Raw genomic sequence first — 107,519 nt, 5'->3', positions numbered from 1 at the left:
TACCTTAAAACAATGGCATCTGGAAGATATGGATAAGATTTCTAGAGATAAAAGTGTTGTGTTGCTGGATGTGAGAACTGTAGGTGAATTTAACAGGGGGCATATGGATGGATTCAAAAACATTCCTATAGATGAACTAAGGGAACGTATCAATGAAATTGAGAAGGGAAAGCCTGTTTACCTGATATGCCAGAGTGGGCTGCGAAGTTATATTGCCAGTCGTATTCTGGAAGGAAATGGATATGAAACATACAACTTCTCCGGCGGATTCCGCTTCTATGATGCAGTTGTCAATGACCGTGCGCTGATTGAAAAGGCATATGCATGTGGTATGGATTATTAAAAATAATCATAATATTTTTATAATTTTCTCGTAATATAAAAAGATCCCCCATTTATTAGAATGACTTTCATAATTCTGATAAATGGCGGATTCTTCTTTATATGTTACAGAAAAACAATTTTATGACCTTTGGAGTGTTTCCAGTCTTTTTGAATCAAGGATTGTGATTTTGCCGCGGGAGAGTTTGACGAGACCCTCGCCTTGAAAGTATCGAAGCATTCGAGTGATAACTTCCCTGTGGGAACCAAGATGATTAGCAATCGTCTCATGAGTGATTTTCAGCTCGTTTGTTCCTTCGATAGAGGTCTCTTCTAAAAGAAATGAAGCAACACGCTTATCCAAACTCTTCCACAGGATTTGTTCAATCAGCCACATGACATCAGAAAAACGGGTGGCTATTAACTCATTGGTATAGTTTGCGACGGGAGCAGATTCCTTCATAATGCCCTTATAGATTTCAGCAGGGATGATCCAAAGATCAGTATCTTTTTCTGCTTCAATGGTTACTTCAAATTGAATGGAGCGTATGATACATGAGGCGGATAAAAGACACATATCCATATCGAACAGACGGTAAAGTGTAATCTCTCGTCCTTCATCTGAAAGTATGTAGGTTCGAAGCTGCCCGGATTTAACCAGTAATAATCCAGTGCAATCCAGGTTTCCATTGTGAATGATTGTCCCTTTTTTTACATACTGTGTGATTAAATTGTCTGAAATTATTTTTTTCTGTGTTGTGTTTAAGTCATTCCATAGTGGAAAACAATTTTCGAAGTTCATAACCGTTATCTCCTTTACGAACATAGTATACTTGCTTTTTTTAGATGCGTCAATTATGTAACTGGCATATGCCATAAATAGAAATAAAAAGAAGTGTAATAAAGTAAATTATCTTTTCTGTGATATCATCACAGAAGTAAGATCTTTTATGCGATATATTAAGTTCAAACAGGAGAAGGAGTTGAAAAATATGACATCAATAAATATAAATAAAGAAAAGTTTGGACAATTAATTCATAAAGAAAAACCGGTTTTGGTTGATTTCTGGGCACCTTGGTGTGGTTATTGCCGTAGAATTGGAGCGGCTTATGAAAAAATAAGTGAAGAATACAGCGATATTCTTATTGCTGGAAAAGTAAATATTGATGAAGAACCACAGATTGCAGAAGCTGAAAAGATTGAGATAATTCCTACGCTGGTTTTATATCGGGATGGAAAGGCAATAGATTCTATTGTTGCACCTGAATCAAAAATAATGATAGAGAATTTTATTAATGAAGCATTGGAAAAATAAAAGGAGGACTGCTGTATGAATGAAAATCATATTTACGATATGATTATCGTGGGGGGAGGACCTGGAGGGTATACTTCAGCATTATACGCAGCCAGAGCAGGATTTGATACAATTGTTTTAGAAAAATTATCTGCAGGTGGTCAGATGTCACTGACATGGCAGATTGATAACTATCCTGGTTTTGAAAATGGAATTGACGGATTTTCATTGGCAGAGAAAATGCAAAAACAGGCGGAAAAATATGGTGCTAAAAGTGAATATGCAGAAGTTTTTAATATGGATTTAGCAGGAAAGCTTAAGAGAGTAGAAACCAGTTCGGGAATTTATATTGGGAAAACAGTAGTGATAGCTACAGGAGCAAATCCAAGAGAACTTGGTCTTGATAAAGAGAAAGAATTGATAGGTCATGGAGTTGCTTATTGTGCCGCCTGTGATGGTATGTTTTATAAAGATAAGATTGTGGTTGTTGTTGGTGGTGGAAATTCTGCTATATCAGATGCTACTCTTTTAAGTCGAATTGCTAAGAAAGTTATCATTGTTCATCGAAGAGATACATTACGTGCAACAAAAATTTACAATGACCAGCTGATGAAAACTGAAAATATAGAGTTTCGATGGAATAGTACAGTAAAAGAACTGCTTTATGGAGAACGATTGACTGGTGTGCGGTTGAAAGATACAGTTACAGGAGAAGAAAACATTATAGAATGTGACGGCTTGTTTGTGAGTATAGGAAGAAAACCGACAATAGATTTTTTAGATAATCAGATAGAACTGGATAATAAAGGATATATTGTGGCAGGTGAAAATACTGAAACGAGTATTCCGGGTGTTTATGCTGTAGGAGATGTCAGAACAAAGTTACTTCGTCAGATAGTAACAGCTGTTGCAGATGGGGCTGTGGCAGTACATATGGCAGAAAAATATATGGGGAAAATGTAAAGTGAATTACGCCTTTTTGCATAGGAATTGTTTTGTTAAGTTAAACAAGAAAATAGTCATTTTGATAGACCATATTTACTATAAATAATCAGAATTTGAATAGTGAATTTTTTATACTGAAATATGTACGATTTCAATAATAACATGAACTTATGGGAACGTATTGCGGATACTTTGTGAACTTTATCCTGATACAATGATTATGCTGATGAAAATAGCCCACACAAAGGGGCTGGGGATGAAGTGTAGAAGACACTTTTTTAAAAGAATTTCAGGAAAAAATGAATATTTCTGAAGGTATACTGGTTCTTGAAAAATTTGTAGGAATATAAAAATATAGATGTATAAGAGAAAATCAAATCTTGTACACCTATTTTTATACAAGAAATTCGTAAAGTAAGGGGTCATTATTATGAGTAAAAAATTAGTGGCATTTTTCAGTGCAAGCGGAACAACAAAAAAAGTAGCAGAAATGATTGCAGAGGAAGTAAAAGCAGATTTCTTATGCAAGGCAGGGGAAATTAGAGATACCGGCGATCCAAGAGGGTGCGGATGCCAGAAAAATTGATGAGAAATTTTAGAATGGACAGACACAATCAGCGTCATGGAAAGTGATGGAAAACCAGATCATAAAAAGACAAAATGCACTGCTGAAGAAAATACAGATTTGTAAGTCTGCTTCAAGAGTTTGTGACAGATGCAGATTCTTTCGGACAATTAAGCAATAGAATCTCAAATAGTATCATGATGGCGATAATGAGTACAGCTATTGCAATCTACTTCGGAAAATGGATAAAATCAATCATTCCGATGAACCTTATTCTACTATTACTTCTTGTGCACGTGGTCTATATCGGAATCCGATGTTATGTGAAAGACTGGCGGGAGGAACGAGGCTATTACTAAAACAAAAAGAGAACAGGAAGATTTTGTAAAGTATCTTTCTTTTTTTTCTAAAGCAGACTATTGATTGTATTTATATTAAGTTTCCAACAACAATGTAACCATTGAAATTACAGCTGTTTTTTGATATGATTACTGTCAAAGAGAGGTGTTTATAATGCAGATTTCAAGCAGATTTACAATGGCAATCCATATGTTTGCCTGTATAGATACATTTTCGGATCAGAAGATGACTAGTGATTTTATGGCAGCAAGCATTGGAACTAATCCGGTGATTGTTCGTAAAATATTGCAACAATTAAAGGCTGCTGGTCTTATTGAAGTTGCAAGAGGGACAGGCGGTGTGACAATTACCAGACCATTGGAGCAGATTACATTCCTTGATGTGTATAAAGCAGTGGAATGTGCGCCAGATGAAGAACTGTTTCATTTTCATGAGAATCCCAATCAGAAATGTCCGGTAGGAAAGAATATTCACCATGTTCTTGATAAGAGACTGTTAGAAGTACAGAAGGCAATGGAGGAAAAACTTTCAGAAATGACACTTGCTGATGTGAAAAAAGATATTGCAGTGTATACAGAGGAAGAGTAGCCTACAGAAGGCTTCGGATGAGTGATTATATCATCACAATTTCCGGAGCCTTTTCGTTTTTCATAATTAATGTAAAATCTTCAAAAGGAGTTGTAACAAAAAAAGTTACAAAAAGTTTGATGTAACTATTGACATTACATTAAACGGATGATATTGTATAGTTACAAGATGTAATAATCATTGTTACAACATAGCGAGGAGGTAATTTAAAATGCAGAAAGTAGTAGAATTTTTACAGAAAAACCCGGTTCAGTATTTAGCAACCGTCGGAAGAGATGGAAAGGCAAAATGCCGTCCATTCATGTTCTGTTTTGAGCAGGACGGAAAGCTTTGGTTCTGTACTAACAACACAAAGGATGTTTACAAGGATATGTTAGCAAATCCTGAAGTAGAAGTATCAGTATCTTCCCCTGAATACGCATGGATTCGCCTTCATGGCAAAGCAGTATTTGAGGACAACAAGAGTGTAAAGGAAGGATGCATGAACAATCCTATCGTTAAGGGACAGTACCAGACAGCAGATAATCCTATTTTTGAGGTATTCTATCTTGAAAATCCGCATGGTTTAATCGCAGATTTCTCTGGAAATCCACCTTATGAATTTTAAAGATAATTAACAGAAAAAATTACAGTCTTCGGGGCAAGGTGTAATTCCTGACCGGCAGTATAGTCTGCGAGCAAAAGCTGATATGGTGCAATTCCATAACCGACGGTAAAGTCCGGATGAGAGAAGATATGATAAAACAAGTCCCGCAGGGAATCCCGTCCTGCGGGCTGTTTTAATTGCCATGATGACATATAAAAAACTTACACCGATACTGAAAGGAGAGACTTTGAAATGACAAAAATGGATTATCTTAAACTTCTGGTGGATGAAATTCATTCAACAATAGTTGCAACGATAGGTTCAGATGGACATCCTCAGACAAGAATCATAGATATGATGTACTATGATGAAGAAGGTGTGTATTTCCTTACAGCAAAGGGAAAAGCATTTTATGACCAGTTAATGGAGCAGCAGTATGTGGCAATATCCGCAACAAAAGACAAAATTGCGGTGTCTCTGCGTGGAAAAATAAAGAACATCGGAAAAAAGAATCTTGATATTATGTTTGAAAAAAATCCATATATGAAGAAAATCTATCCGGGAGATACGAAAGATGCAATCGAAGTGTTTCGGCTGTATGAGGCACAGGGAGAGTATTTTGATATCAGCAATCCATCAAATATTGTGAGGGATACTATAACAATTGGAAAAACCGAGGCAGTTCAGACAGGGTATTTTATTGGAAAAGAATGTATTGGATGCAAACTGTGTTACTCTGTATGTCCGCAAAAATGCATTGATATATCTTCAGTTCCGGTTACTATCAACCAGAATCATTGTCTGCATTGCGGAAGATGTGCAGAAATTTGTCCGAAGCAGTGTATTGAGAAAAGAGGTTCATTATGATTTTTAAGAAAATCAGAAAAGGGCATGCTGACTGGAGAAACTTTTTATGTAGTACTCCGGCAAGGGATTATGTATTCCAAAAGGATGCATATGAAGACCAGATTGACAGGGCAGCAAAGAATATAAGAAATACAGACTGTGTTATAATCGGGGCAGGAGCCGGGGTATCGACAGCTGCGGGAATCCAATATGGTGGTAAAAGGTTTACAGACAATTTTGAAGAATTTATAAAAAAATACGGTGAGTACTACATGACAGATATGTATGCAGCCGGATTTTATCCATATCCGTCTGAGGAGGCAAAGTGGGGATATTGGTCAAAACATGCATTGATGAACCGCTTTGATCCTCCGGCATTGCCGCTTTATACAGAGCTTTATGATATTGTAAAGAACAAAGAATATTTTGTACTTACAACCAATGTGGATCATCAGTTTTATAAAGCGGGATTCGATGAAAAAAGAATATTTGCAACACAGGGAGATTATGGGAAAATCCAGTGCCAGAAAGCCTGTCATCTAAAGACTTACGATGCAAAAGACCTGTTTCGTAAAATGGATAAAGCAAGAAGAGACTGCCTGATTCCATCAGAACTTGTACCAAAATGTCCGGTGTGTGGCGGCAATATGGCAATGAATCTCCGTTGTGATAATTATTTTGTGGAAGATGAAGCGTGGCATGAGGCAGCCGACAGGTATGCGGGTTTTCTGGAACAGAATAAAGATAAAAAGGTTGTTCTTTTGGAACTTGGAGTTGGATTTAATACGCCGATTATTATACGTTTCCCTTTTGAAAAGATGGTGAGGGAGAACTCGTCTTATAGTTTGATACGCCTGAATATGGATGAAGCGGTAGTTCCGGAAAGCTTCGGGGAACGTGCAATCGGTATTGGCGGTGATATGGCAAAGGCAATTACTGATATAAGGGGGCTGGTATTATGACACAGGATGAGCGAAGAGAATATCTAATTCAGTATCTTTTAAAAGAAGAAATACCGTTTGGCAGACAGAACATTCCTACGGATAAGCAGGGGCAGGAAAATCTGCTCCGCTCACTTATGAATGTCAGACCGCCAAGACCAATCAGTAATGATTTTTTGAAAATACAGGATGAGTATCTTACAGAAAGAAATATAGAGCGTGGAATCACAGATGTTGACACGCTTGCACCTGTAAAATCTGATTCGAGATTATATATCTGGCAGGGGGATATTACCACTTTGAAATGTGATGCGATCGTGAATGCGTGTAACTCACAGATGCTTGGTTGTTTTTCGCCGATGCATGCCTGTATTGATAACTTTATTCATACTTATGCTGGAATGGAACTTCGTCTGAAAATGCATGAAATTATGGCAAAGCAGGGGCATGAAGAAGAGACCGGCAAAGCAAAGATAACATCGGGATACAATCTTCCGACAAAATATATTCTTCATACGGTAGGACCTATTATACAATGGAAAGTCACAAAAGAAGATGAAGACCTGTTGGCAAGCTGCTACACAGAGTGCCTAAAGCTTGCAGCTGATACGGGTGTGGAATCTATTACATTCTGTTGTTTGTCTACAGGTGTATTCCGCTTTCCACAGCAACGAGCTGCCGAGATTGCAACGAATACTGTAAAGCAGTATCTTAACAAAGACAGCAGAATAAAAAAGGTAATCTTTAATGTGTTTAAGGATGAAGATTTAAAAATATACAGTGGATTGTTATAAGCGTCTGTTGAAATATCCGATAAATCTTATTGTACTGTTACTGCCTGAGAATGTGATTTATATTGGAATCCGATGTTAAGTGAACGACTGGTGGGAAGAACGAGAATATTATTAAAAAAAGTGGACAGTTCATATGTATCGGCTGTTCTTTTTTTTGTTTTCGGGCGTTAAAATGGTAATGTTTTTCTTGTGTACAGTAGAGAACTATAGTATAATGAAACCAGTTTTTTGCATAAGTTTAAAAGCTATAATAAGGAAATCGGCAAACCAGACGAAAGTCTGGGACGCAAAGCTACAGGGCCTGTAAAATGGCAGCCAGCTGCATAAAATGAGGTGCACTGTCTGTCTGACGGTGCTTTTTTACGGTGTTATTTCACAGACGTAACAATAATGATTTTATCAGGAAAGAATGAGGAAAATAAAAGTATGAAAAAGGCAAAACGTTGTTTGATTGCAGTGGTGTCAGGTGTACTTGTAGCAACTGCTGTCTTGTCTGGATGTGGACAGTCAAAGAAAGAAGTATCTAAAAACGATGATCATCTTACAGTTTATCTGTGGGAAAATCGTTTGATGAAAAATATTGCACCCTATATCCATGAACAGTTTCCTGATCAGGATATTGAATTTATTATTGGTAACAATGATACCGATTTATACAGTTATTTTAAAGAACATGATGAATTACCGGATATCATAACAGTACGTCGATTTTCTGAAACAGATGCACAGGACTTACAGCCTTATCTTATGGATTTTGCTTCTTATGATGTTGTTTCCAAGTACTATTCCTATGCGGTGCAATATTATAAGAATGCGGAGAATGAAATCCAGTGGCTGCCAATCTGTGGTATTCCGCAGACGATCATTGCCAACAAAACACTGTTTGATCAGTATGGAATTAAGATTCCAAAAAATTATGAGGAATATGTACAGGCCTGTCAGCAGTTTTATGATAATGGCATAAAACCGTATTCCATGGATCTTGGTGAAGACTGGTCTAATAATGAAATCATCCAGGCTGCGGCAATCGGTGAGTTTACAAGCCTGGATGGTATTGAATGGCGAAACGGTGCAGAGACTGCAGCGGATGAAGTAAAGTTTGATGATACATTATGGAAACGTATTTTTTCAGAAACCAGTCAGTTTCTTAAGGACTCGCACTTTGGTAAAGAAGATATCAATATTGACATCGATACAGGAACCCAGATGTTTGTCGAGGGAAAATCGGCAATGTTTCATGGACATCCGACGGTTATGCAGCAGCTACAGAAACAGATGGATGCGGAGCTGATCCGTATTCCTTACTTTTCACAGACATCGGATGAATCCTACGTGTACATGACTCCATCCTTAAACATTGCATTTAACAAAAACCTGGAAAAAGACCGGGAGAAACTGGATACTGCACTGGATGTGCTGGATTGTATGATTTCAGAAGAGGGGCAAAAGCTGATTGCGGATGGAAGCGGTGTTATTTCATTGAATACAGATGTTCCAACCATGATGCAGGATGTGCCTGGACTGGAAGTGGAAATTAATAATAATGCTGTTTATATCCGATATTCCGCTCAAAAATCATTTGATGCAAGTCTTGAGGCTGTTCACGGATTACTGTCAGGGGAAATGGATGAAACACAGGCTTATGATACTTTGCGCAGTATAATGAATCGTAAAGATCCAGAAGAAAAATCAACGGTGAATTTTGAAAATGAATATTCCATTTCACTGAACGATAGAAATGGCCGTGATGCAGCATCTTCCATTTTAACTACGATCAGAGAAGAAAATGATGCACAGCTGGCTCTGGCACCATATTATTATTTCACTTCTTCTATGTACAAAGGAGAATGCAGCAGTAGCCGGGTTGGCATGATGACAGCGAAGAGTTCAGATACAGCATTATATTTTGCAAAAATTAATGGTAAACAGGTTTATGAACTCGTGGAAAATTATCTCGACGATGCTGATGAGAATTTTTATGTAACCAATAAATACGAATTACCAATTGCATCCGGTATGAAAATGATCGTCAATCAAGCGGAAAGTGGATTTTCATTAAAGGACTTGACAGTTAATGATAAGAAAATAGACAAAGAAAAGGAATACTCTATTCTTCTTACAGACACCACAATGTCTGTTTTGAAAAAAATAAATCCACAATGTGAGATTGAGCAGCTTAAAGATACAACATTATCAAGTGCATGGATCGAAGCAATGTCAAAAGGACAGCAGCCGTCAGCACCGGAAGACTATATAGAGGTTGAACAGTAAAAGTGGAGATAGAACAAACGATAAATAAAAGAAAAAAAATAACAAGGCTGTTGCTTATACTACTTATTATTCTTTTAAGCTTAGTTTGTATAAAGTATCTTATAAGTAAGTCTAGTAAGTATATCAGCGAAAATGGAAAAAGCAGTATGAGAGCTGTTGTTGAACAGATACAGCAGACCTATGATCTTCAGGTGAGTGGGTACTACAGCCAGCTGCAGTTGGTTGAGGAATTTTTACTTCATGAGAGGGAGCTGTCTCTTGAAACGGATACGAACAAAAGTTTCTTTGAAGCATGGGAAAAAGAATCGGAAAGTACACTTATATTCCTTCAGGAAAATGGTCAGGCAATATCAGCAGGTGGAACAAAAATGCGGATTGATATGCCAAGTAAATTTCTGCTGGACTTAAAGAATGGATACAATATTGGAAAACTGGTGCGTCTTGATTATGATCAGGAGAAAAAAGACGGTTATCTGGTTGCAATCCCATGTCAGGAATACACTATCAATGGGGAAACTTATACGGCAATTGGAACTGTGTATGATCATTCGAAACTGGATTCCATGTTAAAACTGAAAGGTTATGATGGGAAAGCATATTTGTTCATGCTGGATTATGACGGAAATATTACATATACGAACCTGAGTGGTGATAAATACCAGCGTAATTATTCTTTGTTAAAACATTTAAAAGGGGAACAGGCTATTACAGAAGAAGAGGCTGATTTGTTCAAAAAGAAGTTTGATAACAGAGAATCCGGAGTTGCACTTTTGGGAAAACAGAATCCCTATTATCTGGGGTATTGCCCGATAGAAAGCAACAACACCATTTTGGTATGCATTGTGGAAAAGGGAGTTGTTGACAATGTGCTGATGGATTACCAGAAGACGGTGTTGTTTACAACAATACTTATGGCAGGTTTTATACTTTTACTTTTTGCCGGATTATTCTACAGTATTTCCAGACTTAGTCTTGCAGATCAAAAAGCAGAGTATGAAAAAAGAAATAATGACCTTCATTTACAAACAATGAAGGAAATGGAAGTAGTCAATCAAAAACTGAAAAAGGCAAAGAACGCTGCAACAGAGGCTTTGCAGACAGCTGAAAATGCAAATAAGGCGAAAACGGATTTCCTGTCTAATATGTCACATGATATTCGTACACCTATGAATGCAATCATTGGTATCACGTCTTTGATCAGACATGATGCAGGTGATAAAGCAAAAGTTATAGAGTATGCAGATAAAATAGATATTTCATCACAGCATCTGTTAGGAATTATTAATGATGTTTTGGATATGAGTAAGATTGAGGCAGGAAAAACAGTCTTCAAGTATTCTGACTTTTCTATTTTGGATTTTATGCAGGAACTTGACACTATATTTCATTCTCAAATATATGAAAAGCAGCAGACCTTTACAATCATAAAAGAAAATATTCAGCATGAGTGGGTGAATGGGGATCAGGTTCATTTGATGCAGATTTTCAGCAACCTGCTGTCTAATGCCATAAAATATACGCAGGAAGGTGGAAAAATTCAGCTTCTGGTAGAAGAATGTGAGACAAAGTCATCTGTCTATGCAAAGTACCGTTTCTTAGTTAGCGATAATGGTTTGGGAATATCGGCAGATTTCAAAAAAACAATCTTTGATCCGTTTACTCGCGCTGAAAGTTCTGTGACTAATAAGATACAGGGAACCGGACTTGGAATGGCTATTACCAGGAACCTGGTTGAGGCAATGGGAGGCACCATTGACGTGGAGAGTGAACTGGGACAGGGAAGCTGTTTTGAGGTTCTCATGGATCTGAAAATTGCAGAGGATAGAACGGTTGCTCTGGCGGCACAAGAAGAAACAGATGAGCAGGATGGTAATATCCTTCAGGGAATGAGATTCCTGTGTGCAGAGGATAATGAGCTGAACGCAGAGATCCTGACGGAACTGTTAAAGATTGAAGGTGCGGAATGTACCATCTGTGAAAATGGAGAAGAGATTTTGAAAGCATTTGAGCAGTCTGCTCCAGGTGATTATGACATGATCCTGATGGATGTGCAGATGCCTATTATGAATGGTTATGAGGCAACGAAAGCAATCCGCAGAAGTTCCCATGAGCTGGCAAAGAAGATTCCGATCATTGCCATGACCGCCAATGCATTTTCAGAAGACATTCAGCATTCTCTTGCGGCTGGCATGAATGCACATGTTTCAAAACCGGTTGAGATGAAGGTACTGGAAAAGACGATCAGAAGCATAAAATCTGGTGGGGGGGGGTACCGAACCGCAGGTTATTGAACAGTGACAAATGGATTTGATGCGGCAGTGCAATTTTATCTCAGTCGAGAAGACTCCCACTTCTGCAAGTGGTGAGTAATAACAAGTCTTTCTCAGTGGGAGTACAATCTCCGACTGAGATAAACGCTCCGCGGGGATGTGCAGTGATTCTGAGAAGAATATGTCAGCTTTCGCTGACCAGAATCACGCACCAAGTCTCACGTGCGTTCGACTTGAATAAAACAGGAGGTTGACAAGGAGATGTATAGAGAAATATATTTGACAGACAGACAGGAGATTTTATATGATTTCGAGAGCAAAGAAATATGTGGCAGTGTTACTGGTTTTTGTATGCGTGTGTATGATATTTTCTCCCCAGACTGTATATGCAGCCGAGGACAGTTCGCAGCATGAAACTGTCAAAGTCGGTTTCTTTGCCATGGATGGTTATCATGTGATGGATGAAGAAGGCAACCGCAGTGGGTATGGCTATGATTTTCTTCGGCTGATGGCCCGTTATTGGGATGTAGATTACGAGTATGTCGGATATGATAAGAGCTGGGATGATATGCAGCAGATGCTTGAAGATGGCGAGATTGACATGGTAACATCTGCCCGCAAAACACCGGACAGAGAAGAAAAGTTTGATTTTTCACGTCCGATCGGAACCAATTATGGGATGCTGACCGTCCGCAGTGACAACAGCACGATTGTGGACGGCAATTACAGCACTTACAACGGTATGCGTGTGGCGCTTTTGAATGGAAACACCCGGAATGAAGAGTTTGCGGATTTTGCAGACGACAAAGAATTTACATATGTTCCATCTTATTTTGATACGACCACAGAAATGGATGAAGCCCTTCAGAGCGAAAAAGTTGATGCGATTGTTACCAGTTCTCTGAGAAAAACAAACAATGAGCGAATCGTGGAGAAATTTGGCAGCAGCGATTTCTATGTCATTGTTAAAAAGGGCAATACAGAATTGCTGAATGAGATCAATTATGCAATCGATCAGATGAATGCAGTTGAGGGTGACTGGAAAACGACGCTTTACAATAAAAATTATGAAAGCATAGAAACTAAGAATCTGGAATATACGGAGAAAGAAAAAAGTATTATTTCACAGTATTCCAAGGACAACCCGCTTCATGTTCTGTGTGATCCGACCCGTTATCCATATTCTTATAATGAAAATGGTGAGATGAAGGGTATTATCCCGGATTACTTCCGGAAAATTGCAGACTATGCCGGGATTTCCTATGAGTTTCTTACACCTGCCACCAGAGATGAGTATATTGCTTATCAGAAAAATAAGGAAACCACAGATATGAGCATCGATGCGCGCCTGGAAACAGATAACTATGCTGAGACGAAAAAATGGGGGATTACTGCACCTTTCATTACGATGCAGCTGGCAAGGGTGACACGGCGTGACTTTGATGGAAAAATTAATGTTGTTACTACTGTTGACCAGACAGCATCAAATTCAATTGAAGATGCAATGGCACCCGGTGCAGAAAAACTGATGTGCAGTACCCGACAGGAAATGATGGAAGCTGTCCGTGAGGGTAAAGCAGATGCCGCCTTCGTCTACTATTACATGGCACAGGCGTTTGTGAACAGTGACACTACGGGCACCATGACATATACTATGCTGGAACAGCCTATATTCACCTACCGCATGGTAATTTCATCAACTGAGAACCATGCGCTGGCTGGTATTCTGACGAAAGCAATGTATGCCATGCCCCAAAATCTTGTTGAAAATCTTGCAGCACAGTATACCACATACAAAGCAACAGAGCTGACATTTGTTGACTGGATACGTCTGCATCCTGTTGTTACTGTTTGGGTTCTTCTTATTTTTGGATGGCTGCTGACTACTATGGCTGTGATAATGGTGCGTCTCAGTGCAAGAAAAAAAGCTCAGAAGGCGGCCCAGGAGAAAGCTGAGGAAATGGCGGAACTGGCAGAGCATGCACAGGCTGCAAACAAGGCAAAAACAGCATTTCTGTCACATATGTCCCATGATATGAGGACACCGATGAATGCAATCATAGGATTTACCGGTATTGCAATGAAAAACAATCCGTCAGACGAAGTGAAAAATTGTCTGGAAAAGATTGACGAAAGCTCAGAGCATTTACTGTCGCTGATCAATGATATATTAGATCTGACCCGCATCGAAAGTGGAAAAGTGAATTACAATCCGGTACCGGCGGATGTGAAAAACATTACAGATTCTGCATTGGATATTACAAAAGGTTTTCTTATGAACAGGGATATCAACTTTAAAATTCAGCGTGAAGAAGCAAAGATTCCAAATGTACTTGCGGATCCTGCACGCCTGCGCGATGTGCTGGTCAATATTCTGAGCAATGCCGTGAAATTCACTCCGGATGGAGGGACGATTACATTTGAAGCCCGGTGTCAGGAAAAGGGCGGGGATGGATATATAAATATGCGTTACCGCATTTCGGATACTGGTATTGGCATGAGTGAGGAATTTACAAAAGAAGTTTTTGAGGAATTTGCACAGGAAGATTCCGGTGTGAGAACGCAGTACCATGGAGTTGGACTGGGGATGGCTATCGTAAAGAAGTATGTAGATATGATGGGTGGAACCATTTCCGTGCAGAGTAAAAAGCATGAGGGAACCACATTTACTGTGGATATTCCTTTGGAAATTACAGATAAGGAATGTAATAAGTCAGAAACAGGTTTTTCTGAAAAGGTAAATCTTACAGGTGTGAATGTCCTTCTTGCAGAGGATAATGAACTGAATGCAGAGATTGCTGCCGTGCAGTTGGAAGAGTTCGGGATGAATGTAGAAAGAGCTGTGGATGGAAAGAATGCTGTTGAGATTTTCAGAAATCATCCGGAAGGCACATTTGATGTAATCCTGATGGATATCATGATGCCTGAAATGAATGGTTATGAAGCAACAAAAGCAATCAGGGCAATGAATGACAGACCGGATGGAAAAAACATTCCTATTATAGCAATGACAGCTAATTCATTTGCAGAAGATGTTCAGGCATCACTGGATGCAGGGATGAACGCACATTTGTCAAAGCCGATTGTGATTGATGAAGTTATAAAAACGATTTTAAGGTATGTATATAAATGATTAGCAGAGGTTCATGAATTAGTGGAATACAATTGACAGGAGGAACTTATAAGAAGAAATACCAATCTGTGCACAGGTGGTATCGATTGTTGATGTTTATGATGCACTTACAAGTGAAAGATGTTATAAGAAAGCATTTAATCATGACACAGCGATTCAAATGATTCTGGATGGGCAATGCGGACAATTTAACCCCATCCTTCTAAAATGTTTGAAAGAACTGAGTCTTCAATTTTCAAATATGTTTGATAAGGAAATGGATGAAAATAGCTATCACCATGAAGTACAGAGACTTTCTAATGAAATACTCAGCGATAGATCTTTACCGAATCAAAATTATTCACAGAGTGTTGTCAAGGTCATGCAGGAAAAGATCGATTTCTTCAAATCAAACAGTGGAATGTACTCAATTGATTACAATGCAATTTCAGGCCAATTAACTATCTTAAACGGAGAACATCAGATATTATGTCAGAGAGATAATCCGAAATTCAATTTGTTCAAAGAATTTGGAGTAAATGAAGAAGAGGTTCAATGTATTCGTGTTTTATTACATCAGACATCTGTACAAAATAAAGAAATATCTGCCACGATAAAAGCGACGGCGGATAATAACAGTCAGATGTATAGAATGAAATTGCATACATTGTGGTCGCCTTTAAAGAAGGATGGATACATTGGAATCATTGGATATTTTGACACTGTAAAATAAATATGAAGATTACAATCATAGAGTGTACGGAATCAAATCCATATGCTCTTTTTCTTGAAATAAGTATGCTTCAATTAGCTGAGTGGATATGTTTGAAGATGAAAGAGAAAGAATACTAAGGTGGTCAGCTTTTACAGATGAACAAGAAGTTTAGGTTACTGTTCACACGCTACTATCCCGCGAGGCGTTTTGGCATGAATATGCCAAAATCCCGAAACATTGTACAACCTTTACAAATTCGTCCATTATCATTGCTATTTTTTGGTAAAAAGAGTATACTTTAAAGCACTAAACACCAGGAGTATAAAATTATGAACACACACTCATCCGGATATTACAGCATAGACAAAGACTATAATATCCTAAGCTATAACGACACTGCCAAACAACTGTACCCCAATCTCCAGCCGGGAGTGAAATGCTATAAGGCACTTATGGGGCTTGATTCCCCATGCCCGCCCTGCCCTGTAGCACTGGGGATACAGGGGCCAAAGACCTACCTGGATCCGATCCGTCATATTTATGAGACAGTTGATGCAGTAGAGACTGTACAGCCCGACGGTAGCAGAGGACATGCACTTGTATTCAGCACAGTAGCCGAAGGAGAAAGCCTGTCAAAGTCTATTCCCACAGGTGAGAACTCTCTCCGTCTGCTGGGTGCCATCAACCTGCTTGCTTCTGACTACATGTCTGTTTATGGCGTAAACCGGGAAACCGGGAAAATCTCCGTATATCGTTCCAGATTTACTGATGCTTTTGCGGATATTAAAGATAATGCGGACTATAAGCTGTCATTTAATTTTCTCATCCAGAAATATATTCATCCGGATGAGCGTTCCTATGTGTCCAGACACCTGAATTATGAAACCCTGCTGGAAAGACTTTCTCAGGAAGCCTCTTTCAAAATCCATTTCAGGGTTGTCACAGATACTGTCCATTACTATTATCTGCTCATTGCCAGAAACGGAAACGCCGATGACTATCGGGATTTCGTAATTGCAGTGGCCTGTGAAGACAATGATGTGACAGCACGCAAAATCTATGAAAATCAGCTCCACTCTCTTCTGGCATCCATTACCCATGCTGCCGGCTACTTTCATCTCGACCTTACAGATGATAAGATTCTGAAGATCGGAGGCACTTCTGCCCTGGCCTATAAGATAGATGCTGACGCTTCCATTGACCATTTTATTGCAGAGACTGCTGTTTTTATACCGGTATTAAAGGACAGAAACGATTTCATCAACGCATTTTGCCGCAGTTCCCTGCTGAAAAGCTACGAGGACGGTCAGGTAGAGGTCACCAGAGTTTCCCGCTGTCTCTACGATGACAATATAACCAGGCTTTCCAAATATGTGACAAGACTGCTGCTCAATCCTTCCAATAACCATCTGGAAGCAATCCTCTACGGTGAGGATGTCACCAGAACACAGGAAGCCTATGAGACACAGGTAAGTATTGTCCAGACACTGAGCAGCAACTACCTGAACGTATACCTGATCAATCCCAGAGAAAAAACTCTCTCTGTGATCAAGCAGGAAGACCGCGATGTCCCTGCTCCGGACAAAAAACACAACAATACATACCCCTATGATCTTTTCCTCTCAGACTATATCCGGCAGCGTGTATATCCGGATGACCGTACAATGCTGGAAGAATCACTGGAACTGGATAATGTAATGAGTGTTTTGTCCGGTCAGTCCGAATACAAGGGGAATTACCGGATAAATGACAGGGATGGTATCCATTACTATCAGTTCCGCTTTATCAAAAACGAAGACTCCGGTATCATTGTTCTGGGATTTTTGAATGTGGACGATGTGGTGGAATCAGAAATCAGACACCAGAAGCTTCTCAAAGAAGCTCTTGATACTGCCGAACGTGCCAATGCAGAGAAATCCAATTTTCTTTCCCGTATGTCCCACGATATGCGTACGCCGTTGAATGGTATCATTGGTCTGCTGGAAATTGATAAAAAGCACGAAAATGATATCGGATTCCTGAAAAGTAATCGTGAAAAAGCATTCATTTCAGCCAGTCATCTGCTCTCTCTTATCAATGATGTACTGGATATGTCCAAGATCGAGGAGGGCGGACTTGTACTCAACCATGAACCTTTTGATCTGATCAGATATGAAAAAGAGACACAGATGCTGATTGATATGCAGGCACAGAAAAACGGCATTGATTTCACCGTTCATATCGCACCGGAGATATACGAACATCCCTTTGTATACGGCAGCCCTCTGCACCTCCGTCGTGCCATGATGAATATTTACAGTAACTGTATCAAATACAACAGAGAAAATGGGGCAATCCATACGGAGATCCATGCTCTCCCTTCCCATGATCATAAGCTGGTCTGCAGATGGACGATCTCTGATACGGGAATCGGCATCAATAAAGAATATCTGGAGAAGATCTTTGAACCCTTTACTCAGGAGAATATGGATGCCCGAAGTGTATATCATGGCACCGGACTGGGTATGAGCATTGCCAAAGCGCTATTTGAACAGATGGGTGGTACCATTGAGATTTCCAGTACTCCGGGTATCGGAAGTACTTTTGTGATCACTTTGCCATTTGAAGAGGCAGAAGAAACGGATATCTCTTCTGAGCCAGAATCTGAGCAAAACTCCATTCAGGGCATAAAGATCCTGCTGGCAGAGGATAATGAAATAAACAGAGAAGTGGCACAGGTACTCCTTGAAGAGGAAGGTGCTGTGGTAACTGCAGTATCCAATGGCAGGGAAGCTGTAAAACTTTTCTCCCGTCACCCCGAGGGGACATTTGATGTGATACTTATGGATATTATGATGCCTCTGATGGACGGATACGAGGCCACACGCCAGATTCGGAAGCTTGACAGGACGGATGCTTCTTCCATTCCCATCATCGCACTGACCGCTAATGCTTTTGCAGAGGATGTACGCCATGCACTGGACTGTGGTATGAACGCACATCTGGCCAAACCACTGGATGTAAAAAAAATGATCCATACGATTGCCTGTTACTGTTCAAGGGTATGCATAAGTCATTGTAAAAAGTGACGAATTTTTATTTTTTTATATTGTGGATAATCATGTTCAGCAGAAAAAACTGTGTTTATAGTTTTTTCTGCTGTTCCTTTTCTGAAAGCTTATACACAAAAGATTATCTTTCAAGCATATTTTTTAACGGATATCATCTGATTATGTCTGCTTTTTTATTGTAAAACTGGTACCTTATCCACAGTCAGATTGACGAAAGTATTGTTGATCAGGACAGGGCATCCGTTGTTATATGCAATCTTAAGCATGAGATTATTTACATGAATCCGGCAGCTGTTATCAGTTATGCGAAGCGAGGTGGCGATAAACTTGTTGGAAGAAGTCTGTTGGATTGTCATAATCCGGAATCAAGAGATAAAATACAGCAGATAGTGGACTGGTTTGCAGTAAATGAAAGTCATAATATCGTTTATACTTTTCATAACGAGAAACAGAATAAAGATGTTTATATGGTGGCACTCAGAGATGATGGGAAGTTGATAGGATATTATGAGAAGCATGAATATCGAAATACAGAGACTATGAAACAATACGATTTGTGTTGATGACATGACGAAGGATGAATGGTACAAGCAGTTATTTGAACGACTGGATAATTCCAAGTTTCGAAGCAGTTTCCATCTGAAGCAGAAGGATATTGATTACATAAACGAAAAAGGTTGCGGTCGTCCAGTGGACGACCCTGCGTAGCAGGAGCAACGACCGAGCCGGGAGGCGAGACATGGATACAATCAGACAACATGCAAAGGAGTTTATCGCAAAGAGAGAAGCTCCGGCGTATATAACAAATGATGGCAAGCAGATACCAATGCGTGGGCATCCGGTATTTATTGCCCAGCATGCAACGGCAACGTGTTGCAGAGATTGCATTCGGAAGTGGCATAAAATGCAACCGGGAAAGAAACTAAGCCAAGTGCAGCAGGAATATCTTGTAGATATAAGTATGACATGGATTCAAAAAGAAATGGAGAGGAACTAGTGCAAATATTTGTTGATGCAGATGCCTGCCCTGTAGTTGCAATCATTGAAAAAATTGCAAAAGAAAATAGTGTTCCGGTAACGTTGTTGTGTGATACGAATCATGTTCTGTCATCAGCTTATAGCGAAGTTGTTGTTGTCGGTGCAGGAGCAGATGCAGTAGATTATAAACTGATCAGTATTTGCCATAAAGGAGATATTGTCGTATCACAGGACTACGGTGTAGCTGCAATGGCATTGGGAAAAGGTGCTTATGCTATTCATCAATCAGGTAAATGGTACACGAATGATAATATTGATCAGATGCTAATGGAACGCCACCTGAATAAAAAAGCCAGAAGAAGTTTCCGTAAATGTCATATAAAGGGACCGAAGAAGCGGACGGAGGAAGATGATGAAAGATTCGCTCAATCTTTTGAAAAAATGCTTTTAATGGTACGGGTGAAAGAAGGCAGATGAGGAATATAGATGCAGAGGAACGACAGAAGCTATAAAGACTTAAAACAAAAATAGAAGAGTGCAATATCAGATAAAACATACAAAATGTACTTGAAGTTTTATCTTGAGAATCAGCGAATGCCGGATGCTACTGAAATGAATGATATATGCAAAAGGTTGTTTACGGTAGTTCAATCGCTTGCTCCTAAAACGGAATATGAAGAATTTTATAATTAAGAAAAGTTTGTGATTTTATAATGTTCTATAGATCAAGTTTTTAATGATGCACATCCTTATCAGTAGTCTGCATCCCCTAAACTGACTACTACACTGGGAAGTGATTTACTCCGTTTTGCAGTATTTTGCAAAAAGTGTAGTCTATACGATGAAAATGAATGCTCCTGCCGAACAGGGCATTTCTTAGCATTTTGAGAGGAGAAAATATTATGATTAGAGTTTTATTCATCTGCCACGGCAGGACTGTGGAAAGCCTTATAAATCAAGAGATAACGGGGCAAAACGGGGCATAGTCTGGTAGTCAGAGCGTTTGGGGACTACGGTAATACTACGAATGAGGGAATGCAAATGAGCCGATGTAGAAGTGCAGATTTTAACGGTAGTAGCAATCGTTAAATTGTAAGGGCTATCGTTATATAGTGTGCAATCGTTGAATAGTCTAGCAGTATCGTGTAAAATGAATATCTAATTGGATACGGACATATAATATTAATGCAGCCGCAAGCTGTGATTTGAACTTATATTTGACCTTGACAGGCGGCACATTTGAATGTATATTTTAAGTACAGTAAGAGATTACTGTAAATGTTTGTTGCTACTCGATATGCAACTCAAATAAGGTCGAGTTCAAATGTTTTGAGGTTCTGTTCGAGAGGACGGAGCCTCTTTTTGACGATAGGAGAAGAAATGGAAATAGGACATTTTTATTATATTGATGATCAATACTTTAAGGATTTTCCAGATTCTTATTTGATGCAGAATAAGGAAAAGGTAAATGGACAGTTACATGATAGACCATGCTTTTATGCATTCCAGGATAGTAATAAGCAGCTGTTTTGGATGATATGATTTTCATCACAGACTTCTAAATTTAAAGTAATCTATAATAAGAAAATGCAAAAGTATCATAGGTGCGATACAATTGCTTTTGGAGAAGTGATTGGTCATGAGAAGGCATTTTTGATTCAAAATATGTGCCCGATTACAGAAAAATATATGAAAAATGAGTATCTGGACTCTGTTGCCAATATACTAGTTCGTGTTGATGGTAGACTGGAAAAGGAGTTAAAGGATAAAGCAGGAAAAGTTTTAGCATTGCAGAGAAAGGGAGCGAAGTTGATTTTTCCGGATGTCCTTAGTATAGAACAGGAATTATTAAAATATATGTAAATATCTATGTTGGATAAAGAGAGGTGTCTTTCCTAGTGGCAGGCATCTTTTTTTATTTAAAACCGTGTGGTGTATCATGGTTGGAGGCGAGATATAAGTCCAGGAATCTGAATCTTACAGCGAAAACAATTGAACTTTACAAAGAGGTAGAGTGAGAGGAATTGGTTATATGAAAGTAATATGTCCAAAATGCAAATCAGAACATACAGCACCGATTATGTATGGGTATCCCACACCAGAGGCTTGGGAGGCTTCGGAGCGCGGAGAGATTATCCTTGATGGTTGTATGGTATTCCCTCACCAAGAGGACTATGGCTGTTTGGATTGTAATCATAGGTGGTCATTGGATTCTCTGCCGGCTAAAGCTATTAAGAAAATGCGTATCAGAGTGTTTGAGCAAGACCTATGTACGATTGATATGGCACATGCATGGGTGTACGAGATCTATGCAGATGGAACTGCAAGAAAATAGTGTTAGCACCACTTAACGATTGTGGGTGTCAAAACATCTGTTTAGTGATATAATGAACTTTACATATTCGTTTAAATGGAGGTGCTTATTATGGCAGTCCCAAAAGTTGACGGACAATTTATAGTAGAGGCTATTAAATATATTGATGAGAATGGAGTTCCTTGGCATAATACGAGTACCAAGTATGAGCTTGTATGGGAAAACGGTAATACCTATCCACCAAAGTATGTCATCGCAGTAGCAAATCATTTGCAGAATGGTGTAGAGATAGATGTATCCGGATATAATGCTGCCGAAGCAAAAAACTATCTTACTACAAAAGGATATGAGATTCAGATTAAGCAGACAAAATACGAGATTACTATAACATCAGATTCTGTTACTTCTACTGATGATTCATTCACTATGGATAATATTAGTGCAGGAGATGTGTTCAAGCCTTTGGATGCATCATTTGTTGCTGCCGATGGAACTGTTATCAAAAGAAATTATGGGAAAGGTGAGAGACGGAATACAAATCAAACTTTACCACGTATTGCGTTTCAAATTTATGAAAAACAGATTGCAGCCTTGCCAGTAGAAGAAAAAGAACAGTTTCCAATTTGTCAATACGCTCCAGATAAGGAAATGATTCGTGGAATTTATTACAGCAAGGACGAAGCAAAAGCACACAATATAAATCCGTTCAATACAATGTCGTATGATTATGATGATGGCAGACAGTTTATAATTTATTCATGGAATATCTTTACAACTCTTAGATTTGTTCAGGAGTGTTTGACACGTTTCGGTAATCCGGGAGATTCCTTCAAATTGGTTTATCGTGAGAAGTACGATAAGGAAAATGCAGAGGAAGAGGCAGCAGTTGTAGAGAAAGTAAAATCAGCAGAATTTAATGGCTATCTGAATCCATATTCTACTATGCTTGTGGAATCTAAGAACATTATATTCCGAGGTGCTCCAGGAACTGGAAAGACTTATCTTGCAAAAGAAATTGCTACTGACATTATTAGCAATGGCTATTTTGATGATTATACGATGCTCACAGATGAGCAAAAGCAACAGGTAGAGTTTGTCCAATTTCATCCAAGTTATGACTATTCGGATTTCGTAGAAGGACTCCGTCCAAAGACGAATGAAGATGGTTCTATGGGTTTTGAATTGCAGGATGGCGTGTTTAAGAAATTCGTGGATAAGGCTAGAAGAAACTATGAGAATTCTAAAAAGTCCACAGAGGTCATTGCAAATGAATTATCTGTTCAAGAAGCAATGAAAGAGTTCTTTGATGATGTGGACACAGGAAATAACACATTCAAGACCAAAACGGGTACAGAATTTACAATCACAGATGTCGATGATGAGCATATTTATCTTTCAATACCACAAAATGCATCCATCAACAGTATCCGATTGAATATTTCTGAAATTAGACAGATGTTAGAGTCTGGAAGAGAATTTAACAAATTAAAAGATATTACGGAATTTTTCGATATCAATTTTACACAGCAGAGATATTCCTACAATCTTGTTATTTTTAACGAGATTCAGAAAAAGAAAAAGGCTGCAAAGATTATAAGACAGGAAGAGTTGAAGAAATATGTATTCATCATTGATGAGATAAATCGTGGTGAGATATCTAAGATTTTCGGAGAGTTGTTCTTTGCTGTTGATCCAGGATACAGAGGTGTGGCAGGAGAGGTTTCCACCCAGTATGCAAACCTTCATGCTGATAGTAATGAAAAATTCTATATCCCAGACAATGTTTATATCATTGGTACGATGAATGATATTGACAGATCTGTAGACAGCTTTGATTTCGCTATGAGACGAAGATTCCGTTTTGTGGAGCTTCGTGCAGATGAGCGCCTTGAGATGCTTGCTAACTTGAACAACGAAGAGAAAGAGGCTGAGGCAATTGCCAGAATGTCAGCTTTGAATGTAGAAATTGCAGCAACAGAAGGTCTGAATGAAAACTATCAGATTGGTGCATCCTATTTTTTGAAGCTGAAGAATATTGACTTTGACCAGTTATGGTCAGATTACCTACATCCGTTGTTACAGGAATACATAAATGGTATGTATGATGAAGAAGGCATTATGGAGCGATTTAAGAAAGCATATAACCAAGGGAAGTCGGATGGAGTTGATGTAGATGAGTCGAATTAAAATAAAAGATAATTCGAGAATACCTAAGGCGTCATTGTCTGGCATATCACTTCTGACAAGCAAAATTGCAGATAAAACTTTGGAGCAGTTGGAGAATGAAGGGATATTTGTATTCCCGGAAATTCTTAGAGATGCAGATGATATCACAAAAGACCAGATGATTTTACAGAGTGTAAACAATTATTATTTGTCGAGCAATGTCATGGGCTTCATGGGACTTGGAGATGAGAAGCTCATAATTGAATCAAGATTTAGTGGTAACGGGCAGGACTTCCTGTTTCAATATTTGCTTGAGAGAGTATTTGATGTCCCGAATATTGTTGATTTGGAAACAGATGCGAACAATGATGATCGGGTTTTCAATCTGCTTGTTTTTATCTTCCCACATTACTTGAAGAGTGCCATGCGTAAGGGCGTCTTTAAGACTTATGTGAGAAAAACATACAATGACAGCAATGTTAAGGGAACGATAGATATAGCGAGACACATTGTTAAGAATACACCATTTGTTGGTAATGTAGCATATTCGCAGAGGGAGTATTCCTTTGATAATGATTTGATGGAATTAATCCGTCATACGGTGGAGTTTATCAAACATAAGCCATACGGACATAAACTGCTTGTACAGGCTAAGGATGAGGTCAAGGATGTTGTAGCGGCCACTCCTAACTACGAGATGTGTAACCGACAGAAGATTATCGATGCAAATAAGACCAATACCATTAGACACGCATATTACCGAGAATATTGTGAACTGCAGAGCTTATGTCTACTTATCTTACAGCATCAGAAACATCAGATTGGAATGGGAAGCAAGAAGGTATATGGATTGCTCTTTGATGGCGCATGGCTCTGGGAAGAGTATATGAATTCGATTGTGGACGAGATTTTCTATCATCCGATGAACAAAGCTATAAAAGGTTCTCAGCGTTTGTTTGACCATAATCGCGGATTTATCTACCCAGACTTCATCAGCAGAGACTCAGGGGCACGAGTGATTGCAGATGCGAAGTACAAACCGATTGATAATATTGGAAACAAGGACTATCTGCAGGTATTGGCATATATGTTCCGATTTGATGCCAAGAAGGGATTTTATTTTTATCCTGAAATTGGAGAGGAAGAAGATGCTGTTATGTGGCTCAATCGTGGTTCGACTTATGAGAAGAATGTAGAGGTACGAGAGGATATTTGTCTCATCAAGCACGGATTTCAGATTCCGACCGGGATAGATGTATATAGTGTTTTCACAGAGCAGATGCGATGTAATGAAATCAAATTCCTTGATGGAATTTTAACGTCCGTGAAATAGGAAAAATATACCTTTTAACGATGCACCCCCTCAGTTTAGAAATACTCCAAAGGGGGTGCAAAATCCAGAGTAGTAATCCTGAAAATTTTGACTACGATTTTACTACGAATGAGGGGTGTGAATTGCACCGTTTTGCCGTATTTTGCAAAATCGGCACTTAAAATGTAACTTTTATAATAGAAGAAACAAGTCGGAAAAACGCCCCAAAACAGGGCATTTCTTAGCATTTTGAGAGGAGAAAATATTATGATTAGAGTTTTATTCATCTGCCACGGCAACATCTGCATATAATCTCAAAAAACCTTATTTTTCAAGCGTTTTCAAGGATTTTTAGCTTATGTTGTGCCAAGTTCGTGCCAATTGCTGTGATATAGTGTTGAGATTAAAATGTGATACTAACATGCAAATATACTGATTGAACATATTGACAAATTCGGAAAAACTGATAAGATAAACATAATTAAAAACAAACACAACAATTGTATTTTCAGTGCCTTGTCAGAAGGCACTTACAGCAACTAACTAATTGAAAATACATATACGGAGGTATCCCTAGGTGGGAGTCTGTGTATGTGCTTCAGTTAGTTTTTTTTATTGCAAAAAAAGGAGAAAAGGAAGGAAAAGACATGAGTAAAACTGAATATTGTTATCCGAATCAAAGAAAAATTAGTATTCACAAAGGAAGTTGCGACAATGGGGAGCTGTATACAAAAATTGGTATTCAATCTATGAATCATGCAATGAAAGACTTAAATGGAAATGCATACAAAATGTGGTGTTATTTGGCACAAAATCAAAATAAATATTCGTTTTGGCTATCGCCAGTAGATGTTTGTAATGTGACAAAAATGAGTGAATCAACATATCATCGAGCATTTAAAGAACTTGTAGATAAGTTGTATTTGAGTCGAAATACAGAAAAAAGGAATCAATATGATTTCTATGAAAATCCGCATATGCATTGAAAAATGCTGATATGGATACATAAAGTAGTCAATTTGAATGTGTTATAGTAACAAAAATGAATAGACAAATATAATAATATATTACATATATAATTATACGAAAAATGGCATTTGCAGATATTAAAGAATGAACGTATATTGAAATTTATTGATTGAATTCGTAGTTTTGATAGTTAAAGTACGGAAAGGAAACGGTATAGAAGGATGGAAAAAATAGTATATAGGTCAGGTGTAAATACATTTTACGAGCTGGACAATGCATATAAATTAGTGGATCGGAAGGGGAAGTTTGCTATATTGGATAAAGATGAAAAACTGCTTATGAAAATTATAGAATTATTACAGGGCGAACGGTCGTTTTATTTTAACGAAGGAAATGGTGCATTCTATCTCAATATTTATGAGAATGGAAGGGGAAAGTACTACTGTTCTCTTAGGCAGTTGGTTGTTGCGTTCAATATGGATGGGGATTTTGAACAGAATCTTAATACAGTGAAAAATAATACTGTCCTATTAGTTAATGATAAGGAAGATTGGAACTTAAAAAGATCTAATCTTGAATTTACAGGAATAGACAATAATGTAAACACATTTTACTCGGATGGAAAAAATTTTTTTATTCGACATAATAAAACTGGATATGTTGTGAAAACTGATTTAGATAAAGACCTTAATGAGTTAATAAGGCAATATCGTTGGAGCTATAGTGAAGGATGCAAAACGTTAGGAACATTCCTGTCGGAAAGAAAAAATCAGTTTATTTCAATTCACAGATTTGTTCGTGAATATTTTGATCGGTGTAATGATAACATGGATATGGAATCGTGGAACAGAGTGATGAAAAATTTATCACATAAAGCAGAAATAAATGTGGATCATTTAGATTCTGATAAAACTAATAGTTGTAAAAATAATTTGGTCTGGATGAAAGCATGTGATAATATAAGAAAAGGAAATTTAACTAAAAAATTGAATCAAGATCCGTTTCATTGCAAAGTACTTGCTACTAAATACGGAATACGGATGGAAGCAGGATATGTTGCCGATGGAAATTATTTTAAAGTCATATCAAATTATGAGAATCCAGCTGATTTTGTAGAGGCACTTCGTCAGTTTTGGAAGTGTGGAGTTTTGTGTGATGATGCTGGAAAAGAATATAAATTGCCAAATATCCCATATGATTATTTTCGAGAAGTAAAAAGAATGTAAAAAACCTAGGAAATATCAAGTTATATGAAGAAATATATGTTCGAACATTATTGAAGCAAATATGAAAAAACGCTGGAGCTGAAACTGGCTATATAAGCTGATTTCAAAAAATTATATTAGAAAAGATGATAGTTCGAGAACTCTCGAACTAAAAATTGTTTTGATTTTGAATGTTAATAAGTATACTATCTATACGGGAGGAATATTAAATGGAAAAAGACTTGAAACAATTAGAAGATGAATTAAATGTAAAATTATATATTACAGAAGAGGGATGTGAATTACTTAATAATGTACAGCTTAAAATTACCAGAGAACGTGTTGCTATACGTGATGAAAAAGAAATATTGATTCCGGGATGTAATATATATTTTGTAAAAAATAAAACAATAGATGCTTTTGTAACAAAATTGGATGATGAGTATTATATTTTTGTGAACAGTGGAGTTATAGAAGAACAGAAAAAATATTTGGAGAAGCTAAATTGGAGTTTCATTTCGAATGAAACCCAACGAACAGAGTGGATTAACGATATTATAGAATATGGATTTTATTTCATTGTCTTCCATGAATATGCACATATTTTTTGTGGACATGTAGATGCTTGTCTTGATGATCCAACCGATAAGAAAGCACAAGAATGTGAAGCAGATATGTTTGCTATGGAGTATTTGGTTAAATATATTATGAATACGCAGTCGGAACAAGAATATATATTGGAAATGGAAAAGATGTTTTTGGCAATTTATTTCCAGTTTGAGAATATGCAACGAGAAAGATGGCAGGAATGGTATAATGACAAGATATTAGAAAATTATTATGATCCAGAAAAAGAAGCAAAGAGAAATCATCCATTATCAGCACAGAGAATGTTGTATTTATATGAAATGCTGAATATAGTGGTTGTTACCGATAAAATTGAATTGTTACCGATTAAAGAAAAAATTTTGGAAAAGATAAAGGTATTAAAAAGAATAGAAGGGAAAGAAATACCAAATCGAGAACTTGAATATGGAGTTGCAAAAGAATCTGTTCAAAAATTAAAAGAGTCTGTAAAAGAAATTCGGAAGAAAATTCCAAGGTTATCAGATGTTTCTGAATAAGAAATGATAATGTAATGAATAAAATACAACAAAAAATAACGTACAGCAAAAAACATAAAAAGAATTTTTGGAATCCTTGATTTTTTAAATTTCTTGAGATATACTTTTACCATAAAAAACAACGAACGTATTTATTTGTGGTAAAGGAGAAAAAGAATGTGTAAAGTCTATGGGTACTGTCGTATCAGTACGGCAAAACAATCAATAGAAAGACAGATAAGAAATATTTTGGCGATTTATCCAGAGGCAGATATTCGTAAAGAAATTTACACTGGAACAAAGTATCAGGGGAGAGCAGAACTTCAAAAAATATTAAAGACTGTAAGAAAAGGAGATACAATAGTATTTGATTCGGTAAGTCGTATGGCACGTAATGCAGCCGATGGGACAGCACTATACTTTGATTTGTATGATAGAGGTATCAGTCTAGTCTTTATCAAAGAGCGACACATAGATACTGAATCATATAAAAAAGCATTAGAAAGTGCTGGAATACAAATTGAATCAGACGGAACAGCAGAGGGCGAATTGGTTAATGATATATCAAAAGCAATAACTAAATTCATGAAAGCGAAAGCTAGTGCAGATATTTATAAAGCATTTGAACAGGCACAAAAAGAAGTTGATGATTTACATGAAAGAACTAAGGAAGGCATTGAGACAGCACGAAGGAACGGGAAAGTGATTGGTGGTTCGGCTACTAAAGGAAAGAAAAAAGTAACAAAAAAATCTATTGAAGCCAAAGAAGTTATAAAAAAACATTCTAAATCTTTCGGCGGTACATTGGGAAATTCAGATGTTATGAAACTCGCTGGAATTACCGAACCAACCTTGTTAAAGTATAAAAAAGAAATTAGAGAGGAATTGATCTCTAATGGGATGATGGAATAAAGTTTAAGCCCAGGCAACTTGCCAGGGCTTTTATTGTGCGAAAATTATTTTGAAATTGAGACAGGGGTGTATTTACATTTTTATAGTAATTCGATGTGAATTTATTCTGGTTCGAGGGCTATCTCAGTCTGTAAGACTGTAATAGAATCATCGAGCATTTATCCTTTGGGTTTCCATTTATGACCGCAACTTCCGCAGATGTTTACAACTTTACCACTTCCGATAAATCCTAGCAAGACGGAATATCCACGGGTTATCGTGGTCACGCACGTAGAGCCACATTTCGGGCATTTAATGACATTTTTGTTTATTGGCGGCTGTATAGAATCTATGCGTCCATTTCCAACCCTTTTATATGATCCGTCAAATTCTTTTGGCACAGCATGAGTTTCTAACATAATATTTAGAATTTCTTCTGCTCCATATATAGAGATAGTTTGGCATTGACCAAAAATCCAACCTTTTAATTTTTTCTGTTCATCAGGAGTCATTGTTGGGAAATCGTCAATCTTATTTAACGCTTCACGAAGATCACGGGGTACACCGTCAATCAGACAGAACCCGTCTGGTACGTCTTCGACTGTTGGTAATGGGAAACCGCAATGTGTACATTGTTTCGATTTATCAGATATTTCCTTGCTGCATTCAGGACATTTTATAAGTGCCATAATTCAACCTCCGTGTTATATATTTTACTTTGCGGGATTCCATTTGTAACCACAATTTTGACATACATTGCGTGGACGGCCAGAACCTAAAAATCCAGTAAGCAAGGAATATCCTCTATTTATGGTTGTGATTGCAGTTGATTTGCATTTCGGGCACACAATTTGGTCTTTTGATTTTGGTTGTATATTATTTTTCATTGATAACAATAATTTATATGCGTTGATTTCTTCTTCTGTGTAAGAATTTATTTGATATATTTCTGGTACTGTACCTGGATTATTTTTTATTAAGTCTATGATATTGAGGCAATTTTTTATGCTTAACCCGGTTGCGCCTTTCAGTTTTAGGAATGCATCTTTATATTTGCCATTATCTACAAATTCTATTGTTGATGATAAATCGTATTCTTTTTCGGAAATGATACATTTTTTGTTTATGTCTATTGTCTCCAATGGAAAACCGCAGTGTATACATTGTTTTGATTTGTCGGATATTTCTTTTCTACATTCTGGGCATTTAATAAGTGCCATGATAATTCCCCCTCCTATTAGTTGCGTATATTAGAATAATAGTGCTCATGATGATACTATTTTCATTCTACTGCCATGTTACACTTAAGTCAACGTGTTGGTTCAAAGATTTTGAACAAAATAAAAGGTGTTGGACTTTACTTGGAAGGAGATGACAAAATGACCTTTAATGAATGTGGATTTCAAGAACGAATAAAAGCATTGAGGAAACAAAAGGGTTATACGCAGCAACAGTTAGCGGATATTTTTTGCGTCTCCAAATCAAACGTAAATTACTATGAAAAAACGACAAGAGCACCTTCGCCGGATATCTTTTTGAAGTATGCAGATGAGTTTAATGTATCAATAGATTTCTTATTTGGTAGAGAAAAGCCGTCAGGGAATGCGTTGGATGTATCTGGTTTATCAGAAGAAGAAATTGCGATGATTCAAAATATGATTGATACATTGAGAAAAAAGAATAAGTAATTTAGAGTCTGTTTTATTCAGGCTCTTTTTTTGTGTGTGGGGGGGGGAATATGATAATTAGGCACGATTATGAGATGATATTAAAAAAAATTATTTTATTGTAAAGACGGAAGAAAAGAATATATGCCCCGATTGTAGTCAGACAATGAAGATAATCGGCAGCAGGAAGCGAGCAGTTAAAAATATATTGGGCGAACGGTATATACTTAGTCTTCGCCGGATGCGATGTGAAACGTGTAATGTGATACACACAGAGATCCCGGATTGTATTATTCCATATAAGCAATATTCAAAGGATGCAATCAATACGGTTATAAAAGGGCAGTGTGACTATTACCTGATGGAAAATAGCACAGTTTTTCGCTGGAAGAAGCAAAACATACCTGAGTTGCAATGACAAAGGTATATCCGACTGATAGGATATAAAGCCGGAGGTGCATGATGAAACGAAAAAAATGTTTTCTTATCATATGTTGTTTATTGTTACTTTTGCTGTGTAGCTTTATCATAGTATTCTTTTTTAAAGGGACAGGAAATAAAATACTGTTACCCAAAGATAATAGTGCCGAGGAATGGAATGGCGATCAAAAATTACCGTCCGGGGAAAAGTCGGATGAAAAAACTATCAAAATTCCTGGCATATCCTCTCTTGTTTTTATAGCAAATCAGAAGGAGCAGAAAGTTAATTTTTACAATCCTAAAGAGAATACATGCCTTTTTCGTATGACACTATATATAGAAGAAAACCCATATTGGCAATCTGGATATATTGATCCGGGGAAAGGGTATTATAGTATAGCACTTGATAATGTATTGAAATCCGGTGATTATAATGGGTATTTACTGATTGAGTGTTTTAAAGATAATGGTACAGCTTTAAATAATGCAAAAGTAGAATTTCAGTTAAAGGTGGTAGACGAATGAAAAAGAGATTAATAGGAATGATGATGGCTTTTTCGCTGTTGGCTGGTTCTGCAATATCGGTATCGGCAGCAGAATTAACGCAGGATGGAGCAACGGCAGATGTACAGGTTGAATATGATAATCCGAGTACGTTTTGTGTGAATATCCCGGAAAGCATCAATTTGAATAATTTGGACGGGTATAGATTCACAGCTAGTATGATGAACATCACAGAGTCAGAAAAAGTGTGTATTTATGCGCCGGAAGAAGCTGTTCAAATGACAAATGAGATGGGGGCAGTAGGTACGGCTCATTTATATAGTAATGATAGTAATGCAGTTGCTACATTTATGTCTGGACAAGTTGAGTCAAGTAATGTGATGTACAACATGTTTGATGGGCTTTCCGCAGGTCATTACACAGGTACAGCGACATTCACAATAAGACTTGAATCAACTAAATAACAAAGCGAAACAAGAGAGGGAAAGGCGTGCCAATGTGTGCGCCTTTTTGAATATTACTTGAAATATGCACAAAAAACAACATAAAATTTCATTTTTATTTGTTGAGTGTGACATTGTTGACTTTTTCAGAAAACGTGATAATATAACAGCAAATAAGAAGATATATGTTGCTTTGAACCTTTGAATTGAGTGGAAAAGCAATTTCAGCAATCTATTAAAAAAAACGAAGTTCACACAACTTTTTTGAGTTGAGAGTTTCGGATTTAATAGGTTGCTTTTTTATTGCGAAAAGACAGCCTGAAAGGAAAAGGTACAAAAATGGAAGCAAGAATGGAAATACCAATCTGGGAAAAATATACATTATCAGTTGAAGAGGCAGCAGCATATTTCAGAATCGGAGAAAACAAGCTAAGAAATTTAATCCTAAGAAATAAAAATGCAAAATATCTCCTTTGGAACGGTAACAGAGTCCAAATCAAAAGGAATTTATTTGAAAGGTTTATTGATGAAACAGACACGATTTAGCGTATGGACTGAAGAAAAAAGCCGTGATATACTAACACTATCATCACTATATCACGGCTCTTAGGGGAAAGGAGATAAAAAATGAGCGAAAAGAGACGTGATAATAAAGGAAGAATTCTTCATGATGGAGAGAGACAGGAAAAAGATGGGAGTTACACATATAGATATACCGATTGTTACCAGAAAAGGCATAAAATTTCGAGTTGGAGATTAACGGATTCCGATGTAACACCGCCGGGCAAGAAGTTCAAAAAGTCATTGAGAGAGCAAGAAAGAGAGATTCAAGTTTTGATTGCAAAAGGAATTTATAATGATGGAACGAATGTAAGAGAATTAGTTGACAGATATATTTCAACTAAAACAGGTGTGACACATAATACGAAAGCTGGTTACAAGACTGTACAGAATATGCTTGAAAAGGAAAATTTTGGAAATCTTAGAATTGACAAAGTGAAGTTTTCTGATGCGAAACTCTTTTTAATCGGCTTGCAGAAAGCAGGAAGAAGTTACAGTTCTATTCATTCAGTCCGTGGAGTATTACGCCCGGCGTTTCAGATGGCTTTAGAAGATGGAATGATTCCGTACAATCCATTTAATTTTGAGCTTGCAAAGGTACTGATTAACGATAGTGTACAGAGAGAAGCGTTATCGCCCAAACAGGAAAGAGATTTCTTGAAATTTGTAAAAGATGATCCACATTTCTGTCGATATTATGAAGGAATATATATTCTATTTAAAACTGGTTTGCGAATTAGTGAATTTTGCGGTCTGACACGTTCCGATATAGATTTTAAGGAACATACATTAAGTATCAATCATCAGTTGCAGAGGACGAGAGAAGGAGAGTATATTGTTGTTCCGACCAAGACAAATGCCGGAACTCGACTGCTGCCAATCAGGAAAGACGTAGAAGAATGTTTTCGTACAATTCTTGAAAAGCGAGTTGCACCACAGACAGAGCCAATGATAGACGGTCATATTGGATTTTTGTACCTGGATAAGAATAATATGCCGATGATTTCGTTGCATTGGGAAAAGTATTTTCAGCACATTTGTCAGAAGTATAATCGTATCTATAAAGTGCAGATGCCAAAGGTCACGCCCCATGTTTGTAGACATACATATTGTACGAATATGGCGAAAACTGGCATATCTGCGAAGACTCTTCAATATTTGATGGGGCATTCCGACATTCAAATAACGCTAAATGTGTACACGCACATCGGATTTGACCATGCGAAAGAGGAGCTAAATAAGATGCCAAACATAGAAAAAGAGCTGAAATCTAGCACCAGAAGGAACGGCAGAAAAGTAGCTAATCTGTAGGGTATAATCCTTGCAAACTGTGGAATTTTTCAAAATTCTATGCCATCGAAAAACGGCAGTATGTCAGGATTGGCACAAACTTTTTATTTTGTGCCAAATTTAGTGCCAATCGACCGAGAAAATATGATAAATTTTAAGAAGAAATAAGAGAATGAGAAAAATAGAAAAGTCCTGGAAACGCCCTATTTATAAGGCTTTAAGAAGATTTAAGGAGTTATAAGAACAATGATAAAAATACTATTCATCTGCCACGGCAATATCTGCCGTTCTACCATGGCAGAATATGTTATGAAAGATTTAGTTAAAAAATCCGGTCTGGAGGATTCGTTTTACATTGATTCCGCAGCTACCAGTCGGGAGGAAATCGGCAATCAGATCCATCATGGAACACGCCGAAAATTACAAAAAATGGGAATCCCTTGTGGAGATCACAGGGCACGTCAAATGAAAAAATCAGAATATGATGAATTTGATTATATCATCGGAATGGATCGTGAGAATAGAAGAAATATGATGCGGATTTTAGGAGCAGATCCAGAGAACAAGGTTCAATTGCTTTTGGATTTTACAGATTCTCCGAGAAGTATTGCGGATCCATGGTATACAGGTAATTTTGACATTACTTACGATGATATAAAAGAAGGATGCGAAGCCCTTTTGCAATATATTACAGAACATGATATGATAAGTGAGCGTTAGCAGAATAGAATGGAAAAGAATACATAACTTTTCATAACTGTTGACGTAAAAGAAACTTAAGCAAGAGGATTTTAGATGAATGTTTTAAATATTGAACATGTTAGTAAATTATATGGAGAGAAAAAGATTTTTGATGATGTTTCTTATGGAATTCATGAAGGCGATAAGATTGGAATTATTGGAATCAATGGAACCGGAAAGACGACATTATTAAAAATTATTGCCGGATTGGAAGAACCTGATGAGGGACAAGTAATCCGCCAGAATGGATTGCGTGTAACATATCTTCCGCAGAACCCGGAATTTCCAGATGGAGCAACTGTACTGTCTTATGTCGCTGATGGAAAATTGAGTCAGGATTGGGCAACGGAAAGTGAAGCTAAGACAGTGTTGAATAATTTGGGGATTACAGAGCATGATGCTTTGATCGAGCATTTGTCGGGAGGACAGAAAAAACGTGTTGCACTTGCGAGAACGTTAGTAAATCCGGCGGATGTACTGATTTTGGATGAGCCTACGAACCATATTGATAATGAGATGGCTATATGGCTGGAGGATTATTTGAATCGATTCCGTGGTGTTGTAATTATGGTTACACATGATCGATATTTCCTTGATCGTGTAACGAACAAGATTTTGGAGATTAGTCATGGCAAGCTTTATTCTTATGTGGCGAATTATTCAAAGTTTTTGGAGATGAAGGCGCAACGAGAGGAGATGGAACTGGCAACGGAGCGAAAGCGACAGAGTGTACTTCGTATGGAATTGGAGTGGGCGAAAAGAGGATGCCGTGCACGTTCAACAAAGCAGAGAGCAAGATTGGAAAGATTGGAAGCTTTAAAGGCAGGGAAAGCACCTGTTACAGATCAGAATGTAGAGCTTGATTCAATTGGAACGCGAATGGGGAAAAAGACGATAGAGCTGCACCATGTAAGTAAGAGTTATGGAGAAAAGAGGGTAATCGACGATTTTGATTATATCGTGTTAAAGAATCAGCGTTTAGGGATTATCGGACCGAATGGGTGTGGAAAGTCTACATTGATGAAGATTATCACAGGAGTAATCCAACCGGATGCAGGTGAAGTTGAAATCGGAGATACAATTAAAATCGGTTATTTCGCACAGGAAGTCACAGATATGGATGGCAAACAAAGAGTGATTGATTACATCAAAGATGTGGCCGAGTATGTACCGACAAAGGAAGGGCGGATTACGGCTTCGCAGATGCTGGAGCGATTTTTATTTGATGGGGCAATGCAATATACTCCGATTGAAAAATTGTCTGGTGGAGAGAAGCGAAGATTGTATTTATGCAAGGTTTTGATGGAATCTCCGAATGTATTGATTCTCGATGAGCCGACAAATGATTTAGACATACCTACGTTGACTATTTTGGAAGATTATTTGGATTCATTTTCTGGAATTATTATTACGGTATCCCATGATCGATATTTTTTGGATAATGTAGTTGAGCGAATTTTTGCATTTGAAGGAAATGGAAAATTAAAACAGTATGAAGGTGCATATACGGATTATCTGGAAGCAAGACAGAGAATGGGAGAAACCGGAAGTAATCAGGGAAATGGTTCCGGAAAAGTGATAAATACACCGAAAGAAAAGAAAAATAATGCGAAAGAATGGAAACAGAATCAACCGGTGAAATTAAAGTTTAGTTTCAAAGAACAACGAGAATATGATATGATAGATGACGAGATTGCTGAACTGGAAGAGAAAATTGAGAATCTGGATGCAGCAATTATGGAAAATGCAACGAATTCTGCAAAGCTTTCAGAATTGATGGGAGAAAAATCGGAGGCGGAAGCACAGCTTGAAGAAAAAATGGATCGCTGGGTGTATTTGAATGATTTGGCTGAAAAGATTGAAGCGCAGAAAAAATAGCATTTGTGTTACAAAAGATATAGACGGCGTGCAACAAAATTACATAAATTTAACGTATTATGCACGTTTCGTTTATTGATTTGAAAATATAGTCGAAGTATACTGATTACGATGAAGGATGGAGGAAGATAACAATGAAGAAACCTGTATTAGTAATTATGGCAGCGGGTATGGGCAGCAGATATGGTGGATTAAAACAGATTGATCCGGTAGATAATGAAGGACATATTATTATGGATTTTTCCATTTATGATGCGAAGCGTGCCGGATTTGAGAAAGTGGTATTCATCATCAAGAAAGCAATTGAGAAGGAATTTAAAGCGGGAATTGGAGACAGAATCAGCCAGTATATGGATGTCGAGTATGTATATCAGGAACTGGATACACTGCCGGAAGGATTTGAAGTTCCGGAGGGACGCGTAAAACCATTTGGTACAGGACATGCAATTTTAAGTTGTAAAGATGTAGTGGATGGACCATTTGCAGTAATTAATGCAGATGATTATTATGGCGTACATGCATTCCAGGAGATTTATAATTATTTGACTGAAAACGAAGATGATGAGAAGTATCATTATGCAATGGTAGGCTACATTTTGTCTAATACATTGACAGAGAATGGATATGTTTCCAGAGGAATCTGTGAGATGGATAAGGATGCATTTTTGACAGGAATCACAGAACGTACACACATAGAGCAGCGTGATATGGGCGTACAGTTTACAGAGGATGACGGGCAGACATGGGAAGATATTGCGGCAGATAGTATTGTGTCTATGAACATGTTTGGATTTACAGCAAGTATGTTAAAAGAACTGGAATGTCGTTTCCCAGAGTTTTTGAAAAAAGGATTGGAAGAAAATCCTATGAAATGTGAGTATTTCCTTCCATCTGTAGTAAGTGATCTGATCGAGGAAGATAAAGCAGATGTTAAAGTCCTGCGTTCAGAAGACAGATGGTATGGAATTACATATAAAGAGGACAAAGAAGCTGTTGTTTCAGCAGTCCAGAAGTTAAAGGATACAGGTGTTTATCCACAACATTTGTGGGAAGCATAAGCATGGATCCAAATTAAAGATTTTATGTTTGACAGCATTGAAAAAGAAAGGATGAAAAGATTATGGCAATTTTAGTAGCAGGTGGAGCAGGATATATTGGAAGCCATACTTGTGTGGAACTTCTGAATAGAGGATATGAAGTTGTTGTTATTGACAATTTGTATAATTCAAGTGAAGTGGCATTAGAGAGAGTGCAGGAGATTACAGGAAAATCTTTGAAGTTTTATGAGGGGGATGTCCTTAATCGAGAAGATCTGGATCCTATCTTTGAAAATGAAAATATTGAAGCGGTGATTAATTTCGCCGGATTAAAAGCTGTTGGTGAGTCTGTTCAGAAACCTTGGGAGTATTACCACAACAATATTACAGGTACACTGATTTTGACAGATGTGATGAGAAAACATGGATGTAAGAATATTATTTTCAGTTCTTCCGCAACAGTATACGGAGACCCTGCGGAGATTCCGATTACAGAAAATTGTCCAAAGGGAGAGATTACAAATCCATATGGAAGAACAAAAGGGATGTTAGAGCAGATTTTAACAGATTTATATGTTGGAGATCCAGAGTGGAATGTGATGCTGCTTCGTTATTTCAATCCAATCGGAGCACATGAATCAGGAAGAATTGGTGAGGATCCAAAGGGTATTCCAAACAATTTGGTACCATATATCGCACAGGTTGCAGTAGGTAAGTTGAAATGTCTTGGTGTATTTGGTGATGATTATGATACACCGGATGGAACAGGCGTACGTGATTATATTCATGTAGTTGATCTTGCGGTTGGCCATGTGAAAGCAATTGAAAAGATGAAAGGACAGACAGGAGTTCATATCTATAATCTTGGAACAGGTGTTGGATACAGTGTTCTGGATGTTGTGAAAGCGTATGAAAAAGCCTGTGGAAAGAAAATTCCATACGAGATTAAACCTAGAAGAGCCGGTGATATTGCAACATGTTATTGTGATGCAACAAAAGCAAAGGAAGAGCTTGGCTGGGTAGCAGAGCGTGGTATTGAAGAGATGTGTGCAGATTCATGGAGATGGCAGTCACACAATCCGAATGGATACAGAGACGAAGAGTAATAGGTAGTTAAAAACTATGAGTGGTTGTCAACGAAAGTTGGCAGCCACTTTTTCTATTGGGATGTGTACGAAAAAACTTTTGAGAAATAATGTAGAAAGTGTTGACAAAAACAAGTATAGTTGCTATTATAAAAAAACAGAACGCACTCTGTTTTATAAATAAAACAAAATAGCGTTTGTGGGAAAGTGGGAGATACTATGAGAAGACAAGTATATTCTTTACTCGTTGATAACAATCCGGGTGTTTTAAGTAGGATTGCAGGATTGTTCAGCAGACGAGGCTACAGTATTGACAGTATCACAGCAGGTAGAACTGCAGATCCAAGATTTACCAGAATTACGGTAGTGACATCGGGTGATGAATTGATTTTGGAACAGATTGAAAAGCAGCTTCGTAAACTTGTAGATGTGAGAAGTATTAAGAAATTACAGGATGAAGATTCTGTGTATCGTGAATTGATGCTAGTTAAGATTAGAGCGAATTCAAAACAAAGAAGTGAAGTCGTTTCTGTTGCAGATATCTTCCGTGCGAAGATTGTTGACGTAGAGCAGGATTCGCTTATGATTGAGCTTACTGGAAATCAATCAAAATTGGAAGCATTTTTAAATTTGCTGGATGGTTATGAGATTTTAGAACTTGCAAGAACCGGAATCACAGGATTGTCAAGAGGAAGCAAAGATATTACATATTTATAATCCTTATAGAATATCGAGGTAGGGATTGCAGCATTTTTTAATTTAGAAGCTAGAGGTTTAAAAGCCTTTAACTAGATACAAATCAGTCGGGATATTCCGACGTGAAATTTTAGGAGGAATGGCAAATGGCAGCAAAAATTTATTATCAGGAAGACTGTAACCTTTCAATGTTAGAGGGAAAAACAATTGCAATTATTGGATATGGTAGCCAGGGACATGCACATGCATTGAACCTGAAAGATTCTGGATGCAATGTTATTATCGGTCTGTATGAAGGAAGCAAATCTTGGAAGAAAGCTGAAGAGCAGGGACTGAAAGTATATACAGCAGCAGAAGCAGCTAAGAGAGCTGATATTATTATGATTCTGATCAATGATGAGAAACAGGCTGCACTTTATAAAAAAGATATCGCACCAAATCTGGAAGAGGGAAATATGTTAATGTTCGCTCATGGATTTAATATTCATTTCAATCAGATTGTACCACCGGCAAATGTTGATGTTACAATGATTGCCCCTAAAGGACCGGGACACACAGTAAGAAGTGAGTATCAGGTAGGTAAGGGAGTTCCTTGTCTGGTAGCTGTTGAACAGGATGCTACAGGTAAAGCTCTTGATATTGCACTTGCATATGCAGCAGGAATCGGTGGAGCAAGAGCCGGAGTTCTTGAGACAACATTCAGAACAGAGACAGAGACAGACTTGTTTGGTGAGCAGGCAGTACTTTGCGGTGGTGTTTGTGCATTAATGCAGGCAGGTTTTGAAACATTATGCGAAGCTGGATACGATCCAAGAAATGCTTACTTTGAGTGTATTCACGAGATGAAACTGATCGTTGATTTGATTTATCAGTCAGGATTTGAAGGAATGAGATATTCTATTTCAAATACAGCTGAGTATGGTGATTACATTACAGGACCAAAGATCATTACAGAAGATACAAAGAAAGCAATGAAAAAGATCCTTACAGATATTCAGGATGGTACATTTGCAAAAGACTTCCTGTTAGATATGTCAGAAGCAGGCGGACAGGCTCATTTCAAAGCCATGAGAAAACTGGCAGCAGAGCATCCATCAGAGAAGGTTGGAGCTGAGATTAGAAAACTTTATAGCTGGAGTGATGAGGACAAACTGATCAATAACTAATTGGAAAATTAGGAAAAGATAAGATTGGAATAAAAGGCATTGTTCTACAACAATAATAGTTGTAGAACAATGCCTTTTTATGTATTAGGAAGGTGCTTCTCTAATATAAAAAAACATCCGCCATGACGGTAGCGGATGTTTTAAAATCGTCTATATATTAATTAAGCAATGCTGTTTACAGATTTTGAAAGACGAGCAATCTTTCTTGAAACTGTATTTTTGTGGTATACACCTTTGCTTCCAGCTTTTGTGATTTCAACGATAGCAGCTTTGAGAGCTGTTTTAGCAGCCTCAACGTCTTTCTGTGCAACTGCAGCGTCTACTTTCTTAATAGCAGTTTTAACTTTAGATTTGATTGCTTTGTTTCTAGCAGCTTTTGTTTCGTTAACTAAAATTCTTTTTTTAGCAGATTTAATGTTAGCCAATCTGAGCACCTCCAAATAATAATAAATTTTCAAATGTAATAATATCTCAAGCGGATGATAAATCACCACTTTACTTGTCCACATTAGACTCGGACACGGACGTTCTAATGGAACATACTCGTTTATTTTATGCTAATAGGAAGAACTTGTCAATACATAATTTGAAAAATAATGTAAAAAATACAAGTAGAAAAAAGGAAAAGAGGAAAAATTGACGATGTTAGAAAAATATAATGTGAGAACCGATCTTGCGTTGGAAGAAAAAGAACGCTTTGAATCAGATCAGGTTGAAATTCCGGGAGTGATTTTAGAGGAAGAGTATGAAGACGAACTGGAGATTCAGATTACAAAGGTAAAAATCGAAACGGAAAACGGAGCTAAAAGCATGGGAAAACCAGTAGGAGTATATTTGACGATTGAAGCACCTAATATGGCAATGTCAGATGAAGATTATCACAGAGAAATTTCCGAAAAGCTTGCAAGAAAAATTGGGGAGATAATACATTTGCAGGAGAAAGAAATTTGCTCCGTTTTAGTTGTAGGACTAGGCAATCGTCAGGTGACGCCGGATGCACTTGGCCCGTATGTTGTAGATAATTTAAGAGTGACGAGGCATATTATGAAAGAGTATGGGAAATATGCAATGGAAATGGAAGAAAATGGAATTGTCAGCGCGATTGTGCCGGGGGTGATGGGACAGACAGGGATGGAAACGCTTGAGATTATAAAAGGCATTGTGTCAGAGACAAAACCAGATATGGTTATTGCGATTGATGCATTGGCTGCACGAAATTCAAAACGATTAAATCGAACGATTCAGATTGCAGATACGGGAATTCATCCGGGTTCAGGAGTAGGAAATCATAGGAGTGGTCTTACAAAAGAGACACTGGGTATTCCGGTAATCGGAATTGGAGTTCCGACAGTTGTAGATGCAGCGACGATTGTTAATGATACTATGGAAAACCTAATTAGTGCGCTGGAAACATCGGAGGTGTTAAAAGGAGTCGGAAATGTATTGCGAAGCTATAATAATAGTGAAAAATATGAGCTGATTAAAGAGTTGATATCACCACATTTAAATGGAATGTTTGTCACACCAAAAAATGAAGATGAGCTTGTAAAACAAATCAGCTATACTTTATCTGAATCGTTAAATATGCTTTTTACAGAAATGAAAACGAATAATTAAAAAAGTTATTTCATATATAAATATAACGGAAATATTGTGTGAATATGTCTAAGTATAAATGTCTGTCATTTAGATGCTGTTTAATATAGAAAGGAAAGGTCGTGGAAAATATGAAGATACCAAGGTGGGGGACAAAGGCGGCAGGTATTGTTGTGTTGACGTTGGTATTTTCATATGCTTGCGGAGGTATGAAACCGGGAGTAGCGATGATAAAATATCAATTCGATGAAATGTTGATACAACATCTTGGGACTATGTTTTTGCCATCCATTGTATTTGCAAGTGAACTGTCAGGAAAAAATGCTGCAAAACAATGGGTGCTTAAGAGTACGATGGGGTGGTTTCCGTTCATTGGGTATGTTACCGAACAAGGAGAATATAAGCAGGTGATGGAGGATGAAGATACAATTGCGAAGATTCTGGAGTGCCAGGCGAATGACGAAAATCATGTTGATGAAAAAGGAAGCCTGGTAACAAATGAAATTCAAGAGGAAGAAGTTGTGCCTGCACAGAGTCAACCGGTTCTTGATTTGTCGATAGAAAGATTAAGAGATTTTGATTATCTACTGAGTAATTTCTATATTGTAGACAGTTCAACAATGATTGGACCGGAGCAATTGAATGCGGACACATTGCTTAGTGAGAATATGAAAATAGATCAGAGCAGTCAAGGACCGAAAATTTTGATTTTTCATACGCATTCGCAAGAAACATTTGCAGACTCTATACCAGGAGATCCAGGCACCAGTATTGTAGGAATTGGAGAGTATCTGACACAGCTTTTAAATGCGAAAGGGATAGAGACAATCCATGACACAGGGGTTTATGATATTATCAATGGAAAACTAGATAGAAGTAATGCCTATGAAAATGCAGAGGCCTCTGTCAGACCAATACTGGAGGCGAATCCTTCCGTTGAAGTAGCAATAGATCTACATAGGGATGGAGTGGCAGAAGAGACACATCTTGTGACAGATATTGGAGGGAAGCAGACGGCGAAAATTATGTTTTTTAATGGACTTAGCCGAACCAGGACAAATGGTGATATTGAATATTTATATAATCCTTACATACAGGATAATTTGGCGTTTTCGCTTCAAATGCAGCTTGCCTGTGAACGGATGTATCCAGGATTTGCGAGACATATTTATTTGAGAGGGTATCGCTATAATTTACATTTACTTCCAAAATCTTTACTGATTGAGGCAGGGGCTCAAACCAATACAGTAGAAGAAATGAAAAATGCGATGGAGGTACTTGCTGTGACCCTGCAGAATGTACTGACAGGATAAAAATAGAAAAAGAACATATGTTTGTAAAATAGAGAAAAAGATATTGAAAAGTAATTGAGATTCGTGATAATATAAAGAAGTATGCCATGAGGCAGTCTGTGTCTGATGGAATAAGATCAAATTTCTGGAAAGATACAGGAAGCAAGAGAAGGAGAGAGGATATGGCGAATAAAAATACATATGATGCAGATAGTATTGCGGTATTGGAAGGGCTGGAGGCGGTTCGTAAAAGACCGGGTATGTATATAGGAAGTGTATCTACAAAAGGATTGAACCATTTGATTTATGAAATTGTAGACAATGCAGTGGATGAACATCTTGCCGGATACTGTTCTGAGATTCGTGTGACATTGGAGAAGGATGGTTCCGCTACGGTTGAAGACAATGGACGAGGCGTACCGGTGGGGATGCATCAAAAGGGAGTCTCAGCAGCGAGACTTGTATACACAACATTGCATGCAGGAGGAAAGTTTGACGATTCGGCGTATAAAACAAGCGGAGGTCTTCATGGGGTTGGATCTTCAGTCGTGAATGCATTGTCGACACATATGGATGTGTGGATTAGTAGAGAAGGGGCAATCCACCATGATGCATATGAGAGAGGTATTCCTACAATTGAATTGGAGAGTGGATTACTTCCGGTTGTCGGAAAGACAAGAAAAACCGGAACTAAGGTGAATTTTTTGCCGGATGATACAATCTTTGAAAAGACGAAATTTCGTGCAGAAGAAGTAAAGAGTCGTATGCATGAGACAGCCTATCTGAACCCGAATCTTACAATTGTCTTTGATGATAAACGTCCGGGAAGCGAAGAACACGTTGAATATCACGAACCAGATGGAATTATAGGTTTTATCCGTGATTTGAATAAAAAGAAAGAAGTACTTCATGATCCGATTTATTTCAAAGGAGAAGCGGATGGAATTGAAGTGGAGGCTGTTATTCAATACGTAAATGAGTTCCATGAAAATGTACTTGGATTTTGTAATAATATTTATAATTCGGAAGGTGGTACACATCTGACTGGATTTAAAACAACTTTTACAACAGTGATGAATCAGTACGCACGTGAACTTGGAATATTGAAAGAAAAGGATGCGAACTTTACAGGAGCAGATATTCGTAATGGTATGACTGCAATTGTATCGATCAAGCATCCGGACCCGCGTTTCGAGGGACAGACAAAGACGAAACTTGATAATCCAGATGCAGCAAAAGCAACTGGCAAAGTGACTGGAGATGAGATTGTTCTGTATTTCGACCGTAACCTGGAAACATTAAAGACAGTGTTGTCCAGTGCAGAAAAGGCAGCGAAGATTCGTAAGACAGAAGAAAAAGCAAAGACAAATCTTTTGACAAAACAGAAGTATTCATTTGACAGTAATGGAAAACTGGCGAATTGCGAGAGTCGTGATCCGAAGAAATGTGAAATATTTATTGTTGAGGGAGATTCGGCAGGTGGTTCAGCAAAGACTGCCAGAAACAGAAATTATCAGGCAATCCTGCCAATCCGCGGTAAGATATTAAATGTCGAAAAGGCAAGCATTGATAAAGTGCTGGCTAATGCAGAGATAAAAACAATGATCAATGCATTTGGATGTGGATTCTCAGAAGGATACGGCAATGATTTTGATATTACTAAATTGCGATACGACAAGATTATTATTATGGCCGATGCCGATGTAGATGGAGCGCATATTTCTACATTATTATTAACACTGTTTTATCGCTTTATGCCAGAATTGATTTATGAAGGACATGTGTATATTGCGATGCCGCCACTTTATAAGGCAATGCCGAAGAAGGGGGAGGAAGAGTATTTATATGATGATGCAGCCCTTGAACGTTATCGGAAAACTCATGAGGGTGGATTTACATTGCAGCGATATAAAGGTCTTGGAGAGATGGATGCCCAGCAGCTTTGGGAGACAACATTGGATCCGGAAACAAGACTTTTGAAATTAGTAGAAATTGAAGATGCACGTATGGCATCCAGTGTTACAGAGATGTTGATGGGGACAGAAGTGCCACCACGCAGGGCATTTATTTATGAAAATGCAACGGAAGCCGAACTGGATATCTAAGATGCCTGGAAGGAGAAAATTATGAGCAATAATGAATCACAGATTATCAGAACAGAATATTCTGATTTGATGAAAAAATCTTATATCGATTATGCCATGAGTGTAATTATTGCACGTGCATTGCCAGATGTAAGAGATGGTCTTAAGCCGGTACAGCGAAGAACATTGTATGATATGCATGAGTTGGGAATCCGCTATGACAAACCTTATAGAAAATGTGCCCGTATCGTCGGAGATACAATGGGTAAATATCATCCGCATGGAGATAGTTCAATCTATGATGCGCTTGTTGTAATGGCACAGGATTTCAAAAAAGGAATGGTACTGGTAGATGGGCATGGTAACTTTGGTTCCATTGAGGGTGATGGTGCTGCTGCAATGCGTTATACAGAAGCAAGACTTACTAAATTTACGCAGGAAGCATATTTATCAGATTTGGATAAAAATGTTATTGATTTTGGGCCGAACTTTGATGAGACAGAGAAAGAGCCGTTGGTACTTCCGGCACGTGTGCCTAATTTATTGATCAATGGTGCGGAAGGAATTGCGGTCGGTATGGCAACAAGCATTCCTACACATAATCTTGCAGAAGTAGTAGATGCGGTAAAAGCATATATGAAAAATGATGCGATTACTACAAAGCAATTGATGAAGTATGTGAAGGGACCTGATTTTCCAACAGGAGGAATAGTTGTAAATAAAGATGATTTACTTTCAATTTATGAATCCGGACAAGGAAAAATTAAGATTCGTGGGAAGGTAGAAGTCGAAGATTTAAAAGGTGGAAAGAAACAGCTTGTTATCACTGAGATTCCATATACAATGATTGGTTCTGGAATTTCTAAATTTTTAAATGATGTGGCGAATCTGGTAGAAACGAAAAAAACAACAGATATTGTAGATATTTCAAACCAGTCTTCAAAAGAGGGAATTCGAATTGTACTGGAATTGAAGCGTGGTGCGGATGTAGAGAATCTGAAAAATATGCTATACAAGAAAACACGTCTGGAAGATACATTTGGAGTAAATATGCTGGCTGTAGCAGACGGGCGACCAGAGACACTGGGACTTAAAAAGATCATTGAATATCATGTCGATTTTCAGTTTGAGGTAACAACGCGAAAATATAAGACATTACTTGCAAAAGAACAGGAAAAACGAGAAGTTCAGGAAGGATTGATCAAAGCTTGTGATGTGATCGATCTTATTATTGAAATATTGAGAGGCAGTAAGTCTGTGAAAGATGCAAAAGCCTGTCTGGTAAATGGGGTGACAGATAATATCAAATTTAAATCAAATATTTCTAAAAAGATGGCAGCAATGCTTAGATTTACAGAACGTCAGGCGACAGCAATTCTTGAAATGCGTCTGTATAAATTAATAGGACTCGAAATTGAAGCACTTCAAAAAGAACATGAGATAACAGTGGCGAATATCAAAAGATATGAAGATATTTTGAATAATTATGATTCAATGTCAGAAGTTATCATAGGCGAATTGGATAACTTTAAAAAGGAATATGGAAGGAAACGCCGCACAGTTGTAGAGAATGCTGAGGAAGCTGTATTTGAAGAAAAGAAAATCGAGGAGCAAGAAGTTGTATTTTTGATGGACCGATTTGGATATTCTAAGACGGTTGATGTCAGTGTTTATGAGCGTAACAAAGAAGCTGCGGATAAAGAAAGCAAGTATGTTGTGCATTGTATGAATACAGGGAAGATTTGTTTCTTTACAGACGCAGGGCGAATGCATCAGGTGAAAGTGCTTGATCTTCCATATGGAAAATTCAGAGATAAGGGAACCCCGATTGATAATCTGACAAATTATTCGAGTGCCGAAGAACAAATTATCATGGTATGTGATGCAGAGCAGATGAGATTTGTAAAATTACTGTTTGCGACAAAGCAAGGGATGCTCAAGCAGGTGGATGGAAGTGAATTCCAGGTTGCAAAACGTACAATTGCAGCAACAAAGCTTCAAGAAGATGATGAATTACTAAGTGTACAGGTTGTAACAGACAATCAGTGTGTGGTGCTGCAGACGAAGAATGGATATTTCTTAAAATTTTCTGCTGCAGATGTTCCGGAAAAGAAAAAAGGAGCTGTAGGAGTGAGAGGTATCCGTTTGCAGAAAAATGATGAGATGGAACATGTTTATTTATATAAAGATGGTATAGAGACAAAGATTCAGTATAATGAAAAAGAAGTGACATTAAATCGTTTGAAACTCGCAAAAAGAGATGGAGTTGGTACAAAGTATCGAGGATAAACGCTACGTGAGGATGCGCAGTGATTCTGATAGGAATATTAAAATAAAATGCAAACCCTCTTGCATTGTAGATTGAAAAGTGTTATAGTAGGCATTAGTTACATAAAGGATTTGGCAGAAGAGTGAACGAAAGTTCACTCTTCTTTATTGCATTGTGAGAAAGGAAGTATAACGTGTCAAGAAGAGAACAATACGAACAACAGACAGAAGAACTTTTAGAACCAATCGTTACCGGACATGGATTTGAACTGGTGGATGTGGAATATGTAAAGGAAGCGGGAACCTGGTATCTGCGAGCTTATATTGATAAGCCAGGTGGAATCACAGTGGATGATTGTGAGGTTGTAAGCCGTCAGTTTTCGGATATTCTGGATGAGAAAGACTATATTGAAGATGCTTATATTTTTGAAGTGAGTTCTCCGGGACTTGGTCGTCCGTTGAAAAAGGAGAAAGATTTTAAGAGAAGCATGGGAGAGGAAGTTGAGATTCGTACATATCGGGCAATTGACCGTCAGAAGGAATTTACCGGTATTCTGAAAGCATATGATAATGATACCGTAACAATTGCTTACGAAGATGACACGGAGCAGATATTTAATAAAAGTGATATCGCTTTGATCCGTCTTGCTCTGGATTTTTAAACAATAAAATTGAGCAGTAACAAGAAGTTGAAAAAATAGAAATGAAATTTTATAAATTTAGGAGGAATGAATAATGAACACAGAATTACTGGAAGCCTTGACAATTTTGGAAGAAGAAAAAAATATCAGTAAAGATACTATGATGGATGCAATCGAAAATTCATTGATCAGCGCTTGTAAAAATCATTTTGGAACATCTGATAACATCAAAATTATTATGAATCGTGAAACATGTGATTATTCTGTATATGCAGAAAAAGAAGTTGTAGAGGAAGTATTTGATCCGGCAATCGAGATCAGTCTGGAAGATGCTGAAAAGCTGGATTCATCTTTGCACATTGGAGATATCGCTCAAATTCCTGTAGAATCAAAATCATTTGGACGTATCGCAACACAGAATGCAAAGAACCTGATTTTGCAGAAAATCAGAGAAGAGGAACGAAAAGTAGTATTTGATCAGTATTTTGCAAAAGAAAAAGATATCGTAACAGGTATTGTTCAGCGTTATGTAGGCAAGAATATCAGCATCAACCTTGGTAAAGCAGATGCGATGCTGACAGAGAACGAACAGGTAAAAGGCGAAAAGTTTGAGCCAACAGAGAGAATTAAACTCTATATTGTAGAGGTTAAGAATACAACAAAGGGACCGAAGATCCTTGTGTCAAGAACACATCCGGAACTTGTAAAACGTTTGTTTGAAGCAGAAGTTGCAGAAGTAAAAGACGGAACAGTAGAGATTAAGAGTATTGCACGTGAGGCAGGTTCTCGTACAAAGATGGCAGTATGGTCTAATGATGAGAATGTGGATCCTGTAGGAGCATGTGTCGGAATGAATGGAGCACGTGTGAATGCTGTTGTAAATGAACTTCGTGGAGAAAAAATTGATATTATTAACTGGAGTGATAATCCGGCATTATTAATTGAAAATGCTTTGAGTCCTGCAAAGGTTATTTCGGTTATGGCTGACCCGGATGAGAAAACAGCAAGCGTGATTGTACCAGATTACCAGCTTTCACTTGCAATTGGTAAAGAAGGACAGAATGCAAGACTTGCAGCTCGTCTTACAGGATATAAGATTGATATTAAGAGTGAAACACAGGCAATCGAAGCAGGAGAACTTCCAGAAGATTACATGGATCAGATGAACAACATGGAAGAAGATGAAGAGGGATATGTAGGAGAGTACGAGACAGATGCAGAAGATGCAGATGCTCAGTATGATAATACAGAAGACGATGTAGAAGAATTCGAATTTGTAGAAACAGAAGAATAATTCATATTCATCTTTGGAAGGAGATAAGATAGTTGACGACAAAGCGAAAGATACCAATGCGAAAATGTGTTGGCTGCGGCGAAATGAAACCGAAGAAAGAATTGATGCGTGTTTTAAGAACAGAAGAGAATGAATTTGTTCTGGATACAACAGGCAAGAAGAATGGACGTGGCGCATATCTGTGCATGTCAAAAGATTGTTTTGAAAAGGCAGTAAAGAGTAAAGGGCTTGAGAGGTCTTTCAAACAGGCAATTCCGACAGAGGTGTACGATCGTCTGGAAAAGGAGATGAGTGAACTTGAAACCAGATAAGATATTGTCTCTGATAGGACTTGCAACAAAGGCAGGAAGATGCGTGAGTGGAGAATTTATGACAGAACGAGAAACAAAGTGCGGTCGTGCCACACTTGTGATCGTAGCAGAAGATTCATCTGATAATACAAAAAAGAAGTTTCGGGATATGTGTGAATTTTATAAGGTTCCAATTTATTTTTACGGAGATAAAGATACCTTAGGGCATGCAATGGGAAAAGAATTCCGTGCATCTCTGGCAATATTGGATGAAGGATTTGCAAAGGGAATTCAAAAACAATTTGAAACAGTCAACGAGTAATTGCATAAAGGAGGTAGTTTATAATATGACAAAATTGAGAGTACATGAGTTAGCAAAAGAGTTGGGAATGGACAACAAAGAGTTATTAGATATTCTTGCAAAGAAAAAAGTGGAAGTGAAAAGCCATATGAGTACTTTGGAAGAGCAGGTTACAGATACAATCCGTAGCGAGTATGCAAAGAAAAAAACTGGGAATACAGAGGACGGAGCTCCGAAAAAGAAAACAATCGTACAGGTATTTCGTCCACAGAATTCTAAGAGTGGAAAAATGCAGAATGGAAATCGTCAGGGACAGCGTCCACAGAATGGAAACCGTCAGGGACAGCGCCCACAGAATGAAAACAGAACTGTAAAACCTGCAAATCAGGGACAGAATACACAGGGAGCGGCTGCTGCAGCAAAACCACAGTCAAACGGCGTAAACGGATCACGTCCACAGAATGCGGAACAGGGTCAGAGAAGAAATGACAGACCTCAAGGCGGACGTTTTAACAATAATGACAGAAACGATAGAAATGATCGTGGCGGACGCTTTAATAACAATGACAGAAACGATAGAAATGATCGTGGCGGACGCTTTAATAACAATGACAGAAACGATAGAAATGATCGTGGCGGACGTTTTAACAATAATGACAGAAACGATAGAAATGATCGTGGCGGACGCTTTAATAACAATGACAGAAATGATAGAAACGATAGAAATGACAGAGGTAATTCACGTCCACAGGGAAGACAGGGACAGGGACGCAGAGAAGATCGTGATTCTATTCCGGCACCAATGGTAGAACAGCAGAAAACTCAGAGAAATAAAGCAAAAGACAAAGAGAAAGATTACAAGAAGAAAGAGCTTCGTGACGGAGAATTTGAGAATAAAGGCAAAAAAGGTAAAAAGCAGAAACAGGTAGCTGAAGTGAAAAAACCTCAGAAACCACAGCCGAAGCCGGTTGAGGTGGAAGAAGAAATTAAACAGATTACAATTCCTGAAGTTCTTACAATTCAGGAACTTGCTGATAAGATGAAGATTGTTCCATCTGTAATTATTAAAAAGTTGTTTATGCAGGGCAAAATCGTAACAGTAAACCAGGAAATTGATTATGAGACAGCGGAAGAAATTGCAATGGAATTTGATGTTCTTTGTGAAAAAGAAGTGGTTGTCGATGTGATCGAAGAACTTCTGAAAGAAGACGAAGAGGATGAAGCAGATATGGTGAAACGTCCTCCGGTTGTCTGTGTTATGGGTCACGTTGACCATGGTAAAACATCATTGCTTGATGCGATCCGTCATTCGAATGTGATCGATCGTGAGGCTGGTGGTATTACACAGCATATCGGTGCATCTGTTGTAGAAATTGATGGAGAAAAAATTACATTCCTAGATACACCTGGACATGAAGCATTTACAGCTATGCGTATGCGTGGTGCAAGTTCTACAGATATCGCAATCCTTGTAGTAGCTGCAGATGATGGTGTTATGCCACAGACAGTAGAGGCTATCAACCATGCAAAGGCTGCCGGAATTGAAATTATTGTTGCAATTAACAAGATTGATAAACCAAGTGCTAATGTGGAACGTGTAAAACAGGAATTGACAGAGTATGAATTGATTCCGGAAGACTGGGGCGGAAGTACAATTTTTGTACCAGTATCAGCACATACAAAAGAAGGAATCAAAGAATTACTTGAGATGGTTCTTTTAACAGCAGAAGTTATGGAGTTAAAAGCAAATCCAAATCGTGCAGCAAGAGGTCTTGTTATTGAAGCTCAGTTGGATAAAGGAAAAGGATCTGTTGCAACTGTACTTGTGCAGAAAGGTACTCTGCATGTTGGAGATGCAATCGCAGCCGGTTCTGCACATGGTAAAGTGCGTGCAATGATGGACGATAAAGGTCGTCGCGTGAAAGAAGCAGGACCTTCACAGCCAGTTGAGATTCTTGGTCTTAATGACGTACCAAATGCCGGAGAAGTATTTGTAGGATGTGAAACAGAAAAAGCTGCAAGAAACTTTGCCGAGACATTTATTGCACAGAATAAAGCAAAACTTCTGGAAGATACAAAAACTAAGATGTCTTTGGATGATCTGTTCACACAGATTCAGGAAGGCAATTTAAAAGAATTGAACATTGTTGTAAAAGCTGATGTTCAAGGTTCTGTAGAGGCAATGAAACAGAGCTTGCTTAAGCTTTCTAATGATGAAGTAGTTATTAAAATTATTCATGGCGGTGTTGGCGCGATCAATGAATCAGATGTAACATTGGCATCTGCATCGAATGCAATTATTATCGGATTTAACGTTCGTCCGGATGCAACAGCAAAAGACATTGCAGATCGTGAAGGCGTTGACTTGAGATTGTATCGTGTTATTTATAGTGCGATTGAAGATGTGGAAGCAGCTATGAAAGGTATGCTTGATCCAGTATTTGAAGAGAAAGTACTTGGTCACGCAGAAGTGCGTCAGACATTTAAAGCATCGGGAGTTGGTACAATTGCAGGTTCTTATGTACAGGATGGTATATTCGAGCGTAACTGTTCTGTGCGTCTGACTCGTGATGGTATTGTAATCTTTGATGGACCTCTTGCATCACTGAAACGTTTTAAAGATGATGTAAAAGAAGTAAAGGCCGGATATGAGTGTGGATTTGTATTTGAAAATTACAATGACATTAAAGAGGGTGACCTTGTAGAAGCATACAAGATGGTTGAAGTAGAAAGAAAATAATTTAAAAATACTGCTCCGGACAGAATCTGTTCGGGGCAGAACGTATAAGGAGCGATGAAACATGAGAAAGAACAGTATAAAAAATACAAGAGTGAACGCAGAAGTTCATCATGAGTTAAGTAATATACTGCGTGGCGGGATTAAAGATCCACGAGTTGCACCGATGACATCCGTTGTAGCGGTTGAAGTAGCTCCGGATTTAAAGACCTGCAAGGCGTATATCAGCGTGCTGGGAGATAAAAAAGCCCAGGAAGATACGTTGAAAGGCTTGCAGAGTGCAGAAGGATATATCCGTCGTGAGCTTGCAAGAACAATCAATATGAGAAATACTCCGGAAATTACATTTATTTTAGACCAGTCCATTGAATATGGAGTAAACATGAGTAAGATGATAGATGATTTGACAAAAAAAGGTGAGGAATAAACATGAGTATTGTTTTATCTGAAATTTTAGCAGAAAAGCAGACGGTTGCTCTCGGGGGACATATACGTCCGGATGGAGATTGTGTCGGTTCTGTAATGGGACTATATCTTTATTTGCAGGAAGAATATCCTAAGCTGCAGGTTGATGTATATCTGGAAAATTTAGCAGATCGTTTTCTTTTTGTTCAGGATACAAATAAAATTCATAGTGAAATTGATGATTCAAAGGTTTATGATCTTTTTATTTGTATGGATTGCGGAGATAAAGAACGATTAGGGTTTTCTGCACCACTTTTTGAGAATGCAAAGATGACGGCATGTATCGATCATCATGTGAGCAATGAGGCGTTTGCAGATTATAATGAGATAATTCCGGATGCAAGCTCGACATCAGAATTAGTTTATCGATTGATAGACAAAGATAAAATCAGTTTGCATTGCGCGGAAGCACTTTATATGGGAATTGCCCATGATACCGGAGTGTTCCAATATTCCTGTACAGCACCAGAAACAATGGAGGCGGCGGCAGAATTGCTCCGTAAGGGCGTAAATGGAAGTGATATTATCGATAAGACATTTTATGAAAAGACATATGTACAAAATCAAATCCTCGGGAAAGCATTGCTTGAGAGTATGATGGTATTAGACAAGAAATGTATTTTTTCTTATGTATCAAAAAGAGATATGGAATTTTTCGATGCAGTGCCATCGGATTTAGAAGGAATTGTAAGTCAGCTTCGGTACACCACAGGGATAGAAGTAGCAATTTTTATGTATGAGACAGGATATCAGGAATATAAGGTGAGTCTCCGCTCAAAAGATGCTGTTGATGTTAGTAAAATCGCAAAATACTTTGGCGGTGGCGGACATGTTAAAGCGGCAGGCTGTACGATGAAAGGTACAGTGCATGATGTGGTAAATAATCTTATGAAAGAAATCGATATACAGTTAAAAGCAATTGGCACAAAGGAATAGGCTTCATGATAAACGGAATTCTGAATATATACAAAGAAAAAGGCTATACATCTCATGATGTAGTAGCAAAGCTTAGAGGAATCGTAGGACAAAAAAAGATTGGGCATACAGGAACGCTTGATCCGGATGCGGAAGGTGTATTGCCGGTGTGTCTTGGTAGAGCAACAAAGCTTTGCGATATGCTGACTGATAAAAACAAGACATACGAGACAATACTGCTTTTGGGAAAGACAACGGATACGCAGGATATTTCAGGAGAAGTGTTAAAAACGGGAGACACATCCGCACTGACAGAAGAACAAGTGAAAAATTGCATTTGTGGATATATCGGTGAGTATGATCAGCTTCCACCAATGTATTCGGCTTTGAAGGTGAATGGAAAAAAATTATATGAATTGGCTCGTGAAGGGAAAGAAGTAGAACGAAAAACAAGAAAAGTTCAGATTTTAGATATTCAAATTAAGGAAGTAAAATTACCGCGTGTAAGGATGGAAGTGAGTTGCTCGAAAGGAACTTATATCAGGACGCTTTGTCATGATATAGGCGAAGAGTTGGGCTGCGGTGGTTGTATGGAACAACTGCTTCGTACACGTGTGAGTTGTTTTAACTTAAAAGATAGTTTGAAACTTGATGAAGTCAGAGCATATCGCGAACAAGAAAAACTTGCAGAAATATTGATTCCGATTGATGAGATGTTTTCAGATAAAAAAGCAGCTATTGTAATGAAAAAGTTTGAAGCACTTGCATACAATGGAAATGAATTGAAAATGTCTATGATAAAATTAAAAGAAGAAGCAAAGGCAACAGAATTTGTTGAAGGGGAACAAATAAGATTATATGATCAGGCACAACATTTCATCGGCATTTTTGTTTATCATGAAAATGAACGAAAATTCGTGGTAGAGAAGATGTTTTTGGATCAGGAGGAATTAAAAAAGTAGCATGCAATATATAACAGACATAAATGCATATCAAAGCGAAAAAAAATCTGCAGTAACTTTGGGAAAGTTTGATTGCCTTCATCGTGGACATCAAAAGTTGATCGGACGTGTCAAGAAGTTGGCATCTGAAGAAGTTCAAAGTGTAGTTTGTGCATTTGATATGGGAAGAAATTCTTTACTCACCAAAGATGAGAGAAAAGAACGGCTGGAACAAGAAGTGGATTGCTTTATCGCATGTCCGTTTACAAAAGAAATCCGTGAAATGGAAGCAGAACAGTTTATCTTGCAGATTCTTGTTGAAAAATTTCATGCAGCAGTAGTTGTTGTCGGAGAAGATTTTCGGTTTGGACATGAGAAACGTGGCGATGTGGTAATGCTGGAAAAACATGCAGCGCAATGTGGATATCAACTGGAAGTAATAAAAAAAGAAATGTATAAGGGCAGAGAAATTAGTAGCACTTATGTAAGAGAAGCACTTGCAGAAGGAAATGTGACGTTAGCCAATAATCTTCTTGGATATTTATACGGAACCGAGGGTGTCGTGGAGCACGGACACCAGTTGGGGAGAACATTGGGATTTCCTACAATGAATATTGCATGGGACGAGCATAAGATCGCACCAAAGTTTGGCGTGTATGCATGCGAGATTGAAATTGACGGTGCGAGATATTATGGAATTGGGAATGTAGGGATTAAACCGACAGTGGAAAATGAACCGCATTTGTTGACGGAAGTGTATGTGTTTGATTATTCTGGAGATACTTATGGAAAATATGTAAAGGTATGGTTTCATGAGTTTGAACGGCCAGAGACAAAGTTTGCATCAATTGATGAATTGAAAGCACGAGTAGATAAAGATATTTTGTATGGAAAAAACTTCTTTACAAAATAAGAGAGTTATGTTATATTTAATAACTGTGAGCCGACGTTCGGTAATTGGATGACTCCAACCATTGCTTAATGTCAGGCGGTCATAAAAGATATTTATTAGGAGGAAAAGAACATGATTTCTAAAGAAAAGAAACAGGCAATTATTGCAGAATATGGAAGATGCGAAGGAGATACAGGATCTCCGGAAGTACAGGTAGCTATCTTGACAGCAAGAATCAACGAGCTGACAGATCACTTCAAAGCTAATCCAAAAGATCACCACTCAAGAAGAGGTCTTTTGAAAATGGTTGGACAGAGAAGAGGACTTCTTGCATACTTAAAGAAAATTGATATCGAAAGATATCGTGCTTTGATTGAGAAACTTGGATTAAGAAAATAATTTTAGTTGCTCAAAAGCCTAAGAGATAACGAAAAGTCTGATATGAGAAAAATCATATCAGGCTTTTTCTTTGCCCTTGCGTAAGCAATGGACCTATGTTATAATGTAAAAGATTGCGGGCAGGAGATTGGTTCCCGAGACCACTGAAAAGTGTAAGAATGTTTTCTTGTTTTTTTCAGTAGTTTCGGACACTTCTGCTGACAACGAAGGAAAAAGCAGAAGAGTGGATTATAGATGAGACACTTTTCAGAAAGATAAAATAAAAAGGAGAACAAACATGTATAAAAAGTTTGAAATGGAACTTGCCGGAAGAACTTTGAGAGTCGATGTAGATCGTGTTGCAAAACAGGCAAACGGAGCAGTTCTGATGCACTATGGAGATACGACTGTATTGTGTACAGCAACAGCTTCAGAGAAACCAAGAGATGGTATTGATTTCTTCCCATTAAGTGTTGAATATAACGAAAGAATGTATGCTGTGGGTAAGATTCCGGGTGGATTTAATAAACGAGAGGGAAAAGCATCTGAGAATGCAATTTTAACATGTCGTGTAATCGACCGTCCGATGCGTCCATTATTCCCAAAAGATTACAGAAATGATGTAACACTGGAGAATTTGGTTATGTCAGTGGATCAGGATTGTAGTCCTGAACTTACAGCAATGCTCGGAGCTGCGATCGCAACAAGTATTTCTGATATTCCATTTGATGGACCGATTTCTACAACACAGGTCGGTTTAGTTGATGGAGAATTTGTATTTAATCCAACAGCAGCACAGAAAGCTGTATCAGATCTTGCTCTTACAGTTGCATCTACAAAAGAGAAAGTAATCATGATCGAAGCGGGTGCAAATGAAGTGCCTGAAGATAAAATGATCGAGGCTATTTTTGCTGCACACGAGATGAACCAGAAAGTTATCGCATTTATTGATACAATCGTTGCAGAGTGCGGAAAAGAAAAACATGCATATGAGAGCTGTGCAGTTCCGGAAGAATTGTTTACTGCAATTAAAGAGATTGTTCCTCCGGCAGAGATGGAAGATGCGGTATTTACAGATGACAAACAGACAAGAGAAGAGAATATCCGTGTTATTACAGAAAAATTAGAAGAAGCATTTGCTGAGAATGAAGAATGGCTTGCGGTACTCGGAGAAGCTGTTTATCAGTACCAGAAGAAGACAGTTAGAAAGATGATCCTGAAAGATCATAAACGTCCGGATGGACGTGCAATCGACCAGATTCGTCCACTGGCAGCAGAGGTGGATTTGATTCCTAGAGTACATGGTTCCGCAATGTTTACACGTGGACAGACACAGATCTGCACACTGACAACACTGGCACCATTGTCAGAAGCACAGAAATTAGATGGATTGGATGAAGCAGAGACTACAAAGAGATATATGCATCATTATAATTTCCCATCATATTCTGTAGGAGAGACAAAACCATCAAGAGGACCTGGACGTCGTGAGATTGGACACGGAGCATTGGCTGAGAGAGCGTTAGTGCCTGTATTGCCAAGCGAAAGCGAATTCCCATATGCAATCCGTACAGTTTCAGAAACATTTGAATCAAACGGTTCTACTTCACAGGCTAGTATTTGTGCATCTAGTATGTCATTGATGACAGCCGGTGTACCAATCAAGGCTGCAGTAGCCGGTATTTCAGCAGGTCTTGTAACTGGTGAGACAGATGATGATTATCTTGTACTGACAGATATTCAGGGATTAGAAGATTTCTTTGGAGATATGGATTTCAAGGTTGCCGGAACACACAAAGGTATCACAGCAATCCAGATGGATATTAAGATTCATGGTCTGACAAGAGCAATTATTGAGGAAGCAATCGCAGCTACTAAGAAAGCAAGAACTTACATTCTGGATGAAGTTATGAATAAAGCAATTGCGCAGCCAAGAGAAGAAGTAGGCACATATGCACCTAAGATTATGCAGATGCAGATTGACCCACAGAAGATTGGTGACGTAGTTGGACAGCGTGGAAAGACAATCAATGCAATCATTGAGCAGACAGGCGTGAAGATTGACATTACAGATGAAGGCGCTGTATCAATCTGTGGAACAGATAAAGAGAAGATGGAAGAAGCTGCAAAGATGATCCACATTATCGTAACAGATTACGAAGCAGGCCAGATTTTTGAAGGTAAAGTAACAAGCATCAAGGAATTTGGAGCATTTGTTGAATTCGCTCCTGGAAAAGAAGGAATGGTTCACATTTCTAAGATTTCTAAAGAGAGAATAAACAAAGTAGAAGATGTTCTTAATATTGGCGATGTTGTAAAAGTTGTTTGCATGGGCAAAGATAAGATGGGAAGATTCAGCTTCAGCATGCGAGATGTAGCAGAATAATTAAAAAATAAGAGTTTAGGCGAGGAATGTGTATTAGCACAGACCTCGCCTTTTTTCATAATATATGACAAAAAAGTCCGCTGGATATTTTTTAGTCATAATTCTTTTGCCACTTCATATATTGTTTAAAGAGGTGGACAAGATGAGGGAAAATAAAAAAAGGCAACAAATATTAAATGTCCTGGCAAAGTCGATTCGAGCAATCATAGAAAATGAAGAATTAGATTTTGAAAAATTAGAAGAGATTCGTCTGCGTATTGACCAGCCATTGATTGTGGAGTATGAAAATGTAGAGATGGTGCTGCCATCAAAAGCAAAAAACAAGCATATTGTAACAAAAGAAGAAATTCGAGAGACAATGGATTATATTTGTAAATATTCGTTGTATGCATACGAACAGGAATTGAAACAGGGATTCGTTACAATAGAGGGAGGACATCGGGCTGGCGTTATGGGAAAAGTGATATTAGAAAATAACAGAGTAAAAAATCTACAGTACATATCTTCGGTGAATATTCGTGTTGCACATGAAATAATCGGATGCGCAGATTCAATCATGCAGTATATAACAAAAAACAGAGAAGTATGTCATACGTTAATCATATCACCGCCACGATGCGGGAAGACAACACTGATCAGAGATATCATTCGCCAGATATCCGATGGAAATCAATATGTTCGGGGATGCACGGTGGGGGTAGTAGATGAACGGTCAGAATTAGGTGGGTGTTATCTTGGTGTGGCACAGAATCATCTTGGAATGCGGACAGATATTTTGGATTGTTGTCCCAAAGCAGAAGGAATGATCATGCTGATCCGGTCAATGGCACCACACGTACTTGCAATTGATGAGATTGGAACAAGTGAAGATGTTCATGCGGTAGAATATGCAATGCAATGTGGATGTAAATTAATTGCAAGTGTACATGGAATGGACATGGAGGAAGCATCGCAAAAGCCGGTACTTGGAGATCTGATAAGGAAGCGTCGGTTTGAACGTTATGTTATTTTGGAAAACAGGCATCATCCGGGGGAAATCAAAACGATTTATGATGAGCGGGGGAGTTTGCTATGCAGCGGATTATAGGCGGTATACTGGTGATTGCTGCAACGAGCGGGATTGGTTTTTTGTACAGTAAAGAATTACAAATTTATCTGGAAAAAATGTTGTATATCCGGCATTTAATTTATTTATTAAAGGGGGAATTAGAATATTGTGTCGCACCGATAGGTGAAGTATTCGGAAAGATAGCACAGCGGGTAAAACAACCATACAAAAACTGGCTTTTAGCAATGCAAAAGCAGATAGAAAACAGGGAGGCGGATGAATTTTTTATAATTTGGATGCGTACGATTGATCAATATTTGGGAGAATTAAGTCTAAAGCCGTCTCATTTAATTCAATTAAAAGAACTGGGATGCTATCTGGGACAAAATCACACAGCAGTAGAAAGCCGGAATCTGCAGCTTTATATTGAACGGCTTGAACTGGAAATTGAGAAGATGAGAGAAGGAATTGAGACAAAAAGACGGATTGGAAGTTGTCTGGGAGTGATGGCAGGAATTTTTCTGGTAGTGATATTATTGTGATACGGAGGGACACCATGACGATCAATTTAATTTTTAAAATAGCGGCAGTTGGGATTCTGGTGTCTATTCTAAGCCAAGTGCTAAAGCATAGTGGCAGAGACGAGCAGGCATTTCTTGTAAGTTTTGCAGCACTTGTTCTTGTACTTTCCTGGGTATTGCCGTATATTTACGACTTGTTTATTACGATGAAACAATTATTTGCATTATAAAATGGACGGAAGGTAAAGATAATTTTAGGAGTCGAGCAAAGCAAGGTGAAGGTAATATGAATATTGTTCAGATAGGGATTGTCGGAGTATTAGGTGTGCTGATGGCAGTACAGTTTAAAAATGGCAGATCAGAATATGGGATTTATATAAGTGTGGCGGTAAGTATTTTGATTTTTGCTTGTATTGTAGAAAGATTAACAATTTTTGTTGATGCAATTGAAGAAATCCGACAGTATTTGAATATGAATACAGTATATCTATCTACATTGTTAAAGATGATTGGAATTACATATATTGCAGAATTTTGCTCTAGCATTTGCAAAGATGCAGGGTATCAGACAATATCCGTGCAAATAGAAATATTTAGTAAACTGACAATACTTGTCCTTGGTATTCCGGTTCTGCTTACGTTGTTAGAGACAATACAGGAGTTCCTTTCATGAGAAATAAAAGGGGATATTTAATACTATTATTTTTATTTATCTGTGTGAATATGTGTTTTTATGTAAGTGCTGCCGAAAATGAAAAAGATCAAAGCGATATACTACAGGAAGAAATAAAAAATAAGATTTTGGGAGAAGTGGATTTTTCTGAAATAAATCAAAATCTGAAGTTGTTATTTCCGGATGAAAAAATTTGTTTTCAAGATATAGTGGAAACATTGATGCAAGGAAATCTTCAAGAAACAGGAATTAAGATACTTTCGTATGTAAAAGACCAGATTAGTTATGAATTTCGTGCAAATAAAACAAATTTGGTACATATTCTTTTTATTGCAATCACAGCAGCGGTATTTACAAATTTTTCAAATGCATTGCAAAATAAACAAGTGGGGGAGATTAGTTTTTATATTTTATATATGCTTTTGATCACAATGAGTTTGAACTCGTTTCGGATTGCAATATCAGGCATAGAGGAAAAAATGGAAAATATTCTGGAATTTATGAAAGTACTCTGTCCTGGGTATCTTTTGTCGGTGGTGTTTGCGGCGGGAAGCAGCAGTGCATTGATGTTTTACAATTTTATTTTGGTGCTGATCTACCTGGTAGAGATAGTGGTATTTCGCTTTTTGCTTCCAATCATAAATTTATACATTATGATTCAGGTAATGAACTATATGCTGGAAGAGGAGGTATTGTCAGAATTCGCAGAGCTGGTAAAAAAAGGAATACAGTGGAGCCTGAAAAGTCTGATCGGTATTGTAATTGGAGTGAATGTTGTACAGGGACTTCTGGGACCTGCGATGGATACACTTAAGAAGAGTGCATGGACAAAATCACTGACAGCAATTCCGGGGATTGGGAATACATTTGGAAGTGTGGCGGATGTAATATTTGGAACAGCAGTATTGATTAAAAATGGAATAGGAATGGCAGGGGCAATCGTGATTGTTGGAATTTGTCTTATGCCGATCATCCAGACAGCACTCTTGACTTTTTTGTATAAGCTTGTTGCGGCAATGATACAGCCGATATCTGATTCAAGGATCACAGGTTGTATCAGCAGTGTAAGTGAGGGGTATGAATTGCTGTTACAGATTATTATAACTACAATGATGCTGTTTTTGATTACGATTGCTGTAGTGGCAGCAGCTGCCACCTGAGAGGTGAAAAGAGAATGGATTTGCTCTATGAATGGATTCAGAATTTGGTCTGTTATCTGGTTATATTTACTGCTGTTTTGGAAGTGCTGCCGGGAAAAGAGTATAAAAAATATATTCAGTTTTTTGCGGGGCTTGTGCTTATCCTGCTTTTAGTAACACCAATTTTAAAGGTGACAGGAATGGAACAAAATTTTTGGGAGATATATAATAATCGAGAGTATGAGCAGGAGAAAAGAGAGCTGATGGAAAAAGATAATTATTTTGAAAACATAGATATTATAGATTTTCTTCCGGAGGATTGGGAAAATGGAGAGGAAATGGAAACAGATTCTGGAACAATGGAAAGATAATTTAAGTAGAAAAAACCAGTTGCTTCTGATATTTCTTGTGGGAATTTTACTGTTGATTGTTGCATTTCCTGTATCAAAAAAAGATTCGAAAGCAGAGAAAACTATACAAGAGACAAGTTCTGTAAGAAATGTGCAGACAAATCTGGAAAACTATGAGGAGTATCTGGAAAAACGTCTGACAAATGTCCTGGAATCAGTAGATGGGGTTGGAAGAACAGAAATTGTTATTACCTTAAAATCATCTGGGCAGAAAATCGTGGAAAAAGATCAAAGTATAAACAATCAGTCTGATTCAAACACAAATGAGGCGGGAATAACAAATAGTTCTGAAACAAAAAGTTCAGATGGAACCAGCATTTATGAGCGTCAGTCCGATGGGACGGAAATCCCATATGTGAGCAAGGAACTGACTCCGGAAATAGCAGGAGTGCTTGTTGTGGCAGATGGTGGAGATAATGCTGTCGTAGTGAAGAATATTACAGAGGCAATCAGGGCATTATTTGGAGTGGAAGCGCATAAGATTAAAATAATGAAACGGACAGATACATAAGGGAGGTTTTTACATGAAACAAATATTCAAAAAGAACCAAATTATTATTACTACGCTGGCTGTTATGATTGCAATTGCCGGATATTTGAATTATTCAGGGAAACTATTTGGAGAAACGAAAAGTGGAACGGAAGAGACAAATGCAGATATGGCAAATAAGGAACTTTTGGATATTTCTGAGGATGATCTTGGAAACAATGAAATCGCAAGCAATGATTCAGATGTGGAAGGAACTCCGGGCGAGGCAGTTTTGACAAGCGGAAGCATGGAATCCACTGTGGCACAGGCTAAAATATCACGCGAACAAGTGCGTTCGGAAAATAAAGAGATGCTGCAGTCGATCATTGACAGTACTGCAGTCAGTGAAGAAGAAAAACAAGGTGCAATTGCACAGATGCTGAAAATGACGGAATTATCTGAACAGGAGATGGCGATAGAAACATTGATGTCATCAAAAGGCTTTTCGGATGCAGTCGTTAATCTTACAGAAGATTCGGCAGATATTGTTGTAAATGCGACCGAACTGACAGATGCAAATCGAGCACAAATTGAAGATATTGTAACAAGAAAAACTGAAATAGCGCCAGAAAATATTGTGATCAGCCCAATTCATGCAAGTGAATAAAATCAAAACATAAAAGAGGAGTGGCTAAAAATTATATATCAGCCCGAATTCTTAATGTAAAGCATTGCGGGGGAAAAAAGAATGTGATAAAATAAACTCCATATGCGATAATGTTTGATAGGAGATAATAATATGTCTGATTTTACAAATGAGATAAAGAAAAGAAGAACCTTTGCAATCATTTCTCATCCGGATGCAGGAAAGACAACACTTACAGAAAAATTCCTGTTATATGGAGGTGCAATTAATCAAGCAGGTTCAGTGAAAGGAAAGGCAACAGCTAAGCATGCAGTTTCAGACTGGATGGAGATTGAAAAGGAAAGAGGTATTTCAGTTACTTCTTCGGTTTTACAGTTTAATTATGATGGATATTGTATCAATATTCTGGATACACCTGGACATCAGGATTTTTCGGAAGATACGTATCGTACTTTGATGGCTGCGGATTCTGCGGTGATGGTAATTGATGCATCTAAAGGTGTTGAAGCACAGACGAGAAAACTGTTCAAGGTATGTGTCATGCGTCATATACCAATCTTTACATTTATTAATAAGATGGATAGAGACGCGATGGATACATTTGAACTCTTGGATGATATTGAAAAAGAGCTGGGGATTGCAACTTGCCCTGTAAACTGGCCGATTGGTTCTGGAAAAGCGTTTAAAGGTGTATATGACCGTCAGAAAAATGAAGTGGAATTATTTTCTGATACGCAGAAGGGTACACGTATGGGAGAAGTCGAGATACTTAGTGCCGATGACCCGAGTCTTGATGAAATCCTTGGCGATGAGGCGAAAAGTACTTTGGCAGATGAAATCGAATTGTTAGATGGTGCCGCAGCTGAATTTGATATGGAGCTTGTTTCAAAAGGAGAACTTTCACCAGTATTCTTTGGTTCTGCACTCACAAACTTTGGTGTGGAGACATTTTTGAAACATTTCCTGGCAATGACAAGTTCTCCGCTTCCAAGAAAATCAGATCATGGGTTGATTGATCCATTAGAAGAAAAAGATTTTTCTGCATTCGTATTTAAAATCCAGGCTAATATGAATAAGGCACATCGTGACCGTATTGCATTTATGAGAATCTGTTCTGGTGAGTTTGATGCGGGAATGTCTGTATATCATGTGCAGGGTGGAAAGGATATTCGTTTGTCTCAGCCACAACAGATGATGGCAAGTGAACGTAAAATGATTGAAAAAGCTTACGCAGGAGATATTATCGGTGTATTTGATCCAGGCATCTTTTCAATTGGAGATACATTGACAACATCAAAAGAAAAATTTGCATATGAAGGAATTCCGACATTTGCACCGGAACATTTTGCAAGAGTGCGTCAGGTTGATACAATGAAACGTAAGCAGTTTGTAAAAGGTATTAATCAGATCGCTCAGGAAGGTGCAATCCAGATTTTTCAGGAATATAATACAGGAATGGAAGAAATTATCGTTGGAGTAGTCGGTGTTCTGCAATTTGATGTTTTGAAATATCGTTTGCAAAATGAATATAACGTGGAGATCAGACTGGAAAATCTGCCATACGAATATATCCGCTGGATTGAAAATGATGAAATTGACATGGCTAAATTGTCTGGTACTTCAGATATGAAGAAAATTAAAGATTTGAAAGATCGTCCATTATTGTTATTTGTGCATGAGTGGAGTATCCGTATGACATTGGAAAGAAACGAGGGACTGCAGCTTTCAGAATTTGGACGTTCTTAAAGAAAACAGACAAATTTCTTTGCAAATAGACTAATATTTGGTATAATACTTACAGATTGAACCATACAGGAGGTTTTGAAAAATGGCGAAGGAAGAAAGAACTACTTATACAATACACAATGACAGCAGCAAAGGAGAAGTTAAGATTGCAGATGAAGTAGTAGCGATCATTGCAGCACTTGCAGCAACAGAAGTTGAAGGTGTTGCGTCTATGGCGGGCAATATCACAAACGAACTGATCAGCAAGCTTGGTATGAAAAATTTGTCTAAAGGTGTGAAGGTTGACGTACTGGAAGGCGTTGTGACAGTTTCACTGGCATTAAATCTGAAGTATAATTATAGCATTATGACTGTAACAGAGAAGGTGCAGGAGAAAGTAAAGGCAGCAATTGAGAATATGACAGGTCTGGAAGTAGCAGATATTAATATTCGTGTGGCTGGAGTTGAGATGGATAATCAGGAATAAAAATTTGATTATTCCAAGAAGCGGCGTAGTAGAAAGGATGTCGTACAGACATCCTTTTTCTTACCTAATGGGTTATAATAAAAAGTTATAAGCAGCTATTTATAACTTGAGTAACAATAAAGAAACATGAGAGAAAATGTGGAAAGGAGCTGTTATGAAAAGAACAGAACTTCGAGAGCATATATTTAAAATGCTTTTTCAGATAGAATTTAATGAGATGGACGAGATGCCGGAACATTTGCAATTATATTTTGCAAGTCTGGAGAATGCGACAGAGCAGGATAAAGAATATATCGAGAATAAATATCATGCAGTTGTAGAGAAAGTTTCAGAGATCGATGATTTGATCAATGAAAAATGTGAAGGATGGAAAACAACTCGTATGAACAAAGTGGATCTTACGATTCTGCGACTGGCAGTATACGAGATTAAGTGGGACGAAGATGTTCCGACTGGAGTGGCGATTAACGAGGCAGTAGAACTCTCTAAGAGATTCAGTGGAGAAGAGGGACCTGCTTTTGTAAATGGTGTGCTGGCTAAGATCGCAAACTAGTGTTAATCGGATAATAGCAGACATTAGGAGGCATAACATATGCGTAATGTTTATTCGGTTAAACAAGTTAATTCTTATGTGAAGAATATGTTTAGCCAGGATTTTATGCTGAATCACATATATGTAAAAGGAGAAGTATCGAATTGTAAATATCATACTTCTGGTCATATTTATTTTTCGCTGAAAGATGAGTCCGGAACGATAGCATGCGTTATGTTCGCAAGTGCAAGGTCGGGGCTTTCTTTTCGTATGCAGGAAGGGCAGAATGTAATCGTGCTTGGTTCTGTAAGCGTGTATGAAAGAGACGGAAAATATCAGCTTTACGCAAAAGAGATTATCTTGGATGGGGCAGGAGCACTATATGAACGATTTGAGGCTTTGAAGAAAGAACTTGAGGAGATGGGGATGTTTGCTGCCGAGTACAAGCAGCCGATACCACGTTATGTGAAGAGTGTCGGTATTGTGACAGCACCGACAGGAGCGGCAGTGCGGGACATCATCAATATTTCTAAGAGAAGAAATCCTTATGTACAGTTGATTTTATATCCTGCACTTGTACAGGGAGAAGGTGCAGCTGCAAGTATCGTCCGTGGAATCCGGATGATGGAACAACAAAAAGTAGATGTAATCATTGTCGGACGTGGCGGAGGCTCAATGGAAGATTTGTGGGCATTTAATGAAGAGGCTGTGGCAAGAGCAATTTTCGAATGCACGATTCCGATTATTTCTGCCGTTGGGCATGAGACAGATACGTTGATATCGGACTATGTTGCCGATTTGAGGGCACCTACACCATCTGCGGCAGCAGAATTAGCAGTATACGAACTTTCTTCGGTTCAGATAATGTGTGAAGAATATAAGAGAAGAATGTATCAACAGATAGGTCAGCGTATAGATTTTTCCAGGCGACAGATGGAACAGATGGCATTTCGATTAAAAGTAGCTCATCCGCGTCAGAAATTGAATGAACAAAGACAATATCTGGCGGATTTGGACAGTCGTATGCGTATCAGAATGAATTCGGTATTGGAAGAGAGCAGGCATAAACTGGCAATTTATATAGAAAAAATGAAAGGAATGTCACCGCTTCAGAAATTAAACCAAGGATATGCGTATGTAACTGATAAATCAGGGCGGACGGTGAGAAGCATTAAAGATACAAAGCAAGGAGAAGTACTTGATGTGTATGTGACAGATGGGCGTGTTCGTGCACAGGTGATGGATATATATAAGGAGGAGTATGATGTTAGAAGAGAAGAAGGGTGAACAGAAAGAGACACAGATTCCTCTGGAAGAGTTATTTTCAAAATTAGAGGAAGTAGTTAAGAATCTGGAAAATCCAGAAAGCTCTTTAGAAGAATCATTTCAGTATTACAACGAGGGAATGCAGCTTTTAAAGAGATGTAACGAGACAATTGATTCTGTAGAAAAGAAGGTGCTTGTTTTAGATGAAGAAGGAGAGACGTATGAATTTTAAAGAAGAACAGAAGAAAAGAATAGAGCAGATCGAAGCAATTCTAATGCGTTATCTTCCAAAACAAGAGGGAAAACAAAAAATCATTATGGAGGCCATGGAATATAGTTTGATGGCAGGAGGTAAGCGGTTACGTCCAATGCTGATGTGGGAGACATACCGTATGTTTTCAGGAACATCAGAAGCAATCTATCCGTTTATGGCGGCAATGGAGATGATTCATACATATTCTCTTGTACACGATGATCTGCCGGCAATGGACAATGATGAATATCGTAGAGGCCGTAAGACAACACATGTTGTTTATGGAGAAGATATGGGAATCCTTGCCGGAGATGCACTTTTGAATTATGCATTTGAGACAGCAGTTTCAGCATTTTCTATAGAAGGTGTAGATGCGGAAAATATAGGGCAAGCACTTCAAGTGTTGGCTAAAAAAGCTGGAATTTATGGGATGATAGGTGGTCAGGTTGTAGATGTAAAGTGTACTGGTCAGAGCATTTCAGGAGATACGCTGGATTTTATATACCGCTTGAAAACAGGTGCATTGATTGAAAGCTCAATGATGATCGGAGCAATTCTTGCAGGTGCATCTAAAGATGAAATTAAGAGCGTGGAGACAATAGCACAAAAAGTCGGGCTGGCATTTCAAATCCAGGATGACATTTTAGACGTGACAAGTACGGCAGAGGTGTTAGGGAAACCAATCCACAGCGACGAGAAAAATGAAAAGACAACGTATGTAACCTGGAAAGGAATTGAAGCTGCAAAAGCAGAGGTAAAACAGCTTTCCGAGGAAGCAGTTAAGGAATTGAAAAGGCTTGAGAATACAGACGAATACTTGGAGATGTTGCTCGAGTCATTAATATACAGGAAGAAATAAGGAGGAGTTCCTTATGGTTTTAGAAAAGATTCAAAAAGCAAATGACATTAAAAACTTAGAGCCAGAGGAATTGGAAGTATTAGCTAAGGAGATCAGAAGCTTTTTGATTGAAAAAATAAGCTGCACTGGAGGGCATTTAGCCTCAAATTTGGGTGTAGTAGAACTTACGATAGCATTGCATCTCGCACTTGATTTTCCAGAAGATAAATTAATCTGGGATGTAGGACATCAGGCATATACGCATAAATTATTGACAGGACGTAAAGCTGGATTTGATGATCTGAGAAAATATGGCGGAATGAGCGGATTTCCAAAGCGCAAAGAAAGTGATTGTGATGCGTTTGATACTGGGCATAGTTCAACATCTATCTCAGCCGGACTTGGATATGTGGCAGCCAGAGACATTCAGAAACAGGATTATCATGTTGTGTCTGTTATTGGAGACGGATCATTGACCGGAGGAATGGCATATGAAGCCTTGAACAATGCTGCACATGTAAAAAGCAATTTTATTATTGTTTTAAATGATAATAATATGTCCATTTCACCGAATGTGGGAGGCGTATCAAATTATTTGAGTGGGCTTCGCACAGCAACTGCTTATACAGAGTTGAAGCGTGGCGTGGAAGATACGTTGAAAAAGATTCCGGTTAAGGGAGAAAAACTGGTTTCACAGATTAAAAAGACAAAGAGTGGATTGAAACAGTTTCTTGTGCCGGGAATGTTTTTTGAAGATATGGGGATTACGTATCTGGGACCGGTAGACGGACATGATATAAGAAAACTTTATAAAGTATTTAGTGAAGCAAAACGATTGAATCATGCTGTGCTTGTACATGTTCTTACGAAAAAGGGTAAAGGTTATTTACCGGCAGAGGAAAATCCATCCCGCTTTCATGGAACTCCGCCATTTGTTATTGAAACAGGGGAAGTAAAGCAGACATCCGAAAAGGATTCTTATACAGATGTATTTTCAAAAGTAATAACAGATGTCGGAAAGAAAGATGAAAAGGTCGTAACGATTACAGCTGCAATGGCAGATGGAACAGGGTTAAACCGATTTGCAAAGCATTTTCCAGATAGATTCTTTGATGTGGGAATAGCAGAGGAGCATGCATTGACATTTGCAGCAGGACTGGCGGCTGGTGGTATGAAGCCTGTCGTAGCATTGTATTCTTCATTTTTACAGCGTGCCTATGATCAGACAATCCACGATGTCTGTCTCCAGAATCTTCCGGTTGTGCTTGCTGTAGATCGTGCCGGTCTGGTTGGAAGTGACGGAGAAACGCATCAAGGACTGTTTGACTTGTCATTTTTAACAACGATTCCAAATATGACGATCATGTCTCCAAAAAATCGCTGGGAGATGGCTGATATGGTTCGCTATGCAATTGATTTTCAATATCCGATTGCACTTCGATATCCAAGAGGAGCAGCATATGAAGGATTTAAAGAATTCCGGGCGCCGATTGAATATGGTAAAAGTGAGATGTTGTATCAGGAATCAGAGATTGCAATTATTTTTGTCGGACATATGGCAAAGCTGGCCAAAGATGTCAGAGAAGAATTGAAAAACAGAGGATATTCTTGCACATTAATCAATGCGAGATTTGTAAAGCCATTAGACAAAGAGATGCTCGTACAATTGGCTGCAAACCATTGTATATTTGTGACAATTGAAGAAAATGTCTTGTCCGGCGGATTTGGTCAGCAGGTATTGGATTGTGTGGAACGTGAAAGATTAGATGTTTATGTACACAGTTTTGGAATTCCGGATGATTATGTAGAGCATGGCAATGTAGATGTACTGCGAAACGAAGTTGGTCTGGAGAAAACAAACATAGTTGAAAAAATTATTATAGATTATAATATAGCAAGGAATGAATAACATGAAGGAACGATTAGACGTATTATTAGTAAAACGGAATCTTGCAGAATCCCGTGAGAAGGCAAAAGCAATTATTATGTCCGGTAATGTTTTTGTTGAGGGACAGCGAGAAGATAAAGCTGGTACGACATTTCCGGAAGAAGTACAGATTGAGATTAAAGGACATACACTTCCATATGTAAGTCGTGGTGGATTAAAGCTGGAAAAAGCAATGAAAGTTTTTGATGTTACGGTAGAAGGTAAGGTATGTACAGATGTTGGTTCTTCAACAGGAGGTTTTACAGATTGTATGCTGCAAAACGGGGCAGTGAAAGTGTTTGCAATCGATGTGGGAAGAGGTCAGCTGGATTGGAAACTTCGTCAGGATGAACGAGTTGTATGTATGGAAAAAACAAATATTCGTTATGTTACTCCGGAAGATATAGGAGAACCGATTGATTTTTCATCCATTGATGTATCATTTATATCATTGACAAAAGTATTGGAGCCGATTCGCAATTATTTAACACCGGATGGGGAGATTGTGGCTTTGATTAAACCTCAGTTTGAAGCGGGGAGAGAAAAAGTTGGAAAGAAAGGGGTAGTCAGAGAGCGAAGCACACATCACGAAGTAATCGAAAAGGTTGCACTGTATGCACACTCGATAGGATTTGAAATATTAAATATTGATTTTTCACCTATTAAAGGACCAGAGGGGAACATTGAATATTTGATTCATTTGAAAAAATGTCCCGATGGACAGCCACCGGAAATCGCAGTAGATTTGTCTAGTGTTGTGGATCATGCGTTCGAGGAACTGGCACGTTGAGGATAAGAACATGGATAGATTTTATGTGATTACAAATCAATTAAAAGATACAGACTATCGAATAACAAATGAAATTAAAGAATACATAGAAAAAAATGGAAAAACTTGTGTGATTGCTCAAAAAGACGAAGATGGGTATTTGATTCCTGGAACAGTGCCAAAAGATATACAATGTGCAATAGTTCTTGGAGGAGACGGGACTTTAATTCGTGCTGCAAGAGAATTGGAAGGATATCATATTCCATTACTTGGTGTAAACATGGGAACGCTGGGGTATCTGGCAGAGGTAGAATTGCATGATTATCGTACAGCTTTGGACAAGTTGTTTGCAAAAGAGCCGGAAGTAGAAGATCGTATGATGCTACGAGGAAGTGTTAATGGCGGAAAATCGCACGTTGCAGTGAATGATATTGTAGTGACGCGTTCGGGAGAGCTTCGAGTGGTACATCTTGATATTTATGTGAACGGAGCACTTTTAAATAGTTATCGTGCGGATGGAGTAATCATATCGACACCGACAGGAACAACAGGATATAATCTGTCTGCGGGAGGACCAATCGTTGAGCCAACGGCAAGTATGTTTGTAATTACTCCGATTTGTTCGCATGCACTTAATGCAAGTAGCGTTGTGCTTTCAGCAGAGGATACAATAGAAGTAAAGATTTGCGAAGGTAGATACGGAAGACAAGAACATGCGTTAGTCACATTTGATGGGGCAGAAGAGATTGCTGTTCGCACAGGAGACCGTGTTGTGATTCAAAAAGCTGAAGATACTACAAAGCTGATTAAATTGAGTAAAGAAAGTTTCATGATAACTATGCGAGAAAAAATGAAAGGAAATTAGAAAAATGAAAGTTAGTCGTCATGCAAAAATAATTGAATTGATCAATCAGTATGATATTGAAACTCAGGAAGAATTGGCAGATCGTTTGAATCAGTCCGGATTTAAAGTGACTCAGGCTACGGTTTCCAGAGATATTCGTGATCTAAAGCTGACTAAAATGTCAGTGGATGGAGGAAAACAGAAATACGTTATCATTAAGCCTGAAGATGGCGGTATGACAGAAAAATATATGAGGGTATTGCGAGATGGGTATGTATCCATGGATATGGCACAGAATATACTTGTGATAAAAACTGTATCAGGAATGGCCATGGCAGTCGCGGCTGCTATAGATGCTATGCAGTGGAAAGAAGTGGTCGGATGTATTGCCGGAGATGATACTATTATGTGTGCAATCCGAACAGTAGAAGATACAACCTGTGTGATGGATAAGATTAGAAAAATTGCAACAAGAGGATAATAAAAGAAATTATGTTAGAAAATCTGCATGTAAAAAATCTGGCGTTGATTGATGAAATTGAGGTTGAGTTTCAGCCTGGATTAAATATTCTGACAGGAGAAACCGGAGCCGGAAAATCAATTTTATTAGGTTCTGTGAATCTGGCATTAGGTGGGAAGTACAGTGCGGATATGCTTCGCACAGGAGCAAAATTCGGACTCGTAGAATTGACATTTACAATTGAAAATGAAAAGTTAGAAAAACAACTTGAAGCAATGGATATTTATCCGGAGGATGGGCGGATTGTATTGAACAGAAAGCTGATGGAAGGAAGAAGTGTCAGTAAGATTAACGGAGAAACCGTAAATATGACGACGCTTCGTGAAGTGGCATGTATGTTGATTGACATTCATGAGCAGCATGTTCATCAGTCACTTCTTCATAGGAGAAATCATCTGGTTTTTCTGGATTTATATGCGAAAGATAAAATTGAGCCATTGAAAGAAAAGGTTGCAAAGGCTTATCATGCTTATACGGACTATCAGAAGAAACTAGAGAATTTCAGCATGGATGAGAGAGAACGTCAAAAGGAAATATCGTTGGCAGAATTTGAGATTCATGAGATTGAAGAGGCAAATCTTCAGGACGGAGAAGATGAAGATTTGGAACAGCTTTATCAGAGAATGGCATCAGGTAAGAAAATCACAGAAGCAATCAGCGAAGCTTATCAATATACCAGTGAAGACTCTTCTGGTAATGCAAGTGATTACTTAAGCAGAGCAATCCGAGCACTTCAGGATGTCTCATCAGTGGATGAACAAGGAATGTCTCTATATGATCAGCTATCAGAAATTGATAGCTTATTAAATGATTTTAACAGAGAGTTATCAGACTACGCAAAAAGTTTTGAGTTTTCGGAAGAAGATTTTTATGAGACAGAAAATCGTTTGAATATCATTAATCGATTGAAAACAAAATTTGGTAATTCTGTTAGTGAAGTTTTGGAATATTGTGAAGAAAAAAAACAGAGACTAAACGAACTGGAAGATTATGAAGCATACATGAATGAGTTAAAAGAAAAATTGCAAAGTGCAGAAGAAGAATATATGAAACAGGCAAATGCACTGACAATGGAGCGTGAAAAAGCAGCAATTCCATTTGTTGAGGAAATAAAAAAAGGATTGAAAGATTTGAATTTCCTGGATGTGCAATTTGAAATGCGCTTTACAAAACATGCTCGATATGGACTAGGTGGAATGGATGATGCCGAATTTTATATGTCAACAAACCCAGGTGAAGCCTTAAAACCAATGGGGATGGCAGCATCCGGTGGTGAACTGTCCAGAATTATGCTTGTAATTAAAACGATTCTTGCCGGGCAGGAAGATACACCAACTCTGATATTTGATGAGATTGATACGGGAATCAGTGGTATTACGGCGGGAAAAGTTGCAGAAAAGATGCGATTTATCGGAAAGTCCAGACAAGTTTTATGTATTACGCATCTGGCACAGATCGCATCAAAAGCAGATGCCCATTATTTGATTCAAAAGCAGGCAAAAGAAAACGTAACAAAAACAGAAATTATACCATTATCAAAAGAAAATTCAATTCATGAACTCGCGAGATTACTAGGAGGCGATAAGATGACAGCAAGTATTCTTGAGAGTGCAAAAGAGATGAAAGAATTGGCAATGAGTGAAATATAATACCAGTGTGAAATTGTGTTTCTTTCACATACTAAAAACGAACACCAGGGAAATAAGTTTCCTGTGGATGTTCGTTTTTCTGTTAGTGGAAAAAGTTCCATTATTAAAATGTAACGAAAGAGGGTATGTGAGATGAAACAGGACAGAAAGAAAAAACTTCTTTGTGTAGTTATGCTTATTATTTCGATGGCAATGTTTGGAAAGATGGGCTGGAATGTATCTTGGGCAGCAACACAAAAAGAGGTGACAACGGAGCAACTGGATGAAGATGTGGTTTTAGTAGGAGGGATGCCAATTGGAATTTACATGGAAACGGATGGGGTATTGGTTTTAAACACACAAAAAATAAAAGGCATTGACGGAAAAGAATATAATCCGGCTGAAAAACAAGTGAAGTCGGGAGACTACATTATCGGAATAAATGGAGTGGAAATTCATGATAAAAAGCAATTGACAAAACAGGTTGAAAAACTGAATGATCAGGAGGTAGAACTGTCAATATATAGAGAACAAAAGAATCTAAATGTAAAAATAAAAGCAGTAGAGTCGGAAACGAAGAAATATAAACTGGGAATCTGGGTAAGAGATAATGTACAAGGTTTAGGAACAATTACATTTTTGACAAAAAACAGTGAATTCGGAGCACTTGGTCATGGAATCCATGATATGGATACAAGTGTATTGATGAAAATAGCAAATGGAAGAATATACAGAACAAGTATACGTTCAGTTGTGAAAGGGTCAGATGGAATTCCTGGGAGCATGGAGGGACTTATTGTATATAATCGCAATAATCAATTAGGATCGATTAAAAAGAATACAGAGGTTGGAATATATGGAATATTAGATGACTTAAATACATTATTTGAAGAACAATATGCTGTACAGATTGCAAAAAAAGAAGAAATTAGAAAAGGAAAAGCAACAATTCGTTGCTTTTTGGATGGAAAAGTGAAAGAATATAATGTCGAAATTTTGGAGATTGATAAAACACCGAATGAAATAAATAAAGGAATTACATTAAAAGTTACAGATTCTGAATTATTAGAAAAAACAGGTGGGATTGTGCAGGGAATGAGTGGTTCGCCAATACTTCAAGACGGAAAATTAGTCGGTGCAGTTACACATGTATTTGTTAATAATTCTACAAAGGGATATGGAATATTTGCAGAAACAATGTTGAAAGAAGCCGAAAAATGCAACATGTAACTGCTGTCTTTTGTCGAATTGAGACGCATGAAAGCTCTTGATTCTCATCGACAAGGCTTATATAATAGTGAAATGGTAAAGGAAAAGCGGGACGATGAGAGTAGAAGGGGTGGAGGAGGACACTATATGGAAGCATTGAAAGTGGCCATTGCCGACGATAATGAATTAATGCTGGATATGCTAGGAGAGCTAATTTCTTCAGATAAAGACTTAAACATTGTTGGAAAAGCAAAAAACGGAGAGGAGATTTGTCAAATAATCAAAGAACAGAAACCGGATGTCGTACTTTTAGATCTGATCATGCCGAAGATGGATGGACTCACCGTTATGGAATATGTAAATCGAGATAAAGCAGTAAGTAAACAGCCAAGCTTTATTATCGTTACAGCAGTGGGAAAAGAGAAAATTACAGAAGATGCTTTCAACCGCGGGGCAGATTATTATATTATGAAGCCGTTTAATAAACAAACATTATTAAATCGAATCAAAGATTCGCACAGAATGTGGAGAACTCAGGGGAAAAATATAAACGAGATTGTAGAAAGTAATCCAATCAGTGAAGAATCATTGCTTAATACAGTGACAAATATGTTACATGAAATTGGAATTCCGGCACATATCAAAGGCTACCATTATCTAAGAGATGCAATTATGATGGCGGTAGAAGATATGGAAGTATTAAATGCAATTACAAAAATATTGTATCCTACTGTAGCAAAAAAATATCAGACAACATCGAGTCGTGTAGAACGTGCAATTCGGCATGCGATAGAAGTTGCATGGAGCAGAGGAAAGTTAGACACATTAGATCGTTTATTTGGATATACTGTCAGTAACGGAAAGGGAAAACCGACAAATTCTGAATTCATTGCCTTAATCGCAGATACCATCCAGTTAGAATATAAAAACCGATAATAAAAACTACTGTGATTCGCTGTGGATATGCGAAATAAGGCTTTTAATTGAAAATAAAATGCGTTATAATAATTTTATGATTATTCAAAAAGGCAAGGCTGAAAAAAGCGAAAAACGGGAGGGTTATTATGAAAAATATTTTATTTGCATCTTCAGAATGCGTTCCATTTATTAAAACAGGAGGTCTGGCGGATGTAGTTGGTTCATTGCCAAAATATTTTGATAAAGATAAATATGATGTTCGAGTTGTTCTTCCAAAATATAATTGTATGTTTCAAAAATGGAAAGATATGATGGAATATGTAGATCATTTTTATATGAATCTTGCAGGTGAGGAACGTTATGTCGGAATCATGACTTGTGAATATGAGGGAATTCGCTTTTACTTTATCGATAACGAATATTATTTCAATGGTTTTGCACCTTATGACGGGGATCCAAAGTGGAATATTGAGAAATTTGCATTTTTCTCCAAAGCCGTATTAAGTATTCTTCCGGTTATCGGATTTCGCCCGGATCTGATTCATTGTCATGACTGGCAGACAGGATTGATTCCTGTATATTTGGATAATTTCCGTTATCTTGGAGAATATTATCGAGGAATTAAGTCCGTTATGACAATACATAACCTGAAGTTCCAGGGTGTATGGGATAGAGAAACAGTACAGGCAATTACAGGACTTCCGGATTATTATTTTGTTCCGGATAAGATGGAGGCATATAAAGATGCAAACCTGCTGAAAGGCGGTATCGTATATGCAGATAAGGTTACAACTGTAAGCCAGACTTATGCGGAAGAAATTAAAACCCCGTTCTATGGAGAAGCATTAGATGGATTGATGAATGCACGTTCTAACGATCTTTGTGGCATTGTAAATGGACTAGATTATGATGAATATAATCCAGAGAAGGATCCAAGGATTGCAAAGAACTTTAGTGTGGGAGACTTCCGAAAATTAAAACCAATGAATAAAGCTGCTTTACAGGAGGAACTTGGTCTTGACAGAGATCCAAAGGCTATGATGATTGGTATGGTTTCCAGACTGACAGATCAAAAAGGATTCGATCTGGTTGATTATATGATGGATGAATTATGTCAGGATGCAGTACAAATCGTAGTACTTGGAACTGGTGAAGCAAAATATGAGAATATGTTCCGACATTTTGCATGGAAATATTCAGGAAAGGTTTCTGCAAATATCTTTTATTCAGAAGATCTTTCACATAAGATTTATGCATCATGTGACGCATTTTTAATGCCGTCTCTGTTTGAACCATGTGGATTGAGTCAGTTGATGAGCCTTAGATACGGAACTCTTCCGATTGTTCGAGAGACAGGCGGATTAAAAGATACAGTACAGCCGTATAATGAATACGAGAAAACAGGAACAGGATTTAGTTTCACAAATTATAATGCGCATGAAATGTTAAATACTGTTCGGTATGCAGAACATATTTACTATGATAGAAAGCGCGACTGGAATAAGATGGTTGAGCGTGCTATGGAAGCAGATTTTTCTTGGGGGAATTCTGCAATCCAGTATCAGAATTTGTATGCAAGCCTGATTGGGGAATAGAAGCAAAGCAAGTAATATAAACACGACAGATTTAGGAGAAGGACATGAAGATAATTGACAAATTGAACGAAGATAGAATTCACATTTCGTTCGAGGTGTTTCCACCAAAAACAGATGCAGGATTTGAAAAAGTGAAAGATGCAACAGATAAAATTGCTCAGTTAAACCCGTCATATATTAGTGTTACATATGGTGCCGGCGGAGGAACAAGTAAGAATACAGCAAAGATTGCATCACACATAAAACATGAGCTTGGAGTAGAAAGTCTGGCACATCTTACGTGTGCGTCATCTACAAAAGAAGAAGTGCGACAAGTGATTGAAAATCTGAAAGAGTTGGAAATTGAAAATATTCTTGCCCTTCGAGGAGATATCGTACCGGGAATGACATTCCCAAGTGAAGATCGTTTTCATTATGCATATGAATTGGTTGAAGAGATAAAAAAACATGGAGATTTCTGTATAGGTGCCGCATGTTACCCGGAGGGACATGTGGAAAACGAACACAAAGAAGATGATATCAAATATTTAAAACAAAAAGTGGATAGTGGAGTTGATTTCCTGACAACACAGATGTTTTTTGATAATGATATTCATTATAACTTTTTATATCGGATTCGGGAAGCGGGTATTACCGTTCCGGTTCTTCCGGGAATCATGCCGATCACTACAGCGGCTCAGATGAAACGTAGTCAGGAATTGTCAGGAACAGTATTTCCAAGAAGATTTCTGGCATTGCTGGATCGGTTTGGTGATTATCCGGATGCAATGAAACAAGCAGGAATCGCATATGCTACAGATCAGATTATCGATCTGCTTGCCAATGGAGTGAAAAATATCCATGTCTATTCTATGAATAAACCGGAAGTGGCGGCTAAAATCATAGAAAATCTTTCAGAAGTAATAAAATGTTAGGAGTATAGGATAATGGACCAACTGACAAAGGAAGCTGTCCGTTATCTTGGATATGGGAGAAATGCGGTAGATGACCAAACGCGAACAATGATTGCAGAGAGCTTTGAAATATTGCAGTCAATTGCAGGCAGAAAATCCATCTATCGCATCTTTTGTTTAGAACATCTGGGAGATAATCGGATATCGTTTGGAAATTTAGAAGTACAAAGCAAGAGTCTTGCAAAAAATTTAAAAGGCTGTGATAAAATAGTAGTGTTTGGAGCGACGTTGGGAATCGGAGTAGATCAATTGATACGCAGAACATCACTTACAGATATGGCAAAAGCAGTTGTTCTTCAAGCTTGTGCGGCGGCATTGCTGGAAGAGTACTGCGATGAATGTCAGGAAAAAATTGCAGTGCAGATGCGAAAAGAAGGATATTATTTAAGACCGCGATTTAGTCCGGGATATGGAGATTTTTCAATTGAACATCAGCACTATATTACGAGAATGATAGACACTGCAAAGACAATTGGATTAACCATAACAGACAGCTTGATGATGACACCAACCAAATCAGTAACGGCGGTAATCGGACTTAGCACTTCAGAAGAAAATTGTCATAGACAAGGATGCGAAGTGTGTTCAAAGAAGGACTGCATATATAGAAGGGACATAATATGATATTGGAGCAATTAGGAAAGAAACTTTTATTTTTTGATGGGGGAATGGGAACTCTTCTTCAGGAAAAGGGATTAAAACCGGGAGAACTTCCTGAGACATGGAATCTAAATCATCCGGAAGATATTATAGGGATACATCAGGCATATATAGAGGCAGGCAGTGACATTGTGCTTACAAATACGTTTGGAGCTAATGCACTGAAGTTTAAGGATGACACCTGTCCACTGAAAAAAATTGTAGAGGCAGCAGTTCAAAACGTAAAAATAGCGCAGGAACGATCAGGAAAAAAAGTTTACACGGCATTAGATGTAGGTCCGACAGGAAAACTTTTAAAACCGATGGGAGACCTTGATTTTGAAGATGCTTATAATGCATTTAAAGAAGTAATGATCTATGGAGAACAGGCCGGCGCAGATCTTATCCATATTGAAACAATGAGTGATACATATGAGATTAAGGCAGCAGTTCTTGCAGCAAAAGAAAATACAAAATTGCCTGTTTTTGTGACGGCAATTTTTGATGAGCGCAAGAAATTATTGACAGGTGCAGATATCCCGGTTTTTGTCAGTATGTTGGAAGGACTTCGAGTTGATGCTCTTGGAATTAACTGTGGATTGGGACCGAAACAAATGTTTCCAATGCTGGAAGAACTGCAAAAATATTCTTCTTTACCAATTGTTGTGAAACCAAATGCAGGACTTCCAAAACAACGTGGAAATGAAACTTATTATGATGTTGAGCCGGAAGAGTTCGCACTGACAATGGAAAAAATAGTGGATATGGGTGCCGCTATTATTGGAGGATGTTGTGGAACGACACCAGATCACATTCGTGCTATGATTGCGATGTGTAAAGATAAACAGATAAAACCAATCACAAAGAAGACGGACACAATCGTGTCCTCATATGGTAAATCGGTTATATTTGGAAATGGTTCTAAAATTATCGGGGAGCGTATCAATCCAACAGGAAAGAAAAAATTCAAACAAGCTTTAAAAGATCATGATCTGGACTACATTTTAAAGGAAGGTATCATGCAGGAAGAAAAAGGGGCACATATTTTAGATGTGAATGTAGGTCTTCCAGATATCGATGAAAAACAGATGATGATAGAAGCAATAACAAGTTTGCAAGGAGTGACAAGTCTTCCGCTTCAGATAGATACAGTGGATATCAATGCCATGGAAGCGGCACTTCGTATTTATAATGGAAAGCCTATGGTCAATTCTGTCAGCGGAAAAAAAGAATCGATGGATGCAGTATTTCCTTTGATTCAAAAATATGGTGGTGTAGTTGTCGGACTGACATTGGATGAAAATGGGATACCTGCGACAGCAGATGGTCGAGTAGAGATTGCAAAAAAAATAATAGCGGAAGCAGCTAAGTATGGGATTGATAAGAAAGACATTGTAATTGATGTACTGGCAATGACAATCAGTTCGGAGCCGCAAGGGGCAATTATCACATTAGATGCATTGCATCGCGTAAGACATGAGCTCGGGGTTCATACAATTCTTGGGGTTTCAAACATTTCGTTTGGGTTGCCAATGCGTCCGATTGTGAATTCGCATTTTTATACAATGGCGATGTATAACGGACTGAGTTGTGGAATTGTAAATCCGGCATCAGAAGAAATGATGAAGTCATTTGATGCATATCATGCATTGATGGATTACGATATAAATTGTGAGCGTTATATCGGAAAATATTCAGGTCAGACTACAACCGTATCAACAACACAGACGGGTTCAATGACATTACAGATGGCAATTGAAAAAGGTGTGAAAGATGAAGCACGACTGATTACACTTGAACAGGTAAAAACAGAACAGCCATTGGATATCATCAATACACAACTGATTCCGGCACTGGATCACGTTGGAAAAGGCTTTGAGAAAGGAACTGTTTTTTTGCCACAATTACTGATGAGTGCTGAGGCGGCTAAAACAGCGTTTGCAGTGCTGAAAGAGCAAATGAGCGGCAATGAAGATGCTGAAGAGAAAAAAGAAAAAGTTGTTCTGGCAACAGTAAAAGGGGATATACATGACATCGGTAAGAATATTGTAAAAGTTTTATTGGAAAATTATAGTTTTAATGTTATTGATCTTGGTAAAGATGTTCCGCCAGAAGCAATTCTTGAAGCTGTTCAGGAGCAAGATGTAAAGCTGGTAGGTCTTAGTGCATTAATGACAACAACTGTAGTGAGCATGGAGGAGACAATTAAGTTATTACGAAAAGAAGCTCCGGATTGCAAAGTGATGGTTGGCGGTGCAGTTTTAAATCAAGATTATGCGGATATGATTGGTGCAGATTTTTATGGAAAAGATGCAATGCAGTCAGTGTATTATGCACAAAAATTATTACAGAAAAAATAAAAGGAGAAATATACAATTATGATGAGAGGATTACAGACTACTGTAAGAATGATTAGAAGAAGAGTATTTACAGAAGTTGCAAAATTAGGTTTCAAAGCAAATGCAGAGACATTGATCGATGATATGGAAGCAATTCCATATGAAATTGTTACCGAGGATCAGGATTACCGAGATAGCCGTTATCGAGCAAGAGCTGTTGTACGTGAGAGATTGCGTTTAGCAATGGGATTATCTCTTCGTCCAGAGAATAAACCTGTACATCTTACACAGGGAGTGGAAGCAAGTAATATTTCGGAAAAATATTATGAGCCACCATTGATGCAGGTAATTCCTTCAGCGTGTGAAGCGTGTGAGGAAAGAGGATATGAAGTATCTAATATGTGTAAAGGCTGTCTTGCACATCCATGTCAGGAAGTCTGTCCAAAGGGCGCAATTTCTATGGTAGATGGAAAATCATATATAGATCAGACAAAGTGTATTAAGTGTGGAAAATGTAAGTCAGCCTGTCCATATGATGCTATTGCAAAAAAAGAACGTCCATGTAAAAATGCATGTGGAGTTGGAGCAATTGTATCGGATAAAATGGGAAGAGCTTATATTGATCCTGACAAGTGTGTATCATGCGGTATGTGTATGGTAAGTTGTCCATTTGGAGCAATTTCTGATAAATCGCAGATATTCCAGCTTGCACGTGCTTTAAGTGAAGGTGAAGAAATTGTTGCAGAAATCGCACCGGCATTTGTAGGTCAGTTTGGAGAAAATATTACTGCAAGAAATATTAAAGCTGCATTACAGGAAATGGGATTTTTAGAAGTGTATGAGGTTGCACTCGGAGCTGATATTGGGGCAGTGGCAGAGGCACATCATTACGTAAATAAAGTTGTATCAGGAGAACTTCCGTTCCTTCTGACATCATGTTGTCCATCATGGGCAATGCTTGCAAAAAAACAGTTTCCGGATTTGATTGATCAGATTTCACAGGAACTGACGCCTATGGTTGCAACGGCAAGAACAATTAAGCAGGAGCATCCAAATGCAAAAGTTGTGTTTATCGGACCATGTGCGGCGAAGAAACTGGAGGCTTCTAGAAGAACAGTAAGAAGTGATGTAGACTTTGTTGTAACATTTGAAGAGTTACAGGCTATGTTCGATGCAAAAGGAATTGATCTGACAAAATATGAAGCAGAATCTTCTTTCCATGATGCAACCGGTGCAGGACGAGGATATGCATGTGCAGGTGGTGTTGCAGCAGCGATTGAAGAATGTATAAAAGAGTATTATCCAGGTGTAGATGTAAACATCGAACATGCAGAGGGCCTTGCAGAATGTAGAAAAACACTGCTTCTTGCAAAAGCCGGAAAAATGAACGGCTGCCTGATTGAGGGAATGGGCTGTCCTGGAGGATGCGTCGCAGGAGCAGGAACTAATATTCCGATTCCTCAGGCTAAGAAAGATGTTGCAACTTATGTAAAGAATTCGACAAAATCAATTCCACCAAAGGAATTAGAGAATATTGAATTAAAATAGTCTGATAGTTTAGAAACAAAAAGCAGGCATAGAATGACACGAAAAAAAGCAGTTCTATGCCTGCTTTACATTTGAAAAATGCTATGTTATTATATAGGATAGTATGTTTTTAATTTACAGGAGGAGAAGGCAATGCAGCCATATGGAGTAAACCAATTAAGAAAAATGTTTTTAGAGTTCTTTGAGAGCAAAGGACATCTTGCGATGAAGAGCTTTTCGCTGGTGCCTCATAACGATAAAAGTTTATTACTGATCAATTCAGGAATGGCACCATTAAAACCATATTTTACAGGACAGGAGATTCCACCTAGAACACGTGTGACAACATGCCAGAAATGTATTCGTACAGGGGATATTGAGAATGTAGGTAAGACAGCACGTCATGGTACATTTTTTGAGATGCTTGGAAATTTCTCATTTGGAGATTATTTCAAAGAAGAAGCAATCGAATGGTCATGGGAATTTTTGACAGAAGTAGTCGGACTGGACCCGGAAAGATTATATCCATCTATTTATGAGAATGATGACGAGGCTTTTGAAATCTGGAATAAAAAGATGGGAATCCCTGCAGAGAGAATTTTCAGATTTGGTAAAGAAGATAACTTCTGGGAGCATGGTTCAGGTCCTTGTGGTCCATGTTCAGAGATTTATTATGACCGTGGAGAAAAATACGGATGTGGTAAGCCAGGATGTACAGTAGGTTGCGAATGCGATCGTTACATGGAAATTTGGAACAATGTATTTACACAGTTTGATAACGATGGCAATGGAAATTATTCTGAATTAGAGCAGAAGAATATTGATACAGGTATGGGATTAGAGCGTCTTGCAAGTGTTGTACAGGATGTTGACTCAATTTTTGATGTTGATACAATTAAGGCACTTCGAGATCATGTATCTAAGCTTGCAAACAAAGAATACGGAAAAGATTATAATACGGATGTTTCACTCCGTGTTATCACAGATCACGTGCGTTCAGTAACATTTATGATTTCTGACGGTATTATGCCTTCAAATGAAGGCCGTGGATATGTACTTCGTCGTCTGCTTCGTCGTGCATGCCGTCATGGAAGATTATTAGGAATCGAGGGGAATTTCCTGCCAGAACTTGCAGAGACTGTAATTGCCGGTTCAAAAGACGGATACCCTGAATTGGAAGAAAAGAAAGAATTTATTTTAAAAGTTATAGCAAAAGAGGAAGAGCAGTTTAATAAAACAATCGACCAGGGTCTTGGAATCCTTTCTGATATGATTGCAAGTATGGAAGAAAAAGGTGAGAAAACATTATCAGGTGAAGATGCATTCCGCCTTTATGACACATATGGATTTCCATTAGATCTGACAAAAGAAATTCTGGAAGAAAAAGATTTGGATGTAGATGAAGAAGGATTCCATGCAGCAATGGAAATCCAGAGAAAGACTGCCCGTGATGCCCGTGAAGTGACAAACTATATGGGAGCTGATGTAACTGTATATGAGTCTATCGATCCAAGTGTAACAAGCAAATTTGTTGGTTATGATAATCTGACATATGAATCAAACGTAACAGTACTGACTTCTGAGACAGCAGTGGTTGATGCTCTTTCAGATGGAGAAAGAGGAACTGTATTTGTAGAGGAAACACCATTTTATGCAACAAGTGGTGGACAGGAAGCAGATACTGGTGTGATTCGTACAGCAGATGGTGAATTTAAAGTAGAAGATACGATCAAGCTTCTCGGTGGCAAGATTGGCCATGTAGGTATTGTGACAAAAGGTATGATTAAAGTAGCAGATAAGGCTACTCTTGAAGTAAATGCAGAAAAACGAGCACTTTCTGCTCGTAACCATAGTGCTACTCATTTGCTTCAGAAAGCACTTCGTATGGTACTTGGCAATCATGTTGAACAGGCAGGTTCAAGTGTAAATGAAGACAGATTGCGTTTTGATTTTACTCATTTTTCTGCAATGACAGCAGAAGAACTTGAGAAGGTTGAGAAGATTGTAAATGATGCAATTCAGAAGGCACTTCCGGTTGTGATTAAGAATATGCCGATTGAAGAGGCTAAAAAGACAGGTGCACAGGCATTATTTGGTGAAAAATATGGAGATGTCGTACGTGTTGTAAATATGGGCGATTTTTCAGTTGAGTTCTGTGGAGGTACTCATGTATCTAATACATCTGAGATCATGGCTCTTAAGATTGTATCTGAGTCAGGTGTTGCAGCTGGAGTACGTCGTATTGAGGCACTTACATCAGAGGGCTTGTTGAAATATTATAGCGATTTGGAAAATAAACTTCGTGATGCAGCAAAACTTTTGAAAACAACACCAGATACAATTTCAGAGAAGATTGCTCATCTTCAGGCAGAAAATAAATCTCTTAATAGTGAGCTGGAGAGCTTGAAGAGCAAGATGGCACAGGATGCAGCCGGAGATATTATGAATCAGGTGAAGGAAATTTCAGGTGTTAAATTGCTTGCAGCAGAACTTGACGGCGTAGACATGAATGGACTTCGTGATCTTGGAGATCAGATGAAAGAAAAACTTGGTGACGGAGTAGTCGTATTGGCATCAGGTAATGATGGCAAAGTAAGTTTGATGGTTATGGCAACAGATGGAGCTATGAAAAAAGGAGCACATGCCGGTAATCTTGTCAAAGCAATTGCAGGATGTGTAGGCGGTGGCGGCGGTGGTCGTCCAAACATGGCTCAGGCTGGAGGAAAGAATCCGGCAGGTATTGCAGATGCATTGAAAAAGGCAGAAGAGGTACTTTCTGAGCAACTTGCATAGGAATATCATGTGAATCCCAACAAAAATTATAACAATTTTTGTTAAAAAAACAGTTGACGTAGCTGGAAAATATGTTATAATCATTTGTAGTGCAATAAATATACCCGAACAGTCGTATGATGCACAATACAAGGCTGGAGGGGAGGTTAGGTGTGAGACTATGTCAAATGTAATCGTTAAAGAAAACGAAACGTTAGATAGTGCTTTACGCAGATTCAAAAGAAACTGTGCGAAAGCTGGCATTCAGCAGGAGATTCGTAAAAGAGAACATTACGAAAAGCCAAGCGTAAGACGTAAAAAGAAATCTGAAGCTGCTAGAAAACGTAAGTATAATTAATAGTGCAGATTAACAAGGTACTGAATTCAGTACCTTGTTTTTTATATATTAGGAAAGGACTTTCCTAATATATAAAAAACGCTCCGTTTAGGATGCGCACTGCGGCGTATAATGTAGGTGCCGCAAGCGACCGCCGCAGGCGCAAGAATGTGCCGAGGCACATTCTTTGTTCTTACATGAGAAATTACATTTTTCAGTAATGTTTCAGAGGAACATTTACCACATTAACGTAACAGTGTTGTAAAATAATAAATTTTTTATTGACAACAGAGGACAATGCTTATACAATAAAGAGCGAAGACAAAGATGTCGGAAAGCTTGCAGACTAACTGCATGCTTTTTCTAGTTTTAGGAGGTAGATTAGAATGTCATACGTAGATGAAGTCATTGAATTAGTAGTGAAAAAAAATCCAGCAGAACCTGAATTTCATCAGGCAGTAAAAGAGGTATTAGAGTCTCTTCGTGTAGTAGTAGAAGCAAATGAAGAAAAATTCCGTAAAGATGCTTTACTTGAAAGATTGGTTGAGCCAGAAAGACAGTTTAAATTCCGAGTTCCATGGGTAGATGATAAAGGACAGGTACAGGTTAATACAGGATACCGTGTACAGTTTAATAGTGCTATTGGACCATACAAAGGAGGACTTCGTCTGCATCCATCTGTTAACCTTGGAATTATCAAATTCCTTGGATTTGAGCAGATCTTTAAAAACTCTTTGACAGGTCTTCCAATCGGTGGAGGTAAAGGTGGATCAGATTTCGATCCTAAGGGAAAATCTGATAGAGAGGTTATGGCATTCTGCCAGAGCTTTATGACAGAGCTTTGTAAATATATTGGAGCTGACACAGATGTTCCAGCAGGAGATATCGGAACAGGTGCAAGAGAGATTGGTTATATGTTCGGACAGTACAAGAGAATCCGCGGACTGTATGAAGGTGTTCTGACAGGTAAAGGATTAAGCTATGGTGGATCTTTAGCTCGTACAGAGGCTACAGGATATGGTCTGTTATATTTCACAGAAGAGATGCTGAAATTAAACGGACAGGATATCGCAGGTAAGACAGTAGCAGTTTCTGGTGCTGGTAACGTAGCAATCTATGCAACAGAAAAGGCTCAGCAGCTCGGAGCTAAAGTTGTAACAGTAAGTGATTCTACAGGATGGGTATATGATCCGGATGGAATTGATGTTGCAGCATTGAAAGAAATCAAAGAAGTAAAACGTGCAAGACTTACAGAATATAAGAATTATCGTCCAAACTCAGAGTATCATGAGGGAAGAGGTGTATGGAATGTCAAAGTAGATATTGCTCTTCCATGTGCCACACAGAATGAACTTCATCTTGAGGATGCAAAAGCACTTGTTGCTAATGGATGTATAGCTGTTGCAGAAGGTGCTAATATGCCTACAACATTGGAAGCTACAGAGTACTTACAGCAGCATGGTGTATTGTTTGCACCAGGTAAAGCATCTAATGCCGGTGGTGTTGCTACATCTGCACTTGAGATGTCACAGAATAGTGAGAGATTGAGCTGGACATTTGAAGAAGTAGATTCTAAACTGAAAAATATCATGGTTAATATTTGTCATAATGCAGCTGATGCAGCTGAAAAATACGGATTCAAAGGCAATTATGTTGTAGGTGCTAACATTGCCGGATTTGAGAAAGTTGCTGATGCTATGACAGCTCAGGGAATCTGCTAATCAGATAAAAAATGATTGACATTTTAAAATAAAAATTGTATAGTTACCTTGTAAAAGGGAGTAATCGGCGTATATAGTGCGTTCACGATGTCGTCAATACGATGGGCTTACCTATCCGTATCGTGATGAAATGATGAGACTTTTGCTGTATCATAATTAGATTGATACAGCAAAAGTCTCTTTTTTTATATATTAGCAAAAGTTTTTCCTAATATATAAAATTATTCCTTTTAAACAATTTGAAAGAAGGAGAGAACTGGTATGAAAGAATACTATCATATGACTGGTGAAGAAGTCTGTCAGAGTGTGAATGGAACTCTAGAGCCATTGACAGAATCGCAGGTAAAAGAACATATTGCAAAATATGGGCGGAATGAAATTGAGACCGCAGGAAAGAAATCTGTACTACAGTTGTTTTTGGAACAGTTCAAAGATTTTTTAGTTATTATATTGATAATTTCTGCAATCGTATCCGGTGTGCTTGGAGATTGGGAAAGTGCACTTGTAATTCTAGTTGTAATTACAATGAATGCAGTGCTCGGAACTGTTCAGACACGAAAAGCTGAACAGTCATTGGAGAGCTTGAAAAAACTGTCAGGTCCAGAGGCAAAAGTGCTTAGAAATGGAAATATTGTATTGCTCCCATCTACAGAAATTACAGTGGGAGATATTGTTCATTTAGATGCAGGAGATTTCATTCCGGCAGACGGAAGAATTTTGGAGGCAGCGACGCTCAAGGTTGATGAGAGTGCATTGACAGGAGAAAGTGTAGGAGTTGAAAAAACAACAATATGTATAAAAGGTGAGTCGGAAATTGCACTTGGTGATAGGACTAACATGTTGTATTCAGGTAGTTTTGTTACCTATGGAAGAGCTGCCTATATTGTAACAGGAATTGGTATGAATACGGAAGTCGGTAAAATTGCAGGCATGATACAAAATGCAGCAGACAAGAAAACTCCGTTACAAGTAAATCTGGATCAATTTGGCCAGAAGTTGTCAATTTTGATATTAATATTCTGTGGTGTTCTCTTTGGAGTAAATGTTTTGCAAGGAGGAAGTGTAGGAGATGCATTCATGTTTGCGGTTGCGCTTGCAGTAGCAGCAATTCCAGAGGCACTTAGTTCGATAGTGACAATAGTGTTGTCATTCGGAACACAGAAAATGGCAAAAGAAAATGCGATTATCCGAAAATTACAAGCTGTTGAAGGTCTTGGCAGTGTGTCAATAATCTGCTCTGATAAAACAGGAACACTGACACAAAATAAGATGACTGTAGAAGATTATTATGTAAATAAAACAAGAATTTCGTCAGAAGACATTGATATGGATTCTGAAATTCAAAGAAAGTTATTTACGTTTAGTGTTTTGTGTAATGATGCATCTAACATCGATGGTGTTGAAATTGGAGATCCGACAGAGACAGCACTTTTGAATGTTGGTGGAAAATTGGATATTAATGTTGAAGAAATACGAGCAAAATATCCAAGGGAAAGCGAGATTCCGTTTGATAGTGACCGGAAAATGATGTCGACAAAACATACAATAGAAGGCATCCCTGTTATGGTTGTAAAAGGAGCAACGGATGTATTATTATCCAGAGCAACACAAATAATGGAAAATGGAATGATTCGTCCGATTACAAAAGAGGATAAACAAAAAATTGAAGAGGACAATCAGAAATTTTCAAGAGAAGGATTGCGAGTATTAGGATTTGCATATAAGAAAGTTGTAGACGAGTGGGAATTATCATATGATGATGAAAATAATTTGATTTTCTTGGGTATGATAGCAATGATGGACCCTCCGAGAGAAGAATCAATGGCGGCGGTAGCAGAATGTAAGAAAGCCGGAATACGTCCGATTATGATAACAGGAGATCATAAAGTAACAGCAGCGGCAATTGCAAAGAGAATAGGCATTCTGCAGGATGAATCGGAAGCCTGTGAAGGTGCTCAGATTGAATGTATGTCAGATGAAGAATTACAGGATTTTGTTGAGCATATATCTGTATATGCAAGGGTATCGCCGGAACATAAGATCCGGATTGTACGTGCATGGCAAGAAAAAGGAAATGTCGTAGCAATGACAGGAGATGGAGTGAATGATGCTCCTGCATTAAAGCAGGCAGATATAGGTGTCGCAATGGGAATTACGGGAAGCGAGGTTGCAAAAGATGCTTCAGCGGTTGTTCTGACAGATGATAATTTTGCAACAATTGTGAAATCGGTAGAAAATGGAAGAAATTTATACCGAAATATAAAACTGGCAATTTTATTCCTTTTATCAGGTAATTTTGGAGCGATTTTAGCAGTACTATATGCATCGGTTATGAACTTACCGGTTCCGTTTGCTCCGGTTCACTTGTTATTTATTAATCTGTTGACAGACAGCCTTCCGGCAATCGCACTTGGATTAGAACCGCATACGAAAGATGTTATGCTGGATAAACCTAGACCGATGCAGGAATCAATCTTAACAAGATCTTTTTTGGCGAGAATAGGGGTTGATGGTTTTGTAATTGGAGCAATCTCTATGATAGCATTTCTGATAGGATATCGTAGCGGAAATGCAACGCTTGCAAGTACAATGGCATTTGCAACGTTGTGCTTGGGAAGATTGGTACATGGATTTAACTGTAAGTCAGATAAACCAGTAATATTTACAAGAAGATTCTTTAATAATAAATATCTGCTGGGTGCATTTGCATTAGGAACGATTTTGGTAACATTAGTAATTATGATTCCGGGCTTACAAGGATTGTTCAAGGTTCAGACATTGACAATAACACAGCTTTTGCTGGTATATTTCCTTGCATTTTTAAATCTTCCGGTGATTCAGTTGATAAAAACTATTCAAGGATATTGTAAATCCAGAAAAAAATAATATAAAAAATGAGCAATCGTTTGTGATTGCTCATTTTTGTTGATGAAAACAATTTAGGTATAACGTTTAATTGTTTCTTGGAGTACATATTTTTTGTCATTATAACGATCAAAAATGTAACTATTTGCTTTGTGTTCCAATTCGTCAGGAAGTGGAGATAACGTTACATTTTCTCCATATTTACGCTGTAAAGCCCGTTCCAACAAGTAATCACATACCTGAGGATTTTTTGGAAGGAGTGGGCCATGAAGATATGTTGCAATAACGTTCTTATACACTACACCTTCATAACCAGATTTTCCAGTGTTGCCAAGTCCGAAGAATACCTTTCCAAATGGTGTATGGTCATTGATATAGGTACGTCCGCCATGATTTTCAAAGCCGACAACAGGATCAGAGAAGAGAGGGCTTTGTAAAATGATGTTTCGGATCAGACGCTCAGGTTCCCATTCTGTTGTGATATTGAGAATACCAAGCCCCTCGATCATTTTTTTGTCAGTTTTATAATATTTACCTAATAATTGATAACCACCACATACAGCAAGAACAACGCCACCTTGTTCAACATAATTTTTAAAATCAGCTTTGATTTCTTTTAAATATCCGCATACAAGTTCCTGTTCTCTGTCAGATCCACCACCTAATAGTACAATATCAAGTTTGGAAAAATCAATTTTGTCGCCAGAAAGAAAAGGAATGACTTCTGCTTCAATTCCACGCCACTCTAAACGTTTACGAAAACATTGAATATTGCCGCGGTCACCATAAAGATTCAATAAATCAGGATAAAGATGTCCGATTGTTAATTTCATGATTTCAGTTCTCCTTCCGTTTCTTTTTGCATCTCATTTAATAAGTGGTTTGTGCGATACAGACCAGAGTAGTTGACAATAATATAAAGATTTTTTGTGCCATTCTTAGTTAAATCTTCAACAGATTGTTTTAAATCTGTGGTAGAACCACAAGGAATATCCTCATATTTTAAACGCAGTCCCATATCGTGTCGGCGAGTTCCGTTTGTAAGGATGGTAGATACATTAGCATCTGCAAGATACTGGAAATCTACATCCCAAAGCCAGGAGACATCTTCACCATCCTGATAGGTATCATTAATCTGGATAATGATATCTTTTGGTTTTGGATCTTTGAGTACAAGTGAAACTTTTTGCTGGAATCCAATTGGATTCTTAGATAAATGAAGTTGTACACGTGCACCATTGATATTGAAAATATCTTCGCGATTATTACCGTAATCGAAAGATTCTATCATACTCTGGAAATGTTGTAGTGGTGCATGTAATGCACGTAATGCCGCATAAGCGGATAATGTGTTGTAAATATTGTATGGAGTACGCGCTGTGGATTGAATATGCATGCCATCCATATCAAAGGAATATAATTCATCTTTTAATACAACATTGGTTGTTGTATAATCCGGGTCTGGACGTTTAAATCCACAATTTGGACAATGATAGATACCAAGTTGTCCATAATGGAAAAATTCATATTCAAGTTTTGTACCACAAGAACGACAGAAAATACTTTCACGAATCTCAGAACGGGAAATGTCATCAAAAATCTGTTCACTGATTCCATATGTGACGTAAGAATTATTACAGTCTTTTGCAAGAGAGTAGGATAAAATATCATCACAGTTAATGATTAATGTTGTATCAGGGACACTTGTGACAGCTGTTTTCAACTTATTATAAGTGATATCAACCTCACCAAAGCGATCCAATTGGTCACGTGAAATATTAGTTAATAAAGCACAGTCAGGTTTGAGCTGAGGAAGAACATTGACAGATGCGATTTCATCTACCTCGATGCAGGCATAGTCTGCATCTAAATGTCCGCGCTTATCAGTAGAAAGAACAAATGCAGAAATGATACCATTCATCATATTGGCACCTGTTCGGTTGATGATAACTTTCTTCCCTTCCGCCTTCAATGCGTGATATAAAATACTGTTTGTTGTAGTTTTTCCATTTGTTCCCATTGTTACAATGGTCTTTTCGCGTACTTGTTTTGACATCGTGTTCAAAATATTAGGGTCAATGATCCGCGCAACATATCCAGGGAGAGTAACTCCACTTCCGCGATTCATTTTTTTAATCAAAATACTGGTTAGTTTCGCGCAGCGAATTGCTAATCTGCTTCTTAATTTCATAATGATTCACTCTTTCATTCTTTATGTTTTATAGTCAGCAAGAACTAAAATATAGAATTCTGCCGATACTTGTACTATTATAAGTGAAGAGACATAATAAAACAAGGAAATCGAGGAATTTCTGAATATTTTATAAAGATACTGGAATTTTTTTGTGGCTATGATAAAATGAATGCTATAAAAAGGAAAACGAGGTTGGTTAATATTGAAAAAAAATAACTTAGAGAAAAAGACAGAAAAAAAACAAGAAGTAAAGCGTATTCCAACAACGAGATATACACCGAATCCAGAGCAAGGACTGACTTCACAACAAGTGCAGGAACACAGGTTGCATGGATGGACAAACAGGGCGGTAGATCCACCATCAAAGACAACTCGTGATATTATTCATGAGAATGTATTTACGTATTTTAACTTGATTTTCTTGATTTTGGCAATATTGTTGTGCCTTGTCGGTTCATTTCGAAATCTGACATTTTTACCGGTTATTATTGCTAACACATTAATAGGAATTATACAGGAGATCCGAGCAAAAAAGGTACTGGATAATCTGACGATGCTTAATGCACCGCATGCAATGGTTATAAGAGATGGAAAACAAAGCCTGGTAGATGCAGAAAAATTAGTGCTCGACGATATTGTGGTTTTTAAAGCCGGAAATCAGATTTGTGCAGATGCTGAAGTATGTTTAGGTACTGTGCAGGTCAATGAATCTCTTTTGACAGGAGAAGCGGACGAGATTACAAAACAGCCGGGAGACATATTAATGTCTGGAAGCTTTATTGTATCGGGAGAATGTCGGGCTCGTTTGGATAAAGTAGGAGAGGATTCTTACATTTCAAAATTGACTTTGCAGGCAAAAGAGATGCAGGACAACGAACAATCAGAGATGATACGTGCTCTGGATAAATTAGTGTTGGTTGCCGGAATTGCAATTATTCCAATTGGAATCCTTTTATTTGTACAGGGTTTCTTTTTCCAAGGGGAAGGATTTCGTTCTAGCGTAACATCTATGGTCGCAGCAGTAATTGGAATGATCCCAGAAGGATTGTATTTGCTTGCCAGTGTGGCATTAGCAGTTAGTGCCATGCGTCTTGCTACAAAGAAAGTTCTGCTTCATGATATGAAGTGTATCGAAACACTTGCTCGTGTAAATGTGCTTTGTGTAGATAAAACAGGAACAATCACAGATAATACTATGGAAGTCCGTGAGTTTAAGCCGACAGATAAATATGATAATGAGACCATGGCACCTCTTAGTCAGCTGATTGGAGATTTTGCTGCGGCAATGGATAGAGATAACATTACAATGGAAGCAATTAAAAGGAGCTTTCCACATGCTTCTGGACGCAAACCAATTTCAAAAACAGGATTTTCATCGGCAACAAAGTATAGTAGTGTTACATTTGAAGATGAAGCATATGTATTAGGCGCACCAGAGTTTGTTTTGAAAGAAGCGTATGAAACATATGCGGAAGACATTGAAAGTTATGCTGCTAAGGGGCTGCGAGTTCTGGTATTCGGAACATATGATGGAGAAATAGATGGAAATGAATTGGCAAAACCAATTTGCCCATTAGGATATTTGATGCTGGCAAATCCAATTCGTAAAGCTGCAAAAGAAACCTTTTCATATTTTGCAGAGCAAGGAGTTGAAGTGAAAGTTATTTCCGGAGATAATCCACGTACAGTGTCTGAGGTTGCCAAAGAAGCCGGGGTAGAAGGTGCAGAACGCTATATCGATGCATCTACACTCAAGGATGAAGAAGCAATGAGAGATGCAGTATTAAAATATAATGTATTTGGACGAGTTACTCCGAATCAAAAGAGGCAGTTTGTTCAGATGTTGAAGGATGCTGGAAAAACAGTAGCCATGACAGGAGATGGCGTTAATGATGTACTTGCATTGAAGGATGCAGACTGCAGTATTGCAATGGCATCAGGAAGTGATGCAGCGGCACAAGCATCCCAACTTGTGTTACTGGAATCAGATTTTTCGTGTATGCCAGAGGTTGTATTGGAAGGACGTCGTGTTGTAAATAATATTCAGCGTTCGGCAAGCTTGTTCCTTGTAAAGAATATTTTCTCATTTTTACTGTCGATGTTCTCTGTGGTATTTATGATTACTTATCCATTGGAACCATCACAGATTTCTTTGATCAGTATGTTTACAATTGGTGTTCCGGCTTTCTTCCTTGCATTGGAGCCAAACAAAAATATTATCAAAGGTCATTTCCTTACAAATGTGTTCTTGAAAGCATTACCGGCAGCATTGACAGATGTCCTGGCAGTAGGGGCTTTGGTGATATTTGGACAGAGTTTTGGTGTGGATTCAAAAGATATTTCGACTGCAGCAACGATGCTGCTTGCAATAGTCGGATTTATGATTTTGTTTAAGATTAGTGCACCAATGAATAAATTACGTGTTGGAATTCTTATGGGGTGTATCGCAGGATTATTGTTCTGCAGTGTATATCTTCATAGACTTTTTGCAATCACAGGGATGTCTGTAAAGTGTATTATGTTGTTTGTGGTATTTTCAATTGCAACAGAATCAGCATTTAGATTCTTGACAATTCTTGTAGATAAAACAAGGTTTTATTATTTGCGACTTCGTGGAAAAGCGACGGAATGATTATAAATGAAAGCTGCTGACTTATAGAGCATAAGTCAGCAGCTTTTTTAAGTGATGATGAAATTGTTTGTTTTCGTTGTTTAATTTCATTCGTTCTGAACTGGTTTTGTTCTGTGCTAAATAAACATCATATTGTGCAAGAAGTGTTTGGTGATCTGGATATACACCCTGCCCCCATTGAATTAACAGCCAGTTCATTGTCTCAGAATTCCAATATTGCATGGGAATATTAGCAGTTTTTAATGTTGTAATATATTTTAAGGCTTCGATAGATAAGTGTTCTAATTCAGCATTTAAAGCAGGTGATACAAATTCTTTGTTTCCGAATTTTTCCAGTATTTTGATTGGAATGCTTTTTCGTTTGGACTCTCGCTGGATAAGCATAGAACTTTTTGTGACAATTTCATTTAGTCTTTGTGCAGCATTCCAATAAGTTACAAAAGAGTCTGCTTCAGGTTTTTTCTTTGCTTGTTTTGCTTCTTCTTCCATATTAAATGTACGGAAAACACGTTTCTTTCCGCCACCTAATTCTAAATCATAGGCCTTCCTTTTTTCTGGATTCGATAATATTCGATAAGCTTCGAGAATTTCCTGCATCTGGGCAGTAGTATCGATATCTGTGTGTATATTGGCATCCGGATGATACACTTTTGCCAATGCGTTTTTAGCAGCTGTAATTTCTTCTAAACCGGCGTCTCGGGAGATGCCAAGTATATGATAATATGTGCGTTTTGCCATAAGTTCTCCTTGATTGTTAATAAATACCTAATTATTTATTGTAAGGCAAGAAATAAAAAAAATCAACTATTTAAGCAACATGAAAGTAGAAAGACAGTAATTTTTTCAGACAATCCCAGAAGCAGGCTTTATCACTAGAAACAGCAGCCAGAATTTGGATTCGTCCTATTTCTTCTCCGTTTAATTTATAAATCAAATTTCCAACGGAATCTCCTTTATGGATAGGTGCGTGCAGTTCTTTTTTTAATTCTAAGTGTTTTGTTATAGCCGATAGATTTTGTCCATTAGTATCAAGATATTGAAATGTAGTTTTGTATTTGCAAGGAATATTTTCTTTTATACCGCCGATTACTTTTATTTTCCCGAGTTTAGGAGGCGAATAATCTTTATAAATCTGGCAGGAGGCAAACCCATAATTTAATAAGGTGACAGCATCTTGAAAACGAGTTTTAGAATTGTCGGCACCAAGAATCACGGCAATTAATTCGATATCATTTTTTTTGGCAGTTGCAGAGACACAAAACTTTGCTAATCCTGTGGAGCCGGTTTTCAGGCCAGTGGCATATTCATATTGACGAATTAGTTTGTTAGTGTTAGTGAGTCCGAATTCAGATGTTCCCTTACGTGTTGTATGAGTTATGTTTTCCATCCAGATAGTACAATAATCATGAATCTGAGGATATTTTGTAATCAGTTCCTTTGACATGAGTGCAATGTCCCGTGCGCTTGTTTCATGACCATCTGCATCCAGTCCATTACAGTTGATGAATGTGGTGTGGTTCATACCTAATTCTTTTGCACGTTGATTCATTTGTCGGACAAATTCTTCCTCGCTGCCGCAAATATATTCCGCCATGCTCACACATGCGTCATTTGCACTTGCGACAGAAATGCATTTTAGCATGGTATCTACAGTTTGAGTTTCACCAACCTCTAAAAATACTTGAGAACCTCCCATAGAAGCGGCATGTTCTGAAACAGGCACAGTATCATCCAAATGTATTTTTCCTTCTTCCAAAGCATCGAAAATCAGAAGCATTGTCATAATTTTCGTTACACTGGCAGGCGGACGTGGTGTATCGGAATCTTTTTCATAAAGGATAGTTCCGGTAGATGCCTCCATTAAGATTGCAGAAGGCGCATGTAATTCAAGGCTGGCAGGTATTTTTGAATCTTTTGGATTTTCTTTAGCAAAAAGGATGAAATTATGAGTTCCACTTATGATGATTGTCAATCCTAAAATCAGACAAATACTCCGTAGAAATAATATTTTTTTATTTTTCAATGGACACACACCATAAAACTATTTAATCTATTTATATTCATATCCTGTTTTAGTAATTCAAATATATTATCTCAAAATATTGATAATTTAATTAAAAGAATATTGCGGGAATGGCTGGATTGCAACAGTTGAATTCCAAAAAGAAAAATGTTAATATAAAATAGATTAGGCATATTTGCTATATTTAAGATGATAAATTATTAAGATAATAGGAAACGAGGAAACATATTATATGTGGAAAATGTGGTTTTGGATAGTTATTCTGTTATTAATAGCGGGCGTGTTTGCTGAGGTTGAAAGAGAATTACACACATTTTGTATTACGAGATACAAAGTACTGTTATCAAAATGGAATGGTGAAAAAAGCGGGAAAATCATATTTTTGAGTGACCTTCACAATCATGAGTATGGCTTACATAATAAGAAACTGATTGATAAGATAAAGATGGAAAATCCAGAGCTGATTTTAATTGGAGGAGATATTCTGGTTGGGAAAGAAAATATTTCTTATGAATCAGCAGCAAAATTTGTGGAATCAATCGCTAAGATTGCACCGGTATATTATGCAAACGGAAATCATGAGCAACGTATGAAAGAAAAGCCGGAAAAATATGGAGATGCATTTGTTAAATATAAAAGACGATTGCTGGATGCAGGAGTTTGTTTTTTGGAAAATGAAAGTGCAGAAGTAGAGTTGGATGGAAATAAATTGTCTTTGACAGGCTTGGAATTACGGATGGAAGTATATGAAAAGATGAAAACTCATCAGGTGACTAAAGAAGACATAGCACAGAAGGTTGGTCCGGCAAACCGGGAAGAGATTCAGATATTGCTGGCACATAATCCGGAATATATGGAGGCGTATCAGGCATGGGGGTCAGATATTACTTTGTCCGGGCATTTACATGGAGGTTTAATTTGTCTTCCGAATGGTAAAAGTGTAATAACACCGCAATTTCATCTATTCCCAAAGCATGCAGGAGAGATGAAAGTCAGAGGAGATCAGACAGCAATCGTGAGTCGTGGTCTGGGAACACATACAGTCAATATTCGGTTGTTTAATCCGGCAGAATTGATCGTATTTCAAATAAGTAAACAGTAAAGAGAGAATATATATGGGGATTCCTATAAAATTAGAGGTGTTTGAGGGACCGTTAGATTTGCTTTTGCACCTGATTGATAAAAACAAAGTAGATATTTACGATATTCCAATTGTTGAAATTACAAATCAGTATATGGAATATATACATCAGATGCAAAGAGAAGATCTTAATATTATGAGTGAATTTTTGCTGATGGCTGCTACATTATTAGATATAAAATGCAAAATGTTGCTTCCGAAGGAAGTAAACGAAGAAGGCGAGGAAGAAGATCCGCGCCAGGAACTTGTGGAACAATTATTACAATATAAAATGTATAAATATATGGCTTATGAACTAAAAGATAGAGAAATGGATTCGGAGTACATTATGTATAAGAATCCGTCAGTTCCTGATGAAATTTTAAAATATGAAGAGCCGGTTGATTTGGATTTACTATTAGGAGATTTGAATCTGCAGAGATTACATAAAATTTTCGAAGAAGTCATGAAGCGACAGGAACGAAAGATTGATCCTATTCGAAGTAAATTTGGAAAAATAGAAAAAGAAGAGGTTCCCCTTCCGGATAAGATGGCTTATGTAGAATCTTACGCAAGAACACATGGCAGGTTTAGTTTCCGACAATTATTGATGGAACAAAAAAGCAAGATGCATGTGGTAGTAACCTTTCTTGCAATTTTAGAAATGATGAAGAGCGGAATGATCAAGGTAGAGCAGGAAGAGACTTGTGGTGAGATTATCATAGAGTCTCAGATACAGGAGTGTTAATAAAATGAAAAAAGAAAAGGAACTTCAGGGGGCGATAGAAGCAATTCTTTTTACAATGGGAGAATCTGTTGAGCTAAATAAGATTGCATGTGCAATTGAACAGGATGAAGATACAACGTTGGAATTGATACATAAATTGATGAAACGATATGAAGCAAAGGATCGAGGGATTCGGATTATCGAGTTAGATCATGCGTTTCAGATGTGTACCAAAAAAGAAGCCTATGAATATTTAATTCGTGTTGCAAGACAACCGAAGAAACATGTTTTAACGGATGTATTATTGGAAACTATGTCTATTATAGCGTATAAACAGCCGGTTACAAAAATTGAGATTGAAAAAATCAGAGGTGTGAAATCAGATCATGCAGTTAATAAGCTTGTTGAGTATGGTTTGGCAGAGGAGGTTGGAAGGTTAGATGCTCCGGGACGTCCTATTTTATTTGGAACAACAGAAGAATTTTTGCGGAGATTTTGTGTACAGTCTTTAGATGAACTTCCGATGCTTAATACAGATCAAATTGAGCAGTTTAAAGAAGAGGCAGAAGATGAAGCGGAACTGAAATTGAATTTGTAAAGTGGATTCGTTTGTATAGTTGTAATTTGCAAGACATATAGCAAATAGATTAGCATATAATAGTTAATAAATAATGTCGGGTGAATTTATGATGCTGAAGAAAAACAGAATATTAAACAAGAAGAGAGCCATGGAGGTGTTGATGCTTGCATCGATATTTATCATTGGCTTTTATTTTTTGTGGGATTTTATCTGCTCGAATAAAGAAAATTATTCTGTTCCGATAAGTATGGTGAATGAGACGAGGGTGTATACTACTAGAAAATCAGAAAATACAAAAGAAATAGAAGCATCTGAAAAAGATAGGATTCAGGAACCGCATGGTTTATATGCTCAATCTGCGGTGCTCATGGATGCAAAAAGCGGGAGAATATTGTTTGAAAAAAATGGAGGACAAAAACGTGCGATGGCAAGTACAACAAAGATTATGACCTGTATTCTTGCACTAGAATATGGTGATTTGGATGATGTTGTTATTGCAAGTTCAAATGCAGTAAATCAGCCTAAAGTGCGATTGGGAGTTGTCGAGGGAGAAGAAATTTTGTTGAGAGATTTGTTATATTCATTGATGTTGGAATCCCATAATGATGCGGCGGTTATGATTGCAGAACATATTGGAGGCAGTGTGGAGGGTTTTGCAGATATGATGAATCAAAAAGCACAAAGATTGGGATGTAAAAATACTTATTTTATTACACCAAATGGATTGGATGCTTCAGATGAAAACGGAAGTCATCAGACAACAGCAGAAGAACTTGCACGAATCATGAAATATTGCATACAGGATTCGGCACAGGCAAAACAGTTTTTGGCAATATCACAGACGGAAACACATCACTTTGAAGATTGCTCGCATGTATACAAGTATACATGTAATAACCATAACGCATTTTTGAAAATGATGGAGGGTGCAATAGCAGGAAAAACAGGATTTACGGGTGAGGCGGGATATTGTTATGTGGGAGCTTTGGAACAAAATGATAAAAAATTAATTGTTGCACTTTTGGGATGTGGCTGGCCAAATAATAAGGGTTATAAATGGCAGGATACACGTAAACTGATGCAATATGGACTGGACTCATTTGAATATGTCATGATAGAGATGAGAAACATTTCAAAAGAATTAGCAGATATTAAGATTCCTGTTGTAAAGGGAGTTCCGGCTAATGGAAAAATAAGTGGAGAATCGTATACAAAAGTGTGGATGAAAAATATGGAAGAAGGTGAAAATACAGATTCAACAGAGCTGGAACAGTTTTTGCTTCGGAAAGATCAAAAAATACATTTACAAATTGTGCTGAAAAAACAGTTATATGCACCGGTTGAAGCAAAAACAGAAGTGGGAGAAATACAGTATTTATTAGATGGAAATGTCATAAAAAGACAAACTGTGATAGTAAAGAATATGATTGAAAGAAGAAATTATCAATGGTGTGTAAGGAAAACAGTGGAAACCTTCCTATTATAATAGTAAAGTGAATTAAATTATAATAATGTGAAACTAAAAGAAACATGTGAAAAAAATGACAAAATATGTATTTTGTTGATTGAAATTTAGATGAGAGTGGTTTATACTAGAATAGGCAAAAATTTTGGTTTATTTTAAAAATATTTACAATATGGAGGGCTAGAATATGAGCTACAATGCAACTGGAAACCCAGCAAGCAGAAGAATTGCCGCAATGCTTGATCAGGGAAGCTTTGTTGAAATCGGTGGTGCTGTAACAGCAAGAAATACAGATTTTAACTTACAGACAAAAGAAACTCCGTCTGACGGCGTTATTACCGGTTATGGAGTGATCGATGGCAATCTTGTGTATGTATACAGTCAGGATGCTACAGTATTAAAAGGTGCTATCGGAGAAATGCATGCAAAAAAAATCGCAAACATATACGATATGGCAATGAAAATGGGAGCACCTGTAATCGGTCTTGTGGATTGTGCAGGACTTAGACTTCAGGAAGCGACAGACGCACTAGAGGCATTTGGAAGCCTGTATCATAAACAGACAATGGCTTCAGGTGTTGTACCACAGATCACAGCAATCTTTGGAATGTGTGGTGGCGGATTGGCAGTTGTTCCAGGACTTACAGATTTTACATTTATGGAAAGCAAAGAAGGAAAGCTTTTTGTAAATTCACCAAATGCTTTGGAAGGAAACGAAGTTTCTAAATGTGATACAGCAAGTGCAGCATATCAGAGTGAGACAGCAGGTCTTGTTGATGGAATCGGAACTGAGGCAGAAATTCTTGGACAGATCCGTACACTGATTAGCATGATTCCTTCAAACAATGAAGATGATGCTTCATACGAAGAATGTACAGATGATTTGAATCGTGTCTGCGCTGATCTTGCAAATGCAGCAGAGGATACAGGTATTGCACTTGCAACAATCGCTGATAACAATGTATTCTTCGAGACAAAAAAAGATTATGCAAAAGAGATGGTGACAGGATTTATCCGTTTGAATGGTATGACAGTCGGAGCTGTTGCAAACCGTTCTAAAGTATATGACGCTGAAGGAAATGCAGAAAGCTTTGACGCAGTTCTTACAGTTGACGGATGCAAGAAAGCAACAGACTTCATTAATTTCTGTGATGCATTCTCTATCCCGGTACTTACACTGACAAGTGTGACAGGGTTTGAGGCAACAAAAGAAGCTGAGAAAGATATGGCAAGAAGCGTTGCAAAACTCACATATGCATTTGCAAATGCAACAGTTCCAAAAGTAAACGTAATCGTTGGTAAGGCATTCGGAAGTGCTTATGTTGCAATGAATAGTAAATCAATCGGAGCAGATATGGTATTTGCATGGCCAACAGCAGAAGTTGGAATGATGGATGCAACTATGGCTGCTAAGATCATGTATGAAGGTGCTGACGCAGATACATTGAAAGAGAAAGCAGCAGAGTATAAAGAACTTCAGTCAAGCCCAATGTCTGCAGCAAGAAGAGGATATGTTGATGCAATCATCGAAGCAGCAGATACAAGAAAATATGTAATCGGAGCATTCGAGATGTTGTTCACAAAGAGAGAGGATCGTCCGGACAAAAAACACGGTACGGTTTAGTGAGGTGAGGCAAAGTGAAGAAAAAAATCAGTTTATTAGGACTTGTCCTCATTTTAGTTTTGAGTCTCGCAGGATGTGGAAGCAAGGCTAGTGAAGAGGCAGAATATGATCAGGCTACGATGGAACAGTATGCTGATACAATCGTTACAAGCTTCAGTAATATGTCCCAGGAGAATTTGAATCAGTTTGCTGATATGTCAGATTTGGAATTAAACCTGACATTACTGCAGTCAGGTCTTCCAATTGCAGCTGATGATTTCAAATCAATGATCGAAGCTTGGGAAGCAGGTTTGGATGAGTGCGGTACAATCTCAGATCTTGGCGATTATGAGCTGACAGTAAAGAATAGCAGTGCTACTTTGACAGTACCTTTTAAAGGTGAAACAAGAGATGGTGACCTGGAATTCACATTTAACGAGAAGATGAACATGGAAAGCATCACAGTTAATGGTCATTATGGCATGGCTGAGATTTTGAAAAAAGCAGGACTTAACACATTGTTAGGTATGGGAACTGTATTTGTTGTATTGATTTTTATCTCATTTATCATTTCCCTGTTTAAATTTATTCCTGCAATTCAGAATAAGTTTAGTAAAAAACCACAGGCTGAAACAAAGAAAGAAACTTCAGCAACACCGGCACCGGTTGAAGTGGTACCGGCAACAGATGACAGCGAGCTTATTGCTGTAATTTCAGCAGCAATTGCAGCATCAGAGGGAACTTCAACAGACGGTTTTGTTGTTCGTTCTATTAAGAGAAGAAAATCCAATAAGTGGAGTTAATCAGGAGGATACAAGGATGAAAAATTATACAATTACAGTAAATGGCAATGTATATGACGTAACAGTAGAAGAAAAAGGTGCAGGAGCAGCACCAGTTGCAGCAGCGCCAGTTGCAGCAGCACCAGTTGCAGCACCTGCTAAAGCACCAGCTAAAGCAGCCGGAGCAGGAAGCATTCAGGTTAAAGCAGGAGCAGCAGGTAAAGTATTTAAAGTAGAAGCAAGTGTTGGACAGAAAGTAGAAGCTGGTGATACAGTTGTTATCATTGAAGCTATGAAGATGGAAATCCCAGTAGTTGCCCCAGAGGCTGGTACAGTTGCTAGTATTGATGTAGCAGTAGGAGATGCCGTAGAATCAGGAGCAGTTTTAGCTACATTAAACTAGTTAGACCAGGAGGTTTGAAAAATGGAATATATTTCAAATACGCTATCGAACCTCGTGCAGCAGACGGCATTTATGAATCTTACATTTGGTAACCTGATCATGATTGCAGTTGCATGTGTGTTCTTATATTTAGCAATCAGACATGGCTTTGAGCCGTTGCTGCTTGTTCCAATCGCATTTGGTATGTTGCTTGTTAATATCTATCCGGATATTATGCTCCATGCAGAAGATGCGGCAAATGGAACAGGTGGACTTCTTTATTACTTTTATGTATTAGATGAGTGGTCAATTCTCCCATCATTGATTTTCCTTGGTGTTGGAGCTATGACAGATTTCGGACCATTGATCGCTAACCCAAAGAGTTTCCTTCTCGGAGCAGCAGCACAGTTTGGTATTTTTGCAGCTTACCTTGGAGCTATGGCTATGGGATTCTCTGATAAAGCGGCAGCAGCGATTTCTATCATCGGTGGAGCTGATGGACCAACATCCATCTTCCTTGCAGGTAAATTGTCACAGACTGCAATTATGGGACCAATTGCGGTAGCAGCATATTCATATATGTCATTGGTACCAATTATTCAGCCACCAATTATGAAGCTCCTTACAACAGAGAAAGAGCGTAAAATTAAAATGGAACAGCTCCGTCCGGTATCAAAATTGGAGAGAATTTTGTTCCCGATTATTGTTACAATCGTAGTATGTACAATTCTTCCAACAACAGCTCCATTGGTTGGTATGCTGATGCTTGGTAACCTGTTCAAAGAATCAGGTGTTGTTAGACAGCTTTCAGATACAGCTTCTAACGCATTGATGTACATCGTTGTTATCTTGCTTGGTACATCAGTAGGTGCTACAACAAGTGCGGAAGCATTTCTGAACTGGGATACAATCAAAATTGTAATCCTTGGTTTGATCGCATTTGCATTTGGTACAGCAGCAGGTGTTGTCTTTGGTAAGATTATGTGTAAGGCTACAGGTGGAAAGGTAAATCCACTGATCGGTTCAGCAGGTGTATCTGCCGTTCCTATGGCAGCACGTGTTTCTCAGAAAGTTGGTGCAGAAGCAGATCCTACAAACTTCTTGCTGATGCATGCAATGGGACCAAACGTTGCCGGAGTTATCGGTACAGCAGTTGCAGCCGGAACATTTATGGCCATCTTCGGTGTGAAGTAGAATATTAGTGGAGGACAAATACAATGGCAGAAGTTGTAAAAAAACCAGTTAAAATTACAGAAACAATTCTGCGTGATGCTCATCAGTCTCTGATTGCTACAAGAATGACAACAGAACAGATGCTGCCAATCGTAGAGAAAATGGATAAAGTCGGATACCATGCAGTAGAGTGTTGGGGAGGAGCTACATTTGATGCTTCCCTTCGTTTCTTAAAAGAAGATCCATGGGAGAGACTTCGTAAATTCAGAGATGGATTTAAAAATACAAAATTACAGATGTTATTCCGTGGACAGAATATCCTTGGATATCGTCCATATGCAGATGATGTTGTAGAATATTTCGTTCAGAAATCTGTTGCAAACGGAATTGATATCATTCGTATTTTCGACTGTATGAATGATATCCGTAACTTACAGACAGCAGTTACAGCAGCAAACAAAGAAAAAGCACATGCTCAGGTAGCAATGTCTTATACATTGGGTGATGCGTATACACTGGAATACTGGAAAGATCTTGCAAAGAGAATCGAGGATATGGGTGCAAACTCTATCTGTGTTAAAGATATGGCTGGTCTTCTTGTACCTTACAAAGCAACAGAACTTGTACAGGCATTAAAAGATACAGTAAATATTCCAATCGAGATGCATACACATTACACATCCGGTGTTGCATCAATGACATA

At 38.0% G+C, this 107,519-nt stretch carries 99 protein-coding genes, 2 pseudogenes and 2 riboswitches (1 of these 103 only partly in view); of the genes and pseudogenes, 93 read left to right on the top strand and 8 right to left on the bottom strand.

Translation table 11 applies throughout. The features are described from left to right. Positions 1–343, top strand: a 343-nt coding sequence (locus D8Q48_RS03005; RefSeq protein WP_279230723.1) for a rhodanese-like domain-containing protein, incomplete at its 5' end; no start/stop codon positions are given. A gap of 120 nt (positions 344–463) precedes the next feature. On the opposite strand, the gene D8Q48_RS03000 is transcribed toward D8Q48_RS03005, so the two are convergent. Then, a complete protein-coding gene (locus tag D8Q48_RS03000; RefSeq protein ID WP_347562271.1) occupies positions 464–1,198 on the bottom strand; it encodes a Crp/Fnr family transcriptional regulator in 735 nt (244 codons plus the stop codon). 115 nt (positions 1,199–1,313) lie between these two features. Between D8Q48_RS03000 and D8Q48_RS17425 the strand changes: the two genes are divergently transcribed. The 26 genes and pseudogenes from D8Q48_RS17425 to D8Q48_RS02865 all read left to right on the top strand — a co-directional run bounded on the left by D8Q48_RS17425 (position 1,314) and on the right by D8Q48_RS02865 (position 29,618). Then, entirely contained in the window at positions 1,314–1,637 is a 324-nt protein-coding gene (locus D8Q48_RS17425; RefSeq protein WP_005330449.1) for a thioredoxin family protein, read from the top strand. A 15-nt stretch (positions 1,638–1,652) separates the two neighbouring features. Further along, positions 1,653–2,579 (top strand): thioredoxin-disulfide reductase, encoded by a 927-nt coding sequence (trxB, locus tag D8Q48_RS02990; RefSeq protein WP_117989810.1) that lies wholly within the window; start codon positions 1,653–1,655, stop codon positions 2,577–2,579. A gap of 412 nt (positions 2,580–2,991) precedes the next feature. After that, positions 2,992–3,078, top strand: a pseudogene (locus D8Q48_RS17760) (flavodoxin); the annotation flags it as partial. A gap of 245 nt (positions 3,079–3,323) precedes the next feature. Next, a complete protein-coding gene (locus D8Q48_RS17410) occupies positions 3,324–3,485 on the top strand; it encodes a DUF6040 family protein (RefSeq protein WP_330514241.1) in 162 nt (53 codons plus the stop codon). A 154-nt stretch (positions 3,486–3,639) separates the two neighbouring features. Further along, positions 3,640–4,074, top strand: coding sequence for an Rrf2 family transcriptional regulator (locus tag D8Q48_RS02975; RefSeq protein ID WP_009243644.1), 435 nt, complete (start codon positions 3,640–3,642; stop codon positions 4,072–4,074). Between the two features lie 211 nt (positions 4,075–4,285). After that, positions 4,286–4,681 carry a pyridoxamine 5'-phosphate oxidase family protein gene (locus D8Q48_RS02970; protein ID WP_004844992.1) on the top strand — a complete coding sequence of 132 codons (396 nt, stop codon included), beginning with the start codon at positions 4,286–4,288 and terminating at the stop codon, positions 4,679–4,681. A 20-nt stretch (positions 4,682–4,701) separates the two neighbouring features. Continuing rightward, positions 4,702–4,813, top strand: a riboswitch (FMN riboswitch). Between the two features lie 99 nt (positions 4,814–4,912). Beyond that, positions 4,913–5,527: a 4Fe-4S binding protein gene (locus D8Q48_RS02965; RefSeq protein WP_121055344.1), complete on the top strand. Its 615-nt coding sequence runs from the start codon at positions 4,913–4,915 to the stop codon at positions 5,525–5,527. Beyond that, on the top strand, positions 5,524–6,468 hold the full coding sequence (locus tag D8Q48_RS02960; protein ID WP_121055342.1) for a Sir2 family NAD-dependent protein deacetylase: 945 nt from the start codon (positions 5,524–5,526) through the stop codon (positions 6,466–6,468). The genes D8Q48_RS02965 and D8Q48_RS02960 overlap by 4 nt, the downstream gene beginning before the upstream one ends. Continuing rightward, entirely contained in the window at positions 6,465–7,241 is a 777-nt protein-coding gene (locus D8Q48_RS02955; RefSeq protein WP_121055340.1) for a protein-ADP-ribose hydrolase, read from the top strand. The genes D8Q48_RS02960 and D8Q48_RS02955 overlap by 4 nt, the downstream gene beginning before the upstream one ends. 251 nt (positions 7,242–7,492) lie before the next feature. Next, positions 7,493–7,568: riboswitch (cyclic di-GMP riboswitch) on the top strand. A 99-nt stretch (positions 7,569–7,667) separates the two neighbouring features. Beyond that, on the top strand, positions 7,668–9,512 hold the full coding sequence (locus D8Q48_RS02950; RefSeq protein WP_121055337.1) for an ABC transporter substrate-binding protein: 1,845 nt from the start codon (positions 7,668–7,670) through the stop codon (positions 9,510–9,512). A 146-nt stretch (positions 9,513–9,658) separates the two neighbouring features. Beyond that, entirely contained in the window at positions 9,659–11,803 is a 2,145-nt protein-coding gene (locus tag D8Q48_RS02945) for an ATP-binding protein (protein WP_121055335.1), read from the top strand. Between the two features lie 283 nt (positions 11,804–12,086). Further along, positions 12,087–14,915, top strand: coding sequence for a transporter substrate-binding domain-containing protein (locus tag D8Q48_RS02940; protein ID WP_118688965.1), 2,829 nt, complete (start codon positions 12,087–12,089; stop codon positions 14,913–14,915). A gap of 76 nt (positions 14,916–14,991) precedes the next feature. Next, positions 14,992–15,627: a hypothetical protein gene (locus D8Q48_RS02935; protein WP_243116204.1), complete on the top strand. Its 636-nt coding sequence runs from the start codon at positions 14,992–14,994 to the stop codon at positions 15,625–15,627. A 311-nt stretch (positions 15,628–15,938) separates the two neighbouring features. Continuing rightward, on the top strand, positions 15,939–18,677 hold the full coding sequence (locus tag D8Q48_RS02930; RefSeq protein WP_121055333.1) for a response regulator: 2,739 nt from the start codon (positions 15,939–15,941) through the stop codon (positions 18,675–18,677). Between the two features lie 260 nt (positions 18,678–18,937). Then, positions 18,938–19,222 carry a fatty acid/phospholipid synthesis protein PlsX gene (locus D8Q48_RS02925; RefSeq protein WP_243116203.1) on the top strand — a complete coding sequence of 95 codons (285 nt, stop codon included), beginning with the start codon at positions 18,938–18,940 and terminating at the stop codon, positions 19,220–19,222. A 4-nt stretch (positions 19,223–19,226) separates the two neighbouring features. Then, positions 19,227–19,632: pseudogene (locus D8Q48_RS02920) on the top strand (DUF4186 family protein); the annotation flags it as partial. A gap of 23 nt (positions 19,633–19,655) precedes the next feature. Beyond that, on the top strand, positions 19,656–20,114 hold the full coding sequence (locus tag D8Q48_RS02915; RefSeq protein ID WP_121055331.1) for a YaiI/YqxD family protein: 459 nt from the start codon (positions 19,656–19,658) through the stop codon (positions 20,112–20,114). Between the two features lie 903 nt (positions 20,115–21,017). Then, entirely contained in the window at positions 21,018–21,179 is a 162-nt protein-coding gene (locus D8Q48_RS17405; RefSeq protein ID WP_243116202.1) for a hypothetical protein, read from the top strand. Positions 21,180–21,266: 87 nt separating this feature from the next. After that, complete coding sequence (locus D8Q48_RS17400; RefSeq protein WP_243116201.1) at positions 21,267–21,500, top strand: hypothetical protein; 234 nt, start codon at positions 21,267–21,269, stop codon at positions 21,498–21,500. Positions 21,501–21,669: 169 nt separating this feature from the next. Then, on the top strand, positions 21,670–21,972 hold the full coding sequence (locus D8Q48_RS02900; RefSeq protein ID WP_130647807.1) for a hypothetical protein: 303 nt from the start codon (positions 21,670–21,672) through the stop codon (positions 21,970–21,972). Positions 21,973–22,062: 90 nt separating this feature from the next. Continuing rightward, complete coding sequence (locus tag D8Q48_RS02895) at positions 22,063–24,138, top strand: AAA family ATPase (RefSeq protein ID WP_121055329.1); 2,076 nt, start codon at positions 22,063–22,065, stop codon at positions 24,136–24,138. Next, the gene (locus D8Q48_RS02890) at positions 24,125–25,450 is read left to right on the top strand and encodes a hypothetical protein (RefSeq protein ID WP_121055327.1); all 1,326 of its coding nucleotides are present in this window, start codon (positions 24,125–24,127) and stop codon (positions 25,448–25,450) included. The genes D8Q48_RS02895 and D8Q48_RS02890 overlap by 14 nt, the downstream gene beginning before the upstream one ends. A 626-nt stretch (positions 25,451–26,076) precedes the next feature. Beyond that, positions 26,077–26,415: a hypothetical protein gene (locus D8Q48_RS02880; protein WP_130647806.1), complete on the top strand. Its 339-nt coding sequence runs from the start codon at positions 26,077–26,079 to the stop codon at positions 26,413–26,415. 204 nt (positions 26,416–26,619) lie between these two features. Then, a complete protein-coding gene (locus tag D8Q48_RS02875) occupies positions 26,620–27,624 on the top strand; it encodes a hypothetical protein (RefSeq protein WP_121055321.1) in 1,005 nt (334 codons plus the stop codon). A gap of 209 nt (positions 27,625–27,833) precedes the next feature. Continuing rightward, the gene (locus D8Q48_RS02870) at positions 27,834–28,727 is read left to right on the top strand and encodes a hypothetical protein (RefSeq protein ID WP_121055319.1); all 894 of its coding nucleotides are present in this window, start codon (positions 27,834–27,836) and stop codon (positions 28,725–28,727) included. 156 nt (positions 28,728–28,883) lie between these two features. Further along, positions 28,884–29,618: a recombinase family protein gene (locus D8Q48_RS02865; protein ID WP_121055317.1), complete on the top strand. Its 735-nt coding sequence runs from the start codon at positions 28,884–28,886 to the stop codon at positions 29,616–29,618. 158 nt (positions 29,619–29,776) lie between these two features. On the opposite strand, the gene D8Q48_RS02860 is transcribed toward D8Q48_RS02865, so the two are convergent. Beyond that, the gene (locus tag D8Q48_RS02860) at positions 29,777–30,286 is read right to left on the bottom strand and encodes a zinc-ribbon domain-containing protein (protein ID WP_121055315.1); all 510 of its coding nucleotides are present in this window, start codon (positions 30,284–30,286) and stop codon (positions 29,777–29,779) included. Positions 30,287–30,310: 24 nt separating this feature from the next. Further along, positions 30,311–30,817, bottom strand: coding sequence for a zinc-ribbon domain-containing protein (locus tag D8Q48_RS02855; protein WP_121055313.1), 507 nt, complete (start codon positions 30,815–30,817; stop codon positions 30,311–30,313). A gap of 159 nt (positions 30,818–30,976) precedes the next feature. Between D8Q48_RS02855 and D8Q48_RS02850 the strand changes: the two genes are divergently transcribed. The 11 genes from D8Q48_RS02850 to ilvC all read left to right on the top strand — a co-directional run bounded on the left by D8Q48_RS02850 (position 30,977) and on the right by ilvC (position 41,085). Then, positions 30,977–31,285 (top strand): helix-turn-helix transcriptional regulator, encoded by a 309-nt coding sequence (locus D8Q48_RS02850; RefSeq protein ID WP_172696942.1) that lies wholly within the window; start codon positions 30,977–30,979, stop codon positions 31,283–31,285. A gap of 441 nt (positions 31,286–31,726) precedes the next feature. Further along, positions 31,727–32,209: a tRNA (uracil-5-)-methyltransferase gene (locus tag D8Q48_RS02845; RefSeq protein WP_121055309.1), complete on the top strand. Its 483-nt coding sequence runs from the start codon at positions 31,727–31,729 to the stop codon at positions 32,207–32,209. Further along, positions 32,206–32,652 carry a hypothetical protein gene (locus tag D8Q48_RS02840; RefSeq protein WP_121055306.1) on the top strand — a complete coding sequence of 149 codons (447 nt, stop codon included), beginning with the start codon at positions 32,206–32,208 and terminating at the stop codon, positions 32,650–32,652. Before D8Q48_RS02845 ends, D8Q48_RS02840 begins: the two co-directional genes overlap by 4 nt. A 318-nt stretch (positions 32,653–32,970) precedes the next feature. Further along, positions 32,971–33,177 (top strand): excisionase, encoded by a 207-nt coding sequence (locus D8Q48_RS02835; RefSeq protein WP_121055378.1) that lies wholly within the window; start codon positions 32,971–32,973, stop codon positions 33,175–33,177. 81 nt (positions 33,178–33,258) lie between these two features. Then, on the top strand, positions 33,259–34,503 hold the full coding sequence (locus D8Q48_RS02830) for a site-specific integrase (RefSeq protein ID WP_121055303.1): 1,245 nt from the start codon (positions 33,259–33,261) through the stop codon (positions 34,501–34,503). A gap of 225 nt (positions 34,504–34,728) precedes the next feature. Then, complete coding sequence (locus D8Q48_RS02825) at positions 34,729–35,202, top strand: low molecular weight protein-tyrosine-phosphatase (protein ID WP_121055301.1); 474 nt, start codon at positions 34,729–34,731, stop codon at positions 35,200–35,202. Positions 35,203–35,277: 75 nt separating this feature from the next. After that, complete coding sequence (locus D8Q48_RS02820) at positions 35,278–37,101, top strand: ABC-F family ATP-binding cassette domain-containing protein (RefSeq protein WP_121055300.1); 1,824 nt, start codon at positions 35,278–35,280, stop codon at positions 37,099–37,101. Between the two features lie 134 nt (positions 37,102–37,235). Then, positions 37,236–38,159, top strand: coding sequence for a sugar phosphate nucleotidyltransferase (locus tag D8Q48_RS02815; RefSeq protein ID WP_117989848.1), 924 nt, complete (start codon positions 37,236–37,238; stop codon positions 38,157–38,159). A 62-nt stretch (positions 38,160–38,221) separates the two neighbouring features. Further along, positions 38,222–39,244 carry a UDP-glucose 4-epimerase GalE gene (galE, locus tag D8Q48_RS02810; protein ID WP_022076101.1) on the top strand — a complete coding sequence of 341 codons (1,023 nt, stop codon included), beginning with the start codon at positions 38,222–38,224 and terminating at the stop codon, positions 39,242–39,244. Positions 39,245–39,442: 198 nt separating this feature from the next. Next, entirely contained in the window at positions 39,443–39,940 is a 498-nt protein-coding gene (ilvN, locus tag D8Q48_RS02805) for an acetolactate synthase small subunit (RefSeq protein ID WP_117989849.1), read from the top strand. 125 nt (positions 39,941–40,065) lie between these two features. Next, a complete protein-coding gene (gene ilvC, locus D8Q48_RS02800; protein WP_117989850.1) occupies positions 40,066–41,085 on the top strand; it encodes a ketol-acid reductoisomerase in 1,020 nt (339 codons plus the stop codon). Positions 41,086–41,246: 161 nt separating this feature from the next. Here the strand turns inward: ilvC and rpsT are convergent, their stop codons facing one another. Then, positions 41,247–41,510, bottom strand: coding sequence for a 30S ribosomal protein S20 (gene rpsT / locus D8Q48_RS02795; protein WP_117989851.1), 264 nt, complete (start codon positions 41,508–41,510; stop codon positions 41,247–41,249). 217 nt (positions 41,511–41,727) lie between these two features. On the opposite strand from rpsT, the gene gpr reads away from it, so the two are divergent. The 45 genes from gpr to D8Q48_RS02570 all read left to right on the top strand — a co-directional run bounded on the left by gpr (position 41,728) and on the right by D8Q48_RS02570 (position 92,156). Further along, positions 41,728–42,702: a GPR endopeptidase gene (gene gpr, locus D8Q48_RS02790; RefSeq protein WP_117989852.1), complete on the top strand. Its 975-nt coding sequence runs from the start codon at positions 41,728–41,730 to the stop codon at positions 42,700–42,702. Between the two features lie 110 nt (positions 42,703–42,812). Further along, the gene (gene spoIIP / locus D8Q48_RS02785; protein ID WP_117989853.1) at positions 42,813–43,994 is read left to right on the top strand and encodes a stage II sporulation protein P; all 1,182 of its coding nucleotides are present in this window, start codon (positions 42,813–42,815) and stop codon (positions 43,992–43,994) included. Between the two features lie 161 nt (positions 43,995–44,155). After that, a complete protein-coding gene (locus D8Q48_RS02780) occupies positions 44,156–46,078 on the top strand; it encodes a DNA gyrase subunit B (RefSeq protein WP_117989920.1) in 1,923 nt (640 codons plus the stop codon). A gap of 21 nt (positions 46,079–46,099) precedes the next feature. Next, on the top strand, positions 46,100–48,346 hold the full coding sequence (locus D8Q48_RS02775; RefSeq protein WP_121055299.1) for a DNA topoisomerase (ATP-hydrolyzing): 2,247 nt from the start codon (positions 46,100–46,102) through the stop codon (positions 48,344–48,346). A 173-nt stretch (positions 48,347–48,519) separates the two neighbouring features. Continuing rightward, on the top strand, positions 48,520–48,987 hold the full coding sequence (rimP, locus tag D8Q48_RS02770; protein WP_117989854.1) for a ribosome maturation factor RimP: 468 nt from the start codon (positions 48,520–48,522) through the stop codon (positions 48,985–48,987). A 73-nt stretch (positions 48,988–49,060) separates the two neighbouring features. Continuing rightward, positions 49,061–50,260 carry a transcription termination factor NusA gene (nusA, locus tag D8Q48_RS02765; protein WP_117989855.1) on the top strand — a complete coding sequence of 400 codons (1,200 nt, stop codon included), beginning with the start codon at positions 49,061–49,063 and terminating at the stop codon, positions 50,258–50,260. Between the two features lie 32 nt (positions 50,261–50,292). Beyond that, entirely contained in the window at positions 50,293–50,571 is a 279-nt protein-coding gene (locus tag D8Q48_RS02760; RefSeq protein ID WP_117989856.1) for a YlxR family protein, read from the top strand. Further along, a complete protein-coding gene (locus D8Q48_RS02755) occupies positions 50,558–50,872 on the top strand; it encodes a ribosomal L7Ae/L30e/S12e/Gadd45 family protein (protein WP_117989857.1) in 315 nt (104 codons plus the stop codon). The genes D8Q48_RS02760 and D8Q48_RS02755 overlap by 14 nt, the downstream gene beginning before the upstream one ends. A 25-nt stretch (positions 50,873–50,897) precedes the next feature. Then, a complete protein-coding gene (gene infB, locus D8Q48_RS02750) occupies positions 50,898–53,591 on the top strand; it encodes a translation initiation factor IF-2 (RefSeq protein ID WP_121055298.1) in 2,694 nt (897 codons plus the stop codon). Between the two features lie 61 nt (positions 53,592–53,652). Beyond that, positions 53,653–54,015 carry a 30S ribosome-binding factor RbfA gene (gene rbfA, locus D8Q48_RS02745; protein WP_117989858.1) on the top strand — a complete coding sequence of 121 codons (363 nt, stop codon included), beginning with the start codon at positions 53,653–53,655 and terminating at the stop codon, positions 54,013–54,015. A gap of 2 nt (positions 54,016–54,017) precedes the next feature. Continuing rightward, positions 54,018–54,989 (top strand): bifunctional oligoribonuclease/PAP phosphatase NrnA, encoded by a 972-nt coding sequence (locus tag D8Q48_RS02740; RefSeq protein WP_117989859.1) that lies wholly within the window; start codon positions 54,018–54,020, stop codon positions 54,987–54,989. A 5-nt stretch (positions 54,990–54,994) separates the two neighbouring features. Continuing rightward, the gene (gene truB, locus D8Q48_RS02735) at positions 54,995–55,930 is read left to right on the top strand and encodes a tRNA pseudouridine(55) synthase TruB (protein WP_118688542.1); all 936 of its coding nucleotides are present in this window, start codon (positions 54,995–54,997) and stop codon (positions 55,928–55,930) included. A gap of 1 nt (position 55,931) precedes the next feature. Next, positions 55,932–56,822 carry a bifunctional riboflavin kinase/FAD synthetase gene (locus tag D8Q48_RS02730; protein WP_121055297.1) on the top strand — a complete coding sequence of 297 codons (891 nt, stop codon included), beginning with the start codon at positions 55,932–55,934 and terminating at the stop codon, positions 56,820–56,822. A gap of 111 nt (positions 56,823–56,933) precedes the next feature. Further along, positions 56,934–57,200 carry a 30S ribosomal protein S15 gene (gene rpsO / locus D8Q48_RS02725; RefSeq protein WP_022076118.1) on the top strand — a complete coding sequence of 89 codons (267 nt, stop codon included), beginning with the start codon at positions 56,934–56,936 and terminating at the stop codon, positions 57,198–57,200. Positions 57,201–57,477: 277 nt separating this feature from the next. Next, on the top strand, positions 57,478–59,565 hold the full coding sequence (locus tag D8Q48_RS02720; RefSeq protein WP_121055295.1) for a polyribonucleotide nucleotidyltransferase: 2,088 nt from the start codon (positions 57,478–57,480) through the stop codon (positions 59,563–59,565). Between the two features lie 142 nt (positions 59,566–59,707). Then, positions 59,708–60,652 carry a stage III sporulation protein AA gene (spoIIIAA, locus tag D8Q48_RS02715; RefSeq protein ID WP_117989862.1) on the top strand — a complete coding sequence of 315 codons (945 nt, stop codon included), beginning with the start codon at positions 59,708–59,710 and terminating at the stop codon, positions 60,650–60,652. After that, positions 60,637–61,155 carry a stage III sporulation protein AB gene (locus D8Q48_RS02710; protein ID WP_117989863.1) on the top strand — a complete coding sequence of 173 codons (519 nt, stop codon included), beginning with the start codon at positions 60,637–60,639 and terminating at the stop codon, positions 61,153–61,155. The genes spoIIIAA and D8Q48_RS02710 overlap by 16 nt, the downstream gene beginning before the upstream one ends. Before the next feature lie 14 nt (positions 61,156–61,169). Next, on the top strand, positions 61,170–61,364 hold the full coding sequence (gene spoIIIAC / locus D8Q48_RS02705) for a stage III sporulation protein AC (RefSeq protein ID WP_022076122.1): 195 nt from the start codon (positions 61,170–61,172) through the stop codon (positions 61,362–61,364). Positions 61,365–61,420: 56 nt separating this feature from the next. Then, a complete protein-coding gene (gene spoIIIAD, locus D8Q48_RS02700) occupies positions 61,421–61,807 on the top strand; it encodes a stage III sporulation protein AD (protein WP_117989864.1) in 387 nt (128 codons plus the stop codon). Further along, positions 61,804–62,967 (top strand): stage III sporulation protein AE, encoded by a 1,164-nt coding sequence (locus D8Q48_RS02695; protein ID WP_118688540.1) that lies wholly within the window; start codon positions 61,804–61,806, stop codon positions 62,965–62,967. The genes spoIIIAD and D8Q48_RS02695 overlap by 4 nt, the downstream gene beginning before the upstream one ends. A 14-nt stretch (positions 62,968–62,981) precedes the next feature. After that, a complete protein-coding gene (locus tag D8Q48_RS02690; protein ID WP_117989866.1) occupies positions 62,982–63,317 on the top strand; it encodes a stage III sporulation protein AF in 336 nt (111 codons plus the stop codon). Continuing rightward, positions 63,274–63,867, top strand: a complete 594-nt coding sequence (locus tag D8Q48_RS02685; protein WP_117989867.1) for a stage III sporulation protein AG — start codon at positions 63,274–63,276, stop codon at positions 63,865–63,867. Before D8Q48_RS02690 ends, D8Q48_RS02685 begins: the two co-directional genes overlap by 44 nt. Positions 63,868–63,880: 13 nt before the next feature. Further along, positions 63,881–64,492 carry a SpoIIIAH-like family protein gene (locus D8Q48_RS02680; protein ID WP_117989868.1) on the top strand — a complete coding sequence of 204 codons (612 nt, stop codon included), beginning with the start codon at positions 63,881–63,883 and terminating at the stop codon, positions 64,490–64,492. A 132-nt stretch (positions 64,493–64,624) separates the two neighbouring features. Further along, positions 64,625–66,217: a peptide chain release factor 3 gene (locus D8Q48_RS02675; RefSeq protein ID WP_117989869.1), complete on the top strand. Its 1,593-nt coding sequence runs from the start codon at positions 64,625–64,627 to the stop codon at positions 66,215–66,217. Between the two features lie 82 nt (positions 66,218–66,299). Then, entirely contained in the window at positions 66,300–66,683 is a 384-nt protein-coding gene (locus D8Q48_RS02670; protein ID WP_022076129.1) for an Asp23/Gls24 family envelope stress response protein, read from the top strand. Positions 66,684–66,837: 154 nt separating this feature from the next. Beyond that, positions 66,838–67,236, top strand: coding sequence for a transcription antitermination factor NusB (nusB, locus tag D8Q48_RS02665; RefSeq protein WP_022076130.1), 399 nt, complete (start codon positions 66,838–66,840; stop codon positions 67,234–67,236). A 39-nt stretch (positions 67,237–67,275) separates the two neighbouring features. Continuing rightward, complete coding sequence (gene xseA, locus D8Q48_RS02660; RefSeq protein WP_121055293.1) at positions 67,276–68,502, top strand: exodeoxyribonuclease VII large subunit; 1,227 nt, start codon at positions 67,276–67,278, stop codon at positions 68,500–68,502. Then, on the top strand, positions 68,480–68,713 hold the full coding sequence (gene xseB / locus D8Q48_RS02655; RefSeq protein ID WP_117989871.1) for an exodeoxyribonuclease VII small subunit: 234 nt from the start codon (positions 68,480–68,482) through the stop codon (positions 68,711–68,713). Before xseA ends, xseB begins: the two co-directional genes overlap by 23 nt. Then, complete coding sequence (locus D8Q48_RS02650) at positions 68,703–69,593, top strand: polyprenyl synthetase family protein (protein WP_117989872.1); 891 nt, start codon at positions 68,703–68,705, stop codon at positions 69,591–69,593. The genes xseB and D8Q48_RS02650 overlap by 11 nt, the downstream gene beginning before the upstream one ends. 13 nt (positions 69,594–69,606) lie before the next feature. Further along, entirely contained in the window at positions 69,607–71,481 is a 1,875-nt protein-coding gene (dxs, locus tag D8Q48_RS02645; RefSeq protein WP_118688538.1) for a 1-deoxy-D-xylulose-5-phosphate synthase, read from the top strand. 1 nt (position 71,482) lies between these two features. Then, positions 71,483–72,289, top strand: a complete 807-nt coding sequence (locus D8Q48_RS02640) for a TlyA family RNA methyltransferase (RefSeq protein ID WP_117989874.1) — start codon at positions 71,483–71,485, stop codon at positions 72,287–72,289. 10 nt (positions 72,290–72,299) lie between these two features. Further along, entirely contained in the window at positions 72,300–73,133 is an 834-nt protein-coding gene (locus D8Q48_RS02635) for an NAD(+)/NADH kinase (protein WP_117989875.1), read from the top strand. A gap of 4 nt (positions 73,134–73,137) precedes the next feature. Next, positions 73,138–73,593: an arginine repressor gene (argR, locus tag D8Q48_RS02630; RefSeq protein WP_022076137.1), complete on the top strand. Its 456-nt coding sequence runs from the start codon at positions 73,138–73,140 to the stop codon at positions 73,591–73,593. 11 nt (positions 73,594–73,604) lie between these two features. Then, the gene (recN, locus tag D8Q48_RS02625) at positions 73,605–75,281 is read left to right on the top strand and encodes a DNA repair protein RecN (RefSeq protein ID WP_121055291.1); all 1,677 of its coding nucleotides are present in this window, start codon (positions 73,605–73,607) and stop codon (positions 75,279–75,281) included. A 132-nt stretch (positions 75,282–75,413) separates the two neighbouring features. Beyond that, positions 75,414–76,490: a SpoIVB peptidase gene (gene spoIVB, locus D8Q48_RS02620; protein ID WP_121055289.1), complete on the top strand. Its 1,077-nt coding sequence runs from the start codon at positions 75,414–75,416 to the stop codon at positions 76,488–76,490. Positions 76,491–76,616: 126 nt separating this feature from the next. Beyond that, positions 76,617–77,405 (top strand): sporulation transcription factor Spo0A, encoded by a 789-nt coding sequence (spo0A, locus tag D8Q48_RS02615; RefSeq protein WP_121055287.1) that lies wholly within the window; start codon positions 76,617–76,619, stop codon positions 77,403–77,405. Between the two features lie 128 nt (positions 77,406–77,533). Then, a complete protein-coding gene (gene glgA / locus D8Q48_RS02610; protein ID WP_118688536.1) occupies positions 77,534–78,982 on the top strand; it encodes a glycogen synthase GlgA in 1,449 nt (482 codons plus the stop codon). 44 nt (positions 78,983–79,026) lie between these two features. Beyond that, entirely contained in the window at positions 79,027–79,896 is an 870-nt protein-coding gene (gene metF, locus D8Q48_RS02605) for a methylenetetrahydrofolate reductase [NAD(P)H] (protein ID WP_117989880.1), read from the top strand. A gap of 12 nt (positions 79,897–79,908) precedes the next feature. Continuing rightward, entirely contained in the window at positions 79,909–80,559 is a 651-nt protein-coding gene (locus D8Q48_RS02600) for a vitamin B12 dependent-methionine synthase activation domain-containing protein (RefSeq protein ID WP_117989881.1), read from the top strand. Then, positions 80,556–82,934: a homocysteine S-methyltransferase family protein gene (locus D8Q48_RS02595; RefSeq protein ID WP_121055286.1), complete on the top strand. Its 2,379-nt coding sequence runs from the start codon at positions 80,556–80,558 to the stop codon at positions 82,932–82,934. The genes D8Q48_RS02600 and D8Q48_RS02595 overlap by 4 nt, the downstream gene beginning before the upstream one ends. Before the next feature lie 18 nt (positions 82,935–82,952). Continuing rightward, positions 82,953–84,461, top strand: a complete 1,509-nt coding sequence (locus D8Q48_RS02590) for a 4Fe-4S dicluster domain-containing protein (RefSeq protein ID WP_121055284.1) — start codon at positions 82,953–82,955, stop codon at positions 84,459–84,461. Positions 84,462–84,593: 132 nt separating this feature from the next. Next, entirely contained in the window at positions 84,594–87,233 is a 2,640-nt protein-coding gene (alaS, locus tag D8Q48_RS02585; protein ID WP_118688533.1) for an alanine--tRNA ligase, read from the top strand. Positions 87,234–87,393: 160 nt separating this feature from the next. Then, the gene (gene rpsU, locus D8Q48_RS02580) at positions 87,394–87,570 is read left to right on the top strand and encodes a 30S ribosomal protein S21 (RefSeq protein ID WP_004054229.1); all 177 of its coding nucleotides are present in this window, start codon (positions 87,394–87,396) and stop codon (positions 87,568–87,570) included. Positions 87,571–87,935: 365 nt separating this feature from the next. Further along, positions 87,936–89,270, top strand: a complete 1,335-nt coding sequence (gdhA, locus tag D8Q48_RS02575) for an NADP-specific glutamate dehydrogenase (RefSeq protein WP_117989885.1) — start codon at positions 87,936–87,938, stop codon at positions 89,268–89,270. 261 nt (positions 89,271–89,531) lie between these two features. Then, positions 89,532–92,156, top strand: a complete 2,625-nt coding sequence (locus D8Q48_RS02570) for a cation-translocating P-type ATPase (RefSeq protein WP_117989886.1) — start codon at positions 89,532–89,534, stop codon at positions 92,154–92,156. A 53-nt stretch (positions 92,157–92,209) separates the two neighbouring features. Here the strand turns inward: D8Q48_RS02570 and D8Q48_RS02565 are convergent, their stop codons facing one another. Both D8Q48_RS02565 and D8Q48_RS02560 read right to left on the bottom strand, forming a co-directional pair. Then, a complete protein-coding gene (locus D8Q48_RS02565; RefSeq protein WP_117989887.1) occupies positions 92,210–92,968 on the bottom strand; it encodes a glutamine amidotransferase in 759 nt (252 codons plus the stop codon). Then, the gene (locus tag D8Q48_RS02560; protein ID WP_118688530.1) at positions 92,965–94,326 is read right to left on the bottom strand and encodes a MurT ligase domain-containing protein; all 1,362 of its coding nucleotides are present in this window, start codon (positions 94,324–94,326) and stop codon (positions 92,965–92,967) included. The genes D8Q48_RS02565 and D8Q48_RS02560 overlap by 4 nt, the downstream gene beginning before the upstream one ends. Before the next feature lie 205 nt (positions 94,327–94,531). On the opposite strand from D8Q48_RS02560, the gene D8Q48_RS02555 reads away from it, so the two are divergent. Next, positions 94,532–96,961 carry a cation-translocating P-type ATPase gene (locus tag D8Q48_RS02555; protein ID WP_121055282.1) on the top strand — a complete coding sequence of 810 codons (2,430 nt, stop codon included), beginning with the start codon at positions 94,532–94,534 and terminating at the stop codon, positions 96,959–96,961. Between the two features lie 21 nt (positions 96,962–96,982). Here D8Q48_RS02555 and D8Q48_RS02550 read toward each other — a convergent pair whose 3' ends face one another. Continuing rightward, positions 96,983–97,699, bottom strand: coding sequence for a DnaJ domain-containing protein (locus D8Q48_RS02550; RefSeq protein WP_121055280.1), 717 nt, complete (start codon positions 97,697–97,699; stop codon positions 96,983–96,985). A 70-nt stretch (positions 97,700–97,769) separates the two neighbouring features. Next, positions 97,770–98,984 (bottom strand): D-alanyl-D-alanine carboxypeptidase family protein, encoded by a 1,215-nt coding sequence (locus tag D8Q48_RS02545; RefSeq protein ID WP_330514198.1) that lies wholly within the window; start codon positions 98,982–98,984, stop codon positions 97,770–97,772. Between the two features lie 232 nt (positions 98,985–99,216). Between D8Q48_RS02545 and D8Q48_RS02540 the strand changes: the two genes are divergently transcribed. From D8Q48_RS02540 to D8Q48_RS02500, 9 genes are all read left to right on the top strand, one after another. Further along, entirely contained in the window at positions 99,217–100,086 is an 870-nt protein-coding gene (locus D8Q48_RS02540) for a metallophosphoesterase (protein WP_243116200.1), read from the top strand. 13 nt (positions 100,087–100,099) lie between these two features. Further along, positions 100,100–100,852: a segregation/condensation protein A gene (locus D8Q48_RS02535; RefSeq protein ID WP_117989891.1), complete on the top strand. Its 753-nt coding sequence runs from the start codon at positions 100,100–100,102 to the stop codon at positions 100,850–100,852. 4 nt (positions 100,853–100,856) lie between these two features. Next, positions 100,857–101,429 (top strand): SMC-Scp complex subunit ScpB, encoded by a 573-nt coding sequence (gene scpB / locus D8Q48_RS02530; RefSeq protein ID WP_121055278.1) that lies wholly within the window; start codon positions 100,857–100,859, stop codon positions 101,427–101,429. An 88-nt stretch (positions 101,430–101,517) separates the two neighbouring features. Continuing rightward, positions 101,518–102,897: a D-alanyl-D-alanine carboxypeptidase family protein gene (locus tag D8Q48_RS02525; RefSeq protein WP_243116199.1), complete on the top strand. Its 1,380-nt coding sequence runs from the start codon at positions 101,518–101,520 to the stop codon at positions 102,895–102,897. Between the two features lie 166 nt (positions 102,898–103,063). Then, positions 103,064–104,500, top strand: coding sequence for a carboxyl transferase domain-containing protein (locus tag D8Q48_RS02520; RefSeq protein WP_121055276.1), 1,437 nt, complete (start codon positions 103,064–103,066; stop codon positions 104,498–104,500). Between the two features lie 14 nt (positions 104,501–104,514). Beyond that, a complete protein-coding gene (locus D8Q48_RS02515) occupies positions 104,515–105,282 on the top strand; it encodes an OadG family transporter subunit (protein ID WP_121055274.1) in 768 nt (255 codons plus the stop codon). 16 nt (positions 105,283–105,298) lie between these two features. Next, entirely contained in the window at positions 105,299–105,664 is a 366-nt protein-coding gene (locus tag D8Q48_RS02510; RefSeq protein ID WP_117989894.1) for a biotin/lipoyl-containing protein, read from the top strand. Positions 105,665–105,685: 21 nt separating this feature from the next. Further along, the gene (locus D8Q48_RS02505) at positions 105,686–106,837 is read left to right on the top strand and encodes a sodium ion-translocating decarboxylase subunit beta (protein ID WP_022076470.1); all 1,152 of its coding nucleotides are present in this window, start codon (positions 105,686–105,688) and stop codon (positions 106,835–106,837) included. A gap of 23 nt (positions 106,838–106,860) precedes the next feature. After that, positions 106,861–107,519, top strand: the 5' portion of a protein-coding gene (locus tag D8Q48_RS02500) for an oxaloacetate decarboxylase subunit alpha (protein WP_022076469.1). The gene runs 757 nt beyond the window's last position; only the first 659 of its 1,416 coding nucleotides appear in the window; it begins with the start codon at positions 106,861–106,863; the stop codon falls past the right edge of the window.

The sequence above is a fragment of the Ruminococcus sp. B05 genome (assembly GCF_003628495.1).
GTDB lineage: Bacteria > Bacillota > Clostridia > Lachnospirales > Lachnospiraceae > Schaedlerella > Schaedlerella hominis.
Note: the sequence above shows the minus strand (reverse complement) of the source record. Positions and strands in the feature narration are given on the sequence as shown.

Coding starts and splice junctions, on each gene's coding strand:
- D8Q48_RS03000 (WP_347562271.1), bottom strand. CDS start 1,198: ATGGCATATGCCAGTTACATAATTGACGCATCTAAAAAAAGCAAGTAT.
- D8Q48_RS17425 (WP_005330449.1), top strand. CDS start 1,314: ATGACATCAATAAATATAAATAAAGAAAAGTTTGGACAATTAATTCAT.
- trxB (WP_117989810.1), top strand. CDS start 1,653: ATGAATGAAAATCATATTTACGATATGATTATCGTGGGGGGAGGACCT.
- D8Q48_RS17410 (WP_330514241.1), top strand. CDS start 3,324: ATGATGGCGATAATGAGTACAGCTATTGCAATCTACTTCGGAAAATGG.
- D8Q48_RS02975 (WP_009243644.1), top strand. CDS start 3,640: ATGCAGATTTCAAGCAGATTTACAATGGCAATCCATATGTTTGCCTGT.
- D8Q48_RS02970 (WP_004844992.1), top strand. CDS start 4,286: ATGCAGAAAGTAGTAGAATTTTTACAGAAAAACCCGGTTCAGTATTTA.
- D8Q48_RS02965 (WP_121055344.1), top strand. CDS start 4,913: ATGACAAAAATGGATTATCTTAAACTTCTGGTGGATGAAATTCATTCA.
- D8Q48_RS02960 (WP_121055342.1), top strand. CDS start 5,524: ATGATTTTTAAGAAAATCAGAAAAGGGCATGCTGACTGGAGAAACTTT.
- D8Q48_RS02955 (WP_121055340.1), top strand. CDS start 6,465: ATGACACAGGATGAGCGAAGAGAATATCTAATTCAGTATCTTTTAAAA.
- D8Q48_RS02950 (WP_121055337.1), top strand. CDS start 7,668: ATGAAAAAGGCAAAACGTTGTTTGATTGCAGTGGTGTCAGGTGTACTT.
- D8Q48_RS02945 (WP_121055335.1), top strand. CDS start 9,659: ATGAGAGCTGTTGTTGAACAGATACAGCAGACCTATGATCTTCAGGTG.
- D8Q48_RS02940 (WP_118688965.1), top strand. CDS start 12,087: ATGATTTCGAGAGCAAAGAAATATGTGGCAGTGTTACTGGTTTTTGTA.
- D8Q48_RS02930 (WP_121055333.1), top strand. CDS start 15,939: ATGAACACACACTCATCCGGATATTACAGCATAGACAAAGACTATAAT.
- D8Q48_RS02925 (WP_243116203.1), top strand. CDS start 18,938: ATGAATCCGGCAGCTGTTATCAGTTATGCGAAGCGAGGTGGCGATAAA.
- D8Q48_RS17405 (WP_243116202.1), top strand. CDS start 21,018: ATGGAAATAGGACATTTTTATTATATTGATGATCAATACTTTAAGGAT.
- D8Q48_RS02900 (WP_130647807.1), top strand. CDS start 21,670: ATGAAAGTAATATGTCCAAAATGCAAATCAGAACATACAGCACCGATT.
- D8Q48_RS02895 (WP_121055329.1), top strand. CDS start 22,063: ATGGCAGTCCCAAAAGTTGACGGACAATTTATAGTAGAGGCTATTAAA.
- D8Q48_RS02890 (WP_121055327.1), top strand. CDS start 24,125: ATGAGTCGAATTAAAATAAAAGATAATTCGAGAATACCTAAGGCGTCA.
- D8Q48_RS02880 (WP_130647806.1), top strand. CDS start 26,077: ATGAGTAAAACTGAATATTGTTATCCGAATCAAAGAAAAATTAGTATT.
- D8Q48_RS02875 (WP_121055321.1), top strand. CDS start 26,620: ATGGAAAAAATAGTATATAGGTCAGGTGTAAATACATTTTACGAGCTG.
- D8Q48_RS02870 (WP_121055319.1), top strand. CDS start 27,834: ATGGAAAAAGACTTGAAACAATTAGAAGATGAATTAAATGTAAAATTA.
- D8Q48_RS02865 (WP_121055317.1), top strand. CDS start 28,884: ATGTGTAAAGTCTATGGGTACTGTCGTATCAGTACGGCAAAACAATCA.
- D8Q48_RS02860 (WP_121055315.1), bottom strand. CDS start 30,286: ATGGCACTTATAAAATGTCCTGAATGCAGCAAGGAAATATCTGATAAA.
- D8Q48_RS02855 (WP_121055313.1), bottom strand. CDS start 30,817: ATGGCACTTATTAAATGCCCAGAATGTAGAAAAGAAATATCCGACAAA.
- D8Q48_RS02850 (WP_172696942.1), top strand. CDS start 30,977: ATGACCTTTAATGAATGTGGATTTCAAGAACGAATAAAAGCATTGAGG.
- D8Q48_RS02845 (WP_121055309.1), top strand. CDS start 31,727: ATGAAACGAAAAAAATGTTTTCTTATCATATGTTGTTTATTGTTACTT.
- D8Q48_RS02840 (WP_121055306.1), top strand. CDS start 32,206: ATGAAAAAGAGATTAATAGGAATGATGATGGCTTTTTCGCTGTTGGCT.
- D8Q48_RS02835 (WP_121055378.1), top strand. CDS start 32,971: ATGGAAGCAAGAATGGAAATACCAATCTGGGAAAAATATACATTATCA.
- D8Q48_RS02830 (WP_121055303.1), top strand. CDS start 33,259: ATGAGCGAAAAGAGACGTGATAATAAAGGAAGAATTCTTCATGATGGA.
- D8Q48_RS02825 (WP_121055301.1), top strand. CDS start 34,729: ATGATAAAAATACTATTCATCTGCCACGGCAATATCTGCCGTTCTACC.
- D8Q48_RS02820 (WP_121055300.1), top strand. CDS start 35,278: ATGAATGTTTTAAATATTGAACATGTTAGTAAATTATATGGAGAGAAA.
- D8Q48_RS02815 (WP_117989848.1), top strand. CDS start 37,236: ATGAAGAAACCTGTATTAGTAATTATGGCAGCGGGTATGGGCAGCAGA.
- galE (WP_022076101.1), top strand. CDS start 38,222: ATGGCAATTTTAGTAGCAGGTGGAGCAGGATATATTGGAAGCCATACT.
- ilvN (WP_117989849.1), top strand. CDS start 39,443: ATGAGAAGACAAGTATATTCTTTACTCGTTGATAACAATCCGGGTGTT.
- ilvC (WP_117989850.1), top strand. CDS start 40,066: ATGGCAGCAAAAATTTATTATCAGGAAGACTGTAACCTTTCAATGTTA.
- gpr (WP_117989852.1), top strand. CDS start 41,728: ATGTTAGAAAAATATAATGTGAGAACCGATCTTGCGTTGGAAGAAAAA.
- spoIIP (WP_117989853.1), top strand. CDS start 42,813: ATGAAGATACCAAGGTGGGGGACAAAGGCGGCAGGTATTGTTGTGTTG.
- D8Q48_RS02780 (WP_117989920.1), top strand. CDS start 44,156: ATGGCGAATAAAAATACATATGATGCAGATAGTATTGCGGTATTGGAA.
- D8Q48_RS02775 (WP_121055299.1), top strand. CDS start 46,100: ATGAGCAATAATGAATCACAGATTATCAGAACAGAATATTCTGATTTG.
- nusA (WP_117989855.1), top strand. CDS start 49,061: ATGAACACAGAATTACTGGAAGCCTTGACAATTTTGGAAGAAGAAAAA.
- infB (WP_121055298.1), top strand. CDS start 50,898: ATGACAAAATTGAGAGTACATGAGTTAGCAAAAGAGTTGGGAATGGAC.
- rbfA (WP_117989858.1), top strand. CDS start 53,653: ATGAGAAAGAACAGTATAAAAAATACAAGAGTGAACGCAGAAGTTCAT.
- D8Q48_RS02740 (WP_117989859.1), top strand. CDS start 54,018: ATGAGTATTGTTTTATCTGAAATTTTAGCAGAAAAGCAGACGGTTGCT.
- truB (WP_118688542.1), top strand. CDS start 54,995: ATGATAAACGGAATTCTGAATATATACAAAGAAAAAGGCTATACATCT.
- D8Q48_RS02730 (WP_121055297.1), top strand. CDS start 55,932: ATGCAATATATAACAGACATAAATGCATATCAAAGCGAAAAAAAATCT.
- rpsO (WP_022076118.1), top strand. CDS start 56,934: ATGATTTCTAAAGAAAAGAAACAGGCAATTATTGCAGAATATGGAAGA.
- D8Q48_RS02720 (WP_121055295.1), top strand. CDS start 57,478: ATGTATAAAAAGTTTGAAATGGAACTTGCCGGAAGAACTTTGAGAGTC.
- spoIIIAA (WP_117989862.1), top strand. CDS start 59,708: ATGAGGGAAAATAAAAAAAGGCAACAAATATTAAATGTCCTGGCAAAG.
- D8Q48_RS02710 (WP_117989863.1), top strand. CDS start 60,637: ATGCAGCGGATTATAGGCGGTATACTGGTGATTGCTGCAACGAGCGGG.
- spoIIIAC (WP_022076122.1), top strand. CDS start 61,170: ATGACGATCAATTTAATTTTTAAAATAGCGGCAGTTGGGATTCTGGTG.
- spoIIIAD (WP_117989864.1), top strand. CDS start 61,421: ATGAATATTGTTCAGATAGGGATTGTCGGAGTATTAGGTGTGCTGATG.
- D8Q48_RS02695 (WP_118688540.1), top strand. CDS start 61,804: ATGAGAAATAAAAGGGGATATTTAATACTATTATTTTTATTTATCTGT.
- D8Q48_RS02690 (WP_117989866.1), top strand. CDS start 62,982: ATGGATTTGCTCTATGAATGGATTCAGAATTTGGTCTGTTATCTGGTT.
- D8Q48_RS02685 (WP_117989867.1), top strand. CDS start 63,274: ATGGAGAGGAAATGGAAACAGATTCTGGAACAATGGAAAGATAATTTA.
- D8Q48_RS02680 (WP_117989868.1), top strand. CDS start 63,881: ATGAAACAAATATTCAAAAAGAACCAAATTATTATTACTACGCTGGCT.
- D8Q48_RS02675 (WP_117989869.1), top strand. CDS start 64,625: ATGTCTGATTTTACAAATGAGATAAAGAAAAGAAGAACCTTTGCAATC.
- D8Q48_RS02670 (WP_022076129.1), top strand. CDS start 66,300: ATGGCGAAGGAAGAAAGAACTACTTATACAATACACAATGACAGCAGC.
- nusB (WP_022076130.1), top strand. CDS start 66,838: ATGAAAAGAACAGAACTTCGAGAGCATATATTTAAAATGCTTTTTCAG.
- xseA (WP_121055293.1), top strand. CDS start 67,276: ATGCGTAATGTTTATTCGGTTAAACAAGTTAATTCTTATGTGAAGAAT.
- xseB (WP_117989871.1), top strand. CDS start 68,480: ATGTTAGAAGAGAAGAAGGGTGAACAGAAAGAGACACAGATTCCTCTG.
- D8Q48_RS02650 (WP_117989872.1), top strand. CDS start 68,703: ATGAATTTTAAAGAAGAACAGAAGAAAAGAATAGAGCAGATCGAAGCA.
- dxs (WP_118688538.1), top strand. CDS start 69,607: ATGGTTTTAGAAAAGATTCAAAAAGCAAATGACATTAAAAACTTAGAG.
- D8Q48_RS02640 (WP_117989874.1), top strand. CDS start 71,483: ATGAAGGAACGATTAGACGTATTATTAGTAAAACGGAATCTTGCAGAA.
- D8Q48_RS02635 (WP_117989875.1), top strand. CDS start 72,300: ATGGATAGATTTTATGTGATTACAAATCAATTAAAAGATACAGACTAT.
- argR (WP_022076137.1), top strand. CDS start 73,138: ATGAAAGTTAGTCGTCATGCAAAAATAATTGAATTGATCAATCAGTAT.
- recN (WP_121055291.1), top strand. CDS start 73,605: ATGTTAGAAAATCTGCATGTAAAAAATCTGGCGTTGATTGATGAAATT.
- spoIVB (WP_121055289.1), top strand. CDS start 75,414: ATGAAACAGGACAGAAAGAAAAAACTTCTTTGTGTAGTTATGCTTATT.
- spo0A (WP_121055287.1), top strand. CDS start 76,617: ATGGAAGCATTGAAAGTGGCCATTGCCGACGATAATGAATTAATGCTG.
- glgA (WP_118688536.1), top strand. CDS start 77,534: ATGAAAAATATTTTATTTGCATCTTCAGAATGCGTTCCATTTATTAAA.
- metF (WP_117989880.1), top strand. CDS start 79,027: ATGAAGATAATTGACAAATTGAACGAAGATAGAATTCACATTTCGTTC.
- D8Q48_RS02600 (WP_117989881.1), top strand. CDS start 79,909: ATGGACCAACTGACAAAGGAAGCTGTCCGTTATCTTGGATATGGGAGA.
- D8Q48_RS02595 (WP_121055286.1), top strand. CDS start 80,556: ATGATATTGGAGCAATTAGGAAAGAAACTTTTATTTTTTGATGGGGGA.
- D8Q48_RS02590 (WP_121055284.1), top strand. CDS start 82,953: ATGATGAGAGGATTACAGACTACTGTAAGAATGATTAGAAGAAGAGTA.
- alaS (WP_118688533.1), top strand. CDS start 84,594: ATGCAGCCATATGGAGTAAACCAATTAAGAAAAATGTTTTTAGAGTTC.
- rpsU (WP_004054229.1), top strand. CDS start 87,394: ATGTCAAATGTAATCGTTAAAGAAAACGAAACGTTAGATAGTGCTTTA.
- gdhA (WP_117989885.1), top strand. CDS start 87,936: ATGTCATACGTAGATGAAGTCATTGAATTAGTAGTGAAAAAAAATCCA.
- D8Q48_RS02570 (WP_117989886.1), top strand. CDS start 89,532: ATGAAAGAATACTATCATATGACTGGTGAAGAAGTCTGTCAGAGTGTG.
- D8Q48_RS02565 (WP_117989887.1), bottom strand. CDS start 92,968: ATGAAATTAACAATCGGACATCTTTATCCTGATTTATTGAATCTTTAT.
- D8Q48_RS02560 (WP_118688530.1), bottom strand. CDS start 94,326: ATGAAATTAAGAAGCAGATTAGCAATTCGCTGCGCGAAACTAACCAGT.
- D8Q48_RS02550 (WP_121055280.1), bottom strand. CDS start 97,699: ATGGCAAAACGCACATATTATCATATACTTGGCATCTCCCGAGACGCC.
- D8Q48_RS02540 (WP_243116200.1), top strand. CDS start 99,217: ATGTGGAAAATGTGGTTTTGGATAGTTATTCTGTTATTAATAGCGGGC.
- D8Q48_RS02535 (WP_117989891.1), top strand. CDS start 100,100: ATGGGGATTCCTATAAAATTAGAGGTGTTTGAGGGACCGTTAGATTTG.
- scpB (WP_121055278.1), top strand. CDS start 100,857: ATGAAAAAAGAAAAGGAACTTCAGGGGGCGATAGAAGCAATTCTTTTT.
- D8Q48_RS02525 (WP_243116199.1), top strand. CDS start 101,518: ATGATGCTGAAGAAAAACAGAATATTAAACAAGAAGAGAGCCATGGAG.
- D8Q48_RS02520 (WP_121055276.1), top strand. CDS start 103,064: ATGAGCTACAATGCAACTGGAAACCCAGCAAGCAGAAGAATTGCCGCA.
- D8Q48_RS02510 (WP_117989894.1), top strand. CDS start 105,299: ATGAAAAATTATACAATTACAGTAAATGGCAATGTATATGACGTAACA.
- D8Q48_RS02505 (WP_022076470.1), top strand. CDS start 105,686: ATGGAATATATTTCAAATACGCTATCGAACCTCGTGCAGCAGACGGCA.